Genomic DNA, 115,343 nt, shown 5'->3' with positions numbered 1-115,343 from the left:
AAATCTCCATCAACCTTGCACTTTCATACCCATTGGAAAGTTTGCCGATGTGGGGCTGAATTAGTTCAATCAGCTGCCTATATTTATCTGGAAATTCTTGGTTTCTGAATGGGATGTTAAATATCTTTTCGGCGCGTTCCAAAGTTTCGCGCAATTCCTCAGAACTAACCTCTCCCAATAGTTCTACCGTTTCCACCCCAAGCTGACGGGCAATATATGTAAGACTTTCCATAGAAGGGTTGGCTTTATTATTTTCTATTAGACTGAGCATTCCTTTTGTCAGCTCTGTCCCAGCCAGTCCTTCCAAAGTCATTTTCTTTTGTTTTCTTAATTTTCGTATCCGATCTCCGAGCATATAGGTGTGCACTCCTAGAAAAAATATTTTGTTTAATTATATTAAACTTTTCCTTGAATTGGAATACCTTGATATGGTACGATTTGTTTAATTAAATTAAACTTTTTAAAACGGGGTGCTTTTTATGGAAGAAAGCTTAAAATTGAAAAGAGCGACATATCATTTGTACACCTTTATGATTAGTAAGTTAATCTCCACTTTTGGATCGCAGGTATATGCATTTGCCATCAGCTTCTATATATTGCAGCTAACTGGATCTGCAACTAGCTTTGCGACAAATCTTCTTTGTAATTTTCTCCCACGAACGCTTGCAGGACCATTTGCCGGAGCCATCACGGATCGGTATTCTAGAAAAAAGATTGTTATTTTCTCACAAATAGCCACAACTCTTGCTATCATAGGCCTACTCATCTACACCCTTACATCAGGACTCTCCCTCATAGCGATTTACACAACAACTAGTATCCTTTCTTTGACTTCTATGTTCTCTGGTATAGCATTTACTTCATCCATTACAGGTTTAATTGATCAGGCTCGAATTCAAAAAGCAATGGCGATGAATCAGATGGCCATTTCCTTTGCGGCTATTGGAAGCCCGGCTGTTGGTGGACTATTATATGGAACAGTACCGATTCCGGTTTTTCTTGTTATTTTTATTGTTGCTTCCGTAATTGCCGTGATTTTAGAAGCTACGATGAACTTCCGCCTGTTCTCTGCTGAAAAGATTAATGTAGAAGAGGGGGAGAAGAAGGAGTCCATGTGGCAAAGCATGAAAGCAGGTTTAAGCTATTTGCGATTCCAAAAAACCATCATGGTCATGCTTTGGATTAGTTTGCTCATTAATTTCCTTTTTGGAGCTTATGAGGTGGGGTATTCGTACATCTTGATTGAAAATTTAAAAATTAAATCGCAACATTTCGGTTTTACGCAAGGAGCATTTTCGCTTGGCATGCTATTAATGTCGATATATTTTTCAGCTAGAAAAGAAGTGAAATTTCCGGTACTAGTCTCCAAGAGAGGGATTATTGGTCTTGGTGCAGTAATGGGGTCTATCTCCCTACCACTCTTATGGCCGATGAGTTATTGGATGATGTTCACTTATTATATGCTTCTTATGTTTAGCTTCGGGTCGCTCATTATTATTGTCAATACGCCATTGCAAGTAATGCTTCAAAAAACCATTGACGATGAGTTCAAAGGTCGAGTGTTCTCTATAATCGAAACGATGGCGATGGCGCTTATTCCACTCGGCATGGTGATTTATGGCGTGTTGTATGATATCTTTCCTGGAGAGTTGATCTTGCTCTTGTCAGCGGGGATGCTTATCGTTATCACACTTATCATGGCAAGACCGTCTGTTATACGAAAAGTGCATCCGGAAATAGGCGAGAAGAAGGGGCGCCGTGTTGTAGAGGCTGGGAGTGTGGCTCGGTAAAGTAAGAGATTATGAAGACTTCAGTTAGCGAGAATCGAAGTTAGAGAGGTCCTCATAGAAGGTATGAGGACCTCTGTTGGTGAGAATCGAGGTTAGAGAGGTCCTTATAGGCGCTATGTAGACTTCAGTTAGCGAGAATCGAAGTTAGAGAGGTCTTCATAGATGGTATGAGGACCTCTGTTGGCAAGAAATGAGGTCAGAGAGGTCTTGATAGGCGCGATGAAGACCTCAGTTGGCAAGAAATGAAGTCAGAGAGGTCTTGATAGAAGGTATGAGGACCTCTGTTGGCAAGAAATGAGGTCAGAGAGGTCCTGATAGGCGCGATGAAGACCTCTGTTGGCAAGAATCGAAGTTAGAGAGGTCCTGATAGGCGCGATGAAGACCTCAGTTAGCAAGAAATGAGGTCAGAGAGGTCCTGATAGGCGCGATGAAGACCTCAGTTAGCAAGAATCGAAGTTAGAGAGGTCCTGATAGGCGCGATGAAGACCTCAGTTAGCAAGAATCGAAGTTAGAGAGGTCCTCATAGAAGGTATGAGGACCTCTGTTGGCAAGAAATGAGGTCAGAGAGGTCCTGATAAGCAGTATGAAGACCTCAGTTAGCAAGAATCGAAGTTAGAGAGGTCTTCATAGATGGGATGAGGACCTCTGTTGGCAAGAAATGAGGTCAGAGAGGTCTTGATAGGCGCGATGAAGACCTCTGTTGGTAAGAAATGAAGTCAGAGAGGTCTTGATAAGCAGTATGAAGACCTCAGTTAGCAAGAATCGAAGTCAGAGAGGTCCTCATAGATGGTATGAGGACCTCAGTTGGCAAGAAATGAGGTCAGAGAGGTCCTGATAGGCGCGATGAAGACCTCAGTTAGCAAGAATCGAAGTTAGAGAGGTCTTCATAGATGGTATGAGCACCTCTGTTGGCAAGAAATGAGGTCAGAGAGGTCCTGATAAGCAGTATGAAGACCTCAGTTAGCAAGAATTAAGGTCAGTGAGGTCCTGACAAACGGAATGAACTGCCCAGTGAACGTCTTAACTAAGCTCATATTCACCTTTCCCACCTACCAACAAACAAAAAGAGGCCTTCATCATCAATCTACACGAAGACCTCACTCTATTCTCACTTCTTCAAACTACTATACACAACCAACCGGTCGGAATAATTTCTGCTTTCTCGATTAAACGTCCCTGTGCAGGTAATCAGGTTTAAATTGCTCTGAAACGAGTAATCAAAAATTGCTTCAACAGGAGACTTGTCCTCAGGATAAGTCTCTATTCTGTCTACAACATAAGTCAGCGATTCACCTGCTTCATTTGAAACAACAATCTCATCACCTGCTTCAAGATTCTTTAGGTCAAAAAACACAGCAGGACCGTTACGGCTGTCGACATGTCCGGAGATGACGGAGTTTCCGCGCTCTCCTGGCATGGGACCTTCATTGTACCAGCCAACCGTTTCAAAAGATTCGGGTACTCCCATTTGACCGTTTTCAATGACGCCTACTTGTTCCACAAGTGCATCGACTCCGATGGAGGGGATTTCGATTCGGTGGGGTTCGATGCTGATGGATTCGTCTTTAATAACTTTCCCGTTTTCATTCGTGTTTTGGGTACGGGTGGGGATGGGAGTTTTTTTGTTGGTAGGGGCTGCTGTTTCACTGGACGCGATTGCTTCGGTTGGAGTTTTTTCCATTTCAGTAGTCTGATTTTCAGTTGTCCCCGAACTACATCCGACCAGTAAAAGAAGCATGAATGATAAAGCGGTTAGTAGTCTCATAGTTATACTCCTTTTAGAAAATGATAGTAGGAAAGAGAGGGAAAAGCCCCTCTCTTCTTAGTTAAAACTATTATTCTTGTGTAGCTTTTCTTCTATATGCAATGATTTGCGTTAAAACAATCGCGGAGATCAGACCGGCAACAGTCCATGCAATAGCAGCGTTCATTCCATTGTCCGCTGCACCACCCATACCTGCTGCAGGCATGTCAGTTGGCATGTCTTTTTCAAAGTTCTCTGGGAATTGATCAACAATAGCACCAGACATCATTTCGCCTACACCGAACATGTGGGCATAAGACTCACGGATTGTGTTATAAGTAGTTTCATAGTCAGCTTCATTGTAGCTGTTGAAAGCAAGAAGTAGCTCATCAACGTGCATTTGCAAGCCTTTTTCAAGGTCTGCGGCTTTTAGGCGCCCTTCTGTAGCTGTATCAAGAAATGCTGCTTGCTCTACTTTGTACTCTTCCAGTTCAGCAATTGCTGCTTCACGACCTTCTTCATTTTCTTCACCAGTCGCAACGACATAATCTACGAAATAACCGATATGGCTACTCCAAATCTCTTCAAAAGCTGCTCCGCCTTCCTCACCGTAAACGGATGCTACGGCAGCAGAAAGGTCCGCTGTGTTAGCGTTTAATGCACCTGCTGCATTTTCAAAGTCACCAGCTCCATCAATTCCTTTTTGCATAGCAAGTACTGCTAATGCTGCGTGCTCAGCGAAAAGGTGGTTTAAGTCAGCACGTAAGTCTGCTGCTGGTGTGTCGACACTAGTATTCTCAAACTTGTCCGGGAATTGGTCTGTGATCGCCCAAGATAACCCTTTTCCAGGTGCATACATGTGCTCAATGGCATGACGCATGTTTTCGTATGCTTTTTCAAAGTCACCAGCGACATAGTTATCAAATGCCCATACTAGTTGCTCCACATGCATTTTCAAACCAGCTTCAAGTTCACTTGCCTTTAAGCGACTTTCTGTTGCAGTGTCAAGGAACGCTGCTTGTTCTACTGTATATTCATCTAATTCGGCTAACGCCTGTTGTCTGCCTTCTTCATTGTCTTCCGCTGTTGCGGTTACATAATCGACGAAGTAACCAATGTGGCTGCTCCAAATTTCTTTGAATGCTGCTCCGCCTTCTTCTCCGTAAACGGAAGCGACAGCTGCGGATAAGTCATCTGTGTTTGCATTTAATGCGCTAGCTGCTTGATCGAAGTCTTCTGCTCCGTCAATGCCCTTTTGCATGGCTACGACTGCCAAGAAAGCATGCTCTGATAATAATGCATCCAAGGAAGCTCTTAAATCCGATGCCGGGGTGGATACGGATGTTTCCATTCCGTGGTTATGACCTTCATGTGCACTTGCTACTTGAAAAGTCGGTACTAATAATCCTACGCTAAGTGGTACGGCTACGATTGCTTTTTTCCAGTTCATGTTCTAAGCACTCCTTTTTAGTTGGTTTCACTTACCTAACGGAGCGGATCAGAAACTGGATCACTTTTTTTAAAAAAATATTTGAAGGATTTATATTCAAGCGTTTCTTTATTGGCTTCAAAGTTGTTATCTATAATCATATATGGAAACGTTCATAGAAGCATCAAGTTCACTTAAGAGAGTCAAATGATTAGGATCTAAGAAAATTACTGGTGAATCGCTTGAATCTTGATTTACAATAAGATCAAAATAAAGAGTGGCATTATATTGATTTTTTAGTTCCAAAATACCTTCTTTCTTGGAATAAAGATAATGAAAGAATGATGAAATTATTTCTTTTCCATCATGGTCTTTTGATGTCTCAGATTTAATTACTGCTGTACTGTCAAGGCGAGCTGAATCTTGATAATTCGGGTGTTGCAGATCTCCAATTGACCATGAAGTTTTTCTGTACAGTTGAATTTTGCTTTCAAAAATGCTCAAATCGAACTTTTCTTTATTACTATGAAAAGTTAGTGTGCAGTATATATTGTTCATTTTCCTTACACTCCTTGAATAATTTACTTCATAAGTTGGAATTTTTCGTTTAGCACCTTGATTTTCAAAAAGCCAAAGTCTCCCTGTATCCTTATCTTTATAAACATTAAAATGCGAAACGGGTGTTCCTTTTGGTACATAATCAGCTTTAAATTCATGAACATCTCCAACTATCTTCTATAATTCTTTATCACTCATTTTTACTGTGTTTTTCGGAATTTTCTTTAACGCATCATCTACATTTAGTTTCTTTAACTTTGCTGCGTGTTTCCCAATTTTTGCAACTAAAATTAGAACAGGTATCCACCAGGCAGAAGCACTTATTTCTGTTTCACTAATATTGAAAGTTTCATTGGTAGCTTTATTTGTTAATAACCAATTATCACCTTCCATTTCGATTGTATAACTTTCTTCTTGAATTTGACCATTTTCATCTACCCACATTCCATTCAAAATGCCATGATTTCGGGAGTAATCTAATTCTATTTTCGCTTTTGCGCTCGTATCTGTATCCACTTCTATCAAAATCTCTTGGAAGTTGGCTTCAGTGTCATAGATATTATAGGATATGTCTGTGTTATCATATTGTTTTTCTAACAGGTCATCACTATTTAAATAGTTGTTTTCCATTTCAGTAGCTTTTACAGTCTTGGATGGAACTGTGGCAACAATAATAGCGAAAATAATCAATGCAACTAAACTTTTAAAATATTTTCTTTTCATGGTTATCAGTCTTCTATTCGTTTTTTATTAAACCTACTCCAAACTTGGCGTCTTTTCCCTTTTTACCTAAATCAATTGTTAGTTTTTCTAAACTTTTTAATAGATTTTCATTTGAATTCGGAATAAGGTCTGCCTGTATTAGAGCTATAATTTTTTCGTTACATTAGCAGTAGCAAACAGATCTTAATTTATAAAAGTAAACACATCCTTAACCCAACCTTAAATAAACCTTAAAAGTAAATTTTGTGGAGCGTTTTCATGATAAAATATGGGGATATTGACTAGATCAAGGAGTACACATATGCGAAAGATGATATATATTGCAGAAGATGATAAAGAAATAAACCAATTGCTTAGTCTTCATTTATGGAAAGAAGGTTATCAGGTAGATCAATCATATAGTGGAGAGGAGGTATTGGAGAAGTTGGAGGAAAGGGTCCCGGCCCTACTTTTATTAGATCTTATGATGCCTGGTGTGGACGGCTTGCAGGTTATACAAAGGGTGAGGGAGCATTCAAGAATTCCTATCATGTTGCTAACAGCTAGAGGAACAGATGACGATAAAGTTAAGGGATTCGGCTTGGGAGCGGATGATTATATGGTAAAGCCATTCAGCATGCTTGAACTGATATCAAGGGTGAAAGCTTTACTTCGTAGATGTACAGATTATGAAAAAGTTAAGGAAGAAACGATTATTCGAAATGGTGATTTGGAGTTTCATACAGAAAATCAGATTATTACTAAAAACGGATTAGTCCTTCCATTAAAGCCGAAAGAAACTCAGCTGCTTTCCATCTTTATGAGAAACCAGAATCGTCTTTACACAAAAGCCCAGTTATATGAGTTGGTGTGGAACTCAGATTACCTTGGAGACAGTAATACTATCATGGTCCATATTAGTAGAATCAGAGAACAGATTGAACAAAATCCTAAATCACCGACTTATATTAAAACAATCAAGGGGTTAGGATATCGTATGGTACGACATGAAAATTAGGAAACTACTTACCCTCATGAAGAAAAAAGAAATGCCCATAAAGAAGCAATTTTTAGTCAACTATACTCTTTTGTTTCTTATTCTATTAGTGATTGGTGCCGTGACTTTGATTGCCAATACTATTTATGTGGAGTCAGTGTACGAGGAAGTGGATCAAGAATTTTTTCAAGAACTGTATGAAGACATAGAGCGGGAAGGACTTGAAACCTCTTTTCAAAAGCATGAATTACCTGAGAATGCCTATCTTGAAATCGTCAGTCGGGACTATAGGGTTGTTAAACAATATAACAGCCCAAATGAAGCTGGCTATCAATACGAACCTAATGCCTTCTTAAGTGAAATAGATCATTATGAGACAGATCTCATTATTCCTAGTAACGGAGAGGAGTATCTCTTATTATATTTACCTGTAGAAAGATTTTTTCTCGATGTATTCTTGTTTACTGTTCTCTTTTTCACGATTTGTTTACTTTTTATTTTGCGTTGGTATGTAAAACGTACTTCCACTCAGATTATCGAGCCGGTTGAAAAGCTTCTGACCGGTGTGGATAGTATTATAAAAGGTAATTATGAAACAGAAATTCAATTTCAGGCAAATAAGGAGTTGAATCAACTAAAGGAGAATATTAACAGGATGGCTGCAAAAATTGGAGAGGAAATTAGCTTGAAGGAGCGTTCAGAGTTACTGAGAAAACAATTGATTTTAGACATTTCCCATGACCTAAAAATACCACTTATGAATATTCAAGGGTATGCAGAAACCTTATCCCAATTTCCTTCTCTCAGCCACGAAGAGCGACAACAATATTCTTCCATCATCATGTCCAATAGCACAAAAGCCAACCGGTTGATTCAAGATCTCTTCGATCTATCCCAGCTCGATATGGGTGCGAGCTGGGTTGCCTTGGAGGATCAAAACCTTACAGAAGTAATCAGAGATATATTCACTTCGTTTGTGAATGAACTCGAGGCAAAAGGCATTCACTACGATGTGGAAATCCCCGATGATTTGATGACAGTGAAACTGGAGGTTCATCTTTTCGAAAGGGCACTAACCAATATTCTTCAAAATTGCATAGCTTATGGAGGTAAACTCCTTGCTGTATCGTTAAGGGAAGATGACAAACATGCTATTCTTATTATAGAAGATAAGGGGAAAGGAATTCCTAAAGATTATCATGAGAAAGTGTTTGAGCCTTTTATCCGCGTGGATGAATCCCGCAGTACATACACTGGAGGAACAGGACTTGGACTGGCCATCGCCAAAAAGATTATTACACAACATCATGGAATCATTCAAATAGATCCCGACTACACAGAAGGTTGCCGCTTTGTGATTATGATTCCGTTAAGTGCAGAAAGCTGACTTGAAAGCTTTTTCTGAAAAACAATAATTAATAGACCGATTTATAAAGGAATCCAAGGTTCGATGTATAATGTATTAAAGAGAGCGTTTGACATGAGCCACCATGGAGGAGAAGCATGAAGATTTTTATTTCACAATTGGATTCCAGTAAACTGACAGACCAGCAGATGACAGACCTGCTTTTTAGAAATATAAAAGACGACAACAAAAACGGAGAATGCATTTTTGTGGCAGGCAGCAGCAGGGCGGTGGAGTACCGCTTACCACCAGCGGTTCAGCTTTATAAGGAAGGAAGAGCTGGCAAGATTTTGTTTTCTGGTGGAGTCGTTTGGGATGATACCGGTTTGACAGAAGCCCAGAGGCTTGCCGAAAAAGCCATGGAGCTTGGAGTTTCGGCCAACGATATCCTGATTGAAAACCAGTCTCTCCACACAAAGGAAAACGTACTCGCGTCCCTGTTGGTATTGGACAGAGCTTTTTATCTACATAAAATAAACCGCCTGCTTGTAGTGACAAGCCATTACCATATGAGGCGGATAAACCTCACGCTTCAGACCTATATGCCGGATTGGATCGACTATTCCCTGTGTCCAATCAACGATAAGTCCACAAGGGAAGAAAATTGGTCCCTCAATCCACATGGCAGGCAACGGGTGGAGGCAGAGTCTGCTAAGCTGATCAGTTATGTAAAACAGGGAATCATCATCGATCAGGAGTTAGAATTTACAAATTACCCATAAGGTGACATTTCATTGAACATCAGGAGGTACACATTGAAAAAAAACATCTCATTTCAATTTCCAATCGAAAAGAAAGATTACACCGAGTTATTTCAATACATGCCGTATTTTAAATCAATTTTTAAGATGGCCACTGTGGGGAACTTAGTTGCACTCTTTTTATTTTGTGGCTACAACATTATCGCCAACCTTCAGATCGCACAAGACGGCACTCAATTTCTTATTTTGAATATTGTTACCGTCATTATTGGATTTGTCATGTACTATGTCATTCTTTTTTTAATCCGTTTATTCTTCAGGAAGATTATTGAGAATAGAAGCAACAAACTCCATTCGTTATATTTTGGCTCCAATTCTAACTATCTTGTTGGGTTTGACCCTCGTTTTGATTCCTTTATACTCGGTAAGGAAAAGATGAAAATTCCTGCTGACCAATCCTTAACCGTCATTGAAACAGAACGTAATTTATTGTTTTATGTAGGCAAAGGAAAAGGTAAGGATGATAAATTCTTAATATCAAAAGCAGGTTCTTCTCCTGACCATCTGCTAAAGCTCGAACGGGTCACAAATCTGTTAGAAGAGAAGGAACTCACCATTCAAACTGCAAAACCAATCTAATATTACCGGTTTTTGAAAATATCAGAAACCAATCTAGGCGTTTTTTCATACTATGGTGTTGAGGTGAAATTATGGCTAGAGTTAAGTTTACAGAATCAGATGTAGCGTTGGTGGCAAGGATGATGAGAGCGGAAGCAGAAGGTGAAGGCAAGCAAGGTATGCTCTATGTTGGAAATGTTATAACCAATCGTGCAGTAGCCGATTGTTTGGATTTCAAAGAAGTTAGAACCATTCCACAAGTCATTTATCAAGTGCAGGGCGGAAATTATTCATTTGAAGCGGTTCAAAAGGGTAATTTATTTTATAACAGGGCAAGATCAGTGGAAAAAAACTTAGCTAGAAAGACGTTGACTTCTTGGAGAGAACATCCAGCAAAATACGCATTATGGTATTTCAATCCTTATGCTCCATGTCCTCCAACCTGGTATAACCAACCTTTTTCCGGTCAATTCAAGCAGCATTGTTATTACGAACCGATTGCCGGGACATGTGCTAGTGTTTATTCGTAAAGTAAAATTTCATTACTTATCAGGAACTCAACGAAGGCTTTATTGAGTTCCTTTTTTATTTCCTGTTATTGGGTTCATCATACAGTTAATGGTAGAATAATAGGGAGAGATTTACAGGAGGATGGGAGTGTGAATATTGGATTTTTATTTGGAGTATGAGGGGAATATTATCGATTTGATTTGTGTCATTTTTGCATAGGGAATTATTACTTTGATTAGTGTTCGTATTTACCGTCTGCAGAATGAGGAAAAACGACCGAGAATATGGAAAATAATCATTGCTGTTTTGTTAGGACTATTTTCATTTTCATTCACTTTTCCGCTGTTTAATGAACCTTATTCCATTGCCATTCTTCCGCTCGGAGTTTGGATATTGTATGGACTATTGAATAGAAAAGACCGTTGGGAAGCTTACCGAAAATATGCTTGGACAGGATTTGTGGGAAATTACATCTTTTTAGTGACGGCTCTTCTTGCCATTGGATTAGCTGCTGTGTTTTATCCGGAAGATGAAGTGCGGACGTATCTCACAGATGTTTCAGAAGTGGAATTGTTGGTGACTCATCCTTCTGGAGAAGATGTGACAATAAATGAAGAAAAGTTTGATGACTCCCTATCTACTTTTAAATACGAGAGCTCAAACGTCATTCAATGGTATGAAGAAATCAGAGAGCAAAAGTGGCCAGAAGCAGAGAGTGAAGTGCCAGTCGAAATTCAAGAGAAATTTCCTTACCTGTTAACAGGCGTAAAAACGAAAACTGGTGAGAAGATTCAAGTTTATGTGGAACATGACGGTAAGGGATTGCTTGTTACCACGAAGAAAAAGCAGCATTACTATAAATCAAAGACGGCTTCCTTTTTAGAAGAAAGGGGGAATGCTCAATGAGTAGAAAAGCAATCTTCCTGTTATTCAGTGTAGGTGCTTTAATTGCAGGCATTATAATAACGTACATAACGATGACACCGAAAGCATTCTATTCGAAAGGTGAAATCATTAAAAATATGGATTACCTAACTCAGGAAATGAAAGTTCAAGATGTAATTCAATTGGATGAGAAAACTTACTTTGTTCCGCTTTTTTCAGATGAAGGGGCTTATGGTTCTAGCATCTGGGTTTGGAATGGTTGGAAATGGGAATGTGTGGGTGCAACGACTGCTTCTGATCCTCAAATAGTAGTAAATGAGGGGAACTCTTATATTTATTGGAATGTTCATCCCAAGGACGAGGTACGTGAATGGGTGTTTTATTTAACATCGGAGCGGAATTATTCTGTGACGTCGGTAGGGGATACGAATCAAGTAGAAGTTTATTATCCTAAGATCCAGATGAAACAATCCAAAGAGTTAGGAAAAGAAAGTTATGGATATATAAAAGTTCCAATTGAATGGGAAGAAGTTATAGGATCATTTAATTCATATCCAGCTGACACAGGTTTTATTCCTTCGAGCCATTCTTATATGATGCAATGGCAGGCAGTGAATCGCAGCGGTGATTATATCCTTCTTGAACATACCTATCGAAATGGTGGTGAAGGATACAGTACCGGAAATTATGTTAAACATATGCATCAGCTATATCCTGAGAATTTGGAGTAGGGATGAACGTTATTAGATAAGATTTGAGGTAATAAAAATGTTTCAACAATCAAGCAAGCAGTATTATATTTTGGTGTTTCTATTAGTTATTGCTGTATTCTATGGATTTCAGAAGCATGTGGAAGTGAATAAACAACAAGATTTTTTGGAACCGCACCTTAAGGAAATGGTAGGGAACCTCCAATTGGAGACTAATACTACTTCGGTTATCATGCAAACAGTTATGAATGAAAATGAAATTCCTTACGCACAATGGGTTCAATTGAAGAATGGCTTCAAAACTATAGAGGATGCTAGCTATGAAATAGAAAAGCTGGCCAAAGCGATTTATCCAAGGCATTCTGATGGGTTACAGTTTGCGACTAAGACTAGTGCTAATTTAATTGCAGGAGAGCTAAGATATTTGGAGGACACCTTGCTAGAAGAAGACATGGACAGATTGGATACAGTCACTTTTCCTAAGGAAATGGAAGCGACCTTAGTCCGCATACATGATACAGTAAAAGGGTGGAATGATGCAACGTCCCCTTTTATTGGTTTGCCAAGTAATTTAATCGACCAAACAGATTGGGTAGAGTTGTTAAAAGAGATGGAAGATGATTCAATTGCGTATCAGGAGAGTTATGGGAACTAAGATTATATGTTTTCACTTGTTAAGATATTGATGTGGGGGAGGTTCTGTTGATGGGCCTCTCTTTTTTATAGGTTCTATACGCCCGAAGCGCTTTGAAATGAAGCTGAAATGTCTAATAGAACGATTCTATACGCCCGAAGCGCTTTGGAATTAAGCTGAAATGTCTAATAGAACGATTCTATACGCCCGAAGCGCTTTGGAATGAAGCTGAAATGTCTAATAGAACGATTCTATACGCCCGAAGCGCTTTGGAATTAAGCTGAAATGTCTAATAGAACGATTCTATACGCCCGAAGCGCTTTGGAATTAAGCTGAAATGTCTAATAGAATGGTTCTATACGCCCGAAGCGTTGTGAAATGAAGCTGAAATGTCTAATAGATCGGTTCTATACGCCCGAAGCGCTAAGAAACCAGGTTAAAATGTCTAATAGAACGATACTAAACGCCCGAAGCGCTAAGAAACCAGGTTAAAATGTCTAATAGAACGGCCCTATACGCCTGAAGTATCACGTATACTGGTTCAACTGTCTAATAGAAGTGATTTCAACGAATAAACTATAAAATGACAGAATATTAAAAAAACGAAACTTTTTATAAATAAAATCGTATTAGTATATATAAGATCCAAAGGAGGAGTCTCACATGATCTGGTTATTTATCATCGTACCAATAGTGCTACTAATTGGAATTACTATTTATATGGATAAAAAGAATAAAGGAATGGGCTCGGTTCCGGATGTGAACAGAGGCAATCAAAATATTGAATCAGAAACAAATAGATATCAGTTTAACCAATTTAACAATCATGGTGGTGGAGGCGATGGCGGAGGATCAAACTAATATGGAAGCCATCCAAGCAAACCATAATAACTTGAAAATCCTGCAAGCTTCCAAAGACCGTTTTGGAAGCCATCTTCAGCTTGAAGTCATGTTTCCTGAGTGTACTATAGTAATTAGGTGGGGGCTTGATGAAACGGATTATTTAAGAATTATAGAAATTGTTAACAGTAATTATTTTGATAGCCTAGAACAAGGGTATCATTATGAGTTACTCCCTTATGTTGGTGTAAGCATTGACCAACCAAACGGTAAGCAAAAGTTTCTTGCAAACCTCCGTTGCGTTCAAGGGAAAAAGGCTGCAAGAATTGAATTTGAATGCTCCGATAGGTTTGCGGGAAATTTAGAATGGTTTAAAAAGGAAGTAAGATGTTCACAAGATTTGGAGCATCTTAGATGGGAGAAGTTTAGAGTATGAAAAACGAAAGGTTTTACTGTTTGGTTAAAAGCTACATAGGATTCCTAAGAAGCTAAAAAATGCATGCATATGTGTGCATTTTTTTTATTAGCTTTTCTGCACATTCCCTCATAATCCATCCCCACCTTATTTACAAACACTTTCCTGAATAAAAAGAGGAATAAGTAAAATAATACTCCGTAGTACAGTCGAAAGTATTTAATCAGTCAGAGACTTAACAAGAATGAGGTAATCGTGTGTTTACTAAGAGACCTTCTCGGGGCAGCAAACAGATCCAATCAGTAATGAAGCCAAACTATGAAGAATATTTGAAGAAGAAAATCCAAGTAGATGATTCAACCATTCCAAAAGACCAAAAATCTTTTCAGGATATTATTAAACATGTTTTTGAAGATGTAGGTGATTTTCAAGCCAGGTATATCTCTATAGGCGATGAATCAGGAATGTTCATCTATTACATCTCTGAAATAACGGATGTAACTAAGTTAGAAGAGCAACTTCTACTCTCGGATGAACTCCAAGTAGGGGCATTAAAGGAACATATTCAAAGCATCGGATACTTTCATGCAGATTCTTGGAAGTCATGTATTCAAGGATGCTTAGATGGGCATGTAATCATTCATTTACCAGGGGAAGTACCATTCTTAGTGAATTATGTGAAAAAAGAACAAAGAAACGTAACAGAGCCGACAACGCAGTACCAGGTATATGGACCGAAAATTGGTTTTATTGAAGATAGCAGAACAAATATCTCTCTTATTCGTAAGTTGATTAAGGACCCAAGACTGAAATTAAAAGAATTTACATTGGGAACTTTAAGTCACACCCACGTAGGACTATTGTATTTAGATGAATATGTCGACCCGGATCTGCTGAAGCTTGTTATTAGTAGATTAGAAAATCTGACTATGGAGCAGTTAAACGATGGGGGAGAGCTTGCAAAAAAAATAGTAGATCATCCCCTTTCCATTTTCCCCCAAGTTTATGAAACAGAGAGACCAGATTATACCTCCATTGCGTTAGCGCAGGGAAAGATTGTGTTGGTCGTAGATAATTCCACTTTCAGTGTTGTACTGCCAGCGACCTTGTTTAATCTCATTGAAATAAGTCCGGATAATTTTCGGATGGCATTGGATAACTCTTTTATACGTATGTTAAGAATTGTGTCCATATTAGTAGCGACCATTCTTCCAGCACTATACGTGTCTTTAGTAGGGTATCATCCAGAACTGCTTCCTACCACATTGGCCTTAACGATAGCGGATTCTAGAAATAACATTCCTTTTCCTATTTACTTGGAAGCAATAATGATGATTTTTGCTTTGGATGTTTTAGTAGAAGCAAGTTTAAGGTTACCCAGTTTTGTAGGACAGACCATTGGGATTGTTGGAGATTATTACATTGGTTCAATCCATAACTCCTGGTACTGGCTTATTAGAAAGAATGGACCTGTTATTTTTAGGATTTTGGGTCATTTCTTTTGTTAAAGTAGCCTGTATTCTGTATTGGTTCTCCATCTATTTGTTAGAACAATTATTTCCCAAGGTGAAAAGGGGACAATTTATTTTATGCATTACTCCACTGTTTTTTATCTATGCCAACTGGGTACCTTTTCAATTTATAGAAGGATGGCAAGTTTATAATGTTAATGTCATAGTAGCTTCATTCCTAGTTCCTTGTCTCCTGTTGCTCTTTGTGTTACTTAAACACCGTAACTCTCGGGAGATGGTTTCATGATTGTCAAAAAAGTAATATGGTTGATGGCTTTTTTGTTGATGTTAAGCGGTTGCAATGATATGCGAGAAATTGACCAAAGAGGGATGGTATTAGGAATATCTATTGATCAAGGTGAAGAAAAGAAATATAAAATAAGCATACAGTTACCGATTTTAGGAAAGGGTCAAAACGGTGGTAGTCCTGCCAAGTCAGAGGAGTTTGAGGTGCTGTGGAGTGAAGGAGATACAGTATGGGAAGCTCTGAGCAATCTAGAATCTAAAACACCGAATGTGTTATTTTTTGGTCATCTTAAGGTCATTGTAATTTCAGAAAAAATTGCTGCTTCAAGCATCAACGGTTCGTTAGACTTGGTGGACAGAATTCCCGACATAGGAAATAAAGTATTTCTATTAATAAGTAAAGATGAAGAAGCAAGCAAATTTTTAGAAACAGAATCCTCTTTGGTAAAGTTACCAGCATTGTATGTTAATCAGTTCTTCCGTGCTGACAAAAAACTTGCACGATCACAGCCAGTGAGGGTTTTTCAATATAGGCGGGATCGAAACACGGTGTCCTCATCAGCGATAATTCCTATTGCCCAAACCATTGATAGTGAGATAATTATTGAAAATATGGCAGTGCTAAAAGAAGACACATTAGTGGAAGTATTGCTAGGAAATGAAGTGGCAGCAAGTCAGTTGATAAAAGGTGAAAAAGTGGAAGAAATGAATTATGTCACAGAAATTGAATCAAAAGAAAAACTAGTATCTGTCTCACTTTCTAGAATAATGCTAGAAAGTAAAGTGGAATTTCAAAAGGTCTCTCCTATAACCTTCGATATTCAAGTCTCGGGGGAAGGGAACATTGTCGAGCTTTCCGCTGGCGAAACATCCAAAGACTTTATCAAAAAGCTGGAGGCTAAACTTAATCAAGATTTGAAAACGGATATTATCCAAACCATAGAAAAAATGAAAAATGCAAATGCGGAACCATGGCTACTGGGACAGAAAATATGGATAAAGGATCAAACACTCTTTGATTCGTTAAGATGGAAGGAAGAAGGATTCAAAGAGGCTATTTTTAATGTAACCGTCGATTTTACAATAGATACGACAGGACAGAAAGGATTATTTAACAAATCACCAATATATCAAAAATCACCTAGAGATGCTGGTGAGTAATATTAGATACTTATTTAAAGGCTCTGTTAAATATCGCTGTTGATTTACGCACTAGGCTTCGCTTTCCTAGGGGCGTTTGGGGAGCCTCCTCGGCTTGCTTGCGCCTGCGGGGTCTCCCCTGAAGACGCTATCTCCCTCAGGAGTCTTCTCCTATTGCTCCAATCAACAGCTAGGTAACTGCAAAAATCAAGAGTATGGTTTAACAGAGCCTGTTTAAAAGAAACTTATCCTATTGATGGTAAGTTTTTATTTACTTTTTAGGGATTCATAAAATTTCTAGTACCATTTGATAGTTCCATAAGCCTCTCTAGTTGTTAGCCAATTCGCTATAAGATAAATTAGCATATATATTGGTACCGAGAAAAAATATTGCCAATTATATGGGTTGTAAACTTTTAGGAAATAAACAAGGGGCTCCCCTACATAGGCAGTCAATACACCAAAAACGATAGATTTTATTAATGGAGAAAAGTGCGGTTTGAATTGGATTAAGCTCATTACTACCACCGGCATGAGTGCTAAGTTATAAGGAAGATAAGCCAAAATGAATGGTATCACTTCAAAACGATAAGACCATAAGCCCAGTTGTACACCAAGTGAATCCAAAATGAGTGAAGCCGTCATCACAAAGAAGCCCGCATTTAATAATCGATATCTGCTTTCTTTTTTGTGATAGACAATCCAAAAAAGCCAGGAAAAGAAGGTAAGGGCGACACCAACCCACCAGCGCCAGGTAAATAACACTTCTTGAAACCACAAATCAATTATCTGATTATATAACTCGGATTGCTGTACATTAATTTGATCTATCTTTTGGAGGGTGTTCATGCTTTTCATTCCCTTCTTGAATTAGGACTAACTTAGTATCTGTATACTACAGAAATTTATGAAGTGACCAATAATGATTAATCATTTTAAAGTCATGCATAATAATGAGATGGTTCCAGAGAATAAACATATAAAAGCTCGTAAAACAATGTCTCATCCAAAAGGATATATCATGATTGGACTTATACTAGCTATCCTCCTATTTAATGGAATTGCATGGAAAGTAAATAAAAAATTATCTATAAATCAAATGGTGCACATTTGGTTGTTTACGATTGCCTTCCAGCAAACTCACGATTTGATTGTGGAATTTAAGTATGGGGGATATTGGTATTTTAATAAGGGAGTTGATTGGGCGGGTCTGTTAGCCCATACGGTCTTAATTCCTCCTGTAAATGTCTTGTTTCTAAATTACTTCCCTTTTAATAGGAAGTTTTCTAAACAATTTCTCTACTTCTGTACTTGGGTTGTCCTAATAATTATTTATGAGATTATTGCTGCTCTACCTGAGCCATTAGGTTATTTTAAATATGGATGGTGGAAGTTGCAATATTCCATGATTGAAGATGTAATTTTGCTCTTAATTCTATTAGGATTTTACAAATTCATTGTAAGGCTTGAAAAATCCACTGGAGGAATTCAATGAACATACTTGTTACAGGGTTTAATGGAAAAGTGGGGAAAGAGGTAGCTAGAAATTTAAAAGCAAAAGGGTTATCTTTTAAATGTGCAGTTCGAAATTTGGACAGGGTAAAGAACGCCCAAGATACATATGATTTTGTCTTACTTGATTTTACCAATCCAGACACTTTTAATAATGCCTTAAGCGGAATAGAAAAAATATTTTTGATCTATCCACCAGGGGATGATATTAAGTTTGAAGAGTTTTTGGATCGAGCAAAACAAAAGAAAATAAAGCATATTGTATATTTATCCGTTAAAGATGTACAATTCTTGCCGTTCATCCATCATTATAAAAATGAAAAACTAATTAAAAAATCAGGAATTCCATTTACTTTTATACGTGCTGGGTATTTTATGCAAAATCTAAATGATTTCTTAGGTGGAGAATTGAGAGAGAACCGGCGAATATTTGTACCTGCCGGGAAAGGTAAGACGAGCTTCGTAGACACGAGGGATCTTGCCGAAATAGCTTCTATAGCATTTCAGAATACGGAAGAGCATCAAAATAAGAAATACGTCATTACTGGTGATGTAGCGTTGGACTTTTATGAAGTGGCTGAAATAATGACGGATGTGATGCATGTAAACATTCAATATACTAACCCTTCCGTTAAGGAATTTAAAGAATTTATGCTGAAAAAAGGTGCTAATGAACAATTTGTGAATGTGGTCATAGGTATCCATTTCCCAACTAAACTTGGACTGGCAAAGGGCATCACTAATGAGTATGAAGATATAACGAACATGAAGCCTAGGAAAATGAGGGACTATATAAAGGACTACAAAGAGGAGTGGGTTTAAAATAAGAGTAAGACAGGTTGTCTTACTCTTTGAACTATCTAAACCACCTAATATACTTTTCCATCACTTTCGGTAGAAACCCACCAAACAGCTTTTTTCTCCAAAAGGCATCTGCAGTCCGTTGAACCGCTGCACTATGATTTGGATATGGATGAATGACATTGGAGATGCTGCCGATTTTCTTTTTAAACTGTTTAGAAAACACAACCTCTTGCATCCAATCCCCAGCATGGTTTCCAACGGCATGGGCGCCAATTATTTTGCCTTTTTTATCCGTGATGATTTTTACAAATCCAGTGGTCTGGTGATCGGTAACGAATCGATCAACTTCGGATAAATCCACCTTATATGCATCATAATCCAGCTTTTTTTCTTTTGCTTCTTCTTCGGTCAATCCTAGATGAAATACTTCAGGGGAAGTATAGGTGACCCATGGAACATTAGAATAATCTATCTTTCTTCTTAATCCAATAAGTGCGTTTTGGACGACTTGTTTGCCTTCCATTCCTGCTACATGAGTAAAGGGTAAAGTTCCGTTTACATCTCCTATGGCATAGATGTGGGGGATATTTGTTTGAAGGCGTTCATTCACGTTAATATTCCCTCTGTCATCCGTTTGTACATTGGCTTTATTTAATTGAAGTTTGTCAGAATTAGGTGTTCTTCCTGTTGCAACCAGTATTTCATCGACTTCTAAAGAAAATTCCTGTTTGTCTGGTTCCATGGAAAGGTGAACAACTTTCCCATTTTGACCAGCTTCAATAGATTTAACAGTAGTATTATAGATTAGCTTCATCTCTTTAGAGAGAACATCTTTCATGAGATGCTGTACTTCCTTGTCCTCTTTTACTAAAATACCATCAGACCTCTCGACAACTGTTACGTCACTTCCTAATCTTGCCATCGCCTGAGCCATTTCCATTCCTATCGGACCGCCACCTAACACTAATAGCCTTCTTGGTAATTTGGATAAAGAGAAGATGGTTTCATTGGTGATAAATCCATTCTCTTTCAAACCAGGAATTGGTGGAACAAAGGGCCTTGACCCTGTTGAAATGACAATCCTCTTCCCATAAATAATGTTACTATTGTTCACAATGACTTCGTTCTTAGAGTGAAAAGCCCCCACTCCAATATAGACATCAACCCCTAGTTTACGAAACCGATCGGCATCATCATGTACTTGAATATGGTCAATTGCTTCCTTTACTTTCTTCATGACAGCTTCCATTTGAATATTCCCTGAAACGTGAACTCCGAACTCTTCAAGGGTACGGGCGCTTTTAATACGGTTTGCAATTTCAATTAGAGCCTTGGATGGAACGCATCCAAAATGTAAACAGTCTCCGCCAGGCTGCTCTTCTTTTTCAATTAACGCAACTTTTCCTCCTAAAGAAGCGGCACCGGCGGCTACCGTTAATCCTCCAGCTCCTCCTCCAATGACTATAAGATCATACTTTTTCATGATTCAACTTCACCTCTCACCCTCCATTTTTGGTAAATCCTAATTTTCCACGAACCTTTTTACTGAAAATTAATGGAAGTACACTAATTAAAATAAAAACGATAACTGCTAGGATAATGACAAGTTTATTATCGCCGACAAAACTAGATCCTAGAAAATTGTAAGCAAAAGTACCTGGAATAATCCCAATCACTGTAGCCAATATAAAATGGGACAGCTTGACCTTGGAAAGCCCTGCTAAGTAACTTATCAGGTCAAAGTTGAAAAGAGGAATTAAACGAAGTAAGAGAACATAGAAAAATCCATTTTCCTCCATTTGCGACTGAATCTTTTGGACTCTAACATTGGAAGTTTGATTTTTAATGATTCGTTTGCCAAATTTTTTTGCAACCAGAAAAGATACGATAGCTCCTAGTGTTGCACCAATAATGGTATAGATTGTTCCCCCTATTGCCCCAAATGCAAGTCCTGCTGCTAAAGAGAGAATAGAGGCAGGGAAAAGGATAAGCGGGCGAATCGTATACAAGACGATGTATATAACGGGTGCAAATATACCAAAGGATAGAATCCATTCTCGAATTCCTTCTGGGCTGATATTTAGGTAGTTGTGATTGATGAACAACAAGGTACCTACTAATATCGCAAGAAGTAATCCTTTTAACCAATTTTTTTTCGTCATGGAACCCTTCCTCTCGGTATAATCTTATTTTCTATTATTAACTCAACAGCCCATTGATGAGCAACAAATAAGGTTCAGGAATTAATACTTTCTATTTCCAACGACAATCCCGCCTAAGATAAGACCAACCCCAGCCCATTGATACATACAGATATGTTCTGATAATACTAAGGCTGACATGACTACTGCGACAGGGAGTTCAGAGGCTGTAAGAATCGTCCCAAGGCCTGGCCCCACATGCGGCATTCCGATGGAAAAGAGAAGTGGGGGAAGCACTACACCAAATATACCTAGAATAAATCCATAAGGAGCTATGCCTACTACTGTTGGTAGGTCGACTAAAAAGAAAGGTGGAAACAATATGAACGTAACAACTAAGCCACCGGTGGAAAGAAGAGCACTTTTTTGAATGGCAGGAATGTCCTTACCGATAATACCGCTCAAAAATATAAAAACGGAAAATGTGAAAGCGGAAAGTATTCCCCATACCATACCGTGTAAAGAAATCGATTCTATCTTGTCCCCAAAAAGACCTGCAGCTAAAACAGATCCGGAAAGTAATATCACAATGGAGAGAATCTTACCTGATGTAGGACGTTTCTTATAAAAGATCCATTCCATCAATGTGCCAATCCAAATAAATTGAAACAAACAAATGATAGCAAGGGAAGCTTCTAGTGTTTGTAAGGATTGGTAATACAACAACCCTGTTAGCCCCATCGGTATCCCTGCTAACACAAGCTTTAGTGTTTGCATGACATGTAATTTTTTCTTTTTAATAAACAATGTGACAATCCAAATTATGATGGTACCAATAAACACTTGGCTACCTGTTACTTCACTCATAGAATATCCGGCAGTATAAGCAAGCTTCACGAATGTAGACAGAATACCAAGACAGCAGCCACCCAAAAAAACGATTAACGCGTAATGCCAAGTTTTCATATTATTTACCCTCTTTCATAGATGTGAAATACAAAAAAGCCACACAACTGCCCAAAGACAATTGTGTGGCGAAAATAGAGATATCTCTAGAAAAATCCACAAGAAACCATTTTATTATTCAATTCCTCACCAAATTATACTGGAATGATTGCTTCAAAGCAATGTGAATATTTGGGGTCTCAAAACAACACATTAATAGTTGTTTTTCTAGCAAATTAGGAGCAAAGTTAGAACTAACAGAAGAGGGGGACGGAAAGAATGAATTATAAAAATTCCATATCAGATACAAAGTTAAAAATGGTTCAATTGGAAAGAGAATTTAAGAGGCTGGAAAATTTGAAACAAGAGCAAGATGTCACCACATTACATGATCGATTGATAAGAATTAATAAAGATATCGATGCGTTAATTCTTGAAGCAAATAAGAGAACGGGAAGAGTTAATGAAGGAATGTTGATATAAAGTAGGGTTTGCCTTCTAAATTGTGTAAACGTACATAAGTTTTAGTATGACGTGAACAAAGCGGAGGGACATATGAATCCGGTAGATAAAATAAATGAGAAACTTAAAGATATGATAAGCAACCTTCTCAGTAAGCAAAAGGATAATGGTGTTTGGAACTTTTGCTTTGAAGGAAGCATAATGACTGATGCTTATATGATTATCTTGATTAGAATCCTCGAATTGACTGACGAGGAAGTACTGGTAAAGAGCCTAGTGGAACGGATCAAGTCACAGCAAGAGTCCAACGGAGCTTGGAAAGTGTACCCGGATGAGGACGGAGGAAACCTTAGTGTCACCATAGAGGGGTACTTTTCTTTATTGTACTCAGGATACGTTGCCAAAAATGCCGGCTATATGCGGAAAGCGGAGCGCTTTATTCAAGAAAATGGAGGGTTATCCAAAAGTGATTGGTTGACGAAAATGATGCTGGCGATAACAGGGCAAATCAAATGGCCTAGTATTATAAAAATAATACCGATTGAGATCATGTTACTGCCAAGCCGGTCTCCCATCTCCATCTATCAGTTTGTTGGGTATGCAAGAGCACATTGGATACCCATACTAATCTGTAGTAATCTGAACTATTCCTATGTCCATTCACGAACACCGAACCTCACTCACTTACAGGGAGGAGGAAGTGATGATGAGGATCAACGGCTTTTAGAAGATATGCAGAACCTTCAACTTTATTTTAAAAATGCCCTTAAAAAGCTCGCAGGCTCAACGGAAAATCTCAAGCGAAAAGCTTTTATCAAAGCAGAAGACTATATTCTAGAAAGAATCGAAGAAAATGGAACGTTGTATAGTTATTTCAGTGCAAGTTTTTTTATGGTTTTTGCGCTACTTGCCCTAGGTTACGATAAAAAGAACCCTCTCATTGGAAACGCATTTCAAGGGATGAAAGCCTATCTTTGCAGAAGTGCTGACCAAGTTTTTATTCAAAATTCTCCCTCCACTGTCTGGGATACTGCCCTACTTTCAGCAGCTTTGCAACAGGCTGGAGTACCACATCAACATGCTTCCATCATGAAAGCAAGCAACTATCTATTATCTAGACAACAACAGAAATACGGGGACTGGGCTATTAAAAATCCAGATGTTACACCGGGTGGATGGGGCTTTTCGGATACCAACACCTTTGTCCCTGACATTGATGACACAACCGCTGCTTTGAGGGCTATCACCCCTTTGGCAGGTACAGAAAATCATTTTAAACATGCTTGGAACAAGGGCGTGGAGTGGGTGTTGACGATGCAAAATGATGATGGTGGCTGGTCTGCTTTTGAAAAGAATACGGATAACTATCTATTATCTTTCATCCCTTCCAAATATGAAGACAGGGTACTTTTCGATCCGTCTACTGCTGATTTAACAGGAAGAACTTTATATTTTCTAGGAGAGTATACTACCATGCCTCAGGAGTCCGATGTTTTCCAAAAAGCAAGAGAGTGGTTTGAGCACAATCAGGAGGAGAATGGTTCCTGGTACGGAAGATGGGGAAATTGTTATATTTATGGTACTTGGGCGGCCATTACAGGCTTGAAGGCTATCGGTGTATCAAGTGATAACCCCCTAATCAGCCGTGGTGTGAAATGGCTATTGTCGATACAAAATGAGGATGGTGGCTGGGGAGAATCGTGTGAAAGTGATAGCAAAAAACGTTATGTTCCTTTGCATCACAGCACACCATCTCAAACCGCCTGGGCATTAGATGCTCTCATCTCTGCATCAGAAATTCCAACCCCTAAAATAGAAAAAGGAATGCACTCTCTGTTAAGTTTACTAGAAGCAAGTGATTGGAGATCCATCTATCCAACAGGCGCAGGAATTCCAGGTGGATACTATATCCATTATCATAGTTATAAGTATATTTGGCCATTGCATGCGCTTAGCCACTATAAGAATAAATATTATGAAATTGAATGATGTAAGTGGAAAAGGTGATTCTAATAAACGGAATCATCTTTTTCTTTATACTCACACTTTATTCACATTTTTGAAGTAAAATAAGGGTTAATATTTCTGTTTAGGAGTGTTACGGTTGAGAAATCCTTTTATTATAATTGCCTTTATCATGATGGTAATATTATCAGGGTGTACAAGCTCTGATATTGCATTGCCGAAAATAAAGAACGAAGATTCAGTCCTATATATCAGCCATTTGAAAGAAAATGCTATTACTGCCCTGGATCTATCTACAGGTAGTGAAGAGAAAGTAAGTTTGCCCATCCGGTTTTCAGCTATTGTGGAAATTAAATCAGGGATATATGTGGCTTCTGTCAAGGAAGAAGAAAGCCTCTATGAAATCAATATTAAAGAAAATAAAGTTTCTCCATACATGGATATAGACGCGGGAATTCTTGAATTAACATATGATCACGAAAGTGGATATCTTTACACGGCAAATGGAAAAACAAATCACATACAAGTGATCGATGTGGAGAAGAAAGAAATTATGGAAGAAATAAGTGTTGGTGAGTATCCATCAAAAATGGTACACCATGGACAGCGTTTATTTGTGCTTGCTGCCGGAAGTGGGCAAGTGTATGTGTTGGACACTTCTACGCATAAAATGATGAACTCTTTTTTGGTGAATGAGAGGCCGGAAGGATTGCACTTTGACGGCAAAAATATATGGACAGGCGGCCATGGTGCTACAGGTGAAATGAATGAAAATGTATTCGCCTATGACCCGGAAACAGGAAAGGAAGTAAAATCTGTGACAACCGGACTAATGCCCATTCAGATTTCACAGGTGAACAAAAATTCCTCCATATATGTACTTAGTCATGGGGATCACAGCCTGACAAAATTTAACTCAGACACCTATGAGGTAGAAAAGAAAATAAACGTCGGAGATAATCCGAGCTATATGATTTCAGATGGAACCTACTTGTATGTTTCGAGTCTAGATGGAGATGAGATACTTGTACTAGATCAAGATAGCTTGGATGTTCTAAACAAGTATTCCATTTCGAATGGTCCCTATCTTTTATTTAAAGGAGGCGAGGGAGAATGAAGGACGCCTTTCAAGTATTGGTGGTAGACGATGAAGCGGATATGAGGGAAATGCTAGACATGTATCTTCAGAAGGAAAACTATCAAGTACTTCATGCCGAAAATGGAGAAGAGGCGCTTGATTTACTTTACGATCACGAGGTGGATCTCATCATCCTTGATGTAATGATGCCAGTCATGGACGGCTTTACTGCCTGTAAAAAAATCCGTGAAAAATACATGATACCGATCCTCATGCTGACAGCTAAAAGTGATGAATGGGATAAGGTTAGAGGCTTGAAGCTCGGAGCGGATGATTATGTAATGAAACCTTTCAGTCCTAAGGAACTTTTGGCCAGGGTGGAGGCCTTACTTCGCCGCTCCAATCAAGCATTCTTTGATGTGGTCTCCCTTTCTGAAATAACGGTTCAGAAAAGCGCCCGGCAAGTGCTTGTGGGAGGGGAACGGGTGAACCTTGCGAGAAGGGAATATGACCTCTTACTATTTTTAATGGAGCATGAAGGAAAAGTATTTTCAAGAGAACAGCTGCATGATGTCATTTGGGGGCTAGATACCGAAAAGGGCTCATTCCGTACAGTCGATACTCATGTGAAGACATTGAGATTTAAACTTAAAGATGCTGGAGCAAAAATAAAAACAGTATGGGGCATTGGCTATAAGTTTGATGGAGAAGATACATGAAGACCTTATCCATTCGTAATAAAATCTGGTTAACCATCCTATCTGTATCTTTACTGACTATCATCCTTGTAGGGGGAGTCTCCTATTATCTTTATCAAACCTTATATATTGAAAAGCAGACTGATATGTTGATCAGGCAAGGTCAAACCTTGGAACAGGTTTACTATGAAGAGAGTCGGGAGGCATTTTTAGATCGGCTGGACTGGTTGGAGCTCAGTTCAGAAACTTCTATTATTTTTTCAGATGATCCTATGCAGCTTGCTAGTGGGGCTCCTTTTGATTCATTTGCTGAAGAAAACCTAATTACGTTTGGTGAAAGGCAAGAATTGATGAAAGGAGAGACCTTAACCTTTACCAAATACCATACAGCGTTGGACCAGGAAATCCGTGCAGTAGTTCTTCCGTTAAGAACAAATGATAGACTGGAAGCCGTTATTTTCCTATATATGCCACTTACAGCAATTGCAGAAGCTTTTCAGCCAATTAGAAATTTGCTGTTGATTGGAATGGTCTTACTGATTCTGCTTCTTACATATGTTGGAACGAAAATGACTAATAGGATTGTTCGTCCCATTAAGCAGATGGAGAAAGTAGCAAAAGACATTGCCCAAGGGAATTTCTCTAAAAGATTATCTATAACAGGCGATGATGAGATTGCAAGCCTTGGCAGGTCCATTAATAAGATGTCATCAAATCTTGATGAAGTCGACAGGAACAGACGTGAATTTTTGGGCAATGTATCCCACGAGTTAAGGACGCCAATCAGCTATCTTAAAGGATACAGTGAAGCATTGGAAGAGGGCATCATTCCCACTGAAAAATTTGCAGAAACGATAAAGAAAGAAACGAATAGAATGGACCGACTTGTTCATGATCTGTTGGATCTTGCTCAACTCGAGGGAGACTCGTATCCGATGAACAAGGAACCGGTCATTCTTGCCGAACTAGTAAAAGAGGTGCTAGGCCGCTTGCGTTTAAAGCTTGATGACAAAAATCTTGCAACAGAAGTCCAACTGGATGAAGGAGTCGTCGTAAATGGCGATTATCGGAGACTTGATCAAGTAATAGAAAACCTTTTGAGCAATGCAATAAAATTCACCGCTAATCACAGGACGATTCGAATTTCAGTCGAAGAAGGAAAAACAATGGGAGTCCTGAAAATGGTGGATGAAGGAATCGGGATACCAGAAGAGGACCTACCCTTTATTTTTGAAAGGTTTTACCGAGTCGAAAAAGCCCGGACAAGGAAAAGTGGTGGAACAGGATTGGGACTTTCCATCGTGCAACAAATTGTCAGCAAGCATGATGGAAACATCAAAGTGGATTCACAGCTTGGTAAAGGCACGGCTGTCACAGTAGAAATTCCATCGTTCATTTTTTAATCATCCTTCATTCTTTCTTCACAATTGCCCGTCAGAATGTAAGCATACGAAGAAAATTTGAAGGAGTATGCTTATGGAGAATACGACAAATCAAGATAAAAGCAAAAATCAAACCAGAAATGGCCTCTATCAAACCATGTGGAGATGGCATTTTTATGCTGGAATCATTTTTGCTCCTTTTTTAATCATTCTGGCATTTAGTGGTGCCGTTTACTTATTTAAACCTCAGATTGAATCCTTTATGTATCAGGATCTATATTACGTGGAAGAGACAAAGGCGACAACCTTGTCCGTTAATTCTCAGGCTGAAAAAGTCCGCGAAGAATATCCTGGTGCTTCTATTAGCGGAGTGTCCATTTTGGGTGAAGAAGACCGTACGACTAAGTTTTCTACCATGCAAGATGGTCAACCTGTCAGTGTTTTTGTAGATCCCTATTCCGGAAAGGTAATGGGAGATCTTCCTGTTGAGAAAGAATTGATGACGATCTTTGTGAAATTGCACAGTGAACTGCTAGTAGGAGGGACTGTAGCGAACCGTCTTGTGGAGCTTGCTGCTTGCTGGGCTATTATTCTTATTTTAACAGGACTTTATATTTGGTGGCCGCGTAACCGTGCCTCCATTTGGGGAACGGTTCTCCCAAGATTAAGAAGCAAAGGTCGTGTGTTCTGGCGTGACATGCATGCCGTACCAGCATTCTGGCTGTCTATTGGACTATTGGTCTTAATTTTGACAGGGCTACCATGGTCAGGTGTCATGGGGGAGCAAATTAATCGTTTGGCAACAGCGACGAATACCGGATATCCGGCATTCTCTTTTAGCTTCGGACCGAAGCCAGAATCCGTTACCGTGACAAAGGATGTTGCAGAAGATGTACCATGGGCTGCTGAGAATGTTCCCGTTCCTGCATCGGAAAATAATCAATATGTACCATTAACTCTTAATGACGCCGCAGGAATTGCGGAAATGAATAATGTTCAAAAGCCATATTCCATCTCCATGCCTCAAGGGGAAACTGGAGTGTATACAATTTCCACATCCCACTCCAAGCCGTATGATAATGCTACGTTGCATGTAGATCAATATAGTGGAGCGGTACTGACAGATGTCAGGTATGCGGATTATGGAATGATGGGGAAAGCAATCACACTCGGAATTGCCCTTCACGAAGGGAAATTATTTGGCTTGGCTAATCAGCTTATAGGACTTTTACTCTGTATCGGGCTGATTGGCATGATGGTAAGTTCCCTGATTATGTGGCGAAAAAGAAAGCCGGAAAACGGGTTAGGTGCTCCAGGTAAACATGTAGATATTAAGATAAAAAGAGCCGTTACCATTATTATGCTACTTTTAGGACTTGTCATGCCGTTGGTTGGAATCTCTATTATCGTGGTGCTTTTATTAGATAAACTTGTATTTGTTAGAATAAAACGTCTAAAAGCCTGGTTAGGGTAAGAAAGGTGTCTTGTTTAAAATGAAGAAATTATTGTTAGTTGTTGTTCCGTTTTTATTACTGTTAGTCGGGTGTACAAGTGCACCTGAAGAGGAAACATCGATGGAAATCGTAGAGGTTGAAATGGAACTTCCAGAAAACGTGAAAGAACAAGAGGAAGTTGCGGTTAAGACCTTAGTGACGCAAGGCGATGAAAATGTGGCAGATGCCAAAGAAGTGCAATTTGAGATTTGGAATGTGGAAAAAGGAAAAGAAAGCAGTGTCCTTCTTGATGCAGAACATGTTGGTTATGGAGTATACGAAGTGAAGCATTCTTTTGAAGAAAAAGGAGTTTATCGTGTGCAATCCCATGTGACAGCTCGTGACATGCATGTGATGCCTACCAAGCAAATGGTGGTTGGGGATCTCAGTCAAGAAGAAATTGATGCTATCTTGGCAAGTGAAGAAGAAGAGGAAGAACATGAAGATGATGGAGATCATGGCCATCATCATTAACATTTATTAACCATTCGGGTGTAAAACTCGAATGGTTTTTTTAATGGAATGCTCGATTTGTTGGGATGAAGACCTCGGTGACGTGAAAAAAGGAGGAGAGGTGTCCTCATCGCCGTTATGAAGACCTCAGTGACGAGAAAAAAGGAGGAGAGGTGTCTTCATAACCGTTATGAAGACCTCGGTGACGTGAAAAAAGGAGGAGAGGTGTCCTCATCACCGTTATGAAGACCTCAGTGACGAGAAAAAAGGAGGAGAGGTGTCTTCATCGCCGTTATGAAGACCTCGGTGACGTGAAAAAGGAGGAGAGGTGTCTTCATCGCCGTTATGAAGACCTCAGTGACGTGAAAAAAGGAAGAGAGGTGTCCTCATCGCCGTTATGAAGACCTCGGTGACGAGAAAAAAGGAGGAGAGGTGTCCTCATCGCCGTTATGAAGACCTCAGTGACGAGAAAAAAGGAGGAGAGGTGTCTTCATCACCGTTATGAAGACCTCGGTGACAATAAAACTTTATTAAAATGTCATAGATGAAGCGTAAAGGTAAGAACCGGCCAAGGCCACTATTTCAATGCTATGCGAAAAGCGAGAAACGTCCTAAGAGAGATTAAAATCTTCCTTTGGACGTGATTTTAGGTCGCGTTAGCGATTTTGTTCTTGAAAAAGTTCCATTCTTATAGGAATAAATGAATTTTTTTCACTTGATATACTTTACTATGTTAATAGAGCACCGCGTAAAGATGTGAGTGTCTAAGAAACTAGTAGAGGAGGATTACTTACATACTTATAATACTCTCTAATTCTAGCAATCAATCGTTGTCGTAACTGCAGTTTGAGTTGAACAGGACATTCAAAAAACTATTGTGGTTGGGAGAGATGGAAAGATGTTTAAAGTGTATCAGAAGATGTTGGCTTTCAGTTTTACTCTAATGCTTGGTATGGTATTGTCCTTGGTTACGGCAGAAGAGGCCTCGGCATATAACTGGACAAGAACATTAAGTGAAGGTTCCAGTGGTTCGGATGTAAGGGAGTTGCAGATTCGTGTAGCCGGATGGGCTGCGGATTCCCCCCAACAAACAGTTGTAAGTGTAGATGGACAGTTTGGAGCAGGAACAAAAGCTGCGGTCATCCGTTTTCAACGTGCATATGGGTTGACGGCGGATGGGGTAGTCGGACCTCAGACGCAAGCCAAGTTAAATGAGTTGGAATCACCAAATGGAACGAAACACTTCAGTTACAGTGAATTTTATTCTAAAGACGGAAGCGGGTTTAACGGAGGGAATGTATCGGCTGCGACCGTACAAGAGAATGTGCGCCGAATGATGTACAAGCTTGAGGCAATCCGAGTAAAAATTGGAAACCGTCCAATGAATGTTAACTCCGGCTTTAGAAGCATCTCTCACAACCGCAATGTCGGTGGAGTTTCCAATAGCCAGCATACGTATGGGATTGCGGCAGACATCAGCGTATCAGGTGTGAGTACGACTACTGTTCGAAATGCTGCGAAAAGCTCTGGGTTTAGCGGAATCTACAGTGAAGGAAGCTTTACACATATGGATAGCCGAGTAGAGTACCCATATGGTACGCAGTCTTGGTGGTGGGAATAAGTAAGAAAAAGGGGGCTTATCGTTTCGGTAAGCCTCCTTTTCTCACCCATTTAAAGTAGGTTTGTAGAATTCTGATACAACCAATTGATCCTCCACTAGTATATAGGGGTGTGTTTCTAATAAAATATTTCTGAGATAATCTGGCATTTTAGCTCCTTCATAAGCACACACCAAAGGGAAATCAAGCTGATGTACGCTATTATCCACGATACGCTCAAGGTCTTCCACAATATGCAAAGGACCGTCCATTGTTGCCCACTCTACATGTGCCCACGAGCGGAACGGAAGCTTTTTATCTACAAAATGCTGAACAGTGTTTACAAAGTAATCATAAATGGCCGGTGGATGGTAACTTCCACTAGAAAAATAGAAATCAAAATTGTTCACCCATCGAACTAACTTCATTTGCTCTTCTGATATACGATTGCTCAGCTTCTGTTCTAGAATTCGATAAATCCGTTGGTTTTCAATAACAATAACATAATCTCCCGCTGATACCCCTGATTGAACAAAATCTACTAACTTCTCCAAGTATTCTTCCCGTCCTTCATAGGAATAAAGAACATGGATATTCCTTTGCTCTTTAAACAGATCGTTCATTCTGCTTTTCAAGTGATCACCCCTTTAAAGCTTTTTCTAATCTACTTACAATATTACTAGAAATAATGGGCAAAAGCGATGGGAGGGGGAAAGATAAATCTAATGACAAATAGCAGGAAAAATAAACCACTATATGGAATTTATATAGGTTGGATTTTTCAAGAAATAGAGTAGCTGTGAACATAAATATAGAAGGAGTTGTTGTAGAGATGCCATTTATAGTGATTGTATTGGTATTGTCCATTGGGGTGGGGGTATTCCTTAGCCGTAAGTATCACAATAAGTCGTTGATTATCTGGGGAGTTATTACTATGCTTTCCATTGCACCATTTTTCAGCTGGATTGTGGCGATGATAGTTGCAGTAAATGTAGGAGATGGATTCGCGGGAGTGGCAGTTATGTGGTTGATGTTTCCGGTCTTGTTTTTGATAGGAGTTGGGATGGTAGGTGCTGGTGTGTATAAGAAAGTGACAGGGGAGAATCTGTAGGTTGGATTCTTGTTGTACGGATTGTTCGATTTTTGCTGTATAATCAGCCATTTTATGTGGAAATCCTCCTTGGAAAATTCGTTCGGACATTTCTCTATCAGCTTCGGCCATTTAATTGTTATTTTTAGAGGTGTTTCGGACATTTGAGTCGGGCCTTCGGTCAGCAAATTAAGATGTTTGGTCATTTGAAATTTTGGTTCGGCCAACTTTCCCGATTCTTCGGTCAACTTCAAGAAATCTTCGGTCAACTTTCAAAAAACTTCGGTCAAAATCACGATAACTTTGGACATTTACAAAGTTGGTGGCCAGAGGGAGGCTTAAAAAATGAAGAATATCGATAAAAGAAACAAGCTAGATGAATCACCTTTCAGCTATCGCATCTCAAAGGATAATACTATCTTCCTAGATTATGAAAATAGACAAGTAAAAGTTCTAAAAGGAAAAGAAGCGAATAAATTTCTAGTTCGGATGGAAGCTGCCGAGGATGATAAAGCTAAGCAATTGATAATGGCAAAAATAACAGGGAATTTTAAAAGAGGCAATGAGCAAAGTGCAAACTCTGATAAACAAAATAAGTAGGGAATAGGGGAGGGATTACAAAATTGAATCTTAAAATCCGTTGGTTAGTATCTATTTCACTGGCCATTTTCACGATTTTATGTATTTCGAAAGGCCTCCAACTTTGGTCATTCGGATCAAATGTTGATGGTGGTGGTATTGGAGTGTATTTTCTTGGATTGGAGATTAACGACAGAGTATTAGAAGCGAACATGCCAACTTATGCGATTGGGTTCTTTATTGCAGGACTATGCACATTGCTAATAAGCATAATTAATTTGACAAGATTACTACTAAGGTCAACTTCACGAACAGCAGTTTGATATCCGGTGGGGGCATCTCATTTATGAATAAGAATCTTATCATACTAATCTCTCTTATTGCTGTTGTTCTATTGCTCCATTCCACTCCCCACACTGCATTAAGAACCTATGTCTTCTTCAGTGGCTATCCAATAATCGCTCTCACAACGGATATCGAAGATGATGAATATCATAACCGAGTGGATCAAGAAAAGTTTAAAGAATTAAACGGTAGAGCATATACCTTGACCAAACCGCCTATTGAAAAAGCGACACAGGGAGAATTGAGAAATTACCTTGTTAGGAAATTCGGTATTTTTCATTATGTGGAGTTTTACGGAGAAGCGTAAGGAACTGAGGATGATTGTCATCGCAATTGTTGTCATGGGGGTTGCAGGGGGATAACTCGTAAACGAATAAATCCCGGAACTTTTTTCTGAATAGTATGATATAGTAATATTTGTAAGTGATAAGCGGCATCGGGAGGAGTTCCGATGCTTTTCTTTTATGTATTGAAAAGAGAAAAGGGTGGTCACATGTCTTCTTGGAAGTACCCTCTCTTATTGATTGCCGGAATTGGCATATCTTATTTGGGGAGTTGGATTTACCTAATCGCACTAAATATATCCATTCTTAATATGACTGGTTCAGCAGCGGCTGTTGCGGGGCTATACATAATCAGGCCAATAGCCATTTTATTAACCAATACGTGGTCTGGAAGTGTCATTGATAGGGTGAACAAAAGGAAGCTGATGATCTGGGTGGATGTTGCTCGTGGGGGATTGGTGTTCCTCATTCCATTTATAGATTCCCTTTGGACTATCTACTTTATTTTGTTGGTTATCAATATGGTGGGTGCATTTTTTGGACCTAGTTCTTCTGTCTACATAACGAAACTTATTCCGGTCAGCGAGCGTAAAAGATTTAACTCGTTATTAAGCATGACAAGCTCTGGTGCGTTCCTTTTGGGGCCGGCCATTGCCGGGTTCCTCATCATGTATGTGAGTACCGACATATGTATAGTGATCAATGCTGTAACGTTTTTAGTATGTGCATTCTTCATCTTTTTGCTACCGGATGTGGACGAGAAGGTTGAAAACAACCGGGAACCAATCCGCTTGCAAACTTTGTTGGGAGATTGGAACGTTGTCAAAGACTTCTCTATGAAAGCAAGATTTTTCATCACTGTTTATTTTCTGTTCCAATCAGCGATGTTACTTGGGTTTGCTTTGGATTCGCAAGAGGTGACTTTTATCAAAAAGGTACTGGAGTTGTCTGACCGTGATTATGGGCTGATTGTTAGTTTAACGGGACTCGGTGCATTGGGCGGTGCGTTTGTCTCGGCTTTGGTGGCAAAAAGAGTGTCATTAAAAGTTTATTTAGGAGTTGGGATGCTTCTAACCTCCGCCGGATATGTAGCCTTTTATGCTTCTTACGACTTTCTTACAGCAACGGTTGCATTTGTATTTCTCGGCTTTTTCATGGCATTTGCCAATGCAGGGTACGCGACATTTTTTCAGAACAATGTTCCTGTTGATATTATGGGGAGATTCGCAAGTTTAACAGAAATGTTCCAAGGTATGTTGCAAATAGCACTTACCTTGCTCCTGGGATTTGCGGCTGAGGTGTTCCCTTTACAACTTGTTTGTCTGATATTTTCAGGTGTTTCTACTTTGTTTGCTCTGGTTTTACTAATTACCATCATCAGGCCATCGAAAGCAAGTTATTTTAGCGAAGAGGTTTCCATTTGAGGGGGATTATTTTGACTAATTTGTATTTCATAAGACATGCTCATTCGACTTACACACCCGATGAATTGGAGCGGCCCTTATCAGAAAAAGGATACAAAGATGCTGAGAGAATACTAGATTTGGTCCAACCTGACGATATTGATGTGGTGGTTTCTAGTCCATATAAAAGAGCAGTACAAACGGTGGAGGGTGTGGCGCAGCATTACGAGCTGGAGATTGAGATTTTTGAGGCCTTGAAAGAACGTACGCTGACAACTAAGCCTGCTGAAGACTTCACAGCCGCCATCACGAAAGTTTGGGAGAAGCCAAACTTCGCATGGGAAGGCGGCGAATCCAACATGGGGGCACAGGCTAGGGGTGTGAAGGTCACCCATCACCTATTGGAAAAGTACGCAGGGAAAAACGTTGCTATTGGGACGCACGGAAACATAATGGTTTTAATCATGAATTATTTTGACAAGCAGTATGATTTCTCGTTTTGGAATAGCTTAGATATGCCGGATATCTACAAGTTAACGTTTGATGGGAATCTGCTAGTAGAGGTGAGTAGATTGTGGGAGAGGTGAATGGTGGACCAAAAACTTGTAAGGAAGATTAGAAGTGGAAGGTTGTTTTACCAAAAGTCAGCATTGTTTTTCTCATGAATTGGTTGAAACAAAAAAGATTGAGGAAGGGGTGGGGGATATATGTTATTACATACAGATGTTTTTGGAGATGGAGAACCAATTGTTTTTTTACATACAGGCTTGCAAACGGGGATGACTGATTTTGAAGAACAACGGGATTATTTTAAGTCGGGATTTAAGGTGATTTTTCCAGACTTGAGGGGGCACGGGAAGTCCTCATCAAGAGATCTCTCTAATTATTATGAGGATAGTGCTTCAGATATAAAAGATACGTTGGATCACTTAGGTGTGGAATCTGCTCATGTTGTTGGCTGTTCCATCGGTGCATTGGTGGGACTATTTTTAGCGAAAAGGTTTCCTAAGAAAGTGAAGACTTTAACCCTTTCGGGGATGATGACGGAGAAGCCTTCTAATTGGTCGGAAATACATAAGAATATGGTAGAACAGCAATCTAGGCTTTTGGAAAAAGAACAAATAGGAGCCTACTTTGACCAGCTTCATGGTGAAGGTTGGAGGGACTTTATCCATTTGGCTAAGCAAGAAGATTCCTATCCATTTGAAGAAACCTGCGATTTGGGTGAGCTAGAGATGCCGACATTGTTTATAGTAGGAGAGGAAAACGAGAATGAAACGAATGGGGCCGTCTTTTTCTCCGGGTTAAATAAGCAAATACACGTATCGGTCATACCTTTTGCCGGACATCTGGTATATTCCGAGCAGCCAGAGGTCTATAACCGAATTTTGAACGGGTTTTTGGAGAAATATAGCGGGGGTGGTGTAGATTATTAGTAAAAATGATCTTTTAAGCGCAAGGAGACTACCTCATCCTGATGAGGCAGCGGGCTGCCACGTGAATATATCAAGAAATCTGGCAATATATCAATAAATTCTGAGATATATCAAGAATTCTAGGAATATATCAAGAAATCAATCGAGAGGGTGTGATAGACAGTGAAATCTACCGGAACCGGGGACCGGCCTATCCAACTAAGAGCACTTCAGATGGAAGATTTCCCTGTGGTGGAAAAGTGGAGCAAAGATAATGCGTTCTGCCTCGCGAATGGCTGGGAAATTGGTAGAAACGAGGATGAACTTTATTCATGGTGGAACAATTGTGCGCATAACCAATCCCATGACTTTGTAAGATTAGGAATTCAATATGAATCAAGGTTAATTGGTTATGTAGACTTGGCAAACATTAATGGTAAAAGCGCCGAGCTTGGCATCGCCATTGGGGAAAGCAAGGTATGGGGGCATGGAGTCGGTACGGAAGCTTTGAAGCAATTAATGATCTATGCAACCGCAAAGTTTGGCACTCAACTTTTTGATGCAGAAACGAATGAAGTCAACATGCGCTCGAGAAAAATGTTAGAGAAACTAGGATTCACCGAGATTAGTAGAATTGGATCTGAAGAATACATGGGGAAAGAAAGTCAGTTGATTCAATTCCGGTATAACAAGGGGGAATAAACAATGGTACTAAAAGTTAGAGTGACACCAAAACACATCATTTCGGCAGCAACAGTCGTTTTGAATGACAAGAATGAAGTCCTTTTAATTAAAGGTCCGCGCCGTGGATGGGAGATGCCCGGGGGACAAGTGGAAGAGGGAGAATCACTGAAGGGTGCTGCTATCAGGGAAACGAAGGAAGAGTCAGGAATAGACGTGGAAATTGTGAAATTTTGTGGAGTTTTCCAAAACGTCAGTGGCTCTATATGTAACACGCTTTTCTTAGCTAGAGCGGTTGGCGGAACACCTACTACCTCACCAGAGAGTTTGGAAGTTGGTTTCTATCCTGTAGAGCAAGCGTTGGAAATGGTGACTTATATGAATTTTAGAGAGCGGATTGGATATTGTTTAAAGGAAGAAATGATTCCTTTTTACATAGAGTTTAATTAACTGGAGTGATCACGATGAAACCAATTCAACTTGAAGAAGTTCCAATTGTAATAAAAGATTATGTGAAGAACATTCATTCCATCACCTTCCCCCTCCAAGGGTGTACATCTGATGTTGGCATCATTCAAAGTGACATTGGTCGATATGCTCTAAAACGGACCAAAAAACCGCAATTCAATGCGTGGTTAAAAAAAGAGATAATGGTATTAATAGGCTTGAATCAGGAAACCTCACTGCCTGTTCCGAAAGTTGAAAAATTTGTTGAGGTAGATGGACAGTCTTGGGCTTTATTAGAGTATCTAGAAGGGGAAACGGTAAGGGTTGCTTTAAGCAAAACACATCATAAAGGGAAGCGGGAAGAATTGTTAATAAACTTAGGTAAAGTCGTGTCTGATATCCATACTACCCCGTGTCCGAAATCCTTAATGAATGAAAAAATTTGGTTAAATGATATGCTCGATCAAGCAGCATATAATCTTGAAAACTATGAAGTGGATGGTTCGGAAGACTTATTGAAACAAATCAACAAGAACCGACCAAGTAATAGAAAACAAACTCTTATTCACGGTGATTTAACAATTGATAATGTACTAGTACAAAACGGCGTGGTTACAGGAATTATTGATTGGAGCGGTGGAGCTTATGGTGATCCAAGGTATGATGTTTCTTTGGCTATTAGGCCGAAACCAGACATCTTTGAGTGGGAAGGGGATAAGTTATATTTTTTTGAAGGGTATGGAGGAAGCATCCTGACTGAAGGGGATTACGATTATTTTCTCAATCTTTATGAGTTCTTTTAAAAGTGAGGAGTTTACAATGAATTTAGGGGAGCCTATTGCATCTGGCAGCACTGCCAATATTTATCTTTATAAAAATAAAATCATCAAAATTTTTAAGGATCATCTTCCAGACACTGAACCTGAATATGAAGCTCATAAACAAAGAGTTGCCTTTGAAAGTGGTTTAAAGGTTCCTAAAATACTAGAAGTCAAAAAAGTGAACGGAAAACCGGCAATCTACATGGAATATGTGGAAGGAAAAACACTAGGTAAACTCGTGACAGAGAACATGGATCAAGTAGAGTCTTTTCTGGAAATGTCGGTTGATATTCAGATGGAGATTCATACGGTGCTAGCTGTTTCATTGGAATCCATGCGTACTAAACTCCAACGGCAAATAAAAGCAGTTGAAGGATTGGATGAGCAAGTGAAAATGTCAATGCTAAAGAAACTGGAGTCAATGACCGTCGAAAACAAGCTCTGCCACGGGGACTTTCACCTTTACAACTTGATAAAATCAGGTGATGAGGTCTTCATTATCGATTGGGTCGATGCAAGTGCCGGTGATCCACGAGCTGACGTATGTCGTACATATATACTTTATTCCCAGGTTTCAGTAGATATCGCTGAATTGTATTTGAACCTATATTGCGAGAAAAGTGGGTCGAGTCGAAAAGAAGTATTGGAATGGGCACCAATCATCGCGGCAGCAAGGCTTTCTGAAAATGTCACCACAGAAGATTCGAAAAGGTTAATGAAATATATAGTAATGGAGGAGCATAATGATGAATCAAGCATCTTTAGAGTACTGGAATAATTATTGGGAAGATCAAGAAAAGCCAGAAAGAGTGACAGCTTGGCAGTTCGGAGGCAGTCCGGATTATCTGGCACAATTAGTAATAGAAGGAGTGAAAACAGCGACCTGTTCTGGTTATGTCTTTTATGAAGTGGAAAATGAACCTTTACCAACTACTGAAGATTATAGTGTTGTTCTGAACAGTGAAGACGAACCGGTTGCTATAATAAAAACAGTAGATGTGCAGGTCATGCCGATGAACGAAGTGCCGGAAGAGTTCGCGGTTTCAGAGGGAGAAGGAGATCGTACATATAAGTATTGGTGGGACGCACATGAGTCCTTTTTTACAAAAGAGCTGCGTGAAATCGGTAGGGAATTTTCTGAGGACATGATGTTGGTTTGTGAGCGGTTCGAATTGGTGGATGTTAAAAGATAAAAATATGGGGTGGTTCCATGGACGTCAAATATTATTGCGACGGTGAGTTAATCTATGAAACTCACACATCGGATTTAAGCGGACTTATGATGGCGATTGAAAAATCAAACAGCATTCATTTTGAGAATGATGCCTATTCCTTTGATGCTTTTTTCTTGAATCACTATGAACAAGATGGGATTTGGTTTGAGGAGTTGGTAGTGTATTTGATTAATGGTTAGCGCTAAATCGCAAAAGTAACATGTTCTTGATGCAGAGATGTTGTGGTAGTTTCATAGGAGTCGGAAAATGAAAAAATGCTGGAGAAACCTCCACATATATAAAATACACTTCAATCTGAGGGAGGAAAGAGATATTTATGAAAAAGGTATGCGAAACAGAGCGGTTACTATTAAGGATACTAGAATCAGGAGACACTGAACAACTAAAACGTATTTGGGGAGATGAAGAAGTGATGGGCCTCTGTGCAGGTGCCACCCCTCATGACATGCTCCCTAGAGTAGTAGAATACTATGCAAAGTGCCAAGAAGAAAAAGGATTATCTGTTTACGCAGTTGTAGAAAAAGTTTCAGGAAATGTTATTGGAACAGCAGGGTTCAATGTAAAGGATTCCCTAGAAAAAGTGGAATTAATTTATCATTTTGCAAAATCTTACTGGGGAAGTGGTTATGCGTCTGAAGCGGCTGCGGCATGTGTGGATGTGGCGAAGTCTAATAATTCTGCTTGTTGCTTATTTGCTTCTGCCGATCCAACAAACAAAAGCTCACTGAAGATATTGGAGAATATTGGATTTGAATTCAAAGGGCTTAAATGGTTTGACGATACCAATCAAGAAGAACCTTACTACGAAATGATGATAAAAGATAAAAATTCCCATCTAATAAACGAAAATTAGGATAGCATATATACATGTGACAGTGTAAAATAATCTCAAATCAATTCGATTTAATTTATGTTAACAGGGAGAAATGCACACAAATAGAATACAGTTGACTATCGTTGCACAGGTTCAGGTTATTTTTTCAGAATATTAATAACACGATAAAAGAGGTTGATGTTAGTTGGCGATGGATACAAAGGATTTAACTGTTAAGGAACAGACTATTTTCCCTCATGTTGGCAATAAAATAAAAACAGAAGATAGAGAGATTGCGATAATTGCAAGAATGGAAGAGCCACTTGTCGTTGTGCTTGCAAATGTACTTAGCGACGATGAATGTGATGCGCTGATTCAATTATCCAAGGATAAGATGAAGCGTTCGAAAGTTGCTAATGGCATCGAAATAGATGCAATTAGGACGAGCAGCAGTACTTTTTTCAAAGAAGGCGAAAACGAGCTTGTGGCTAAAATTGAAAAAAGAGTTTCGCAAATTATGAATGTGCCTGTGGAACATGGAGAAGGCTTGCAAATCCTGAACTATCAGGTAGGGCAGGAATACAAGGCACATTTTGATTTCTTCAAGTCTTCAAACAAGCCAGTAAGCAATCCACGAATTAGCACGCTTGTCATGTACCTGAATGATGTGGAGGAAGGCGGAGAAACGTATTTTCCTAAGCTGAAATTATCTGTATCTCCACAAAAGGGGATGGCTGTGTATTTTGAGTATTTTTATGATGAACAAGAATTGAATGAATTGACCTTACATGGCGGCTCTCCTGTTGTGGTTGGGGATAAATGGGCGGCAACGCAGTGGATGAGAAGGAAGAAATACTAGAATTGGGAACGCTAATCTCTTGGGAGGTTAGCGTTATTTGCATTTATGGATGGAATGGAGGGGAAAAGTGGTCTCGTTGAAATTTTATTTTCCGTTACATGAGTTTTATTTTCCGAAACACACATTTTATTTTCCGTTACGGAAATATACGAGCCAAATCTAGTAATTTATTTTCCGTTTCAAAGATTTACGAGCCGTTCGGCAAACTCCCCGAAAATCCGACACGCCCCTAGGAAACTTATCCCCATCCTATACGTCATATACATAAATAAGAAAAGGACTGATACTAAAGTGGATTACATAACACACCTAAGATCAATGGTAGGAATGAAAAAGTAATTATGGTGGTTGCGGGAGCATTTTGTTTTTGGTGAACAAGGAATGCTGCTGCTCTTACAGCAACGTTCAGATAATGCACAATGGGGGCTGCCAGGGGGCTTCAGCATCGAGTTATCATTGATGACCTTCTGACAATGGAGAGTCGCCCAATTGTAAAATAATGGAGTGAGGTGGAGGCAAAATGCCTATATCAGATTATTACCGTAAGTTACGTGAAAAAGTGGGGACCGACCTTCTGCTTCTCTCGAGTGTTGCCGCAGTCATCAGAAACGATAAGTCGGAAATATTGTTTCAATATCCTAAAAACAGTGATTACTGGAGTCTGCCAGCTGGTGCCATTGAGCCTGGAGAGTCACCAGCGGAAGCGGTGGTCAGAGAAGTCTGGGAAGAGACAGCCCTCGAGGTAGAGCCAATCAGTATAATTGGTGTTTTTGGAGGAAAGGAATTTCGACACACCTATGCAAATGGAGATCGAGTAGAATATCAAGTAACAGTATATGAATGCAAAATCATCAGTGGTACGTTGGAAGCGATGGATGGAGAATCGGAGATATTAAAGTTTTTTAAAGCAGACGATATTCCAAAGCTTATGATGCCTTATCCGAAATGGGTATTTCATCATAACAAGAAGGTAAGGTGAATGCGTTGAAGAAAATTAGTTTTATCATTATTTTCGCTTTGCTCCTGATGGCTTGCTCTGTAGATAAAACTGCAGAAGTCAAACAAACTATAGACCAAATTACCATCCATCAAATGGAGAACTTCTCACAAGTGAAAGACGACTCGGAAAAGATCCTCACAATTCAAGAACACATTAAAAGGATACAAAATGCTTTTTCTAGTGCAAAGAAAGAACCTGGTGTGGTGGAAATGACAGACCCTCATTATAAGGTTAAATTAAATGGTGAGACTTTTTTTCTTTGGATTCATGAATCTTCAGGAACCATTATGAATACAAAGGATACTCATGTGATTTACTCATTGTCTGAAGAGGCGGCAACAGAAGTATTTAAGTTATTGGAGAATGTATATGGAGGAGATAAGGTTGGGGAGTAATTTTCACATAGAATCAAGCTTCACTAATAAAGACAAACCAACATACCCTCCATACTATAAATTTCCATAAATACGACACATCTTCCAACCAAACCACCATCTCACATTTAGTAAAATAAGGATATAAAGATAAATCCTAACATATGAAAAGAGGAGATGTGGTTGGAGGCTAAGCTGAATTCCAGTAAATTTCTATTCTATTTTTTCGGTGGATATCTTTTTTTAATTGTGGCGCTCATCTTTTTTTCGTCATCTGCAGATATTTCCGGTGGAGGAAGCTTAGAAGATATCATTCCATCCTTTGAAGAAGGAATGGCACATACGGAGAAAAAGAACGAAGAGAAAGCGAAAAAAGAGCCCTTATGGGATGTGCCAAATCACATTGCTGCACCAATTCTAATCATGGCATCCATCCTCGATATTGTCATAATCCTCCTTTGGGCTCGTAATGAGAATAGAAAACGAGAAGCCCAAGAAGCTGGGATTATTCCAGTGAAGAAAAGATGGACTGACAGCAAGTGGTTTTGGAATTTCATAGCATTGGGTGTTGTCCAACCAAATAATGGTAGAATTGTTGTGAACTGGCGCAATTTAATTGCAGCAGTAATTCTGTTGACCGTATTGAAATTTGCTATCCTAGATCAATTGTAAAGGCTTGAAAGTAGAGTGAAGAAATTGTTTCTACTTTCAAGTCTTTCTTTATTGGTGACTTACCATTTCTAGACAAGAAGCAATACAACGTCCCCACAAAGTCTGTAAATTTATCCATATTATTGTCACAAAACATAAAAATGGATTGATTTTACAAATAGTATTTGGAATAATCAGAAATATAAGCTTAGTAAGGAGTGACTTTTATTGAAAGTGAAAAAGATGAAAGAACCACTTATAAAAAATCTGGACAATCTAAAATTAACAGGGTTCCGGGTAGTATGCAGAGGGGAAGAGTATCCTGTTGAAATACCGAAAGCATCAGAGCTACTAGAATCACGCTTGCCTGAAATTAAAAACGTGAAGAATGGCAATGTTCAATACGGCTCTTTCATTGTAGATATCCATTCAGAAGAGGAAGACGGATATTGGGTGGGAGTTGAAGTAGAAGAGTTTGAAGATACACCTGAGGGGATGGTCACCATGACAGTTCCTGCACAAAGGTATGCATCAGCAAATTATGAGGGCCCAACCACTGGAATTTTTAATGCGTATGAAGAATTACATAGCTGGGCTGCAGAGCAAGGTTATAAAAGACTTAAAGATAAATGGCATGTGGAAATCTTTGAATCTTGGGAAGACCCTAATAACATAGTAGTTGAGTTATTAGATACCATTGAATAAAGGGGGACGCTGAAATGAAAGAGAGATTATGGAGAGTAGGAACAACGTATATTCCAGTTACGGATGTTGATGCTTCTGCTGAATGGTATATAAATAAGTTGGGTGCGGAATTGAGTTATCAGGATCAGGACAAAGCGATTATCAACCTTGCAGACCAAAGTATGTTTCTTGTAAAAGCAGAGGAAGGCCAAACATCAAATTTTACAGATGCAAACGGGCAGGTTCGTTTCTCTTTAACATTTGAAGTAGATGGTTTAAGCGCATTAGAAACTATGCACCAAGAATTTATAGAGAGAGGTATCAAGGTAAGCGAGATTGAAAATAGAGGACATGCCGGAAGAAATTTTGTGTTTGAAGATCTTGATGGGAATAAGTTTGATGTGTGGAGCGAGTTGAGTGTGAAGTTTAAAGAAAAATACTTTAACCGACTATAACGATTCAAGACATTTTCTCTAACGGGTTAAACAGTATGGAGTAGATTATTTTCGCAAGTAATAAGGAAAGTCTGCTTTCCTTAAATGTATTTAGTAAAGAAGGGTCATTCCATAATGATTTAAGGGTATCTTCAAGAATGCGTTCTGCTTCCTCGGTTGTAGAGACTTGGCACCGAACAGTTTGGTAGAGAAATACCTCATATTGGTCATAAAATAATTCAAAAGCAGATTGGTCCTTGGCAGTGATAATGTCATATAGCTGTTGTTTATTAATTTTCATCGTTAACTCCTATAGTGTAACATAGTTCTTTTATACCACTTTCACTACATGTGCAAACCAAGTAATGTGTTTGGATATGCAAGGAAAATTTATGCCTACAGCAATAGGTTATTATAAGGGGGTTCGGGAAAGCCGTATATCACTTTCCCTTTACCAGATCCCGATGCTCTAGCAGAACACGAAGCCATTGAGCCGGTTTGTTTTTGGAGTCTTCTTTATCCTTTCTGAATGGAGTAATGTAAAGGTGCCACCCAAGAGCCCTATAAACACAAGCTAACTGATCTGATAGCTCAAGAGCCTTTTCCAACTCAGCAAGGGGTGCAAATTCTCTCCATGGCTCTAAGTAGTAAGGTTTAAATTCGTTGACGATATCGAGCCACTCTGATTCAGATTCAATCAACTCATCTAAAGCATGCCAGAAAATTCGAGTACTGAAGAATGGATGACTCACCGCTGCATCTCCCCAATCAAAAAACACAGGTTCATTGCCATTGCCAGCCACTTGGATGTTACCCGAATGTAGGTCACCATGATCTAAAGAATACGGAACCACGTTTTCCATACGGTCGCACATCTTTAGCAATTCTTCTTTTATATCCATTATTTGTTTTGTTTCCGATCTGTTAAGGCCTGTTTGACATAAATCTAGCAGGTGTAGCTCAATTTCATCCTTCAAAATAGCAAACCTTCTATCCGGTACTCCGATATCAACCAAACGAGAGAGGTTTTTTGATTCTTTTACCTGTAAATGTGCATATTCTTGAAGACAGTTTTTCCAACAATCCTTATCTTTTGTTTTTCTAAGAGATTCTCCTTTCAATTCCTTCATAAGCATCCAGGGATGGTCTGAATGAGAAGCAATAACTTCTACGGTCTGCTTTGGGTTTCGTAAAAATAACTCTTCCGTCAATGAAGGTTCGAATTCGGATGATTTACCAGTAGCTTTGAAGTAAAGGGTAGCATTTTGGAACGTGAACTTCTCGACCAAAGAAATATCAGTAGCTTTAATTGTTTCTTGGTCGCTTATACCAGATAGGTTTAATTCCTTTGCCTTACGCTTAATCCACTCTAAAGCTTCGTTATCAAATTGTAATTGTTCACTCATTGATTAATGCTCCATTCAATTATTAATAGATTAATAATTCTAGAGGGTGAGGTAGACTCCTTTTTGAATCAGAATTTTAATTTTTTGGAATGAAAATATGGTAAAGTAAGTCTATCTATATGATGGACAGGCTAGAATGAATAAAAAATAGATTAGCTAGGAGGAGAACGATGACAAATCATACGACAAGCGACAAAAATCTATCACCGGAACAAATTGAAGAATTACTATCTGTTGTAAAGAAGCGGTTTGAGAAAAACATGCATCGTCACGAAGGTCTTATTTGGGACAATGTTCAAGAAAAGTTGCAAAGTAATGCGGAAAAACTTTGGTCGCTAAACGAAATGGAAAGAACCGAGGGAGAGCCAGATGTCATTGCTTATGACACAGAAAAATATGAGTACCTATTTTGCGATTGCTCTAAAGAAAGTCCAAAAGGCCGCAGAAGTGTTTGTTACGATCGTGCAGCACTAGAGGCAAGAAAGAAGTTTAAGCCAGAAAATAGCGCGGTGGACATGGCAAATGAAATGGGAATTGAAATGTTAACAGAAGAACAATATAGAGAATTACAAAAGCTTGGGGAATTCGATTTAAAGACATCCAGCTGGGTGCAAACACCGGAGGAAATCAGAAAGCTTGGCGGTGCAATATTCTGCGACCGTCGCTTTAATCACGTATTCGTGTACCACAATGGAGCTGATTCTTATTATGGGGCACGGGGATTCCGTGGGATGCTAAGGGTATAAATAACGATATGTTAAAAGACGTAGAAGGTACATTCTTCTGCGTCTTTTATTTATTTGGAAACTTTTTCATCTGTAAATCGTATATAACAAAAGTGGATAAACCTTTAATAGTAAGGAGGCATCATATATTAATTGAGAACAGTAATCAGCAAGATATTAATAGTAGTAAGTGTCCCAATTCTTTTTGTTCTCTGGTTTTATAATCATAAAGTAATTGATGGGGACTATACTAAACTAACAATTAAAATGCCAAATGAGGACGTAACCGTCATTGATGAGAAGGAAAAAATTAGGAATATCATTAATTCTATCAATAATAGTCCACGGAACTTGGGTACTGAAAAACCATGGTACAACTATGAACTAGCTAGTCTTATTTTCGAAAATGATAGTGGAGATAGCAAAGCAGTTCATTATATGATGGAAAATCAAAATATTAAAATAAGATTTGGTGAGATTAATACAGATTTAGTGTTTGAGGCAGGGGAGTTCCAGGAGAGTGAATATGCTTCAGCAGCCGTGATGGAAAATGAAGATCAGGAAAAAGTAATACTAGAATATGGAACCGTGGAAACATACAGTATTAATGGTCAAACCTTTGAAATTATACCTTATTATCAACCTTATTTAGATTTTATGGATGAGCTTGAAGCGACAAAAGGTAATCGGGAGGACCTGTTTTCAACCTATGTTGTTAAGCCTTTTAGTAAAGAGCTTTATGGACATGAATATTACGGTGAGGAAGATCCCTTTTACGTTGCCCCAGTCAATACGGATAAGATGATAGAAATGATTATACAGCTGGATGATCAGTACAAAGAGATCAGTAGATTCATAAAGGAGGGACTAGAGGACTCCACAGCTTTACTGACCGGCAGCGAAAAGGTCAGAATCTATCTTCAGCCACACAGCCCGGATTTCAATTATTTAGAAATGGGTGGGGTTGTGGCTTTTGCAGCAGATAAGGATATCATGGTCCTGCAAATCGATCCGCGGAAATATACGGAAAAAAGCATCAAACAAACTATCGCACACGAATTGCATCATGTTGTGACCATGGAAGTTTCCGACTGGTCCTATCGGAAGCAGCATCTCTTGGACAGGGTGATCATGGAGGGGAAGGCAGACACTTTTGGAAAGCTGGTCTATCCTGATTATGATGTTGCGTGGATTGAACCTTTAAGTCCTGAAGCGAACAACAAAGTTTGGAGCTTTATTGACGAAAATAAGGGTTCGTATAAAATGGAAGATCTCACGATGCTACATCTTGGTCGCCCTTCATCTGGCATTCCTAAATGGTCTAATTACAGAATCGGTTATCGGATTATGGAAGACTTCTTGGAGCGGAACCCAGAAGTCACGCTGGAGCAATGGACGGAGATGAGAGCGGATGAGATTCTGGAGTTAAGTGGATTTGGTGTGGGTGAGTAGGCAGAGCTAAGGGGTATGGATGTTCTCTATGCCCGAAGTGTAGCAAAAAAGCCAGAACGGTAACAGAGAGGCTGTCTCAAGACCCGAAGCATCGATATAAAAGCCAGAACGGTAACAGAGGGGCTGTCTCAAGACCCGAAGCATCGTTTATAAAGCCAGAACGGTAACAGAGAGGTGTATGACGACCGGTGAGGGTGAAAAAGCAGAGGAGTCGTCGTCATAGGAGGTGTATGACGACCGGTGAGGGTGAAAAAGCAGAGGAGTCGTCGTCATAGGAGGTGTATGACGACCGGTGAGGGTGTAAAAGCAGAGGAGCCGTCGTCATAGGAGGTGTATGACGACCGGTAAAGGTGAAAAAGCAGAGGATCGGTCGTCATAGGTAGTGTATGATGCCCGGTGAGGGTGTAAAAGTAGAGGAGCCGTCGTCATAGGGGATTACTCCTTAGATCTCGTTGTAACTTTTTTTACACATTAATATGGACTTGACTACAGAGAGGCCGTCTCAAGACCCGAAGTCATCAACTGAATGTAAGTACGTTAACAGAAGGAGTGGATTATAATGGGAGATGCGATCTTTCAATTAGTAGTTTTTGGACTTTTAATACTTGGTAGCCTTTCTTTTACACTATTCATAAGAAGACTGCTTGTTAATGCATCAATTAAGAATCAAAGATTAAATAACATAGAACAAAAGCTAGACACTATCATAGAGAAATTGGAGAAAGAGCATTCATCTAACTGAATTTCTATCAAATGTTGTATAAAGGAGAGTCTCTCAATGAACATAAGACAACTGACCCCAGCTGATGCTGAAAACTATAGAACCATAAGGCTAGAGGCATTGAAAAATAAACCGGAGGCATTCAGCTCCAGTTATGAAGATGAAATAGAGTTTTCAGTTGAAAAGTATAGAGGTAGATTTAACAATGACCACACCTACACCTTTGGAGCTTATGAGGGAGATAATTTGGTTGGTACGGTGACCTTGTTATCTGAAACGAAAAAGAAAATTAAGCATAGAGCACTATAGTAGCAATGTATGTCAACCCTGATCATCGAAAATTAGGTGTTGGTAAAGCACTTATGAATGTAGCAATAAATAAGGCGAAAGAGTTAGAGAAGATTGAACAAATCTATCTCGCAGTGACAGCGGGTAATGAACCTGCGAAACGACTATATACATCCCTGGGGTTTGTGACATATGGAATAGATAGAAATGGGTTGAAGATAGAAGACACCTATTTTGATGAAGAACTGATGGTGTTAGTGTTTTAAAAAGACTATTTAATTGAACTTGTCTACCAAGAGATGAGTTTTTTTATTTTAAATCAAAATAAATTTATTGTTAATCAATAATTAATTTGGTATCATGCTGTTAATTAATGTAAAAGTAGTAAGGGGATGAGGAGTTGAAAAAGACATTATTGATTTTAACAATAATACTGCTATTAATATCAGGATGTAACCGATATGCGAGGTCTGAAATCCCAGCTGAAGGGACTTTTCATGTGGCTCTTATCAATAACACCGATATTGATATTTACGGGTATGAAATCAGCTATTTTCAAGATGGAACACACAGAGGTGGGAGCGGTGGCGGTCAGTATGCCGATAATACAAAGGTAAAGAAGGGAGATGCATTTACGTTTGACTTTAATCATGTCAATTTTCTCCCGGACAAAGAGGTTAGCTTTGTGATCACTGTTTTTACAGGCAAGCACCAAACGGAAAAAGTAACGTTAAGTTCTCCAGTTACGACCATGGTTTCAAATTTAGAAAGTACCTACTATGTGGAGATAACTGGGGAAAACAAGGAAGAGTTAACAGTAAACTAAAAGATGATTGAATGTAGAAGTTGGAAAAACGTGGAACTAAAATAGTGTTCTTATCGTATAGGTATTGAATGTAATTCTTACAAAAGAAGGTAGAGGGAAAAATGAACACTAATAAGAGGTTTAGTTTCCGCAAAGCAATAAAATATATATCCGTATCATTGGTAAGCTTGGTAGTTCTGTGGATTGCCTTTCATCAAATAATGGTTCTTTTCGAAAAGAACAAGTATGAAGCTACTGGGCAACTGGTGGAAGTGGATGGTAATAAGATGCATGTTCATGTGGAAGGGGAAGGACCAAATACTATCATTCTACTTCCTGGATTGGGCACGTCAGCTCCAGTACTGGATTTTGAGCCGCTTATGAATGAGTTGAGTAAGAGTAATAGAGTGGTAGTCGTGGAGCCGTTCGGGTATGGATGGAGCGAGAAGACAGATAAGGATAGAACGGTGGAAAATGTGGTGGAGGAAGTAAGAACAGCTCTTATGGAAGCCGATATTGAAGGCCCATATATTTTGATGCCGCATTCTATTGGTGGAATTTACAGCATGTACTATGCAAATACATATCCCGAAGAAGTTGAGGCCATTGTTGGGATTGATCCAACACTTCCTGCTGCGGTTGATTATTTTGATGTACCTGTTCCGACTATGCCAGGTTTCTTTAGGGCTGTAGCTCCGAGTGGCATTGCCAGGATAGTGGTAGCGGCAAATAAAGAGGATTTTTTACCTTTAGCAGATGAGGGGACATACTCAGATGATAATTTGGAGCTAACGAAAACTCTGGCTGTCTGGAATGGCTACAACAAGAATATCATGATGGAAGCAAATGAGATTAGTAATAATATCGCCAAAACGATTAACCTGTCTTTTCCGGCCGATATCCCGGTAATGATTTTCACACCTAAGGATGAAAAGGTAAATCCTGCTGGAAGATCTACGATGACCTTTTATGAAGAGCAATTAGAAAATGTAGTGAAAAATAAAATTGTGCCACTCGAAGGCCATCATTATTTACATTGGACAAATGTGAAAGAGATGAGTGAGCATGTTGGAGAGTTTATTAGTGGAAGTTAAGGAATACATGTTGTTGTAATATAAATGTCTATTGTTAAAAACGCTTGGGAATCAATCAATGAAGATACAACAAAAGGAAGTGACCAAAAGACACATTCAAAAAAGCCGGTCATTGTAGAGAAACGAACAGAAGCTGGCTACATAACGATAAATGTGTTGGAAACACATGAGGATATTGAAAAATTGGAAGCATTTTTTAAAGATAAGCAATGGGGCTGAGGATGTAAAGGTGCAAATGGAAACTCCGCCTGAATACCGCTTTACGTTGAACGGTTCCATTTTTGCAGTTTGGATTACGCCTCTAGGCGACGAGCTTGAACTTATTCGTGAAGGGGAAGCTGTGTATATAAAACTGGGAAACCAACACTCATCAATCTTAGACACTACCTTTCCAGAACACAAGACAAGGTGAGGAAAGCGACGAATAAGCAAAGGAAAAGCTCGGGGCACTTTTGGAAATGTGCTCCGAGCTTTCTTATTTAATATCAAGACCTCTGCGTCAAGAATTCAACGGGATGGAGGTCCTTATCGAGGTTATGAGGACCTCAGTGCCAGGAATTTCACGTGTTGAAGGTCCTCATCGAGGTTATGAAGACCTCTGCGCCAAGAATTTCGCGTGTTGGAGGTCCTCATCGAGGTTATGAAGACTTATGCGCCAAGAATTTCGCGTGTTGGAGGTCCTCATAGAGGTTGTGAGGACCTCAGTGCCAGGAATTTCACGTGTTGGAGGTCTTCATCAAAGATATAAAGACCACTGAGCCAATGGTTTCACGTACGAGAGCTCTTTATCAATATTATTAAGTCCTCTCAACCAACAATTTCACCCGCTTGAGGTCATCACTTCTCACAACCCCGCCGAAAGGTGAATCTCCCCTTCAGGTAATTCGTTCCCACTTTGAGGTTCCAACGTAATTGCGATGGTATCCCAATCTTCCGTTGTCGTCTCAGCAATGTTATGGAACACATATCCTTTACCTTGATCATCAATAGTAAAGTCGCCAGCCGGTATTGGAGAACCGTCCTTCAATAGCCACACCTGATACACTTCGTCGCCACTTAATTCAGGTAAGTCCTGCGTTTGAATCATAACAGATAGTGCCTGTTCCTGTTGAAATAGTGCTGCAAATCCAGTGCCTGTAACATCTGATGGCTGCAAGGTAACTACATTATCAGGTTGTCTCAGTTCTTCTGCAACCGACTCAGCTTCATCATCATTTTGCATCATCAAGTAGCCGTTTCCAACCAATGAAAGCAAGAGCGATGCTGCAAGCAATGTGGTCAGCCAAGGTTTCCCTGAAGCTGTATTACTCACTGATGTTTCAACTTCCTTTTTAGAAGCTATCGGTGTAACAGTAGCTTTTTCAGGTTTCACGTCTTCAGCAAAAACATTTTCCAAAATTCGCTTCTTCATTTCCGGTGGGGGTGAGGCCTGCTCTGACACAAGGGCAACATCTCCTAACAGATCTTGAAGTTCCATTAATTCTTCCTGACATTCGGGACAGGTGGCTAAGTGCTGTTCGAATTCTTCTCTCTCTGGTTGTGTTAGGTGACCATTGAAATAGTCCAACACTAACTCACATTTCTGACTCATATACTCCCCCTCCTATCTGCAAGCAACGGTTTCAGTTTCTTAAGCGCCAGACGTATCCTTCCTTTAACAGTTCCAAGCGGTATGCCGGTCAACTCGGCTATTTTCTGTTGAGTATAGCCTTTGAAATACATATAATGGACCATCTTTCTTTGATCATCAGATAAGGTGGAGACCGCCTCTCTGATGACTTTCTGCTCTTCTTTCCACTCTGTCTCTTGTTCAGTGGAGTCGTTGGATTGCAGGAATGGTTCCACGTCTTCTATCGGGGCACTTTGGGCTCGCTGTTGCTTGCGAATAATATCCAAGGCTTTATTACGGGCGATGGTGAACAGCCATGATCGGAACTTACCTTTTGACTCATCGTAGATTCCAGATCCTTGCCAAATTTTAATAAAAACATCCTGCATTGCTTCTTCAGCTATGTCATGGTTATTCGTTATTTTCAATAAAAAAGAATACAAGATCTTTTCATACCTGTCGTACAGTTCTTCCAAAGCGGTTTTATCTTTGCTCCTGATCCGCTCATACAGAAGAGAGTCCTTATTCTGCATAGGTTTTCTCCTTTTTAATGTGATTATCTATATTATATCTTTATTTGTCTGATTAAAAGAAGAAATAAGGCTTTCCTATTTTCCTAACGTTGGAAAATGGAGTTTGGATCAGTGTTTTTCAGGAAGGAACCATTTGGTAAACTTGCTCGCTTGACTCTGTCTCCCACGTAGCGTACTTTAGTATATATTGCAGTTTTAGATACACCGGAGGAATGGCCATGCGTGTAAAGAAAGTCTTGAACAATAATGTGTTGATTGCTGCCCACCCCGAGTACAACGAAGTCATCCTCACAGGGAAGGGAATCGGCTTTGGGAAACGTACCGGAGAAGATATTTCCGTTGAAAGTGCGGAAAAGTTCTTTGTGCTACGCGATCAAGAAGAGCAACAACAATACAAGCAGTTACTTAATTATGTAGATGAGTCATTCATCGGTTTGATGAATGAGTGTATAGAGCGAATTGAAAAACGTTTTGAGGTTCGCTTGAATGAACATATCCATGTCGGATTGACGGACCATCTTTATTTTGCCGTGAAAAGAATTCAGCAGGGGTTGGATATAAAAAATCCATTTCTGACGGAGACGGAACTCGCCTACCCTAAAGAATATACAGTGGCACTTGAAATTGTCGAGTGGTTGAACGAAAAGCTTGGGATCTCGGTACCAGTTGGAGAAGTGGGGTTCATTACATTACACATCCATAGCGCCTTGACCAACAGAGAGCTGTCTGAGGTCAACAAACATACCCAGCTGATCAGCAGAATGGTGAATGTCATTGAGGAATCCCTGAAAATCTCCGTTGACCGGACCGATGTGAACTATTTGAGGCTAATCCGTCATTTTCATGCATCCATTGAAAGGGTGCAAAAAGACGAGAACCGTCCAGAAAATCAGGAAGCGCTCGCAAAAGTGTTGCAAGCTGAATACCCTGTGTGCTACAATCTAGCATGGAAATTGATTAAGATTATGCAGCAGAACTTACACAAGCCAGTTCCAGATGCAGAGGCAGTTTACCTGACCCTACATTTGCAAAGGCTTGCAAAACAATAAATATAATATCCCAAACACTTTTTTCACGTGTTACTGGTCATGCAGGCATGAGCGGAAGAAAGCGTAAACGAAGAAACACGGTAGAAGTCTATCTACCTTTACTTCGTATACCTTTTCTTTTGACTCATGCCTTTTTGTTTTGCTTCTGTTCAACAACTGCATATAAAAATACCTAGGAGGAACACATATGTTTAAGAAATCATTCGGTTTACTGCAGCGTATCGGGAAAGCCCTCATGCTTCCTGTCGCATTGCTTCCGGCAGCAGGAATCCTGCTCGCATTCGGTAATGCCATGCAAAACCCGAACTTAACTAGCCGCCTCGGCTTTTTAGAGGCAGATGCACTCGTGCTACTTGCACAAATCATGGAACAGGCAGGCAGCATCGTATTCTCCAACCTGCCACTACTCTTTGCAATCGGGGTAGCCATTGGACTTGCTGGAGGAGACGGGGTTGCCGGTCTTGCAGCAATGATCGGTTACTTAATTATGAACGTTACGATGAGTGTAATCAGTGGAGTTACTGCTGATCAGGTCGGGTCAGACCCTGCACTTGCGAATGTTTTAGGAATTCCAACCCTTCAAACCGGGGTATTCGGCGGTATCATAGCCGGGGTGCTCGGTGCGTATATGTACAATAAGTTCTACAATATCGAATTGCCATCTTACTTAGGGTTCTTTGCCGGTAAGCGTTTCGTTCCGATTGTAACGGCAGCTTCCGCACTTGTACTTGGGGTGGTCATGAACTTTGTATGGCCATTCGCGCAAGAAGGACTAAATACGTTCTCTTATTTTATGACAGAATCAAACCGTACACTGGCAGCATTTATTTTCGGGGTAATTGAACGTGGACTAATTCCATTTGGCTTGCATCATATTTTCTATTCTCCATTCTGGTTTGAATTCGGTTCTTACACAAACGCGGCAGGGGAATTGGTTCGTGGGGACCAACGTATTTTCATGGAGCAGGTGAAAGACGGTGCCGAGCTTACAGCTGGAACGTTCATGACAGGTAAATTCCCATTCATGATGTTTGGTCTTCCGGCAGCAGCTCTAGCAATCTATCATTGTGCACGTCCTGAAAACAAGAAATTTGTAGCAGGTATCATGGGTTCTGCTGCATTGACATCTTTCTTGACAGGTATTACAGAACCGCTTGAGTTCAGTTTCTTATTCGTAGCACCAGTATTGTTCGCAATTCACGCAGTGTTTGCAGGACTTTCCTTCATGGTCATGCATATTTTAGATGTAAAAATTGGGATGACATTCTCCGGTGGTGTCATTGACTACATTCTATTTGGTATCCTTCCAAATGCGACAGCATGGTGGTTGGTGATTCCTGTAGGTCTAGTATTCTCAGTTATCTACTACTTCGGATTCCGTTTTGCAATTAAGAAATTTAACTTAATGACTCCAGGTCGTGAGGAAAAAACAGAGGAAGCGGAAGCAGGTTCTGGTTCCGTTGATGAACTGCCATTTGGTGTACTAGAAGCACTTGGCGGAAGAGAAAACCTTACAAACCTGGACGCTTGTATCACTCGTCTTCGTGTTAGTGTGAAAGATGTGGAGCAAGTAGATAAAGAGCGCTTGAAAAAGTTAGGTGCAGCAGGCGTTATGCAAATTGACCGCAATATTCAAGCAATTTTCGGACCACGTTCTGAAACGATCAAAGGACAGATTCAAGATATCTTGAGTGGGAAAACGCCAGTGAAGCAAGAAGTAGCGGCAACGGCAGAAAATGAAACCGCGGATGCTGGAGCAGTGGCTACTTCAGCAGAGTTTGATGTAGTTATGCCGATGACTGGTAAACTACTACCTATTTCTGAAGTTCCTGATAAAATTTTCTCACAAAAAATGATGGGTGACGGCTTTGCCATCGAACCCACTGACGGAAAAGTGGTATCACCTGTTGCTGGGAAAATTGTGAACCTGTTCCCGACAAAACATGCAATCGGCATCGAAACGGCTGACGGACGCGAAGTCCTTGTGCATGTCGGAATTGACACAGTTAACCTAAAAGGAAAGGGTTTTGAAAGTTTAGTAGAACAAGGAGACACAGTCGAGCAAGGACAAGCGTTACTGAACGTAGACCTTCGCATTGTGTCAGAAGAAGCGACATCCATTTTCACACCGATCATTTTTACAAACTTGGCTGCTGGAGAAGCGGTTGAGATTAAGGATGGTAGTGTAAGAGTTGGAGAGAAGGGTCGCGTAACCATTTCTTAAAGAATCATAAAAGGAACCGTTGCATGTTTAGGTGCAACGGTTCTTTTTTGTGTGTAAATCTATCCCTGTTTCATCAAAAGAGAGTGAGCCTTTACGACCTTTTTCTCTAGATAATCTATGGAGTAATTCCCATTAGGGTCTGTGACATCAACCACAGCTCTCGATAAATTATCAATGACTAAATGCAGTAATTCAAGGTCTTTCTCTTCTAGCTTATGCTTGTTTACTTCATCCATAATTTCTTGTGCTAGTCCCTGGATTTTCCTAAGGCGAAAATCATTCATATTCCTCAAATATACCTCTCCTCCTTTAAACGACATTTACAAAAAGAGTATATGTACTAACTTGAGTTTTTTTCATAAAAATTCAAGAAAGTTATTGACACTGATAATCATTATCAACTATGATGGCAGTATATTAATTGAAAACGATTATCAACTAGAGGTGTCTTGGGAATGCGAATATTTATAGGATATGTAAGTATGTCTGGCAACACAGAAGATATTGCTAATATTTTGCAAGATGAGTTACATGCTAAAGGCTGCGAGGTTGTTTCGGAATGTCTGGACACGGTGGATATGGAGGAAATAATTACTTTTAACGGAATTCTTATCGGATCTTATACTTGGGGAGATGGTGATCTTCCATATGAGGCCGAGGATTTTTATGAAGAACTGGATGACTTGAAGCTAGATAGCATTCCTGTAGCCTGTTTTGGTTCAGGAGATCATGCATATCCTAAATTTTGTGCAGCAGTTGATACTTTTGCTCACAAATTTAAAAGTTGTGGAGCAGAAGTTTATAACCAAACATTAAAGATGGAGTTTGGTCCTGAAACCAATGAACAGGAACTGGAGTGCAGGGAATTTGCTCAGACATTTTATGCTTGGGTGAAGAAAACAGAAGGAAACATTCATCATGTTTAACAGAGGTTCCACTGCCGTATTATCTACTCCTGACATACCATTTCTTGTTGCGGTCAAAAAATCAGGCATCTATTCTTTTGAAAACGGAGAATGGTTGCTGCAGTATGGATTATCTCAAAATATTTATAAACTTGTCCGCTTGGGCAGATATATTTTTGGGATTGGAGATTGTGGTACCATCCTGCGGTACGATCCGTTCCAAAAGAAGTGGACCCATACTACTTTTTCTGTTCCACAGCGGTTATGGGATATAACCGGAAATGAAGAAGGATTAATTGTGACACATGGTGGTAGTAAATTATACGTGTCTAAAAATCATGGATCTAGTTGGGCACTTGTTAAGCCATTTGTATTTTTCAGTGCTCCCCCATTAATTAGATCGCTCTTTTTTTCCGAGGATTACATTTACATTGGAACACAAGTAAATAAGGAGCACGGGGGTGTATGGAGGTACTCGCTCATCACAGGGGAATTGAAACTAGTGAAAAGAGAAGAGAATTCGATGGTCTCGTCGATTTATATTTCAGACAGGGACTCTATGTTTATTACAAAAGGAAACGTAAAGACTGGAGAAGGCTCTGTGGAAATGAGAAGAGCTGATAATTCATGGATTTGTTTTAAACAGCCCCTTTCAGAGAAAGCGTTTTTGGATATATTCATGGCAAAAAATCGTTTGCATGCGACTACCAGCCGAGATGAATTTGGGTATTCGAGAATTTATGAGATAGATAGAGAGAGTATGACCTTGATTCCAATCGAGACTGTGGAAGGGCATGGATTTAGAGGAGCTGGCTTTGAAGACCAACTGTTTATTTCATCCCCAGTGGAAAGTAAATGGATTAACAACAGATATGGAGTTCCAAGCCTATTACATTGATAGGAGTGACAATATGAGAATAGGAATTTTTTATGCAAGCATGTCCGGTAACACCGAGGCAATTGCAGACAGCATTGCAGAAAAACTAAAGAGTCATCAGCATGAGGTGGTATTGGAAGACTTACATAGTGTTGATAGTGCTGAGGAACTTTTACACTATGATATAACTATTTTAGGAATGTATACTTGGGGTGATGGTGATTACCCAGATGAATGTTTGGATTTAGTGGATGAATTGGAGGAAATGGATCTTGAAGGTCATCCTTTTGCAATTTTTGGTTCGGGAGATACATCGTACCCGGAGTTCTGTGGTGCTCTTCATCATCTAAAAGAATTACTTGAAAGCCGTGGGGGAAGTGTATTTCCTGATCCACTGAAAATAGAGTTCAACCCTGAACCGGAGGATGAAGTAGAAATTACTAAATTTGTATCCGAAGTGGTTGGGAAACTAAAGAGGTCCGCGTAACAACTACTTATTTTTAGAAAGGAAAAGAATAATGAGAAAGAAACTGATGCAACAACTGATAGAGCAAAACAAACAAGATATTCTAAAAGATAAAGTGAAAATGGAAAAGATATTGGATAAAATAGATCAGGCAAGAATGATAAAAGCTAGTGATAAATAAATGGTATGGCTACCATTTGTAAGGATGTTCAATTCCTATGTAGTCCAGAGCCTATGGGCAGTGAAAGGTGGGGATTTAAAAATTAAAAATTATTCTAATACCCCACCCTATTACTCCTTTTTTTTATTCCTTTAACCCAAGTAATAATCAGGATAAGTAAAGGAAGCATAAATTGAAATGGCACATGAAGGTAAAGAGGTACCATTTCAAGGCCGATAAAGAGATGTTCTGGGAGATCTCTGGCTATGAAATAGTTGCCGGTAAACATTAGAGCGCCAAGTATAATGATAATGAATTTTTCCTGAAAGATGGGAAATATGTATGATACGCCTTTTGAACCTGCGATAAAAAATATAGATACTTTTACGAATCCTACGATGATGAAGGCGAAAGCAGTCAATAACTCAAGGTGTTGGATGATTCCCAGAAACTCTATCATTTCAATTGCTTTGACCAACGGATATGTATAAAGGGAAGCTACCTTTGCGCCAAGGATGGCAATGATGATTTCTGTGATGGAAATTAGAATGACTCCGCTGAAAAGGACACCCATCCAACCTTGTTTCATTAGTTTATTATGGTCGTTTAGAAATGGAAATAGGACAAGAAATACAACCATTTCCCCATAAGGGAAAGTGATGTATTGAATCCAGTTACTTAAATCAAGGATGTCCAAGTCAATGATGGGCCTTATATTTTCCCCCATCATTACCCCGGACAAAAAGGAAAAAAAGACAATCAGAGCGATTAGAAGAATGGTAAAGATAAACAAAAGCTCGGACGTCCTTGCCACTGCCTCCAGACCTAAAGTGGCAGCGTAGCAGATTAGACAGACGGAGACAAAAGCAATAATCCAATGATTGATATTGTAATAAAAAGTTTGAGTGATAAAGTACACGAAGTCCTTCAGTACCCTTGTTCCAATATAAAGAAAATAAACGCTATAGAGCATTAAAAGGGCTTTTCCTAAAAACTTACCGAATGCCTGCTCCAAGAGTTTATGAAACTCTGGCCATCCATTTCTTTTTAATAGGTAGGCATAAAAGAAGAAAAGAAGAACCCCAGTGATAGCCGCTCCTGAGTTGATGAGCCAGGCGTTCTCCTCATCTTCTAAATTGAGTCCAAGCACAATAGAAGAACCAAGAAGGAATAGGGTTAACAATGTAATTAGCTGATAGATGGAAATTTTGGTAACGTTCATACGATACTTCATCCTAACTTAGTCTAATCTAATGAAATGGCATCTCCTGAGCGTTGAATAGATACATCTGCCTTTAAATCAAATGGAATAGTAGGAAAAACGCTTGCCCATTCTCCTTCAATATCGCGCCATTTACTAGGTTTTGAAATATAGAGTTCCTTGGCGAATCCAATATAATCCAGGTTCTCTGCTTGACTTTTATGAATAAGGTTAGTAATGGAATCTTCTAGTTGGTTTCTTATCTGTTTTCTGAAAAGATCCATATTTGGATGCTCGAAACTTGTTTTGCAGGTAGATTCAATTATTCTCCCATTTGTTTTAACCTTTATGCCAATTTGAGGTGAATCTCCAGTCCAATCCACCTTGAAGCTAGTTTTGGACTTTTTATATTGGTACGAAAAGTATCCAGGACCTTCTGGACAGCTGACTTCCAATGATCCTTCTCTCACATTATCCATCAGAAATAAGAGATTCTTGCTTTCCTCTAAACTAAGGAAATCAATCAATTTATCTTTTTTGAAATAAGACATCCCGTTTATCTCCATTTTAGATTTGGGTTGATATGCTTCGATATTCTCCTTTTTTAAACCTACCTCCACATCACCTGCAATACTGATATAGGGGATCACATTATTCACAACAGGATAGTTTAGAAGAAAGTTTTTTACTCTATTAGGAAAGACCGGGAAGGCAAAGGAAGAGTATTCCTTGATGTTCTCTATCGTGTCCACAATCCTCTTTGATGATACTTTATGGAATGGGGTGAACATAGCGAGAATGTCATGAGCACTCGTCTCCTTACTGACAAAAAGCATGGTATTAGAAGAAATGGTCTGCTCTAGAAATAAGTAATTCACAACATCTGCAATTCCGCGTTTTTTAGCAATCTCTTCACTTATAAGAATAACTTCTAGATCATCCATGAAAAGATATCGTGAGAAGGATTTCTGGATTTTTTGCAGCGCCTCAGTAATAGTCCTTCCACTTTCTTGGTACAGAACAAATCCTAATTTCTCTGATGCGCTGTCTTTTACGGAGGGAGCGTTAATGGCTTGTACTGTAACAAGAAAATCCTCATCCTCATCTTTCATGTCTACCGCAATAGCTGAGATAATGATTAAATCTCTGATAAGAGAATCTTCTGCATTTTTTCCAATAATTAGACTTGATACAAATAGAAATACAGAAGTAATGATTGGTAGTAAGTTTTTTCTCCACATGGTATCCATCAGCCTTTACTTTTTTCTCATGGGGTCTTCTTTGAATACGGATTTATCATTACTGATGATATGCTGAATCGGTAATCGGAATACGGCATCCTTCTGATCCTGTGGTTGGAATGGAGCCAAAGGTGATAAGTATGGTACTCCAAACGAGCGTAAGGAACAAAGGTGCAATAAAAGTACAATGAGGCCAATCAAAATTCCATACAAGCCGAGCAGTGCTGCTAGAAATACGAAGCGAAAAGTCAATCGTTTATATGCAACTGATAGGCTGTAAATAGGTACTACACTGGACATTACATAAGATGCAGCCAGTACTACAAGTGTTGCTGGTTGAACCAGTTGTGCCTCTACTGCTTGCTGACCAAGTATGATGGAAGAGAAAATGGCAACAGTCAATACTACTCCAGAGGGAAGGCGTTGTGAACCTTCTGTAATGATAACGATGAGCCACAGGAAAACAAACACTTCAACAATAGTAGGGAAAGGAACGATTTCTCTTTGAGCGACGAGTCCAATCAACAAACTGGTTGGAATAAGACCTGGATGATACAACGTGAAAGAAATATATAAACTAGGCAAAAGAATGGCAAGCAAAAAGAAGAAAAGCCTGCCAACCCTCTTTGTTTGAATACTTCTATTTAGAGTGTAATAATCATCCGGTGATTGAAAAAATTGAATGAATACAGATGGCAAGGTCAATACAAACTGTGTTCCATCAATGACAATGGCAATTTTCCCGCTCAGCACCTCAGCGCACACCACATCCGGCCGATCAGATGAAATAGTTAAGGGAAAAAGAGATGTAGTATTATCAATTAAAGACTCTTCCAAATAGTTAACATCAAGTAAGACAGGTATATTTATTGCATCAATCTTTTTTCTTACTTCAGATAAAATTTCTTTATCCACTTCTCCTTCTATAAAAACTAAGGAAATGGAGGTCTGGATGTTCGGATTTTGTACCTTTTCTACTCGAAGCAATGGGTTCTTGATTGTTTTCCTGATAAGAGATAAATTGTACGTTCCGCTTTCATTGAAGGCGATGTTTGGTCCCGTAGAAGTACGTTGCGCTTTGGGTTCCGGAGCACTTCTTTCCGGCCATTTTGCAGTATCAGCCAATAGACAAGTCGTTTCTCCTTCTACAAAAATGGCAGTTTTTCCGTCCAAAAGCATTTGTATAACTGTATCTATACCCTTCGCAGTCTTGATTATAATGCTTTGAATGACTTGAAGGCGTAAGAACTCTAAAATTGAATCAATAGGTTGTAGCTGACTGACTGATAGATCTGCTAATGGAGATAGGATAAAATCTTCTATTTTTGTAGAGTCGTTAATTCCTTCTATGTAAATCAAATGAACCTTCGTATTTAGGGATGGCAAAACGAGCTCCCTTTCTTGTAAGTCAGAACTGTTTCCTAATTGATTTTTTACAGCATTTATATTCTCTGATATAGATTCCATTATGAATGCTTTCTTGGAAGTCTTCATCTAAACAACCTCTTTACCTCATGAATTTCCTCTCTATACCTTTCCAAAAATCAGAATGAAATATGCGGATATTATCTAAAACAAAAAGCCTGCCTCCACAAAAGGAGTCAGGCCTTAATTGTTTCACGTCCTAGAACAACTATTTCATCATGATCAATGCTCTTCACATCATCTTGAAAAATAAGTCGCGTGTGGAAACGATAGCTTATATGTTCTGTCGTAGGTTCTAATGGAGTTGGAAGCTGATAGCAAAATGGATACTCTGCCTTATCGTTTGCATCCATACTTATGGACATAAGAATGGTCGTAACAGCATCCACTGTTTCAATCGTATCCCCTTGAAATTCTTTTACAAGGTCACATTCTAATCTTTTTATGTGCTGCCTAGCCCAACCGCCTTCCACGTGAAAGGAACCTGTCACTTTTTCACCTGGATTTAACTCCATATTATTCAAAACTAAATCTACATGAGGAGAACCTATATTTAAATAGCTCATTACCTTTTTTATCATATAGCCTAAACCTCCGGAATGAATAATTACTTATTTTTCGTATATTTAAAGATACGAACAGGTAGAACAAAAGTTTCACCTATTTTTTATTATGTAAAATATACATACCCAATTTTAACAGTCAAAAGCCTTCATCCATAAAAGAATGAAGGCTTCACATTCATTAGTATAACCAGAGACCTACTAACGTTGCTACAATCAAACCAATTATAACGGGTACAAAACTCCTACGTACAAGCTCCATTACAGGAACCTTCGCAAAACCTGCAACAGCTACAAGGGAAGACCAGGCAATCAACGTTCCGCCGCCAACCCAGACAGAACCCATCTGTCCTATTGCTGCAAGTGTGGCAGCTTCCACACCAACACTTTCACCAAGGGCTCCAGATAGCGCTCCAACAAGAGGGAGTCCCGAGAAGCCAGAACCATCTAACCCTGTTATCATCCCGATTAGAAGTATTCCAAATCCTGCGATAAATGAACTTTCAGGGATATATGACTGACCGGCAAGTATCAGGTCAAACAGGAAGGAGGGTGTCTCCTCAGCAGGAGTTCCCAAGATTCTAGAAGCAAGTTCCCCACTGCCAATAAAGAAGAATCCAGCAATCGGAATAACCGGCCCCATCGCCCTAAAGGCAAACAAGAAGCCTTTGACAATATTGTCACTGACAGTTTGAAGGGAGGTACGTGCATTAAGGAAGTATGACGCTCCAATTAATAGAATGAGTGAAGCTCCACCTATAAGGGCCGCGCCAGCTCCACCCTCGAGAGAAGGAATGACATCGGAAAATTTGGCCAGAACCATATAGATGATGATAGCTAAAAATGTTCCTGGAACTAAGATAGCAAACAGTGTACTGTATTTGCTTTTTGTCACACGTCCGCTTTCTGTCACACCATCCGTGTCACCGCTCTGGTTATCTACATTGTTCCATTTTATTAAATGCTCATTTGACGGTCGCACAATAAGCTTGCGTATCGAAATATAAGCAAGTGTGATAGCAACTGCTCCTGTCACAAGGGATAAGATGAAACCGCGATCGGCTACCGTACCAATGTCAACTGCAGCAGCGGTGGCTGTTAAAGATGGGGCAATTTGGATAATGTAATCCGATGATAGCGCCATCCCTTGACCGGCAAGGGAAATAGCGATGGCTGCCCCAATCGGTGGAAGTCCTGCTCTAACGGCAACTGGAATTAAGAGTGCACCGACAAGCGGTACCGCTGGAGTAGGCCAGAAAAATAGAGAAATCGCATAAGTAACAAACACAATCACCCAAAACGAGACATGCCCGTTTTTCATCACCCGCTGAAAAGGAGTGATCATTTGTTCATCCGTACCTAATGATTTAAGGGAATGTAAAAGTGCCGTCATGATGGCAATAATCAGGAAGATATTAAAAAGCTCTCCTGCTGCAACCAAGCTGGCGTTAAATATGGTTTGAAGTCCGAAAATGAAGGACCCACTGAAAATCCACCCCACTAAAAAAGTCACCAGTATGGCAGGAACCACTACATTTTTCCTGAACAACATTGTAAGGATGATAACTAGTGTACCAACTAAATACATCCAATGCGCTGCAGTCAATTCCATCTGTATCAAAACCCCTCTCAAAGGCGAATAAGCCCAAGATGTAAATATTTCTGTATGGTAGCCTATGTTAAAAGGTGGGCTTTGGTGCTGATAGTGGAAACTACATATTAAAATGTAATATTTATTGATTACTAGACAGAGGTTTATTCACCTGCATGAAGGAATAGAGTATAGAGAGGTGATAACGTTGAAGAGGGATGAATATAAAAAGTATGACGGACTCGGACTGGCGGAATTGGTAAAAAAGAAGGAAGTCAAGCCTGCTGAACTGTTAGAAATGGCGGTCAGTGAAATTGAGACGCAAAATCCCCAACTGAATGCGGTTATCCATTCGATGTACGAACAGGCAAGGACTACCGCGGGAATGGCTATCACAGGGCAGTTTGCAGGGGTTCCAATTCTATTAAAAGATATAGGTCAGGAGATAAAAGGTGAACCAAAAACGCTAGGATCTAAAGCTCTATACAAATATAGGGCCAAGAGAGACTCTGAATATGTAAGTCGTCTGAGGAAAAGCGGCTTTCTGTTTTTAGGACAAACAAATGTCCCAGAGTTTGGCTTGATGGCAATAACAGAGCCTGTTGTATATGGTCCTGCAAAAAATCCATGGAAACTTACTCATACCCCTGGAGGTTCAAGTGGTGGTTCGGCAGCAGCGGTGGCATCAGGGATGGTTCCAATTGCAGGAGCAAATGATGGAGGAGGCTCCATTCGTATTCCTGCTGCATACTGTGGTCTGTTTGGGATAAAACCTACGAGGGGAAGAACGCCGGTAGGTCCGCAGCTTGGTCGGTTTTGGCAAGGAGCGGCAGTTGAACATGTGTTGACAAGGACTGTAAGAGATAGCGCAGCAGTCTTAGATGAATTAAAGGGAGCTGAAAAAGGAGCGGCATTTTCCATTCCAGATTATGATGGAAGTTTCTTGGATATTATTCAACAACCGATAGAGAAAAAGCTCCGAATTGCTTACTCTACTAAATCGCCAATTGGTACAGAAGTTCATCCTGACTGTGTAAAGGCAGTAACAAAAACTTTAAAATATCTAGAGACAGAAGGTCACAGTCTTGAAGAGAAAGATGCACCGATAGATGGGAAGAAAGTTGCCACAAGTTATCTTTCCCTCTACTTTGGAGAAGTTAGCGCTATGGTTTCTTCCCTAGAGGAGATACTTGGAAGGAAAGCTACTTTAAATGATGTGGAGCCTGCAACTTGGCTACTTTCCCTCATTGGTAAATCCATGTCTGCGCAAGAATTCGTCCTCAATATGAGGGAATGGGATGTTGCAGCATATGCAATGGAAGAATTTCATGAAACCTATGATTTATATATAACGCCTGCCACTGCCTTTCCCCCTGCAAAAATTGGAGATCACAAACTTACGCCGCTTGAGAGTATTGCTCTGCAAGTGACGGGGAAGTTAGGATCTGCTGCAATCCTCAAGAAAATGGGTATTGTGGAACAACTTGTACAAGAAAGCTTAAAAAGAGTTCCTTTCACGCAGCTTGCAAACTTGACGGGGCAGCCGGCTATGTCGTTACCAGTCCATGTGACAAAGGAGGGTCTCCCAGTAGGTGTCCAGTTAATGGCAGGGCGAGGGAAAGAAGACCTGCTTTTGCAGATGGCAGGGCAGATAGAAAAAACAGAACTCTGGGTAGGTATGGAAGAGTTGCTATCCACTACTGCAAAATAAAAGAAATGAAGAGGGGAACCCGTGTAGATGAAGAAGGTTCCCTTTTGACTTTTTCCAGCATTATATCAATCTTCTATTACTTGTATCCTTTTCTCAGAAACGATGTCACATACATTTTCATACATCATCTCGACGCCTTTGTTGGTAGCTTCAAAGTTAAATGCTCGATCCCCCTGTATGCCTAAGTTTTCCGCTTCCTTTGCAACGTCGATATTCGCTCCCATGAAAATGAATTGCCAACTATATTTTTCTTCTTGGTGACGGATTAATTCTTTTACTCTCGGATACGTGACCTCTACACTTGAATTTTCCATGCCGTCGGTGGTGATGACAAAGATTACATGACCAGGCCTTGAAGCTTTTTTCGTACGTGACAAGCGGTTTCCGACATCTATTATAGTTTTTCCAATTGCATCCAACAGAGAGGTAGTGCCCCTAACGTAATAGTCTTCTCTTGTTAACGTAACATTCTTGGCATCTACACCGTTCCACAGAATTTCCACTTCATCGTCGAAAAGGACGGTGGTAACAAGGGTTTCTCCTTCATGTCTACATTGTCTTTCCAAGAATGCGTTAAACCCTCCAATTGTATCCTTTTCCAGGCCTCCCATGGACCCGCTTCTGTCCAGTAGAAAAATAATCTCAGTTAAGTTTTTATTCATTTTCATCATCCTCCTTCATGCTATAATAATAACTAACAATATCCATAAAATGGTCGCCTTCAAAGCGACATTTGGAGGTAGGGGAATGGTAGATAAAAAGTTTTTGGAGGAACTCGAACAATTTATTTGGCAGCATCAAATTCATGATGTGTTGGAAAAAGAAGATTACAACTGCTACAACGAATCACCTATTTTACATGAAAAAAGTGATGTGTTTGAGATTGAAGAGTTCATTAAAAACAATAAGAAGCCGACTTTGCAACAGGTCCTGTTTCAGTATATGGATCGCCATGGCGGAACAGATGCGGAGATATATAAACAGGCCGGTTTGGACCGAAAACACTTTTCTAAAATAAGAACCAACCCAGAGTATCGCCCCAAAAAAGCAACGATTGTGGCATTGGCTTTTGCCTTGGGACTTGATGAAGAAGAAACAGAAGACCTGCTTGGTGCTGCAGGGTATTCCTTATCCGGAAATGATATTCCAGATCTTGTAGTCAAATTCTTTCTGATGAAGGGGATCTATGACCTTGCAAGAATGAACGAAGCGGTTGATGATATGAAATCAAAGAGTTTAAGAAGCATATAGAAATGCGGGGACACAGCTTGCAGACTAGGGGGCTGTGCTTCTTATTGTGTGTTACAATCTACTTTAGAAAGTCGAAATCCACCCTGAAAGGAGAACACCACATGAACATAAAAGTAGATAAAAAACTCATCCAGGAACGATGTGGTTCTGTTTCCTTAAAAAGCGGGGAGGCATTTCGCAGATCGGATAAAGTGAAAATAGAAGAATGGACTAACGAAAAGTGTGTTGCTGTTGTTACGACCTCTGAGGAATTTCGTGTTGTCGTAACGGCGGACGGAACGGAGGACTTTCACACAAGCTGTACTTGTCCAAAGCTTGCTTCCGTAAAAATAGAATGTCAACACGTTGCGGCTGTGCTCTTGACGATTTATGAAAGTCATTTGTCACAGCATGACCTGTCAGAAGAAGTGTTTCGGCTTTTCCAAGCAGATAAGAAACCTACAAGTGGCAGTCAGCTCCATTTCGAAAAAAGAGAAGTGGTAGACGTAGCTTTTGGCTTGAAACCGGTAGTAAATGATAAGGGGAATTCTCTTGGAATAGAGCTTTCGTTGCACCAGAACGTTGTACAAGATCCACGTAAACTATTACATGATATAAAGAATGGAAAGAAAAGTGACTTGTTTGACCCAGCTGTTCATTGCTTTAAAAACAAAGCGGATGCTGTTATTCAATATTTGATAGACATTCTAGATGATGAAAAAACATTTATGGAGGAAATGGAAATAGTGCCGCAAGAACTAATTATTCCACCTTCCTCCTTTAGAAAAGTTGCACCGCTTTTACAGCAAGTAGATGTGAACATACATCTTAATAAGCAAGAATATAAAAGCTTTAAGTTAATAAAAGAGCCCCTTTCCCTTCATTTTTCTTTTACAGAAGATAATGCAAATGGGGTTCTACTAAAGGTTGATGGGCTAAAGAGTTTATTAGTTTTCAGAGCATATAATACAGTTTTTAAGGATGGATACTTTATTTCCTTAGATACAGATGACTGCCGTCGACTCTCTGAGTTGAAAAGAATGTTGGATGCCTCAAGGACAAATTCCATCCCTATTGCTATAAATCAAGTGGAGATGTTCGTTGAAAAGGTAGTGCCGGGCCTACGGAAACTTGGAAAAGTGGAACTTGATGATACGGTCGCCAAACGTTTTGCAAAAACCCCGTTAGTAGCGAAACTCTATCTTGACAGAGTGAAAAACCGGCTTTTAGCAAGTTTAGAGTTTCAATATGAACAGGTGATGATCAATCCTCTAGATCCAAGAGAGCACCGGATGAACACCATGATTATCCGCGATTATGATAAGGAGCAAATGATTCTTGATTTAATGGAGGACAGTGAATTCGGAAGTACGGAAGAAGGGTACTTCTTGCACAACGAAGAATTGGAGTACCAATTCCTCTATCATGTGCTGCCTAAGTTGCAACGTTTTGTACAAGTGTATGCGACTACTGCTATTAGAAATCGAATTTTTAGGGAGCCAGCTAAACCGCAAATACGAATTAGAGTAAAAAAAGAACGGACCAACTGGCTTGAATTTAAATTTGAAATGGACGGTATTCCAGAATCTCAAATCAGGGAGCTTTTAAGTGCACTAGAGGAAAAGAGAAAATACTACCGTTTGAAGAATGGCTCATTGCTTTCTTTGGAAACGAGGGAATTTGAAGAGATTCAACGTTTCTTGCAAGCCAATCCAGTGCAGAATGAGGATTTAGAACAGGGTTTGAATATACCCATTATTAAAGGCTTCAAGATGATGGATTCCGTAACAGATCAAGGTGTGTTTTCTTTAGAAGATAGTTTCCGACAGTTTCTGGAGGAAATCCAAAACCCAAGTGGTGACAATATTCCGGTTCCAAATCAAGTGGATAATATCTTAAGAGATTACCAAGTACATGGCTATAGATGGATGAAAACATTGGCTCACTACGGGTTTGGTGGAATCTTGGCAGATGATATGGGGCTTGGGAAAACCTTGCAGAGTATCACGTTTATCCTCTCAGAGATACCTGCTATCCGTTATAAAAAATGTCCGGTATTAATTGTTACACCTTCTTCATTAACCTATAACTGGCTTAGTGAAATCGGAAAATTTGCTCCAGAGATAAAGGCTGTCATTATAGATGGCACACGAAAGGAACGCGAGCAGGTTTTTTCACAGATAAAGGAAGTGGATGTCGTCATTACTTCATATCCTTTGTTGAGACGTGATATTCATCTTTATGCGACTAACCTGTTCCATACGGTATTTTTTGATGAAGCACAGGCCTTTAAGAACCCAGTTACTCAAACGTTTCGAGCAGTGAAAAGAGTGGAAGCCGATTATAAATTTGCTTTAACAGGGACTCCTTTCGAAAATTCTCTGGAAGAGCTGTGGTCCATTTATCATGTTGTCTTTCCTGAGTTGTTTATGGGATTGAAGGAATATAGCAATTTAACAAGGAAAACCATTGCGCGTAGGATCCGGCCATTTATGCTGCGACGCGTGAAGGAGGAAGTACTGGCGGAGTTACCAGAAAAACTGGAAAGTCTCGAGTCAGTGGAGCTTTTACCAGAGCAAAAGAAGCTTTATGCTGCTTACCTTGCAAAGCTCCGACACGATACATTGAAGCATTTGAACAAAGACACATTGAGGAAAAATAAAATCAGGATACTAGCTGGGTTAACAAGGCTACGTCAGATTTGTTGTCATCCCACGCTTTTTGTTAACGGATATAAGGGTAGATCGGCTAAGTTCGAAATGCTCTTACAGTTAATTGAAGAGTCCCAGCGCTCAGGAAGAAGGGTGCTTATTTTCTCTCAGTTTACTAAAATGCTGGAACTGATAGGAAGAGAGCTTGCCTATCAAGGACTGTCCTACTTTTACCTTGACGGCCAAACTCCATCAGAAGAAAGGGTAGAGCGTTGTGAAAGGTTCAACTCTGGGGAAAGAGACTTTTTCTTAATTTCGCTAAAGGCAGGAGGGACTGGTCTTAACCTGACAGGTGCCGATACGGTTATCTTATATGATCTTTGGTGGAATCCTGCAGTGGAAGAACAGGCGGCTGACCGTGCCCACCGAATGGGCCAAACGCAAACGGTTCAGGTGATAAAGCTTGTTGCAAGGGGAACAATCGAAGAAAAAATGAACGAACTGCAGGATAAAAAGAGACATTTAATTGAAGAAATTATAGACCCTGACGAAAGAGTGTCAAAAGCATTAACGGAGGAGGACATCCGAGAGATTCTTTCCATTTAGGGGAGGTTGGTGTGTAAGCATGACAGAAAAGAAAAAAATGTATGAAGTAGATTTGTATAAGCCTATTCAAAAGCATTTTGTGAAAGAAGGCTATGAAGTGTACGGGGAAGTGAACGACTGCGATATTGCGATGGTGAAAGGTGAAGCGATTGTTGTTGTAGAGCTAAAGCTGACTTTAAATGTTCAGCTGCTCATTCAGGCGACGAAGCGGCAGAAGCTTACAGACCTTGTTTATATAGCAATACCAAAGCCATCTTTTAGTAGGCGATCAAAGCGTTGGACAGATCTGTGTCATTTAATTAAGCGGCTTGAACTGGGCTTGATTGTGGTGTCATTCAGTGGGCGCGGGAAGCGCGTGGAGGTAATATTTGATCCAGTTCCGTTTGACCGGGCGAAAAGCATGGGTCAAAATAAACGCAAGCGTGATGCATTGGTCAAAGAGATGGACGGGCGTTCATCTGATGTCAATCTCGGTGGCAGCAGCCGAGTAAAAATTAGAACTGCTTATAAAGAGAACTGCGTCCAAATTGCCTGTTATCTAGAGAAGTATGGTCCTCTATCGCCAAAGGCTTTGCGGGATTTAGGAACTGGCGAGAAAACCTCTTCCATTTTAACAAAGAACTATTACCGCTGGTTCGAACGGGTAAAACGCGGGACCTATGTGATCAGTGAAAAAGGGAAGACGGAACTTCGGGAACATATAGAGCTTGTGGAGCACTTTATGAAGAAAATGGAGTGAGTTAGAGACCCTTCTGCACTTTTAAGTGGGAGGGTCTTTTTATATTAGAGTTTAGTATGACGGGAGGGGATTCGTGTATACCTAGAGGGGGTATGTAGTCAGAGAATCGGGCGAATATTAAAGGTAATCGGGCGGAAATTTCAATTTACGTGCGATTTACAGGTACAATCGGGCGATTCGCAATTTCCACTCCGAAAAAAGTTACAAACAAACCTATATTTTCCGAACATACCCCCACCCCAACCACGAACATTCAGGACTTTTGCACCTGAACAGAACAAATGTTTTCTTGTACAATAGCTAAAATGTGATGTTACATAACCTACGATTTAGGAGAAATCCCAACACATCACCAATTCAGAACGTCAGACAGAGGTGAAACAAAACATGAATGGAACTGCACATGCAGCCATAGGGGCAGCTACAGGTTTCGCAGTAGCAAACACGTTGTACACATCCCCGACTACCACGCTTATTTTAGTCAGCTTGGGGACCATATCAGGTCTTGTGCCAGACCTTGATATTGACGGGAAACTTCGCGGAAGAATAACGTTATCCCACAAAGTGACGAGATTAATTGCTCAAATCATAGGAACAATGATGATCCTATACAGTTTATATGAAGGAAGCCTAGAGGAAAAGTTAAGGGGAATAGGAATTGGAGCGCTTATGATTCTTATCTCTTCCTTAATAAAACAGAAACATATGCTGACCATCACTGGTGCAGGGGTAATACTCGGAGGGGTTTCCCTGCAACAAATGTGGGTAATACTTTTTGGTGTCTATATCATAGTAGCTTCCTTGGTGTCCCACCGAAGTTATACCCATTCCCTGCTTGGTGTAGCATTTTTCGCTTACATAGCTTTGAAGCTAGAACACTCCCTATCTATCAATGGAGTATTCTATACATGCACCATCTCCTATATCAGCCACCTGATCGCTGATATGAAACTTCTTCCCTTAAATAAAAGAGGAATTCAACTGTTCCTTCCATTATCATCTAAGGAGATATGACAAAATGCCGGGTTTTTCTAAAATGAAAAGAGCCCGGCATTTCGTTCTTTTCTCTCTTCTAAATAAAAACTTACTTCTCCGAGCATCCAAACTCGACCACCGTTTCCTTCTACTGGTATAATCAATATAGATAATTGTGCACGTTTTCAGCATCATAAACCAATGAAAGTGGGAGTTGCGGTGAGCTTTAAGAAAAAACAATTTGTTGGTCTGGGAATTACGGTGATTTCGCTTGTTTTGCTATTGTCTGTAATTTTATTAATGACCAATTCTATGAAGACAAATATGCTGGAAATAGTAGAAGACAGGTATTATAAAGTCAACAAAGCAACTGATATTAGACAGTTGTTCTATGAAACAGACAGGCAGCTGTTGTTTGTTATTAATCGGGATCCTTCAGAGGATATAAATGATAATCTAGAAAATATTGCAGAAAATAGGGAAGCTGCTAGGACCAACATTATAGAGTTGGAAGCTGTTTTGGACCGGAGCGAAACAAAAGCTTTAATAAGTAGTATTCAAGAACGTTACGATTCGTACTGGGTTATGGAACAACAAATCGTTTCCGAAATTAATAATGGTGCTTCCAACGAAGATCTGCAAGAAATCTATGTTTCTCAACTTGATACGAGAACAGAACTCCTGCAAGACATATCGGATTTTAAAGATATGCAGGAATCGTTTATGCAAGATACCTTGGCAAACGCGAATGAAACCTATCAAACTCTAATCATTATTATGGTTACTGCCGTCATCTTATCATTAATGGTAATTGTCTTGACCACACTTTGGGTAATTCGAAGCACCAACAGACGTCTAGATGAAGTAAAGAATGGTATTAAAGATATTAACTACACAGACCTATCTGCTTTGCCTAGATTAAGCACAGACATAAAGGATGAAATCGGAGAAATATCGGTAGCTTTTAATACAATGGCTTCATCTATAGAAACCTATCATAAGAAAGAAAAACAGTTTACAGAAGAAATTGGTAGACAAAACTGGGTGCAAAAAAATTCTGCAGATATTATTAATCTGTATCATCGTAATGTTTCTACAGACTCGCTTGCAGAAAAGTTTATTGCAACCTTAACACCTCTTATGGATGCAAAACTTGGTGCTTTTTATCTGTTGGATGGGGAAGGGAAAGAATCCTCATATAGAAAAATTGCGACCTATGCCGACGGTGCAGAAGATGTTGGGGGAGAAGCATATAAGCTTCGTGAAGGCTTGGTAGGGCAGTGTGCCTGGGACAAGAAGGTAATCCTTCTTGAGGATGTCCCTGAAGGCTATTCGGTCATTACGACGGGAATTGGCCATATTAAACCGAAGAGCATCATCATTGCTCCTGTCATCATAAAAGATGAAGTGATCGCCGTCATCGAAATGGCGACACTGACGGAATTTACAAAAACACACCGCCAGCTTTTAAATAAAGTGCTTGAAACACTTGGTATTGCTATTACAAACATTTTAGGAAGAATGGAAGTCGAGCGCCTATTGCTTGAATCACAAGCGCAGACAGAAGAGCTGCAATCTCAGTCGGAAGAATTGCAGGCTCAGTCAGAAGAGCTTCAGACTCAATCAGAAGAACTGCGCATGATAAATGAGCAGCTTGAAGAACGGTCCCGTGATGCAGAACAGAAATCTGCGGATCTTCAACATGCGAAAACAGAGCTGGAAGAAAAAGCAAAACAACTTCAACTAAGCTCTAAATATAAATCGGAGTTTTTAGCAAATATGTCCCACGAGCTGAGAACACCGCTTAATAGTATTTTACTTTTATCAGAAATGCTTGCGGAAGATCCGGAAGACCAATTGACAGATGAACAAAGAGAGTTCTCCCGTGTCATCAATTCTTCCGGTCAGGATTTGTTGAATCTAATAAATGACATTCTTGATCTTTCCAAGGTCGAAGTGAAAAAGTTAGAAGTGATGTTTGGAGAAGTGAACGTAGAAGAGTTCATCAACCGACTGGAGCTACAGTTCACCCATATTGCCAAGCACAAAAAGCTGGATTACGAGATTGTTAGAGGCAATCAGCTGCCAGATGTATTTTTTACCGATGAACAGCGTCTGCAACAGATTGTAAAAAATCTATTATCAAATGCTTTTAAGTTTACAGAACAAGGGAAAGTCTCCGTAAAAATTGAAAAAGCCCTAAAGAGGGATCTTCTAAGAGCGAATGTAAAAGTAAAGGCGGATACTTGGTTGAAGATTTCTGTAGAAGATACCGGAATTGGCATTTCCAAGGACAAGCAGTCCCTTATTTTTGAAGCCTTCCATCAAGGGGATGGAGCAACTATGAGAAAGTATGGTGGAACTGGACTTGGCCTTTCCATCTCCAAGGAATTCTCTACCCTCTTGGGGGGCAGTGTGTTTGTAGAAAGCGAAGAGGGCGAAGGAAGTGTATTCACTCTGTTAATTCCTAGTCTGCCAAAAGGAATGCCTCAATTAAAAGAAGTAGAGGCAGCGTGGCAGGAGGTGGCATCCACATCTGAAACCGATTTGTTGGAAGAGGAAAACTTGGTTCTAGATATGGCGAGGAAAGAAGAAGTACGTAGTGGTAGCGAATCGCAAACACTAGTGGAAGAGAATGATATTTCTAATATCCTAAAAGGAAAGACGGTTGTCGTGGTAGATGATGACCATCGAAACGTCTATGCCTTAAATAATGCATTGAACAAAGAGGATATGAACATCTTAACTGCAGAAAACGGATTGCAGTGTCTCGATATCCTCCATGAAACGGAACATGTTGATATCATCTTGATGGATATTATGATGCCGGTTATGGATGGATATAAAGCTATTAAAACGATACGTAATCTAGAAAAACATAAAGACGTTCCAATCATTGCCCTTACAGCAAAAGCGATGAAAGGTGATCGAGAAAAATGTCTGGAAGTGGGAGCTTCAGATTATATCAGCAAACCACTGAAACTTGATCAACTATTATCTGCGATGCGAGTTTGGGTAGCAAAAAATTAGGTTATAGACAAAAGGAACGGTTACGGTTCGTTGGATGCGAGTAACCGTTCCTTTTTATAAGATTTGAGTTTTTGGAGGCAAGATTACAAGTGGACAAGCAAGACTTGGAATTAGAATTATTTTTAACCGCAGTTTACCGGCTTTCGGGGTTCGATTTTCGAAAATATATGAAGTCTTCCATTTTGAGAAGAGTGGAAAATAGATTAAGGTTAGAAGGGTTAAAAAATATAACAGAGCTGACAGAACGAGTAATTCATCACGAAGTATTTTTGAAAAAAATATTAGATGATTTTTCTATTAATGTTACGGAGATGTTCCGTGATCCTTCTTTTTTCTTGTCTTTCCGGGAAAAGGTGATTCCTCTTTTAAGAGAATTACCGGAAATTCGTGTATGGCACGCAGGCTGTTCTTCTGGAGAGGAAGCCTACTCAATGGCCATTCTTCTAGAGGAAGAGGGAGTCGGCCATAAGTCGAAAATATATGCTACGGATATGAATGAGAAGATCTTGGAGAAGGCACAAAAAGGGATCATTCCCCTTTCGAAAATGAAAACATATACGAAGAATTATATGCAAGCCGGTGGCAAAACAGCCTTTTCGGAATATTATCAATCTGATCATCAGTTTGCCTATATAAAAGAAAACCTGTTGAACAGAATAGTGTTTGCTCAGCATAACCTTGTGACAGATCGTTCGTTCAATGAGTTTCATATCATTGTTTGCCGTAATGTATTAATTTATTTTAATTTGGAACTGCAATTTAATGTGATTCAATTGTTTCAGGAGAGTCTTGGGACTGAGGGATTCCTTGGGCTTGGGAGCAAAGAGGCGTTACGTCTTGATGCCCATCCTGGTCTTGAAGAGTTTGATGTGTATGATAAGATTTATCGCAAAAAAAAGGAGAGCCAGGGTTAATCCAGCTCTCTCTTTTTATGCCTTTATCTTGCTTGTATCATTACGACGCACATATCGTCTGAGGCTTGTTGTTGCATGTCAGCAGGTAAGACTAGGTTAATAGGTTCGGGGATGTTAGGTAGATCCCAGAGTTTTGAAGCGGATTTTATAAACTGAGGGTATTGATTCAAGCCCACTTTCTCCATTGTTTCCACAACACCATCTGTATAAAGCATAATTTGAACGGACTTCTTATAAGTGATCTTCGTTTTCTTAACATCCACGTTCTCAAAGAACCCTAAGGCACATGTACGATTAGATAGTTCCACTACTTCATCTTCATCAACGAACGCAAAACCAGCTGGATGGCCAGCATTCACATATTCCATTGATTTTTCATTTGTATCAATGACAAGGTAAATAGCTGTAAAATAATATGGAATTTGCTGGTTCCGTAAATTGAGGGCATGCATCCAGCGATTCAATTCACTGATAACGAATTCAGGGTCTGCACATCCTCTGATAGAGTCTCGCAGTACCGAGGAGATGAACATGCATACTAAGGAAGCGGAAATGCCGTGTCCCATCATGTCTAATAGTATGACGGCATATCTCGTATCGTCGACCTTATACCAATAGTACATGTCGCCTGCAAGTTTATAGGCAGGAATGTAGGATGCTTTTACAGTGAATTTGTCTTCTGTGATTGGTTCGCTTAACAGACTATTCTGTACTTGCTGAGAAAGGTCCAATTGATTTTTTATCTTTTCCGCCTGCTTTTTATTCTTATCCTTCTCCTGTTTAAGTCGAAGAACCACCCGTATACGTGCCAATAATTCCGTCTTATTGATTGGCTTCATGACATAGTCTAATCCACCTGCATCCAGGGCTTCTGCTACCTTATTAGAATCTTCTAGTGCTGTGACAAAAATAACAGGGATATCTTTTAGGTGTGGAATGGTCTGAAGAGTTCTACACGCTTCAATTCCATCAACTTCAGGCATCATGATATCCATTAAGATGATATCGACGGACATTTGAGGTGAAGCGGAATTATTATTATTATGTAAATAGGTAAACATTTCGTTAGCGGATGTGAAGGATAAATAGTCTTTGTATCCCGCTCTTTTCAAGATATTTTCTATAACGAATAAATTTACTTGGTTATCATCGACAATTAGTATGCCCATATTCTTTTTTCTCCTCTATCTTTCTAGAATAGTAAACACCCCACATCTTAATACCCTCTTCCAAAATAGATGAAACCTTTTCCCAGAATATATTTTGCTTGTATGCTTGGCCATGTTTTACCTGGCAGGTTTAAGGGTAGTTGGCTTGTTAGGAAGGTTGTTTAACTACTAACTTTAGAGGTGATGTAATGGAAACCACAGTTCGATCCACAAAAGGTAAGTTGCTGACAAAGGAAGAAATGACAAATGAGAAAATTGTACCCAAATGGGTTTTGCAAGAATATAAGAATTTCAGAGAAGTAGTAACAAATAAAACATTTCCTTGTTATTTTGGAATGAGTGCAGAAAAGAAAGGAGAACTTCGTTATTCCTATATTAGTCATGATAATTGGAGCCATTTGCCGGATACTTTAAAGGAATTTAATGCCCTGTTTGATCCGGAGAAACCACTTGTACGACATGGTCTCTTTCTTTTTGTCGAGCCAGAGAAAGAAGAAAAAACTATTCCTTACTATCGGGAATATTTTTGGGATATTTTGCAGTTTTTACATATGAAAGATGATCAACCATGGCCTAAAGACTATCCTACAGATCCAGATCATCACCTGTGGGCCTTTTCTTTTGCAGAAGAGCCGTATTTCGTCTTTGGGAATGCTCCTGCCTACAAACAGAGAAAGACAAGAGATTTAGGGAACAGTCTAATTCTAGGGTTCCAGCCGAGAAGGATATTTGAAGGACTAGAAGGGACGTCAAAGGGTGGTATTATGTCTCGTGAGAAGGTAAGGGAGCGTGTGGAGAAATGGGATCAGCTCCCAACACATCCTAATATTAGTCACTACGGAGATCCAGACCATCGAGAATGGAAACAATATTTTATTGGAGACGATGTAAAACCTATTGAAGGCAAATGTCCTTTCTCCATGATGAAAAAATAAGAGGTATCCAACTAACATCATTGTTGTTCAGAATATTTTATCTTCTGCTGAAATTTTCTGTTATGATAGATATAGATTATCCGAAAATAACGTAGAAGGTGGCTGGCAAGTATGGACGCTGCTCAGAAACTCATTTTGTTCTTAGAAGAAAATCACGATCAATTTATCCGAAATTGGAGAAGTAGGAGCGTAATTTCGGAAGAAGATATATATAAAGAAGAAGTAGTGCGCAATGGCTGGCAAATGTATCAGCTAATTAAAAAGGCCATTAAAGATCCCTTGACTGAAGACGAAATCATTAAGCTCGCCAACAAGACAGCGCATGAACGAGTCCAAGCTAATGTTAACATCAGCGAGTTTGTATACAATGTGAATACAGGAAGAAGTGAAGTTGTTAAGTGGGTTTGGAATTCCGGAATTCCATCTGAGGAACTGCAACCGTTCATCGACCAGATAAATGCCCTTTTTGACAAGTTTTCTTACCTGGCTGTTAGGAAATACACAGAGATCAAAGAAAAACAGTTGGAAGAAAAAGAGCTATATATCAACCAAACACATAAAGAGCGCCTTACCATTCTTGGGCAGATGAGCTCAAGCTTTGTCCATGAGTTCAGAAACCCTTTGACCTCGGTAATTGGGTTCACAAGGCTCTTGCAGCATGAACTTCCTGACCATCCGTATTTGGAGATAATGCGTCATGAATTGGATCAGCTTAATTATCGCATTTCTCAATTTTTACATGTCTCTAGAAAAGAATTGATAGAGAGTAAGCGTGAAGAAGTGAACTTATCTTTCCTTTTACAAGAATTGGTAGAATTCTTGTATCCTAGTTTACTAGACGGAGATGTAGTTATTCAATTGGACATTGATCCTTCCATCAACATGATGGCCAATAAAGATGAATTAAGGCAGGTTTTTTTGAATCTGATTATTAATTCCATAGATGCCTTACAGCAGGAAAAGGGTGGCTCTCGTACCATTCAAGTGGTTTGTATGGAGAAGGGGGCATTTACCGAGCTATCCATCTCCAATAACGGACCGAAAATTGATGAAGACGCCATCCACGCTATTTTTGAACCGTTCTTTACTACTAAGGATTTAGGTACAGGAATAGGACTGTATATCTGCAAAAAATTGATTGAAAAACACGATGGTAAAATATTTTGTCAATCTAATGATGAAAAAACCAGCTTTGTTATTCGATTGCCTAACTCATTAATACATGAACAATCCTCCTAAGAAAAACGCAGGAGGATTTTTTTGTTGTTGACAAGCGTTAAAATATATATTATCTTAATAACAACACTTTAACACCTAAAAGCGTTTAAGCGTTTAAGTGTGTTAGCGAAACTTAGCCGAGTTGAGTTTAGTAAATAAATAGGTTGGTAGCTATGTATAAGAGTAGTTTTCCTTACTGCAGCAAATAGAGACTGGATGGTTGGTGAAAATCCAGGCGTGATGAAGATGAAGTACAATACATATTTTTAACGGCTATCATAGCAGATGAGTGGGCAATTTATATGTTGCCAATTAGGGTGGTACCGCGGAGCTTCTTCGTCCCTTATGTTAGGGATGAGGAAGCTTTTTTGGTGCAAATTAACAGGTAGGCAAACTTACTTTTTTGGAGGGAACATCATGGAGCAGCAAATACAAAAAGAAAAAATAAACATTAGCGGCCTTGCAGCTCTTTGTTTGATTAGCAGCATCATCGCAATCATTTCTATATCACTATTTTTTTTTAAAGCAGAGCCTCATATACCGATTTTTGCGAGTATCATGGTATTGATTTTCTTTTCCTTCGTTAAAGGACATTCTTGGGACTTTATTGAAACCGGATTAAAAAATGGTTTAAAGGAAGGTCTGACGCCGATTTTATTATTTATTCTCATTGGAATTTTGATTGGGGTGTGGATGCTTTCTGGTACAATTCCGACGTTCATCTACTATGGAGGTCAGCTCATTTCCGCACAATTTTTCCTTCCTAGTGTGTTTATCATTACCGCAATCATCGGTATTAGCATTGGTAGCTCTTTTACTACTGCTGCAACGGTAGGGGTTGCCTTTATCGCGCTTGGGACAGGGATGGGACTCAATCCGGCTATAGTGGCAGGAGCCATAATTTCAGGGGCTCTTTTAGGAGATAAAATGTCGCCTCTATCAGATACCACGAATATTGCCTCTGCGGTATGCAAGGTCGATTTGTTTGAGCACATCCGCCATATGTTATGGACAACTATCCCTGCAGCAATTATTTGCTTGGTGGTATTCGGACTTTTCTCAACTGGTAACGGTGGTGGGCAGATAGGGGATTTTGCAGAGCTGCCTAAGGTGCTAAAAGAAGAAGGCATGGTGAGCATTTGGGCATTAATACCGGCTGTTGTCATGTTTGGAGTAGCCCTTAAACGTGTACCTGCAATTTTTGTCATGATGGTCGGCATTATCGTTGGTGCAGTGATGGCATTTGTCCTTGAACCAGGCGTTCAAGTTGGGCAACTTATGGATGTCATGCAAAATGGTTATACAGGGGCAACTGGAGACGAAGCGATAGACAGCATATTGACAAAGGGCGGAATCCAAAGCATGATGTGGTCGGTATCCCTTGTATTACTTACCTTAAGCATGGGTGGATTGATTCAACAGCTTCGAGTGATGGAACGAATACTCGTCATGATTCAATCTTTTGTATCATCCACAGGAAAATTAATTTTCGCCACAGTTGTAACAGCAATTGGAGTAAATGTAACTGTGGGAGAACAGTATATGTCTATCATATTGACTGGTCAAGCCTATGAAAAGGAATACGAAAAACAAGGAATTGCTCCTAAAAACTTGGCAAGAGTGTTAGAGGACGCTGGAACAGTTATCAATCCATTAATTCCATATGGAGTGAGTGGTGTATTCATGGCAGGGGTGCTTGAAGTACCTGTGTTGGATTACTTGCCGTTTGCCCTGTTTTGCTTAGTTAGTCCGTTATTAAGTTTGTTTTATGGGTTTACTGGGATTAGTATTAGGAAAAGAGAACAAGCGAAAGTGTAAACAAAAGAGCTAGCAGTCATCAATGGCTGCTAGCTCTTTCATTTATAGTTAATATTGCAACCGGTCGATTTCTGCAAATAACGGTTTATTTTTATTATATAGCTCCCGGTAGAGGTGGTAATATTCTTCATACATGGCCACATTTCGAACAGTAGGCAATACCTCATGCTTGATGGGAATATATGATTTAATAGCTTCAAGGGACTCAACTTCTCCTAGTGCAAACATGCCAAACCAAGCAGCACCCCATGCAGTAGCATGGGTACTTTCCGGTAAGATGACCGTTTTGCGAAAAATATCTGCTGTCATCTGTACCCATAGAGGCGATCGAGCATAGCTACCACTGACCACCAGTTTTTTTGTAGGATGTATGTTTTCATGCAGCTTATCATGAATCTCATACATGTTGAAGATAACACTTTCCATCACGCTGCGAATCATGTCTGCACTTGTGTGCGCAAGAGTGAGGCCCATCCACCCACCCTTTGCTTTTGCGTTCCATTTTGGCGCACGTTCTCCATTCAGATATGGCAGGAAAAATAGACCGTTAGCTCCTGCGCTTGAAGTTGCAGCAAGTGCTTCAAGATCAGACACTTCTACCGTTTCCTTTTTTGTTAAAGAAGAAAATTGTCTTGCTAGCCAATGCATGAGAATCGTCCCATTGTTGGTTGCACCGCCGACGATACGACTTTCTTTCGTAAATGCATATTGAAAGGTACGTTGTTCAGCGTCAATCGTTTTTTGTTTGGTGAATCTTCGAATAGCTCCACTGCTACCAATTGTTAAGGCAGTTTCTCCTTCTTCCGTAGCTCCAACCCCAATATTGGCAAGCACACCGCCACTTGCCCCGATGATAATGGGGGTAGATGTATGTAGTAACAATTCTTTTGCGATATCAGCGGAAAGTGGTCCAACTTGTGTGGTACAGGGAACCACCTTGGATAGCTGGGATTCATTGATACCTGCTATGGCAAGTGCTTCTTCATCCCAACGGAGTGTATGGATGTTGAAAAGCCCTGTTGCAGAGGCAATAGAAAAATCTACTTGCCACGTATTGCACCATTTATATAAAATATATTCTTTTATAGAAACAAAGCGAGTTGCATCATAATACGGTGTATATTGATTCTCTTTCATCCAAACAAGCTTCACAAAAGGTGACATGGGATGAATAGGTGTTCCAGTTTGCTCATATAGGTCTTGGCCGTAAGATTCCTTCATAATGGCAGCCTGTGGATAGCTTCTGCCGTCAGCCCAAGTTATCAAGGGGGAAATTGGTTCGTTATTATCATTGATACAGATCAAACTATGCATAGGAGCAGAAATACTTAGTCCAATAATATCTTGAGGTGCGATTTTTAATTTGCTAATAGAAGTGGAGATGGCCAGACGTGCAGCACTCTCTATCTCCATAGGATTTTGTTCGGAATAACTAGGTTTTGGACGGTAGGTAGAATAGGCATGTTCTGACTCAGAGATCACCTCTCCATTTCTATTGAAAATGACAGATCTGGTTGTGGAGGTGCCAATATCCAATCCAATCATATAGTTACTCATTATCTGCCACACCTCGCTTTATTATAGTATCTTTATTTTAATCGTTGGAGTAGTTGATATCAATCTAATGTGATTAGGTTGGAAAAGATTAGAATTATTGTAATATAGGTATTGGGTAATGTATTTCTTGATGTTTTATGGTTCTAAAGTCATGTTTATTTTCAGTTGTGCACAGTCGATTTCCTTGATAGACGGGATATACACACAGTTATCCACATTATCAACAACATTCTGAAAATTTATCCACATAAAATTATTCGCAATTTAGCGATTAATTTATATTAATATAAATTAAAAAAACCGGGCATGACCTTTTGGATCAAACCCGGCAAAATTGTGGAACTATCTAAAGGTGTCTTTTTTACTGTTCCGTTTAATTCCAGCTGCTGATGCGCGAGCTTGTGCTTCTAGGATCTCATTGTCCGCATGTTGCTCGTTCGCGAATTCTGCATCTTGTGTAGCTTTTTTCATGTTCTTAGGTACTTGTGGAAGTGATGATTTGTTCTTGCCACCTGATTGATGTCCGCGTGAACGTCCCATTCGAAACCCTCCTAAGAATATGCGATAGACATAAGGAACATATGCATGTTGGTCCTTTATGTCTTCTTAAATAGGTTAACCTGAGAAGAGGGCGGTGATGTGAGGGAGATGTTGGAGAAGAAGAGGTCATGGTTCGGGAGGAAGGTTGAAGTTTTTTAGGATGTGGGATTTTTACAATTTTACGAATCGCCCGTAAATTTGAAAAGTCGCCCGAAAAGCATCTAAAATCGCCCGATTAGGTAAAACAATAAAAAACGAGCCTTCATCCAGATGCATGTTGAATGAAGGCACGTTCACAGTCTATCATATTTTCTAAATAGGCCTATCTGCGTCTCTCCGTAAATCCGCCAACTCGATCGGCCATCTTAAACTCACGAGAGTATGTAACTGCCTGTGTTTTGCTTAATGTTGTCTTTACTTTTTCACGACGTTTCTTGTCACTCATCAAGAATCCCTCCTTAATATCTGCATATCACCAGTGTTAGCTAATAAGTGGGAAAATATACTAAAAAACGCCTCCCCCAAAACAATGGGCAGGCGTAAAATTTATTATGCTTCCTTCAACTGATGCTCTTCGTGCAGCACTTCGTGTCCGGTGCGAAGTTTGTATAGAGTATATTGGTCGCGGGAGATCTCATAAAGATTGTAAATATCTTCACCGCCGTTGATTTCATCCAGCAGACTTTTGCGTGTTTCATTTGCCAGAACGACATAAGGTAATTTCTCCGCTGCTTTTGTAGAACGGACATTTACTTTGCGGATGCGCATGAAAATGGATTTAATGTCGAGTTCGTAAAACAGTTCCTCGAAGAACTGGTCCTTGGCAGGCTGGTTGTAGCCTTTGCCATGGTATGGTTTGCCGAGCCAAGTGCCTAGAAATCCAGCTCCGTCTTGCACATCGAAGAGATTGATTGTTCCAATTGGAGTGCCCCACTCATCAAGAATGGTACGTGAAATCAATTCTCCGCGTTCTTCCGCTTCGATGGTCTGTTTTGTAAGGAAAAGAAACTCATCGTAGGAATACGCTTTATGACGCACAAAAGGGAAGACTTCAGGGTGCACCATTAACTCATAAAGAGTTTGAGATTCTTGGAAATCACGTTTTTTGAGCATGTCTAACCCTCCAATTGAGGGCAGAACTGTCACGTTCACGTGAAGACTGGCCCACCCTCGAAATTTTTTAAATTACAAAAAATTTCGGGGTGGGAATCGAACCCACTAGAACCAGTATAACTGGTGGCGCACCATTTGCCTTCCCTAACATTTAAACACATTTGTTAGTTGATTTAATTTTGTTTACCTACGTATCATACTCGATTTTATTTAAAAAAGAAACAACTTTTTTGTTAATTTTTTTGGTAAATTATTTCACCTTCAACCATTGTTATGACTGGCTTTGCAAGGAATTGAAACGGGTGATGAGACCATAGTACCAAGTCGGCATCTTTCCCAGTTTCTATACTCCCAACTCGGTCAGAAACACTAAGGTTTTTAGCCGCTGTTATAGTTATTCCTTCTAGTGCTTTTTGTTCATCTAAGCCTTCCCTCACTGCCAAAGCCGCACACATATTTAAGTATTGGACAGGGGTATAAGGATGGTCTGTTGTGATGGATACTTCCACGCCTGCTTCTGCTAATGCCTGATAGGTTTTCCAGTTTTTGTTTTTCAATTCAATCTTTGATCTCCTCGTCATCGTTGGACCAACACAGACTTTCATGTTTCGGCCACGCAATTCATTTGCAATCAGATGTCCTTCTGTACAATGCTCGATGGTAAATCGCAAATTAAATTCTTCTGCAAAACGGACACCTGACATGATATCATCTGCCCTGTGAGCGTGGATGCGAACTGGAATCTTTTGCTCAAGAGCCATGATAATGGGCTTTACACGCAGATTTTCGGGGTTGTCGTAATATTTTGCCTGATAAAAGGCTTCGCGAAGCATCCCCATAATGCCCATTCGGGTAATGGAATCCTTATTTCCCTGGCTGTGAATTCGTTTAGGGTTTTCACCAAAAGCGACCTTCAACCCAGCAGTTTCTTGTACTATCATTTTGGAGATGTTCACACCATGTGTTTTGATTACTGACGTGGTTCCACCAATAACATTGGCACTTCCAGGCATAACGTGAACAGTCGTGATTCCATACTGAATGGCATCCTGGAATCCAGGGTCAAAAGGGTGAACCCCGTCTAGTGCACGGATATGGGGAGTTAGTGGTTCAACTGTCTCATTGGCATCATTGCCTGCCCAACCAGTCCCTTCATCATATAAGCCAAGGTGGGTGTGCACATCGATAAATCCAGGGAATAAATATTTTTCGTTACATTCTATCACTTTCCCGTTTTCGGGTACGGCTAATCCTTTACCAATCGTCTTAATTTTTCCATTTTCGGTTATCACATCCGCATTATATATCGGAGCTGATGTAACGGGATATACCGTTGCGTTTCGAAACATTACTATACCCATAGAAGACTCCTAATTTTCTGTCATTACTTTGATTGTAATATGTCGGACAGAGCGTCATCAAGATGGGAAAATAAAAAATTATAGCCTTTATCTTCTAATACTATCGGCAGCACCTTTTGACCCTCCAGTACGAGCACACTCATTTCTCCAAGCGCCACCTTGAGAGCAAAACCTGGTGTAGGAAACCAGTGTGGGCGGCCCATAACTTTTCCAAGTGTTTTACCGAAATCTTTCATTTGTTTTGGATGTGGTGCGACTACATTCACTGGCCCTTCTACCACTTTATTTTCCAAGCTAAAAGCAATAGCGCCAACAACATCTTTAATATGCACCCATGACATCCACTGATCACCTGAGCCAATTTTTCCACCAACGAACATTTTGTAAGGAAGCATCATCCTAGGTAGTGCACCTTCTTCTTTATCTAAAATAATCCCGAAACGTGTAAGTACCGTACGGATCCCTTCTGTCTTTACTTGCTCTGCTTCCTTTTCCCAAGCATAGACGGTCGAAGCTAGGAAATCAGATCCAGGCGTCGTGTCGCCTTCGGTAAATGTATGCGTTTCTGAAGTTCCGTAAAAGCCGATGGCACTTGCGTTCACCAATACTTCCGGTTTATTTTCCAATGAGCCGATAATTCTATTTATTTCTTTCGTGGAAGAAATTCGACTCTTCACTATTTTCTTTTTCTGTTCTTCTGTCCAGCGACCGCTGTTAATGGACTCGCCGGCTAGATTTACAAAAGCATCCATGCCAACTAAACTTGTTTCCGGAGTGGAAGATTCTTTTAGCCACTCTACATAGGTGACATTTGCTTTTTCCTTTTTATTCGAAGTGTTTCGCGTTAAAATAAAGATGGAATGTCCTTTATCAATTAAATGGTCTGTCAGTGCTTGACCAACAAGCCCCGTACCGCCTGCAATGGCAATCTTCATCTATATCACCCTCCATAGAGAATATCTTACATACTATATTAGTTCTTTTCCCTAATTATCCTTTATTTAATACGGTGCAATGTGCTATGAAACGGAGTGAGAGCAAAAATGGGTAAAATAACAAAAATATCGGTACAGCAAAAAAACAAGGAAAGATTCAACATTTTCTTGGATGAAGAGTACGCGTTTGCTGTATACGAAGCGACGCTATTGAGGTTCCAGCTAGTAAAAGGTAAGGAACTAGATGAGCTGGATATAGAAGAAATCCTATACAGCGATCAAATTAATAAAGCATATAATGCTGCGGTCCACTATCTTTCTTTTCGAATGAGAACGGAAAAAGAAATAGAGGATTACCTAAAAGAAAAAGAATATGAACCGTTTATTAGTAAAGAGATTATCGTGAAGCTTAGGGAGCAGGGCTATTTAAATGACAGGGAATTTGCAAATGCATTTGTAAGGACTCAGGTGAACACTACCTTGAAAGGCCGAGGAATTATTGAACAGGAATTGCTTGAAAAGGGTGTAAGCAAGGATATTATTGTGGAGGTTCTTGAAGCGGAGTATAGCCAGGAGACAGAGCTTGAGCATGCGGTAAAGCTTGTGTTGAAGTATGCACCCAAATATAAAAAAGACTCTTTTAAAATCATGATTCAAAAAGTGGAGCAAGCTTTAGTGAGGAAGGGATATGCTTATTCCGTCATCCAAATAGCTTTGGAAGAGGCGGAACTTGAGGAAGATACATCAGAAGAGTGGGAAGCAATCACAAAACAGGCAGAAAAATACCACCGAAAGTACGCAGGGCTTGAGGGATACGATTATAAGATGAAAATGAAGGGCGCCTTGTATAGAAAAGGATTCGGGATGGATCTTATTGACCGGTGGCTGGAGGAGCATGAGGGGAATTAACTTTAATCAAAGGGTAAAAACAGCAAAATGGTAGAACACTCTTACTTAAGTGTACAAGTTTACTCGGAAAATGTAGAAGAAAACCCGGGAAATGTAGAAGTTCTATTCAAAGTGGTAGAACAATTAACTTTAGAGGTAGAAGTTACTACTCAATAATAAAGCAGCCGCTTGGGACAGACTTCGTTCCTAGCGGCTGCTTTTTAGTCATATCTGTATCTCCAACTGATTATCCTGAGCAACAATCATCTCAGCTACTTCTCTAGGAGATTTCAACCTAGCCTTGTCCTTAATATGATCAGTTTCATCCCAAAAAGGAGTGTCTATGCCGCCCATATAGGTTGCAATCACATGCACTTTTCCTTCTAGTTCTTTTTGCAGGCTTTCGGTAAAACCGCGGACAGCAAATTTACTTGCAACATAGACGCTTTCATTCACTTTCCCTTTTTGACCGGCAGTGGAGATGATGTTCATGATCTTGCTATTTTCGTGCTTTAACAAATGAGGAAGTAATTCTTTCGTCAAAAAAATGGTCCCAAGTACATTGGTCTGGATGGTTGTTTCAATCTCTCCATAATCTAAATTTGTTAACGGACCAAAGCAGCCTGCACCAGCATTGTTCAATAAGTAGTCGACAGTATGTTCCAAGGTAATCTTGCTAACCGTCTGTTTAACATTTTCTAAACTGCTAATATCCATCTGATAAGCGAAGGCCAGTGCTCCTAAAGATACAATTTCTTCTTTTACAGCTTCCAAGGGACCTAACCTTCTGCCAGTCAATATAATCGTGTAACCTTTTTTCGCATAGCATAGTGCCAATTCCTTGCCTAGGCCAGTACCTGCACCTGTGATCAGTATTGTTTGCATGCAAATCACCTTTTCATAATAGCTTTTTGTAATGTCAGAATCGTGCTATTCTTATTTTATATAGATTTTTTAGGGGGAAAGCAAGTGGAACAGGAAAAACGCTACAGTCAGATGACACCTCATGAATTGCATCAGGAAGTTGCCATGTTAAAAGAAAAGGCGCGAAAGGCGGAACAACTCGGTATTGTAAATGAGTTTGCAGTATTGGAACGCAAGATTACGATGGCAAAAGCTTATATGTTAGATCCGGAGGACTTCAAACCAGGAGATGTCTATGAAATAGAAGGCGATCCCGGTGTTCATTTTAAAGTTACCTATATGAATGGAGTGTTTGCATGGGGACATAGAATGCACGGCGATACTACTAGCAAAGAAGAAGAAGGATTGCCAATATCCATGCTCATGAACGAAAAAAGCAAAGAAGCATAAGGCCTCTTTGCTTTTTTGCAAGCTTTAAGATCTTTTTCTTGTTTGCACTTCTAAGATCTGGATATTCTGAGCTTGTTGCGTCTCACCGTTTACTTGACGGAACGAGTGCTTAGAATGTGCATTCGGCTGCGGAAACGGGTGGTCATTTAACGTAAAAGGATTACTGCGTGATGGCTTGTGATTTTGTTTTGCCATGATAACAACCTCCTATTAGTTAGGGTAGCTTCGAAGTTCCTAGCCAGAGCTAAAAACATGAAAAAGCCGTATCCACAAAGTTTAGAATGTATCTTCTTCTCTGGCACCGGAAGCACGCATGCGCTCCTGTGGATGCGTATTAATCGTTCCATTAGCACGCTTTGAAGCATATTCAGACTTTGCACGACCTTCCCCTTCGAACTTGTTGTCGTTAGGGTTTGGAAAGTTTCTCGCTTTGTTCCTCATGCGACTCGCCTCCTCGGTAAGTGGATGCTTGGCTGAGTTGCCTAACATCTATCTTTAATATTGGATTTTAGAAGTGATTATATGTAATGATAAGCATAGTGAAATTAAACCAAAACTAAAACGGAGTGTTTTTTATGGAACAATATTTTGAACGTCTGGCTGAACGTCTGATGGAAAAGAATGCTGCCTTACCTTATGATAAGGCGAGAACTTGGGTAGAGCTTTTATGGGAGGATTTTGAGAGTTCCTATGCTAAGGCAGGGTATGAATATAAGGGTAAGGATATGACAGAGAGAATGGTCATGCAAATCATTGACAGGCATGGAGATCGCCTTCATGAGTTTTTTTCGAATAATCCCAAGTACAAGCATTTATTGAATTCTGATGATCATCTGACACACTAACAGACCGCTCGCCCATCGTTTGGGCGAGCGGTTTAGTCTATATTTGGAATGATCTCTAGTTTTGTTCGTAACTTTTCTTCGCTGAAAATCCATCCTGTATACGAGCTGATAATATTCAGATTATGATCAAGCTGTACAATGGCTACAAAAGGATAATAATCTTTGCTTCGGTATCTAAGGTCGATGAAACGGACCTCATAATGGTCATCGTATTCTTCCATCTCCCACCGGTATACAGGAGAGAAAGAAAGAAATGCGGAAACATTGTCGTCGAATTTTGCCGCTTCAATAATGGCGTTTTCTGGAAGTGGTACTTTTTCAAACGTATCGTGAATGAAGATTTGATACTTGACTGCCCTTGCGACGTAAAAATTATCTTTAGTAGTAATGGCTAGATGCCATTGGTTCCAATATAGTGTCGGTGAAATGAGGGTCTGTTTAACACTTGGAATGATTTCACGCACTTGTTGCAACACTTTTTGCTGCATTCGATATCTCAACACATAATAGGCAATTAAAATGCCGTATATCGCCAGGAATGTGTAGCCTGGGTGAAATCCAACTCCCCAGAGGACCAGGCCGGCAATATGAAAGCCGAATATTACGGGGTCAAAGGTATTAATAATCCCGAGTGCCACCCATCTTTTTGTAAAAGGACGGAGCGCCTGTGTCCCATAAGCGTTGAAAATGTCGACAAAAACATGAAGGATTACCGCTATAAATGTCCAAATCCATAAGTAAAGAAAATTAGCTTCTGGTATAAACAAATAGATAGCCGGTGCTATAAGTAGCGGCCAGAGGCACACTGCTGGAATGGAATGAGTAATTCCACGGTGATTTCTTATATATGTCGCATTATTTTTGAATTTCAAGATGGTATCCGTGTCCGGAGCCTGTGAACCAATTACTGCTCCCATCATGATGGCTGTTGCTGTTTCAGGGCTACTTGCTACAAATGGATCAATGGTAGCCATGGATCCAATCGCTATACCCATAACAACATGTGTTCCAGTATCCAATGGTAGGCCTCCTTTCCGGCTGGTTAAAAAAACTTGCTCAATCTAATTTTTATTTAGTCTGATGCAAAAGGGGTGTTTTCAAACATGATAACAAAACAGTTGCATATTTTCATTCAATATCCTATAAAGGAAACAGTGACACTTCAATATGAAGCAACGATGCAGCGCGTTCTGCAAGCAATGAACCAAATGGGAGCAAATGAGTATCATTGGACAAAAGCTGGTTCTGAAAAAGGAGCGGCTTATTATCGGGAATCTTTTTTACTTCCAACTGAATCGCATTATTTTGCCATGAAAGCATTGCGAGGTTCTAATCAGAGCAACGTTTTTCATGAACTTTCCCAATATATTGATACAGAAGCAGGAACGGTTGAATATATAGGCTTGAAAATTTCTAGCTAAAAAATGGAGGTTTATTTTGAAAAAAGAAAGTACCCATCACGAACGACTAGATGACTTTGATATATATGGTTTTCAAAATGATTTAATTACTTGGTTTGAACGGGAGCAACGAGATTTGCCATGGCGTAAGGATCAAGATCCCTACAAAGTCTGGGTGTCAGAGATCATGCTCCAGCAGACGAAAGTGGACACAGTTATCCCTTATTTTAATTCCTTTATTGAACAATTCCCAAACATCCAAAGCTTGGCTGAAGCACAAGAGGACAAGGTGTTAAAGGCTTGGGAAGGTCTTGGTTACTACTCTCGTGCAAGAAATCTGCAAAGCGCGGTTAGGGAGGTCCATGAAAGCTACGGGGGCATTGTTCCTGATACGCCTAAGGAAATCTCCACATTAAAAGGAGTGGGCCCGTACACAACGGGAGCGATTCTTAGTATTGCTTATGGTGTTCCTGAACCTGCCGTGGACGGTAATGTCATGAGAGTACTATCTAGGATACTGTTGATTAAAGATGATATTGCCAAGCCTAAAACCCGGAAAATTTTTGAGGAAGTCATTCGGGATCTCATTTCAAAAGAGAACCCGTCCTTTTTTAATCAAGGGTTGATGGAACTTGGTGCAATGGTCTGCACACCAACTTCACCATCTTGTTTGTTATGCCCGGTTCGCGAACATTGCCGTGCTTTTGCAGAGGGAGTTCAACGGGAGCTTCCTGTAAAAACAAAAAAGAAATCAACGAAGCAGGTCGCACTTGTTGCAGGAATTCTCAAAGATAATGACGGACGATTTTTAATTCATAAGAGGCCAAGCGAAGGATTGTTGGCAAACCTGTGGGAGTTCCCTAATTTCGTGAAAGTTGATGAGCTTGGAACGGCGAAGCAGCAGTTACAGCAAATGATGAAAACGGAATATGATATGAATGTAACTTCTGGCGAGTATGTATGCGATATTAAACACGTCTTCTCTCATTTAGTATGGGATGTAAATGTTTACGTTGGAAGCTGGGAAGGAGAGCTTCCTGTGGGTAGTGATATTGTTGCTGTTACTGCAGAAGAAATGAAGGAGTATGCTTTTCCTGTTTCACATCAGAACATGTGGAAAGAATATCTTAAAACTGTAGAATGAAAAATGGAGGATCAACCTTTTTCGGTTGATCCTTTTGCATGTTCAGTCATAACTTATTCGGGTTCCATGTGTCCAATCTGCTTCGTGACGTTTAAATCCGCCACGTGCTTCGATTTCCTTCACAATCTCCATGTGAATGCTCTGACCTTCTGCATTTAAATATGGGACCATTTGTTGCAAGGAATGGTGAAAGTAAGCCAGTTCGCTGTCTTTCCATTCTTTTTTTGAATGCATCGATAGTTCGGTCATATCCCGTCCAACGTACATAGCTTCTGCCTCCTTTATGGCAATGTTTATGCTGTTATTGTTTGATGAATCAATAAGGCTTATACTGAAAGATATTATATATAGTTACCATACATAAAGGAGTAGAGAAAATGACTAACAAAGTGGCATTAGTAACGGGAAGCAGCCGTGGTATTGGAAAGAAAATTGCATTAGAATTGGCTAAAGACGGCTATAACATTGTCATCAACTATAATCGCAGTAAATCAGCTGCACAAGAAACAGCCGCCGAAATCGAGGCGCTAGGTGTAAAGGCACTGACTGTGAAAGCCAATGTCGGACAGCCGGAAAAGATTAAAGAGATGTTTGTGAAAATTGACGAAGAGTTTGGACGCCTTGATTTATTGGTGAGTAACGCCGCATCAGGTGTACTCCGCCATGTCATGGAACTAGAGGAGTCTCATTGGGATTGGACAATGAATATCAACTCAAAAGCATTGCTGTTTTTAGCACAGGAAGCTGCAAAAAGAATGGAGAAAGTGGGCGGAGGTAAGATTGTCAGCATCAGCTCTTTAGGCTCCATCCGCTATTTGAAAAATTACACGACCGTTGGAGTTTCAAAGGCTGCCATTGAAGCGTTGACTCGTTATCTGGCAGTTGAACTTGCAGATATGAATATTGTGGTGAATGCAGTATCAGGTGGGGCAGTGGATACGGATGCGTTGAAGCACTTCCCAAATAGAGAAGAGCTGCTTGAGGATGCAAAGAATAATACACCTGCTGGACGTATGGTGGAACCAGATGATCTTGTAAATACAGTGTTATTCTTATTATCTGAAAAGGCGAGCATGATTCGAGGACAAACAATTATCGTAGATGGTGGCAGGTCTTTACTCGTCTAAAATATAAAGAAAATATTTTTCAACTTTTTTGTCATAGTTTCCTTTCGAAATGGTTATCTTAAATTTCGTGGAGGTGATAAACAATGGCAAACAACAACCAACCAAACCAAGCTAAAACAGCTTCTGGTACAAGCATTCAACACGTTAAACAACAAAATGCTCAACAAAACCAACAACAATATGGTGCTGAGTATGCGAGCGAAACTAGCGCGCAACACGTGAAACAACAAAACGCTCAAGCAGCAGCGAAAAAGAACCAACAAAACCAACAACAACAATAATTAAGCAATAACACGAAGCACTCCTTATCAAACCGATAGGGAGTGCTTCTTCGTTGTTTAAAAAATTCCTCGACAAAACTTCCCTTTGCTCAACATATGTAGTCAAAGGGATTGGGAGGTGGGGGAAGAATGTTATGAGTAGAGGATATGGTATTTGGTAAGGAGGAGGATTTTGTGGTGGATAGGTTTGATGTAGCGGTGGCGGAGCAGTTGAAGACGATGGATAGATTATTGTTACTTCAGGGTGAGATTGAGCAGAATGAAAAGGTGATAGAACAGCTCGAGAAATTACAGGAAGAAGCTGCAAAGCTAAGAAAATTAAAAGAAGACATAGCGAAGATGAAAGAGGAATTAGCAGAAATTCAATCCATTTTTGAAACGCAAACAGAAGAGGCAATTAAATCTTTTCACTTGCAGGAGTCTTTCTAATCGAATAAATTCAGTTTAAATCAGAGTATATTTAGAGTGGTGGAGCTATCTTCTTTTCATAAAGATGGCTCTTTTGTTTTAAAATCTCACGGGAACCGTTATAATAGTAGAAAATGGTTTGCTTTTAGCTGAGAAGTGCGGGCATAAAATAGAAAGAAGGGGAAGAGGAATGGGTTGTCCCAAAGAAGGTGAAACAATACAAATACATAGCTATAAGCACAACGGTCACATTCACAGAGTGTGGGATGAAACGACTGTGCTTAAGGGGACGCAAAACCTTGTTATTGGTGGAAACGACAAAACCATTGTGACAGAGTCGGACGGTAGAACCTGGGTCACAAGAGAACCAGCAATTTGTTATTTTCATGGTAAGCATTGGTTCAATATCATCGGCATGATCAGAGAAGATGGAGTGTACTATTATTGCAATATCAGTTCACCATTTATAGCAGATGATGAAGCGTTGAAATACATAGATTATGACCTAGATATAAAAGTGTTCCCTGATATGACGTTTATCTTGCTTGATGAAGATGAGTACGAAAAACACCGTAAAGAGATGAACTACCCAGAAGTAATCGATAAAATCTTAAAGAGTAATGTTCAAACGTTAATTTCGTGGATCAGGCAGCGGAAAGGTCCGTTTGCTCCGGACTTTATTGATTTGTGGTACGAACGCTACCTCACATACCGAGGATAGTGTCATGCAAAAGGCAACTGGTAACTTGATATGCCAGGCCTTTTTTGTTTTATGGCTTGTTAATGAGTGTTTCCAAGCTGCTGATTGGAGCACAGTGCGAAGACTCCTGAGGGAGGTAGTGGTAGCTTGAGACCCTGAAGCGTTGGAAGCCACTGAATAACTGATAACGTAATTTTTTTTATGTTTCCAAGCTGGTGATTGTAGCAAATGGCGAAGACTCCTGAGGGAGATAGCACTAGGTGGAGACCCCGCAGGCGTAGCCGAGGAGGCTCCAGCAGTGCCCCTAGGAAAGCGAAGCCATTTGCGGAGATCAACAGCGGTGATTAGTGAAATCCTAAAATAACAGTCTTTTTCAGTGGCCTCTAAGCGTTGTGAGGAGGCTTAAGCACCAACCCTAGGAAAGCGAAGCCATTTGCGGAGATCAACAGCGGGGTTTATAAGAAACATACATGTTTCAAATTTAAAAGCGGAAGCTAAAAAGAGAAGATAGCAGGCATCATTTGGGAGGAAGTCAATTGGATAGTATAAAACGGTACATGCAATTTGTGAAACCGTATCGGTGGCAAATTGTCGGTACCATACTTATAGGAATGCTGAAATTTGGGTTGCCATTATTAATTCCTTTATTATTGAAATACGTAGTCGATGACATATTGCTTGTAGACGGCCGCTCAGCAGAGGAAAAAACGAACGAGCTGCTCATGATCATGGGCGCAATCTTTATTACCTTCTTGGTGTTAAGGCCGCCAATCGAATACTACAGACAATATTTTGCACAATGGACAGGCAGCAAGGTCCTATATGATTTAAGGGACAAGTTGTTCGATCATATTCAAAGGCTAAGCTTGCGTTTTTATGCCAACAACCGGGCAGGGGAAGTTATTTCAAGAGTCATTCATGACGTGGAACAGACCAAGAATTTTGTTATCACTGGTTTGATGAACTTTTGGCTTGACCTTGCGACCATTTTAATTGTAATCATCATTATGTTCCAAGTCGATATCACGTTGACTCTTGTGTCTATCATGTTGTTCCCATTTTATGGATTTTCGATTAAATACTTTTACAGTCGTCTGCGTCACCTGACAAGGGTGCGTTCACAGGCGCTTGCGGAGGTACAAGGGCACTTACATGAACGGGTACAAGGAATGCCAGTTATCCAGAGTATGGCGATTGAGGACTACGAGCAGGAGCAATTTAAAAAGCAGAACACAAATTTTTTGCAAAAAGCATTGGATCATACAAGCTGGAACGCGAAGACTTTTGCAGTGGTAAATACGATTACGGATATCGCGCCGCTTTTAGTAATTGGGTACGCGGGTTATCAGGTTATTAATCAGGGACTGACGGTAGGGGAAATGGTTATGTTTGTAGCATATATTGACCGCCTTTACAATCCGTTGCGCCGATTGATTAACTCTTCTACAACGTTGACACAATCTATTGCATCCATGGACCGGGTGTTTGAATTTGTAGATGAGAAATATGACATTACGGATAAGCCCAATGCCGTGGAATGTAAGACCGCACGCGGTGAAGTAAGCTTTGAAGATGTATCTTTTAAATATGAAGAAAACGAAGAGTATGTTTTGAAAAAATTGTCGTTGGAGGTACGGGAGGGAGAAACCATTGCCCTAGTTGGGATGAGCGGTGGCGGCAAATCGACCTTAGTAAGCTTGTTGCCACGATTCTATGATGTAACAGAAGGTAAAATTAAGCTCGATGGAGTGGACATCCGAGATGTTACCGTTCAGTCGTTACGGAAACAAATTGGAATTGTACTGCAGGACAGCATTTTGTTCAGTGATACCGTACGCGAAAATATTGCCCTTGGAAAACCGGATGCAACAATGGATGAAATTATCGAAGCGGCCAAAGCGGCCAATGCTCATGATTTTATCTCAAGCTTGCCTGATGGCTACGAGACGAAAGTGGGAGAGCGCGGTGTGAAGCTATCTGGTGGCCAGAAACAGCGTGTGGCCATCGCCCGTGTATTCTTGAAGAACCCGCCAATCCTTGTAATGGATGAAGCAACATCTGCACTTGATCTTGAGAGCGAACATTTGATTCAGGAGTCGCTTGAACGATTGGCGGCCAATCGGACAACCTTTGTCGTCGCTCACCGTCTATCAACGATTACGCATGCTAGCCGCATTGTGTTGCTTGAGCACGGTGAGATAGTGGAAGTAGGTCCTCATGAGGAATTAATGAGGAAAAAAGGTCACTATTATAATTTGTTTACGATACAGGAAATAAGTTGATTTTTCGTGAGCCAACCTTTAGCGGAGGAAAGTTTCTTTGCTGGAGGTTGTTTTTTTTATGAAAATGCATGTGGATGTTAGTGGTAGTTAGATGTTCTACCATTTAGTGGAGAACTTCTACCATTTTAGAGTAGTGTTCTACTGTTTAGAGCCGAACTTCTACATTTCCCGGATTAACTTCTACATTTAAGCAATTTTCCCCACAAAAAAACACCTCCCTGCCTTTTAAAAAAGCAGGAAAGTGTCCTATTCTTCTTCATTTGCTCCAATTTCAAACTCATTATCATCCACATGGTACTTTTGGAAGCTATCGATCAACTTATCTAAATGCTCCAATTGGTCGCTATAATCAATGATCTTAGAAACGAGCGGGAACAGGTGGTACCAGACCTCGACGTCACCTTCGTATTCACACCAGTTGTCTTTATGGACCATGAATTCGTCAATGAATTGTTGCTTATTAAAGCGTTCTTCTTCATACATTTCTGAAGTGTTGTGCTGTTTTATTTTGCCTACGAATTTTAACAAAATCTGCTCGTGCAAATTAACCAAGTGATCTAATTCTGCTTTAATGTAATGCTGGTATTCTACCGGCATGTGGTGCAGTTCGTTTTCTAACCGGTGAAGCATTTTTAAAGTATACAAAGCCCGGTTACTTGTAACAATCAGCTGTCTGAAAATTACAAGCTTACGTGCTTTTGAGCTTGAATTTTTCAATGTAGGGAAGTATGTCCGCTCTTCCTTATACAGCATGAAAAGTTGCTCAAGCTTCAGAACTCGTTGATGAAGCATTTCAATATCTGTTTTCAAGAGATGATGTTCCGTACCGTGACGCATATTGATTCGAATCCATTTTATAATGTCTTCTGTTGTTAATTTAACCTTGTAATAAAGCCTTGTTTCATATTTTGGTGGTAGGAAGATCAGGTTGACTAGAAATGCACAAAGGATACCGATCATGACGGTCGAGAAACGTACGAGCGCAAACTCAAAAAAGTTCTCCCCTGGACTTTCCATGATCGCGATAACGGTCACTAGTGCAAGTGGGATAGTGTTTTCAATTTTCAACTTTAAGTTAATGCCAATGACAAAGATGGCGGTCAAACCAATGATGAACGGGTCATGTCCGAATAATAAAGAGAAGATGATGGCTAAGATTGCCCCAATCAGGTTTGCCTGAACGTGCTCAATAATGGATTGATACGATTTATAGATGGATGGTTGGATAGCAAAGATCGCGGCGATTCCTGCAAAGAATGGCGTGGGGACGTTAAGCCACTGTGCCACAAACAAAGCAAGGGTAATTGCGATACCGGTCTTGACTATACGGGCACCAAGTTTCATTTTAAAATAAGTCCTTTCTTGTCTTTCCGATTTTAATAGCCTATAATTTCGAAAGTTAAACACTTAATAGTATATGTCGGAAGTGTGGTATTCATGTTATTCGATATTGTACTATACACCGTTTCCTTAAGTAGCGCAAGCGGAAATATGACAGAAAAAAGCCCGCAAATTGAAGTTTGCGAGCCGATTGAAGCAATAAATCATTCTGTAGATACAGCTGGGTCTGCCTGTTCTTTAACAGGGATGACTTGCAGGAAGAAGTCTGCCGGATTGTCGAGCATTTGCTTGATTTCTGCCGCCTCTTCTAGTTGGTGTTGATCTAACAGTGATTGATGATAGATGGATAGTAACTCCACAACATCCTTCAAACCAGCTGCATTCAGTGGTTCGATGTTCACTTTTGCGCCTTTTGCGATACGGCGTTGAAGTGCTTCTTTTGTTAAGCCCATTTCCGGCTGGTGACGAAGGTAGACGGCACCACCTGTCATCCCTGCGCAGATCCATGGTCCAGGGTCACCAAAGACAAGGCCGCGTCCGTTTGTCATGTACTCAAATGCAAAGCCTTTAATATTGGCGTTGACTCCAAGATTTCCATGTTCAACAGCAGGGATAGGAGTGGTAACTTTCCCGCCGATGATCATGTCTGCTCCGGAAAGACGGATACCTGCACGGGCGTCGGCGTTTCCTTGCACAACAAGCGCGCCTTTTTGTGCGCCGTAGCCAAAGCCTTTTCCAACAGAACCGTTGTAGAACTTGCCGTCTTTTCCTTTATATTTGAAGACAAAGATGCTTCCGCCGAATGCGGTTTTTCCGATGCCGTCCTGTGCGCCACCCTCAACCTTGATGTTGATACCGGTGGAGTTATAAGCACCAAGTCCATTACCAGGGATGGAGCCTTTGTTGTAGCGCAGTTCTACTTCAGGAAGCTCTAGATAAGAGCCATCCAAGCGACCGCGTACACGGTGGCAGGATACACGGCTTCCAAGGACACGTTGTTCTGCTGTAACCGCATCAAATTGACGGGATTCATGCAGGTCGCTTTCTTGGTAATCCAAATATTCCGCACCAGCTGCAACAAGTAGCTTTTCTTTTTCCATGCTTGCTGCTACTTCTTTTTGTGCAAGCTGAGGCACGTCTAATGTATGAAGCAAGTTGGAAAGATCTAATGATTCCAAGCCGCGCGTCTGCTCGAGAAGATCTGAGCGGCCAACAATTTCTTGTAAGTTTTCAAAGCCTAAGGAAGCAGTCAGTGCTTTCAGCTCGTCACCAAAAGCAGTGAACAAATTCATTAATCCTTGTACGGCAAGATCTGATTGTCTAGGAACAAAACGACGAAGACCGTGATCTTTTGCTTGTGCTTCGGATTCAATCTGCGTTGCAATTCCAACGTGACAAGTATCTAAGTGACAGCCGCGGCATGTTGTACAACCGATGGCAATCATGGAGAGAGTTCCGAAACCAATTCGGTTCGCGCCTAAAAGCATAACCTTCATGCAGTCTAATGCACTCTTGATTCCGCCGTCCGCCCAGATTTCCACTTTGTTGCGAAGACCGGATTCAATTAACGCGTTGTGCGCAGCTTTCACACCAATCTCAACCGGTAAGCCTACATATTGAAGGGCATGAATTCTAGCTGCCCCTGTACCGCCGTCAAAACCACTGATGGTAATGATGTCTGCACCAGCTTTGGCGATTCCGACTGCAATTGTTCCGATATTAGGAACAACAGGTACTTTTACTGCCACTTTCGCTTGATCGTTGGCTGTTTTCAGCTCGGCAATCATCTGCGCCAAGTCTTCAATAGAGTAAATGTCATGGTTATTGGATGGGGAGATTAAATCCGATCCAATCGTTGCGTTACGTGCTTCGGCAATTTTGGCTGTAACCTTAGATCCAGGTAGGTGTCCACCTTCACCAGGCTTTGCTCCTTGCCCAATCTTGATTTCTAATAGGTTGGAGGAGTTAAGCAGCTCGGCATTTACACCAAAACGTCCGGAAGCAACTTGCTGCCCGCGTGTTTTTGGATATTTTCCAAGCATATCTTTGATTTCGCCGCCCTCACCATTCAAGCTGACCATGTTCAGCTTATCTGCTGCTTCGGCATAGGCTCTAAATGCAATCTCGTTTTGAGAACCAAAGGACATGGAAGCAATGACGAATGGCAAGTCGTGTGCGCCTACCCCGATATTCACTTTTTCTTTGGCAGGTTGTTTGCCGGCGACTCTCAAGTCAGTTAAATGACGAATGGTAATAGGGTTTTTCGTTTCTTGTTCATCCAGTTTTTCACGATAGTCATCGTATGTTCCGTTCTTTGCCACGTCCCCGATTGCTTTCCAAATACGAGGGAAGAGGTGGAACGACTTGCCTGGACGAGCTTTGTCATCTTCAAAGTCCACTGCACGTTCTGCAGCATCCTCTTTTAATTTTGTAAAATTAAAGCCGAGTTTGTCAGAGCCAAGGAAATTGACGATTCCAAGTGCATCTTCGACTTCTTTATGAAGGCCGATTGCCGAGAACAAGCGACCGTATCCTCTTATTTCATGGATTCCAATGGTGGAAATGACTTTTTCCATTCCTTTTGTCAGTGCTCCGAAAAGGTTCAAAACTGGCTTTGTTGTCTCATCACTAACTGTTCCAAATAGTAGGTAAGGGCTGATGGAGTTTGCACCAAGACCGATTGCTACCATTACATCATGAAGGGAGCGGATGGCACCGGAACGAAGCAATAGTGCGCATTTACGGCGATATTGGTGTTGAACCAACTCTTCATTAATCGCTGCTGTCACAAGATGCGGATCCAACCAAAGCTGTCCGTCCTTGTGTGCTTGGGCATCATCAATGATCAATAAAGTTTTGCCGTCTTTTACGGCTTCCACCGCTTCTGCTTTCAAACGGTCTAATGCAGAGGTGATGTCTTCATCCGAACCACAGGTAGCATTTACGTAATAGGTCAGGCCTTGTGTTTGGAACTGGTTTACCACTTGGTCGAAAGAAGGCTGCCCCAACTCGGCGGCGCAATCCATCCCAACCTGGCCTTCAATTAATAGTGGAGATAAAAGTTCCATCGTGTAGCCGTTTGGTACTTCGTCTTCTTTTTGCAATGCAGGACGGGCACCAAGAACCGTTCTTGTAGAAAAGTGTTCTGTCTCACGGTCACGGTCGATTGCCGGATTCGTTACGACTGCAACGCTTTCTTTAATAAAATCAGCGATATTGTTGCGGCCAGGATTCATGGCAGCAAGCGGCACGTCATGACCAAGGGAACGGATCGGTTCTGCACCTTTTTCCGCCATTTGTTCGATTAACTGGATATGCTCACGGTCCCAACCGAATGCTGCATAATGTCCGTTATGCACTTTTGCAAGTGGAGCGGTGGATACATAGTTATCAAGCTTTGGTGCATTCAGGCGTTCAGCGAAACCTTCTATAGCAAATTTCGCGTTCATGCGCTGATAGACTTCTTCTTGATAGGCATGATAGTCATACACTTTAATTGTATCGCCATCCCATTTCATCCCAACTTTTTCGCCAGGGGAGAAAGGCTTTGGCTCTGCTGTGTATTCTGTTGTCGGAATGATACCTGGTTCTGATGAAAAATAATACGAAGTTTCTGTTTGAAGCATCCAAACGGGACGCAAGCCAAGGGCATCTAGGCTGAATACTGCTTCGTCTTTATTGCGAGAAATGATACCTGCAGGACCTTGTGCAAAGTGGCCCCATGTTTCACGTACATAAGTGTATAGGTCCTGTAAATGAGCAGGGTAGCTTTTGATTTCATTGACAATTGGCGGGAAAACAATATCAAGTGCTTCAAATAATGTGAAGCCATCTCGAGAAATAAGGGTATCAATCGTTCTGTTTAAATCCTGGGAATCACTACCACCATTTGTCAGCGGCACGCCAATCATTGTTGCCTCGTCACGGAGCTTAGCAATCGTATTGATCTCACCGTTATGGCCAAGGACGCTAAATGGTTGCACGCGAAAAAAGTTTGAAAGCGTATTAGTAGAATATCGGTTATGACCAAGTGTCATCGTGGACGCTACAAGCGGATTTGCCAGGTCATGGTAGAATTTTGGCAAAATATCGCCCGCACCCATTACTTTATATACTGCGTGGTAGTTCGATAGGGACGCTACATGTACGTCATCATTTTTTTCGATTTCAATGCCAGCTTGGAACAACTGCGCTTGCGTGCAATCTTCTTTTTCTGAAACAAGGGCAATCTGCCAGAACACTGGATCTTGGATGATTGCAATCGGTCCTAATGCTTCAGATGAAGTAACGGTATCAGAAGCAAAAACTAGTTTAAGAGATTCTTTTTCTAAAATGCTCGTAATCTCCTGTTTTACTTGGTCTACATCTACATGGTGATTGATGAAAAGATGACCGACAACGAAGTCTTCGCGATCTACTAGCGAAGCGTCTTGATTGATTTTCTCAAGTTTTTCTTTCCATAGAGCACGGGGGATATCGATATGAATGCCGACACCGTCTCCTTCACCGTTAATAAAACCTGCACGGTGGTTCATTTTGACAAGAGCATCTATACAGTCATCAATATTTTTCTTTGTTGGGATTTTTTTCTTTTCTATAGCGGATACAATACCACATGCATCATGTTCTGCGTTGTGAAAATCTTTAAATGTACTTGGACTCCAATTTTTCATATGGATTGGCTGTTAACTAGGGATTAAAGTGGGGACCCTAACTAGCCATTCACCTCCTGTGGTTTGATAGTTTGATAAGAAAAACCTAGGCAGTTAGTTAGTAGTGTCTATCTGTTCTGCGTGAGGTAAGCTCTGCGGTTTTCTTATAAATAGGTAAAAAGTGAGGAAAAATAAATAAGGGAATTTTCAGACTTTAAATTATATACTAACATTTCAAACAATAAAAATCAATTTTTTATGCAAAAAGTTGAAGAGGTCATACATGTGGAAGGGGAGAAAAAGTGTGTATTTGTAAGCGTTTTCAAGGTTCGGTGTAGAAAAAGACAGCGTGTTGGTGTACACGCTGTCTTGTATATTTATGCATTGGCTAATTCTTTGAATGCATGCTCGACTGCATCTAGTGTCATTCTTACATCTTCTTCGGTATGCTCGGTTGTTACAAACCATGCTTCGTATTTGGAAGGCGCAAGATTGATTCCTTGATTCAGCATCAGTTTAAAGAATTTTGCAAACTGTTCGCCGTCTGTATTTTCTGCCTGTTCATAGTTAACTACCGTTTCATCTGTAAAGTAGATGGTAAGTGCTCCCTTGAGGCGGTTAATGGTGATAGTAATTCCGTACTTTTCTGCTCTTTTAAGGATACCTTCTTCTAGCAGGCGGCCGATATGGTCAAGGTGTTCGTATACTCCTTCTTTTTGGAGTACTTCCAAGCAAGCGATTCCTGATAGGATGGATGCGGGATTACCGGCCATGGTTCCTGCCTGATATGCAGGTCCAAGTGGCGCCACTTTCTCCATTATCTCCGCACGGCCCCCATACGCTCCGATTGGTAGACCGCCGCCGATGATTTTCCCAAGCGCTGTCAGGTCTGGTGTGATACCGAGCATATCTTGTGCTCCACCGTACATAAAGCGAAATGCTGTGATAACTTCATCATAAATAACTAGTGCGCCAGCTTCATGACTGATTTCGTTAACGGCTTGAAGGAAGCCGGGTTTAGGTTCCACGATTCCAAAGTTACCAACGATTGGCTCCACAAGGACACCGGCGATCTGGTCACCCCATTTTTCCATCGCTTCACGGAACGGTTCGATATCGTTAAAAGGAACGGTGATAACTTCATTGGCAATGCTCTTAGGTACTCCAGCGGAATCTGGTGTGCCAAGTGTTGCCGGACCAGATCCTGCTGCAACAAGCACAAGGTCGGAGTGACCGTGATAGCAGCCGGCAAACTTGATGATTTTGTCGCGACCGGTGTAGGCCCGTGCCACACGGATTGTCGTCATTACCGCTTCTGTGCCGGAGTTGACGAAACGTACCTTGTCCATTCCAGGCATCGCTTCTTTCAGCATTTTCGCGAATTTCACTTCATGGGGAGTAGGTGTTCCGTAAAGAACTCCGGTTTGTGCTGCTTTTGTAATGGCTTCTGTAATGTGGGGATGGGCATGACCAGTGATGATTGGTCCGTATGCTGCCAGGTAGTCGATGTATTTGTTGCCGTCAACATCCCAGAAATAAGCACCTTCCGCGCGTTCCATTACGACCGGTGCGCCGCCGCCAACGGCTTTATAAGAACGTGACGGGCTGTTTACACCGCCGACGATATGTTGCAGTGCTTCTTCGTGTATTTGTTGTGATTTAGAAAAGCTCATGATTAATCCAGTCCTCCTCTTGATAAAGGTAAATCAAATGATATGTTATTTTATCATGAATGCGGAAGGGATGTAATGGAGAAATGGAGGGTGGACTCAGGGAAGAGCGGAAAAAATGTCAGAAAAGGAAGGGAGCGGTTGGTTTTGTCATCGCAGAGCGGTAACGGCGCCAAAAGAGGAGGGTAGCGGTTGGTTTTGTCATCGCAGAGAGTCAAGTCCATATTAAGGTGTAAAGATAGTTAAAACTAGATCAAAGGATTAATCCCTATGACGACTGCCCCTATTCTTTTTCACCCTCACCGGGCGTCATACACTACCTATGGCGACCGCTCCTATTCTTTTTCACCTTCACCGGGCTTCATACACTCCCTAGGACGACGGCTCCTCTGCTTTTTCTCTCTTTCCGGGCATCATTAAAACGCCTCTTTGTTACCGTAGAGCGGGAACGATGCCAAAAGAGGAAGGAAGCAGTTTATTCTGTCATCACAAAATTACTATCTTCCTGGTTACAACTCAGCAAAATTATTAATACACCCCAATCAAGCAATTCCCAAAGCTTCCCGTTTGAGTGTTACCCCTCACATGTAATACACTAGTCTTTATGAGCTTTTTTCAAATAAGCACATAAATAGAAAGGAAGTAACTTAGATGCATAACGTCATAGAAGTAGATTCACTCCGAAAAGAGTTTAAAGCATATTCTAGTCGTTCTGGTTTGAAGGGAGCGTTTCGCGACCTTTTTACGAGAAATTATAAAATAGTGCCAGCCGTCAACGATGTTTCTTTTACCATTAAGCAAGGGGAGATGGTAGGATATATTGGGGAAAATGGTGCAGGAAAGTCAACCACCATAAAAATGCTGACCGGAATTCTCACCCCGACCTCTGGGACAGTGCGCGTCAATGGCATGAACCCGCATAAAGAAAGGGAAGAGTTTGTCCGCTCTATTGGTGTGGTATTCGGCCAGCGCTCCCAGCTTTGGTGGGACATCGCGGTTCAAGAGTCTTTCCGTCTTTTGAAAAAAGTATATAAAGTATCAGACGAGGATTATAACGAGCATATGGACCATGTCATTAAAACGCTTGATATCGGTCATCTCCTCGATAAGCCAGTAAGAAAGTTGTCACTAGGTCAGCGCATGCGATGTGAACTGGCAGCAGCGCTTATTCACAATCCGCCATTGCTTTTCTTGGACGAACCGACAATTGGCTTGGATGTTCTAGTGAAGCTTAAAATCCGTCAGTTCTTAAAAGAAATAAACGAAAAATATAAAACAACCATTTTATTAACGACACATGACATGGCAGACATTGAAGCACTCTGCGAACGAGTGGTCATGTTAGACGAAGGGAAAATCATATATGATGGTTCTCTTCAAAAGCTTCGTAACAACTGGGGGGAAGGAAAACAAATTCGATTCCAGTTTGCTCAAAATGTGACAGAAGAACAACTGTTGCCGTTGACTCCAGATCTCGACGTTCATTGGAAAAACGAAGGGAAAGAAACAATTTGGAGCGCGGTGGTTTCTAAAGAAGAAGAGGAAATTTCTGAACTGATTGGAAGGGTAGTTGGCAAATTTGCTATTACCGACCTCACCATCCAAGAGATCTCTACAGAGGAAATTATCCGTAATATCTATGATAAGGGAATGGTGGCTACCGGGGATGCCTTATCCCAAAAGCAGCCGGTGTTGACACATGGATAAATATATCGAAATGATACGCATCCGCTTTTTGATGATGCTCGCGTATCGAACAAACTATTATTCTGGAATTCTAATTTATAGCATCAATATAGGAGCCTACTACTTCCTCTGGCAAGCAATCTATAGCGGAAAAGAAGATATTCAAGGCATTTCCACCATCCAAATGACCACATATGTCGCTGTCGCTTGGATGGCCCGTGCGTTTTATTTTAATAATATTGACCGAGAAATTGCCCAAGAGATAAAAGAAGGAAAGGTGGCCGTGGAATTAATCAGGCCGTATAACTATCTTGGTATGAAAACGATGCAAGGGCTAGGAGAAGGGATTTTCCGACTGGTGTTTTTCTCTGTGCCAGGGATGGTCATCGTGGCATTGGTCTTTCCGCTGGAATTCTCGGCAAACTTTGCCACGTGGGGTCTTTTTGGCATCTCCATCATCTTCAGTTTTATTGTGAATACACAGATCAACCTGCTTACAGGTATCATGACGTTTTTTCTATTTAATAATGACGGGTTGATTCGTGCTAAGCGTGTCGTCATTGATTTATTTTCAGGATTGCTTTTACCCATCAGCTTTTACCCGTTATGGGCACAAGACGTCATGAGTTTCCTGCCGTTTCAGGCAATCAGTTATATCCCAAGTATGATTTTTACAGAGGGTATAACAGGAAATGCGGTATTTCAAGCACTGCTCATGCAGGCGGTCTGGGTATTCATCTTGATTATTCCGATACAGTTACTTTGGAATTTGGCAAAAAAACAACTAGTAGTGCAAGGAGGATGAGGAATGTTTTATGTTTCGATGTTTTTTCAATACATTGGCCAGTATATAAAAACACGGTTTCAATACCGTGCTGATCTGGTTGTGGAAATCCTCTCCGACTTGTTGTTTCAGGCAGTAAACCTGGTGTTTATCCTGGTTGTCTTTGGCCATACTCAGCTTTTGAGCGGTTGGAGCAGGGAAGAAATCATTTTCATTTATGGGTTCTTTTTGGTGCCGTTTGCCCTGTTTTCCGCGTTTTTTAACATTTGGGATTTTAATGAACGGTATATTGTAAAAGGAGAGATGGATCGCATCCTGACAAGGCCGATTCACAGTCTGTTTCAAGTGGTGCTCGAGCGGATGGAACTGGAATCTCTATTTGGTGTGGTAACAGGTGCAGCCATCATGGTCTATGCAGGAAGTCTGCTAGATCTCACTTTTGCCTGGTACGATTATCTACTATTAATTATTTTTGTGCTTGGCGGAGCGCTTGTGTATGCAGGTATATTCGTCTTACTTGCAAGTATCGGTTTCTGGTCAGATGCAAGAACATCTATTATGCCAATGATGTATAATATCGGGAATTATGGTAGATACCCAGTGGATATCTACAACAATGTCATTCGATTTGTTTTGACTTGGATTCTTCCTTTTGCCTTTGTTGGTGTCTATCCGTCTGCATATTTCCTTGGCAAGTCAGAGTGGTATGGATATGCGTTTATGACTCCATTTATAGGATTGGTATTCTTTATTCTGGCCGTATTCGTTTGGAATGTCGGAGTAACCAAATATAGAGGTGCAGGGAATTAAAGCTGTACAAAAAAAGCATACCTGTTCTTCCGCTGCGTATATTGTACTAATGGCATGTCCGCGCATTGGAGGAGTAGGATGCTTTATTTATTTATCGTCATCTTCATATTCATCGCTATTTTCATAAGTTTTTCACATGTGTTTTCTTCAGAAAGCAGAAGCATACCTTATGTTTCAAAAGAAACACTCCTTCTGTTACTGTTGATATACTCCACACTTCTGCTTTCATTTGGTCTGTTATATACCGTTCTCCATATTGAAGGGCACCCTGTACTGTTGGAAAGAGGCGAGTTGATTAATGGCAGCTATTTTTCCATTTTCTTTCGTTCTGTCTACTTTAGTGCAATTACCATTTTGACGGTTGGGTATGGAGATATTACGCCGATTGGTATTGGCAGGGTCATTGCCATGACAGAAGCATTGATAGGTTTTGTCATGCCTGCAGCCTTTGTAGTACGGGTGGTCCTTCATATGGATGGGCGTGAGAGGTAAATTTTACTAATTCCCCTCGTATAGAAAGCGGTTTGATAACTCAGATATCGGTTCCGGACAGTTGGCGTCAGCGTTCAAGGGAGTCTCTATGGACTTCTGGTTGACGCTGATTTTTTTCTGGTGTTCTGTTACTGCACCTTCATGAAGTTCTTCTTCTTTCTTCATTTCACTTCCTCCATTCTTTTACTATTTTTTATTAGTGTAGGACAATTTAGAAAGTATATGTATGCTACCTCATTTCTTGAAAATTCTTCATTCTTTCGATAGGCTTAAAGAAATAGTATTAGTTCAAGGAGGAGTTAAAAGATGACAATAGAAGTTGGCAAAAAGGCACCTGGTTTTTCGTTGCTATCTAATACAGGGGAAACAGTGACCCTTTCAAGTTTTCAAGGGAAAAATGTCGTACTATATTTCTATCCGAAAGATATGACCCCTGGATGCACCACGCAGGCATGTGATTTCCGGGATATGCATGAAGACTTCTCAAATCTGGACACGGTGATTCTTGGAGTAAGTCCAGACCCTCAATCAAGGCACGAAAAGTTTATTGAAAAGCACGGGTTGCCGTTTATGCTTTTAGTTGACGAGGATCATGAAGTAGCAGAACTCTACGATGTGTGGAAGTTGAAGAAAAATTTCGGCAAAGAATATATGGGTATTGAACGTTCCACATTTATCATCAATAAAGAAGGCGAATTAGTAAAAGAGTGGAGAAAAGTAAAAGTGAAGGGTCACGTGGAGGAAGCTCTAAGCTTTATAAAAGAAAATCTTCAAGAGGAAAAGCCTTTTTTAAAATAAATGAGGCAAACGTCTAACTACAAAAGGTCCCTGCCAGAGTATTTTATAGTGTAGGGCATACCTCCTCAAAAGTTGACGTGATTAGAGTGTGAGCATAGAGCTTGCACTCCTTTTTTATGATATGAGTTTATATATTATGGGTAAAGTAAAGAAAGACACATAATAGGGAAGCACGTTAGTTTGATAAAGGATACATAGAATTGATATTATTTCAAAAATTGGTTATTTTGCGTATATTACCAGAACACTTCCATCCTAAAGTGTTTTTTATTATACTGGTAAAGGATTTTTTCTTATTGTTTTTTGAAAATTTAATAGATTGAGAAAGGGGATTTTAATATGGAAGCAACGCAAAAGAAACGGGGCTTTGTTATGCGTGCTCTTGATAGCATTGAGCGCGTTGGTAATAAGTTGCCACATCCAGTAACGTTATTCGCGATTTTCGCGTTATTGGTAATTATCGCTTCTGGAATCTTTTCCAGCATGGGTGTACAAGTAGACGATCCTTTAAATGAAGGAGAAGTTCTTACTGTCAAGAACTTAATGAGCTCCGAAGGAATCGCTTACATATTTGAAAGTGCCGTTACAAACTTTACAGGCTTTGCTCCGCTTGGAACAGTGCTTGTAACAATGATTGGTATTGGTATTGCGGAGAGATCCGGCCTTATCAGTGCAGGTCTTCGCGGTTTGGTAACATCCGTTCCTAAACAACTGATGACAGCTGCTCTAGTTTTCGGAGGGATTATGTCATCTATGGCAGCGGATGCTGGTTACGTAGTATTGACACCACTTGGTGCAGTACTTTTCGCAGGACTGGGAAGGCATCCGCTGGCAGGACTTGCAGCAGCGTTCGCTGGTGTATCAGCCGGGTTCAGTGCAAACTTGCTATTAACATCTCTTGATCCGTTATTAGGGTCTTTAACACAAGAAGCGGCAGCAACGGTTGACCCGGAATATGCTGCAGGAATGAACTATATGATGAACTTCTACTTCATGTTTGCGTCAGTTTTTGTTCTAACTATTGTCGGTACGTTTGTAACCGATAAAATTGTTGAACCTCGCCTTGGTGAGTACAAAGGTGCTTACAAAGGGGACGTTGATTACTTAAAACCTGAAGAGAAAAAAGGTTTATGGGCTGCATTGTTTGCGTTTATTGCAACCATAGCAGTAATGGCATTGCTAGTTGTACCTTCTTGGGGACCACTACGTGGAGATGGCTCATTCCTAGAAGCGCCATTCTTCCATACACTTGTACCAGTAATTCTAATTATGTTCTTCATTCCCGGACTTGTTTATGGAATGATCACAAAATCAATAAAAAATGATAAAGACGTAGCAAACCAAATGTCCGACACAATGGCAACGATGGGGGCATATATCGTCCTTGCATTTGTTGCTGGTCAGTTTGTCGCTTACTTTAATGAAACAAACCTTGGACTTGTTCTTGCGGTTAATGGAGCAGAACTCATTCAAGGAATCGGTTTTGATAGCGAAAATCGTTTTATGAGCATTCTTTTAATACTTGTCTTTATGATTGTAGCTGGTTTCATTAATCTATTTATCGGAAGTGCTTCTGCTAAATGGGCAATCATGGCTCCGGTATTTGTTCCAATGATGATGGGTCTAGGGTATTCCCCTGAGCTTACGCAATTGGCATACCGTCTAGCTGATTCCACTACTAATGTCATCTCACCATTAATGCCATACTTCGCCATCGTTATCGCGTTTGCGCAAAAGTATGATAAAAAAGTGGGAATTGGTACGTTGATTTCAACGATGATTCCATACTCTGTGTTCTTCTCCATCGTATGGGTTCTTATGCTTATCGTTTGGATCCTTACAGGCTTGCCAATCGGACCGAACGCACCAATTGATTATGTAGGTTAATGAAAAATGAAAACACCTGCTTGTCCATAATGGACTTGCAGGTGTTTTTTTGCTATAAGGAAAGTAGAAACTAAATTTAAAAGCAGGGGATGGGAGTATACATGAAAATCTATACCAAAACAGGCGATAAAGGACAAACTTCTTTAGTCTATGGACAAAGAGTGGATAAAAATCATGTGCGTGTAGAAGCATATGGAACATGTGATGAAGCAAATTCCATGATCGGCCTTGCGATTGCGTATCTAGACGAAGAGGAATTCAACCGTAAAGAAACATTAATCAAATCATTTTCCAACATCCAGACAATCCTTTTTCACGTAGGAGCGGAACTTGCCACACCTGCAGGAAAAGAAGTGAAATGGAAGCTGACAGAAAAGCATGTGAAAAGTCTCGAGGACGAAATGGACGAACTTGATGCAACACTTCCTCCGTTGACGAATTTCGTATTACCTGGCGGGTCGAAAGCTGGAGCGGCTTTGCATAGTGCACGAACAATCGTAAGAAGAGCGGAAAGATCTGCTGTAGGATTGAGTGATGAACTTTCTCCGAATGTACTTGCCTATTTAAACCGTCTTTCTGACTATTTGTTTGTCGTTGCACGCTATGTGAACAGTCAATTAAAGAAGGAAGAACCAATTTTAAAGCCAGAGGTTTAAAATTTAGATAACTTCATATAGATATAAGTAATAACATTGACAAAAATATCAATATCACGGTACACTAATTATAAATATTATAAAGTAATAATCTTTATGAAAAGCGAGGTGCATGACTGTGGCAAACGAACAATTAAAAGAAGCGCTTGAAACGCTAAAACAAACTGGAGTTCGCATAACTCCACAGCGTCATGCGATTTTAGAGTATCTTATTCAATCTATGTCTCATCCGACAGCTGACGATATATACAAAGCACTTGAAGGAAAGTTTCCAAACATGAGTGTCGCGACCGTTTACAACAACCTGAGAGTTTTCCGTGAAGTTGGTCTTGTGAAAGAATTGACCTACGGAGACAACTCCAGTCGTTTTGACTACGTGACTACCGACCATTACCATTTGATCTGTGACGAATGCGGCAAAATTGTCGACTTCCATTATCCAGGTCTTGATGAAGTAGAGGCGTTGGCTGCCCATGTTACTGGATTCAAAATTGCTCGCCATCGCATGGAAATTTACGGTGTCTGCCCAGAATGTGACAAAGGCGCTCATTGACCTTTTGCACGCACGTGGAAAACAACCAATAAAAAAGCTGATAGGACTTAGCTCCTATCAGCTTTCTTTTTTGAGTTATAATCTTCATTAAATTCTTTTCCTTCAAGGGAAGGATCCATCGTTAACGGTTCGTTACAATACATACACATATCAACACGGCCAAGAACTTTAGTATGCTTCCCGCAGTTCGGGCAAACTACCTGTACAGCCTTTGTCGATAACATGCCGATCCAAAAATAAACAACTGTGGAACCAACGATACATAAAAGCCCCAATAACATAAACAAAGTCATGACCAACATGTTTCCTTGAAAGAATATTCCTATATACATAACGAAGAAACCGATAAAGACAAGACTGAGTGCAAAGGTTCTTATTTTATTAATTTTACTAGAATATTTACGAGCCATGAACACTACCTCCTAAAACAATATAATAGCACATTTTGTCCGTAAATGGAGTTACAGTCACACACATGTTGAATTTAGAAGTTGACCGAATGTTCTGGATTAAAAATGATAAAAAGGTTTTTAAAAGAAAGTGTCGAATAATAGGAAGAACCCTTTAATGATGGAGGTCTTAAGATGGAAGATTTACTTCGTCCTATCTATCAAGAACGCGCAAGTCAATCAAACACGCAAGGAATATTAATGATAGAAAAGAAAAACCCAGTTAGCCCAAATACAGATAAATTTGATGTTATTCTCTTTATGGTAGTAAAAGAGCTGGATGAATCCTTATACGTCAAACACTATGAATTGCTTCAAAAGAAAGCCGCGCTATACATCGCAAGCGAACAGCAATTAGAAGAATGGATAACGCTTGGAACGAACCGAAGAGTCATTGATTGGATTATCAATGGGAAAGTACTCTTTGACCGAAATGAGTTTATCTACGCCCTAAGAGGGAAGCTACTCGATTTCCCACTCGAAGACCGTAAACTAAAAATTGGTTTAGAATTTGCTAAACTAATAAGAAGATACCTAGAAGGTAAAGATTTCTTCGATTCCAAACATTATATCGATGCATATAACCATATCGTCCACTCCCTTCACCACTTGGCAAGGTTGGCAGTTATCGATCATGGCTTTCATCCAGAAATCACCGTTTGGAATCAGGTGAAGAAAATTGAACCAGAAATCTACAAATTATATGAAGAACTCATTCAAGGGGATGAACCAATCGATAAAAGACTGGAACTACTCTTCCTTGCAAATGAGTTCATGATCTACTCCAGAACAAGAACTGGAGCCAAACATTTAATAGAAGTCTTAATGGAGAAAGAAGAAGCTTGGTCCTATAATGATATGTTGCATCACCCTAAACTCCAGAAGTATTCTGTAGATCTAAGCGTACTTGTTGAATACTTAGTTGAAAAAGGCTTCCTGCAAGTGGAGAAAAAACAGACTAAAGGTAACGGTGTTTACCACCGACTTTATCAGGTCGTACCAGAAAAATAATACAAATGATGTTACGTATAAGGCTCCTAATGGAGGAAGATTTCCTTAGGAGCTTTACCTTTTCTTTCCCTTTTGAAAATTATTTTAAAAAAGTTTAAAACTTGTATTGACGATGTTTGTCGTTACATGGTATATTATTATTCGTCGCCGCAAGAGAAAAGCTTCAGCGGGACAACGAGAAAAAAGAAATTAAAAAAACATGTTGACTTCCAACAACGAAACATGTTATATTAATAAAGTCGCTTCAGAGCGACGGACTGATGAAAATGATCTTTGAAAACTAAACAAAACAACAGCGTCATAACGTCGGTTCTACGGAACGCGACAAAATGATTTTAAGTAACACAAGCTAGCAAATTTTGAGCAAAAGCTCAGACTCTTTATTGGAGAGTTTGATCCTGGCTCAGGACGAACGCTGGCGGCGTGCCTAATACATGCAAGTCGAGCGGACCTTTTAAAAGCTTGCTTTTGAAAGGTCAGCGGCGGACGGGTGAGTAACACGTGGGCAACCTGCCTGTAAGACTGGGATAACTTCGGGAAACCGGAGCTAATACCGGATAATATAAAGAACCTCCTGGTTCTTTATTGAAAGATGGTTTCGGCTATCACTTACAGATGGGCCCGCGGCGCATTAGCTAGTTGGTGAGGTAACGGCTCACCAAGGCGACGATGCGTAGCCGACCTGAGAGGGTGATCGGCCACACTGGGACTGAGACACGGCCCAGACTCCTACGGGAGGCAGCAGTAGGGAATCTTCCACAATGGACGAAAGTCTGATGGAGCAACGCCGCGTGAGCGATGAAGGCCTTCGGGTCGTAAAGCTCTGTTGTTAGGGAAGAACAAGTG

126 protein-coding genes and 1 rRNA gene (1 of these 127 running past the window's edge) are annotated in these 115,343 nt (G+C 40.3%); 89 read left to right on the top strand and 38 right to left on the bottom strand.

The genetic code is table 11. The features are described from left to right. Positions 1–355 carry the start of a helix-turn-helix domain-containing protein gene (locus FZC76_RS12925; RefSeq protein WP_148988598.1) on the bottom strand. The gene continues 866 nt to the left of window position 1, outside the view, so the window shows 355 of its 1,221 coding nt (coding positions 1–355); its start codon is at positions 353–355; the stop codon falls past the left edge of the window. A 124-nt stretch (positions 356–479) separates the two neighbouring features. Between FZC76_RS12925 and FZC76_RS12920 the strand changes: the two genes are divergently transcribed. Next, entirely contained in the window at positions 480–1,790 is a 1,311-nt protein-coding gene (locus tag FZC76_RS12920) for an MFS transporter (RefSeq protein ID WP_148988597.1), read from the top strand. Between the two features lie 1,108 nt (positions 1,791–2,898). Here the strand turns inward: FZC76_RS12920 and FZC76_RS12915 are convergent. From FZC76_RS12915 to FZC76_RS12900, 4 genes are all read right to left on the bottom strand, one after another. Then, on the bottom strand, positions 2,899–3,555 hold the full coding sequence (locus FZC76_RS12915; protein WP_148988596.1) for a class F sortase: 657 nt from the start codon (positions 3,553–3,555) through the stop codon (positions 2,899–2,901). A gap of 70 nt (positions 3,556–3,625) precedes the next feature. Next, on the bottom strand, positions 3,626–4,984 hold the full coding sequence (locus FZC76_RS12910; protein ID WP_148988595.1) for a copper amine oxidase: 1,359 nt from the start codon (positions 4,982–4,984) through the stop codon (positions 3,626–3,628). 126 nt (positions 4,985–5,110) lie between these two features. Further along, positions 5,111–5,521, bottom strand: a complete 411-nt coding sequence (locus tag FZC76_RS12905) for a DUF4279 domain-containing protein (protein WP_148988594.1) — start codon at positions 5,519–5,521, stop codon at positions 5,111–5,113. A 177-nt stretch (positions 5,522–5,698) separates the two neighbouring features. Next, entirely contained in the window at positions 5,699–6,244 is a 546-nt protein-coding gene (locus tag FZC76_RS12900) for a hypothetical protein (protein ID WP_148988593.1), read from the bottom strand. A gap of 301 nt (positions 6,245–6,545) precedes the next feature. Here FZC76_RS12900 and FZC76_RS12895 point away from each other — a divergent pair, with 301 nt between their 5' ends. From FZC76_RS12895 to FZC76_RS12840, 12 genes are all read left to right on the top strand, one after another. Continuing rightward, on the top strand, positions 6,546–7,241 hold the full coding sequence (locus FZC76_RS12895; RefSeq protein ID WP_222928510.1) for a response regulator transcription factor: 696 nt from the start codon (positions 6,546–6,548) through the stop codon (positions 7,239–7,241). A gap of 16 nt (positions 7,242–7,257) precedes the next feature. Beyond that, positions 7,258–8,607 (top strand): sensor histidine kinase, encoded by a 1,350-nt coding sequence (locus tag FZC76_RS12890; RefSeq protein ID WP_187442064.1) that lies wholly within the window; start codon positions 7,258–7,260, stop codon positions 8,605–8,607. Positions 8,608–8,723: 116 nt separating this feature from the next. Next, complete coding sequence (locus tag FZC76_RS12885; protein WP_148988591.1) at positions 8,724–9,347, top strand: YdcF family protein; 624 nt, start codon at positions 8,724–8,726, stop codon at positions 9,345–9,347. A 33-nt stretch (positions 9,348–9,380) separates the two neighbouring features. Then, positions 9,381–9,965 carry a hypothetical protein gene (locus tag FZC76_RS12880; RefSeq protein WP_148988590.1) on the top strand — a complete coding sequence of 195 codons (585 nt, stop codon included), beginning with the start codon at positions 9,381–9,383 and terminating at the stop codon, positions 9,963–9,965. 71 nt (positions 9,966–10,036) lie between these two features. After that, on the top strand, positions 10,037–10,474 hold the full coding sequence (locus FZC76_RS12875) for a cell wall hydrolase (RefSeq protein ID WP_148988589.1): 438 nt from the start codon (positions 10,037–10,039) through the stop codon (positions 10,472–10,474). A 211-nt stretch (positions 10,475–10,685) separates the two neighbouring features. Next, positions 10,686–11,360, top strand: coding sequence for a hypothetical protein (locus FZC76_RS12870; RefSeq protein ID WP_148988588.1), 675 nt, complete (start codon positions 10,686–10,688; stop codon positions 11,358–11,360). Further along, complete coding sequence (locus FZC76_RS12865) at positions 11,357–12,070, top strand: hypothetical protein (protein ID WP_148988587.1); 714 nt, start codon at positions 11,357–11,359, stop codon at positions 12,068–12,070. The genes FZC76_RS12870 and FZC76_RS12865 overlap by 4 nt, the downstream gene beginning before the upstream one ends. Before the next feature lie 37 nt (positions 12,071–12,107). Continuing rightward, the gene (locus tag FZC76_RS12860) at positions 12,108–12,704 is read left to right on the top strand and encodes a hypothetical protein (protein WP_148988586.1); all 597 of its coding nucleotides are present in this window, start codon (positions 12,108–12,110) and stop codon (positions 12,702–12,704) included. Positions 12,705–13,346: 642 nt separating this feature from the next. Next, positions 13,347–13,544, top strand: coding sequence for a hypothetical protein (locus tag FZC76_RS12855; protein WP_148988585.1), 198 nt, complete (start codon positions 13,347–13,349; stop codon positions 13,542–13,544). Then, entirely contained in the window at positions 13,525–13,959 is a 435-nt protein-coding gene (locus FZC76_RS12850; RefSeq protein WP_262372582.1) for a hypothetical protein, read from the top strand. Before FZC76_RS12855 ends, FZC76_RS12850 begins: the two co-directional genes overlap by 20 nt. A 236-nt stretch (positions 13,960–14,195) precedes the next feature. After that, complete coding sequence (locus tag FZC76_RS12845) at positions 14,196–15,446, top strand: spore germination protein (protein WP_148988584.1); 1,251 nt, start codon at positions 14,196–14,198, stop codon at positions 15,444–15,446. A 246-nt stretch (positions 15,447–15,692) separates the two neighbouring features. Beyond that, a complete protein-coding gene (locus FZC76_RS12840) occupies positions 15,693–16,856 on the top strand; it encodes a Ger(x)C family spore germination protein (RefSeq protein ID WP_148988583.1) in 1,164 nt (387 codons plus the stop codon). Between the two features lie 276 nt (positions 16,857–17,132). Here the strand turns inward: FZC76_RS12840 and FZC76_RS12835 are convergent, their stop codons facing one another. After that, positions 17,133–17,684, bottom strand: coding sequence for a CBO0543 family protein (locus FZC76_RS12835; RefSeq protein ID WP_148988582.1), 552 nt, complete (start codon positions 17,682–17,684; stop codon positions 17,133–17,135). A 73-nt stretch (positions 17,685–17,757) separates the two neighbouring features. Between FZC76_RS12835 and FZC76_RS12830 the strand changes: the two genes are divergently transcribed. Beyond that, positions 17,758–18,330, top strand: a complete 573-nt coding sequence (locus FZC76_RS12830; RefSeq protein ID WP_316246612.1) for a hypothetical protein — start codon at positions 17,758–17,760, stop codon at positions 18,328–18,330. Continuing rightward, complete coding sequence (locus FZC76_RS12825; RefSeq protein ID WP_148988581.1) at positions 18,327–19,169, top strand: SDR family oxidoreductase; 843 nt, start codon at positions 18,327–18,329, stop codon at positions 19,167–19,169. The genes FZC76_RS12830 and FZC76_RS12825 overlap by 4 nt, the downstream gene beginning before the upstream one ends. A 34-nt stretch (positions 19,170–19,203) precedes the next feature. Here the strand turns inward: FZC76_RS12825 and FZC76_RS12820 are convergent, their stop codons facing one another. The 3 genes from FZC76_RS12820 to FZC76_RS12810 all read right to left on the bottom strand — a co-directional run bounded on the left by FZC76_RS12820 (position 19,204) and on the right by FZC76_RS12810 (position 22,258). Beyond that, positions 19,204–20,634, bottom strand: coding sequence for a dihydrolipoyl dehydrogenase family protein (locus FZC76_RS12820; RefSeq protein WP_148988580.1), 1,431 nt, complete (start codon positions 20,632–20,634; stop codon positions 19,204–19,206). 16 nt (positions 20,635–20,650) lie between these two features. Continuing rightward, positions 20,651–21,313: a TVP38/TMEM64 family protein gene (locus tag FZC76_RS12815; protein WP_148988579.1), complete on the bottom strand. Its 663-nt coding sequence runs from the start codon at positions 21,311–21,313 to the stop codon at positions 20,651–20,653. Between the two features lie 81 nt (positions 21,314–21,394). Beyond that, positions 21,395–22,258, bottom strand: a complete 864-nt coding sequence (locus tag FZC76_RS12810) for an EamA family transporter (RefSeq protein WP_148988578.1) — start codon at positions 22,256–22,258, stop codon at positions 21,395–21,397. A gap of 258 nt (positions 22,259–22,516) precedes the next feature. On the opposite strand from FZC76_RS12810, the gene FZC76_RS12805 reads away from it, so the two are divergent. From FZC76_RS12805 to FZC76_RS12770, 8 genes are all read left to right on the top strand, one after another. Continuing rightward, positions 22,517–22,720 carry a hypothetical protein gene (locus tag FZC76_RS12805; RefSeq protein ID WP_148988577.1) on the top strand — a complete coding sequence of 68 codons (204 nt, stop codon included), beginning with the start codon at positions 22,517–22,519 and terminating at the stop codon, positions 22,718–22,720. Between the two features lie 72 nt (positions 22,721–22,792). Continuing rightward, a complete protein-coding gene (shc, locus tag FZC76_RS12800) occupies positions 22,793–24,688 on the top strand; it encodes a squalene--hopene cyclase (protein WP_148988576.1) in 1,896 nt (631 codons plus the stop codon). Positions 24,689–24,803: 115 nt separating this feature from the next. Continuing rightward, on the top strand, positions 24,804–25,781 hold the full coding sequence (locus tag FZC76_RS12795) for a YncE family protein (RefSeq protein ID WP_148988575.1): 978 nt from the start codon (positions 24,804–24,806) through the stop codon (positions 25,779–25,781). Continuing rightward, positions 25,778–26,461: a response regulator transcription factor gene (locus tag FZC76_RS12790; RefSeq protein ID WP_148988574.1), complete on the top strand. Its 684-nt coding sequence runs from the start codon at positions 25,778–25,780 to the stop codon at positions 26,459–26,461. The genes FZC76_RS12795 and FZC76_RS12790 overlap by 4 nt, the downstream gene beginning before the upstream one ends. Next, the gene (locus FZC76_RS12785) at positions 26,458–27,843 is read left to right on the top strand and encodes a sensor histidine kinase (RefSeq protein WP_148988573.1); all 1,386 of its coding nucleotides are present in this window, start codon (positions 26,458–26,460) and stop codon (positions 27,841–27,843) included. The genes FZC76_RS12790 and FZC76_RS12785 overlap by 4 nt, the downstream gene beginning before the upstream one ends. A gap of 73 nt (positions 27,844–27,916) precedes the next feature. Beyond that, complete coding sequence (locus tag FZC76_RS12780) at positions 27,917–29,296, top strand: PepSY-associated TM helix domain-containing protein (RefSeq protein ID WP_148988572.1); 1,380 nt, start codon at positions 27,917–27,919, stop codon at positions 29,294–29,296. A gap of 19 nt (positions 29,297–29,315) precedes the next feature. After that, complete coding sequence (locus tag FZC76_RS12775) at positions 29,316–29,789, top strand: FixH family protein (RefSeq protein WP_148988571.1); 474 nt, start codon at positions 29,316–29,318, stop codon at positions 29,787–29,789. An 877-nt stretch (positions 29,790–30,666) separates the two neighbouring features. Further along, entirely contained in the window at positions 30,667–31,389 is a 723-nt protein-coding gene (locus FZC76_RS12770; protein ID WP_148988570.1) for a D-Ala-D-Ala carboxypeptidase family metallohydrolase, read from the top strand. A 42-nt stretch (positions 31,390–31,431) separates the two neighbouring features. Here FZC76_RS12770 and FZC76_RS12765 read toward each other — a convergent pair whose 3' ends face one another. Continuing rightward, the gene (locus FZC76_RS12765) at positions 31,432–32,001 is read right to left on the bottom strand and encodes an MEDS domain-containing protein (RefSeq protein ID WP_148988569.1); all 570 of its coding nucleotides are present in this window, start codon (positions 31,999–32,001) and stop codon (positions 31,432–31,434) included. A 197-nt stretch (positions 32,002–32,198) separates the two neighbouring features. On the opposite strand from FZC76_RS12765, the gene FZC76_RS12760 reads away from it, so the two are divergent. The 20 genes from FZC76_RS12760 to FZC76_RS12660 all read left to right on the top strand — a co-directional run bounded on the left by FZC76_RS12760 (position 32,199) and on the right by FZC76_RS12660 (position 44,503). After that, a complete protein-coding gene (locus tag FZC76_RS12760; RefSeq protein ID WP_148988568.1) occupies positions 32,199–32,477 on the top strand; it encodes a hypothetical protein in 279 nt (92 codons plus the stop codon). Positions 32,478–32,801: 324 nt separating this feature from the next. Then, positions 32,802–33,056 (top strand): hypothetical protein, encoded by a 255-nt coding sequence (locus FZC76_RS12750; RefSeq protein WP_148988566.1) that lies wholly within the window; start codon positions 32,802–32,804, stop codon positions 33,054–33,056. 23 nt (positions 33,057–33,079) lie between these two features. Next, entirely contained in the window at positions 33,080–33,358 is a 279-nt protein-coding gene (locus FZC76_RS12745) for a hypothetical protein (RefSeq protein WP_148988565.1), read from the top strand. A gap of 23 nt (positions 33,359–33,381) precedes the next feature. Next, positions 33,382–33,687: a hypothetical protein gene (locus FZC76_RS12740; protein ID WP_148988564.1), complete on the top strand. Its 306-nt coding sequence runs from the start codon at positions 33,382–33,384 to the stop codon at positions 33,685–33,687. Positions 33,688–33,873: 186 nt separating this feature from the next. Continuing rightward, entirely contained in the window at positions 33,874–35,088 is a 1,215-nt protein-coding gene (locus tag FZC76_RS12735) for an MFS transporter (RefSeq protein WP_148989025.1), read from the top strand. Between the two features lie 11 nt (positions 35,089–35,099). Then, positions 35,100–35,654 carry a histidine phosphatase family protein gene (locus FZC76_RS12730; RefSeq protein ID WP_148988563.1) on the top strand — a complete coding sequence of 185 codons (555 nt, stop codon included), beginning with the start codon at positions 35,100–35,102 and terminating at the stop codon, positions 35,652–35,654. 120 nt (positions 35,655–35,774) lie between these two features. Next, positions 35,775–36,503 (top strand): alpha/beta fold hydrolase, encoded by a 729-nt coding sequence (locus tag FZC76_RS12725; protein WP_148988562.1) that lies wholly within the window; start codon positions 35,775–35,777, stop codon positions 36,501–36,503. 162 nt (positions 36,504–36,665) lie between these two features. Beyond that, on the top strand, positions 36,666–37,184 hold the full coding sequence (locus FZC76_RS12720) for a GNAT family N-acetyltransferase (protein WP_262372580.1): 519 nt from the start codon (positions 36,666–36,668) through the stop codon (positions 37,182–37,184). 3 nt (positions 37,185–37,187) lie between these two features. Beyond that, entirely contained in the window at positions 37,188–37,613 is a 426-nt protein-coding gene (locus tag FZC76_RS12715; RefSeq protein WP_148988561.1) for an NUDIX hydrolase, read from the top strand. 14 nt (positions 37,614–37,627) lie between these two features. Then, a complete protein-coding gene (locus tag FZC76_RS12710) occupies positions 37,628–38,413 on the top strand; it encodes a phosphotransferase family protein (RefSeq protein WP_148988560.1) in 786 nt (261 codons plus the stop codon). A gap of 16 nt (positions 38,414–38,429) precedes the next feature. After that, positions 38,430–39,209, top strand: a complete 780-nt coding sequence (locus tag FZC76_RS12705; protein WP_148988559.1) for a phosphotransferase family protein — start codon at positions 38,430–38,432, stop codon at positions 39,207–39,209. Then, positions 39,178–39,624, top strand: a complete 447-nt coding sequence (locus tag FZC76_RS12700; RefSeq protein ID WP_148989023.1) for an ASCH domain-containing protein — start codon at positions 39,178–39,180, stop codon at positions 39,622–39,624. Before FZC76_RS12705 ends, FZC76_RS12700 begins: the two co-directional genes overlap by 32 nt. Positions 39,625–39,641: 17 nt before the next feature. Continuing rightward, complete coding sequence (locus FZC76_RS12695; protein ID WP_148988558.1) at positions 39,642–39,845, top strand: hypothetical protein; 204 nt, start codon at positions 39,642–39,644, stop codon at positions 39,843–39,845. A 137-nt stretch (positions 39,846–39,982) separates the two neighbouring features. Then, positions 39,983–40,519, top strand: a complete 537-nt coding sequence (locus tag FZC76_RS12690; protein ID WP_148988557.1) for a GNAT family N-acetyltransferase — start codon at positions 39,983–39,985, stop codon at positions 40,517–40,519. Positions 40,520–40,691: 172 nt separating this feature from the next. Beyond that, on the top strand, positions 40,692–41,339 hold the full coding sequence (locus FZC76_RS12685; protein WP_148989022.1) for a 2OG-Fe(II) oxygenase: 648 nt from the start codon (positions 40,692–40,694) through the stop codon (positions 41,337–41,339). A gap of 520 nt (positions 41,340–41,859) precedes the next feature. Continuing rightward, a complete protein-coding gene (locus FZC76_RS12680) occupies positions 41,860–42,318 on the top strand; it encodes an NUDIX domain-containing protein (RefSeq protein WP_148988556.1) in 459 nt (152 codons plus the stop codon). 5 nt (positions 42,319–42,323) lie between these two features. Further along, positions 42,324–42,734 (top strand): hypothetical protein, encoded by a 411-nt coding sequence (locus tag FZC76_RS12675; RefSeq protein WP_148988555.1) that lies wholly within the window; start codon positions 42,324–42,326, stop codon positions 42,732–42,734. A 162-nt stretch (positions 42,735–42,896) separates the two neighbouring features. Further along, on the top strand, positions 42,897–43,385 hold the full coding sequence (locus tag FZC76_RS12670) for a hypothetical protein (protein WP_148988554.1): 489 nt from the start codon (positions 42,897–42,899) through the stop codon (positions 43,383–43,385). A 213-nt stretch (positions 43,386–43,598) separates the two neighbouring features. Continuing rightward, on the top strand, positions 43,599–44,069 hold the full coding sequence (locus FZC76_RS12665) for a GyrI-like domain-containing protein (RefSeq protein WP_316246615.1): 471 nt from the start codon (positions 43,599–43,601) through the stop codon (positions 44,067–44,069). A 14-nt stretch (positions 44,070–44,083) separates the two neighbouring features. Beyond that, the gene (locus FZC76_RS12660; RefSeq protein WP_148988553.1) at positions 44,084–44,503 is read left to right on the top strand and encodes a VOC family protein; all 420 of its coding nucleotides are present in this window, start codon (positions 44,084–44,086) and stop codon (positions 44,501–44,503) included. 4 nt (positions 44,504–44,507) lie between these two features. Here FZC76_RS12660 and FZC76_RS12655 read toward each other — a convergent pair whose 3' ends face one another. Then, the gene (locus FZC76_RS12655) at positions 44,508–44,783 is read right to left on the bottom strand and encodes an RNA polymerase sigma factor (protein ID WP_148988552.1); all 276 of its coding nucleotides are present in this window, start codon (positions 44,781–44,783) and stop codon (positions 44,508–44,510) included. 139 nt (positions 44,784–44,922) lie between these two features. Next, a complete protein-coding gene (locus tag FZC76_RS12650; protein WP_148988551.1) occupies positions 44,923–45,888 on the bottom strand; it encodes a phosphotransferase in 966 nt (321 codons plus the stop codon). A gap of 170 nt (positions 45,889–46,058) precedes the next feature. Here FZC76_RS12650 and FZC76_RS12645 point away from each other — a divergent pair, with 170 nt between their 5' ends. The 9 genes from FZC76_RS12645 to FZC76_RS12610 all read left to right on the top strand — a co-directional run bounded on the left by FZC76_RS12645 (position 46,059) and on the right by FZC76_RS12610 (position 51,385). Continuing rightward, positions 46,059–46,634 carry a DUF4256 domain-containing protein gene (locus FZC76_RS12645; RefSeq protein WP_148988550.1) on the top strand — a complete coding sequence of 192 codons (576 nt, stop codon included), beginning with the start codon at positions 46,059–46,061 and terminating at the stop codon, positions 46,632–46,634. Positions 46,635–46,766: 132 nt separating this feature from the next. Next, positions 46,767–48,065: a DUF2268 domain-containing protein gene (locus FZC76_RS12640; RefSeq protein WP_148988549.1), complete on the top strand. Its 1,299-nt coding sequence runs from the start codon at positions 46,767–46,769 to the stop codon at positions 48,063–48,065. A gap of 559 nt (positions 48,066–48,624) precedes the next feature. Continuing rightward, on the top strand, positions 48,625–48,807 hold the full coding sequence (locus FZC76_RS12635; RefSeq protein WP_148988548.1) for a DUF4083 domain-containing protein: 183 nt from the start codon (positions 48,625–48,627) through the stop codon (positions 48,805–48,807). A 36-nt stretch (positions 48,808–48,843) separates the two neighbouring features. Next, entirely contained in the window at positions 48,844–49,095 is a 252-nt protein-coding gene (locus tag FZC76_RS23635; protein WP_316246611.1) for a hypothetical protein, read from the top strand. Between the two features lie 53 nt (positions 49,096–49,148). Next, a complete protein-coding gene (locus FZC76_RS23630) occupies positions 49,149–49,340 on the top strand; it encodes a GNAT family N-acetyltransferase (RefSeq protein ID WP_316246610.1) in 192 nt (63 codons plus the stop codon). Between the two features lie 134 nt (positions 49,341–49,474). Continuing rightward, a complete protein-coding gene (locus FZC76_RS12625; protein WP_148988547.1) occupies positions 49,475–49,900 on the top strand; it encodes a hypothetical protein in 426 nt (141 codons plus the stop codon). 101 nt (positions 49,901–50,001) lie between these two features. Next, the gene (locus FZC76_RS12620) at positions 50,002–50,973 is read left to right on the top strand and encodes an alpha/beta fold hydrolase (protein WP_148988546.1); all 972 of its coding nucleotides are present in this window, start codon (positions 50,002–50,004) and stop codon (positions 50,971–50,973) included. Between the two features lie 24 nt (positions 50,974–50,997). Beyond that, on the top strand, positions 50,998–51,192 hold the full coding sequence (locus FZC76_RS12615; RefSeq protein WP_148988545.1) for a hypothetical protein: 195 nt from the start codon (positions 50,998–51,000) through the stop codon (positions 51,190–51,192). 10 nt (positions 51,193–51,202) lie between these two features. After that, positions 51,203–51,385: a hypothetical protein gene (locus FZC76_RS12610; protein WP_148988544.1), complete on the top strand. Its 183-nt coding sequence runs from the start codon at positions 51,203–51,205 to the stop codon at positions 51,383–51,385. Between the two features lie 432 nt (positions 51,386–51,817). Here the strand turns inward: FZC76_RS12610 and FZC76_RS12605 are convergent, their stop codons facing one another. Then, positions 51,818–52,564, bottom strand: coding sequence for an anti-sigma factor (locus FZC76_RS12605; RefSeq protein WP_148988543.1), 747 nt, complete (start codon positions 52,562–52,564; stop codon positions 51,818–51,820). Continuing rightward, entirely contained in the window at positions 52,561–53,115 is a 555-nt protein-coding gene (locus tag FZC76_RS12600) for an RNA polymerase sigma factor (protein ID WP_148988542.1), read from the bottom strand. The genes FZC76_RS12605 and FZC76_RS12600 overlap by 4 nt, the downstream gene beginning before the upstream one ends. Positions 53,116–53,333: 218 nt before the next feature. Here FZC76_RS12600 and glcT point away from each other — a divergent pair, with 218 nt between their 5' ends. Together glcT and ptsG are read left to right on the top strand one after the other, a co-directional pair. Next, positions 53,334–54,164 (top strand): glucose PTS transporter transcription antiterminator GlcT, encoded by an 831-nt coding sequence (gene glcT / locus FZC76_RS12595; RefSeq protein ID WP_316246609.1) that lies wholly within the window; start codon positions 53,334–53,336, stop codon positions 54,162–54,164. 187 nt (positions 54,165–54,351) lie between these two features. Then, on the top strand, positions 54,352–56,388 hold the full coding sequence (gene ptsG, locus FZC76_RS12590) for a glucose-specific PTS transporter subunit IIBC (RefSeq protein WP_148988540.1): 2,037 nt from the start codon (positions 54,352–54,354) through the stop codon (positions 56,386–56,388). Positions 56,389–56,447: 59 nt separating this feature from the next. Here the strand turns inward: ptsG and FZC76_RS12585 are convergent, their stop codons facing one another. Further along, positions 56,448–56,672 carry a group-specific protein gene (locus FZC76_RS12585; RefSeq protein ID WP_148989020.1) on the bottom strand — a complete coding sequence of 75 codons (225 nt, stop codon included), beginning with the start codon at positions 56,670–56,672 and terminating at the stop codon, positions 56,448–56,450. A gap of 171 nt (positions 56,673–56,843) precedes the next feature. On the opposite strand from FZC76_RS12585, the gene FZC76_RS12580 reads away from it, so the two are divergent. From FZC76_RS12580 to FZC76_RS12565, 4 genes are read left to right on the top strand one after another with little or no spacing between them, the layout of a single operon-like run. Next, positions 56,844–57,314, top strand: a complete 471-nt coding sequence (locus FZC76_RS12580; RefSeq protein WP_148988539.1) for a flavodoxin — start codon at positions 56,844–56,846, stop codon at positions 57,312–57,314. Then, complete coding sequence (locus tag FZC76_RS23070) at positions 57,307–58,191, top strand: beta propeller repeat protein (protein WP_187442062.1); 885 nt, start codon at positions 57,307–57,309, stop codon at positions 58,189–58,191. Before FZC76_RS12580 ends, FZC76_RS23070 begins: the two co-directional genes overlap by 8 nt. Before the next feature lie 13 nt (positions 58,192–58,204). Then, complete coding sequence (locus FZC76_RS12570; protein WP_148988538.1) at positions 58,205–58,657, top strand: flavodoxin; 453 nt, start codon at positions 58,205–58,207, stop codon at positions 58,655–58,657. 31 nt (positions 58,658–58,688) lie between these two features. Then, positions 58,689–58,817, top strand: a complete 129-nt coding sequence (locus FZC76_RS12565) for an FbpB family small basic protein (protein ID WP_148988537.1) — start codon at positions 58,689–58,691, stop codon at positions 58,815–58,817. Between the two features lie 94 nt (positions 58,818–58,911). On the opposite strand, the gene FZC76_RS12560 is transcribed toward FZC76_RS12565, so the two are convergent. The 5 genes from FZC76_RS12560 to FZC76_RS12540 all read right to left on the bottom strand — a co-directional run bounded on the left by FZC76_RS12560 (position 58,912) and on the right by FZC76_RS12540 (position 64,838). Next, the gene (locus tag FZC76_RS12560) at positions 58,912–60,018 is read right to left on the bottom strand and encodes a GerAB/ArcD/ProY family transporter (protein ID WP_187442061.1); all 1,107 of its coding nucleotides are present in this window, start codon (positions 60,016–60,018) and stop codon (positions 58,912–58,914) included. 23 nt (positions 60,019–60,041) lie between these two features. Then, positions 60,042–61,247 (bottom strand): Ger(x)C family spore germination protein, encoded by a 1,206-nt coding sequence (locus tag FZC76_RS12555; protein ID WP_148988535.1) that lies wholly within the window; start codon positions 61,245–61,247, stop codon positions 60,042–60,044. Positions 61,248–61,253: 6 nt separating this feature from the next. After that, on the bottom strand, positions 61,254–62,732 hold the full coding sequence (locus FZC76_RS12550; RefSeq protein WP_148988534.1) for a spore germination protein: 1,479 nt from the start codon (positions 62,730–62,732) through the stop codon (positions 61,254–61,256). Positions 62,733–62,839: 107 nt separating this feature from the next. Then, positions 62,840–63,244 carry a sporulation protein gene (locus tag FZC76_RS12545; RefSeq protein ID WP_148988533.1) on the bottom strand — a complete coding sequence of 135 codons (405 nt, stop codon included), beginning with the start codon at positions 63,242–63,244 and terminating at the stop codon, positions 62,840–62,842. Positions 63,245–63,407: 163 nt separating this feature from the next. Further along, a complete protein-coding gene (locus FZC76_RS12540; RefSeq protein ID WP_148988532.1) occupies positions 63,408–64,838 on the bottom strand; it encodes a hypothetical protein in 1,431 nt (476 codons plus the stop codon). Between the two features lie 187 nt (positions 64,839–65,025). Here FZC76_RS12540 and FZC76_RS12535 point away from each other — a divergent pair, with 187 nt between their 5' ends. Beyond that, positions 65,026–66,528, top strand: a complete 1,503-nt coding sequence (locus FZC76_RS12535; RefSeq protein ID WP_148988531.1) for an amidase family protein — start codon at positions 65,026–65,028, stop codon at positions 66,526–66,528. Positions 66,529–66,593: 65 nt separating this feature from the next. Here the strand turns inward: FZC76_RS12535 and FZC76_RS12530 are convergent, their stop codons facing one another. Then, the gene (locus FZC76_RS12530; RefSeq protein ID WP_148988530.1) at positions 66,594–67,190 is read right to left on the bottom strand and encodes a vWA domain-containing protein; all 597 of its coding nucleotides are present in this window, start codon (positions 67,188–67,190) and stop codon (positions 66,594–66,596) included. An 85-nt stretch (positions 67,191–67,275) separates the two neighbouring features. Between FZC76_RS12530 and FZC76_RS12525 the strand changes: the two genes are divergently transcribed. From FZC76_RS12525 to FZC76_RS12500, 6 genes are all read left to right on the top strand, one after another. Beyond that, positions 67,276–67,779, top strand: a complete 504-nt coding sequence (locus tag FZC76_RS12525; protein WP_148988529.1) for a helix-turn-helix domain-containing protein — start codon at positions 67,276–67,278, stop codon at positions 67,777–67,779. Between the two features lie 101 nt (positions 67,780–67,880). Next, positions 67,881–71,015 carry a DEAD/DEAH box helicase gene (locus FZC76_RS12520; RefSeq protein WP_148988528.1) on the top strand — a complete coding sequence of 1,045 codons (3,135 nt, stop codon included), beginning with the start codon at positions 67,881–67,883 and terminating at the stop codon, positions 71,013–71,015. 19 nt (positions 71,016–71,034) lie between these two features. Next, positions 71,035–71,754: a DUF2161 domain-containing phosphodiesterase gene (locus FZC76_RS12515; protein ID WP_148988527.1), complete on the top strand. Its 720-nt coding sequence runs from the start codon at positions 71,035–71,037 to the stop codon at positions 71,752–71,754. Positions 71,755–72,141: 387 nt separating this feature from the next. Further along, positions 72,142–72,768 (top strand): metal-dependent hydrolase, encoded by a 627-nt coding sequence (locus FZC76_RS12510; protein ID WP_148988526.1) that lies wholly within the window; start codon positions 72,142–72,144, stop codon positions 72,766–72,768. 180 nt (positions 72,769–72,948) lie between these two features. Beyond that, positions 72,949–75,759 (top strand): hybrid sensor histidine kinase/response regulator, encoded by a 2,811-nt coding sequence (locus FZC76_RS12505; RefSeq protein WP_148988525.1) that lies wholly within the window; start codon positions 72,949–72,951, stop codon positions 75,757–75,759. 89 nt (positions 75,760–75,848) lie between these two features. Then, positions 75,849–76,673, top strand: coding sequence for a CheR family methyltransferase (locus FZC76_RS12500; RefSeq protein ID WP_148988524.1), 825 nt, complete (start codon positions 75,849–75,851; stop codon positions 76,671–76,673). A 23-nt stretch (positions 76,674–76,696) separates the two neighbouring features. Here the strand turns inward: FZC76_RS12500 and FZC76_RS12495 are convergent, their stop codons facing one another. Then, positions 76,697–77,842 (bottom strand): SpoIIE family protein phosphatase, encoded by a 1,146-nt coding sequence (locus FZC76_RS12495; RefSeq protein ID WP_148988523.1) that lies wholly within the window; start codon positions 77,840–77,842, stop codon positions 76,697–76,699. A 188-nt stretch (positions 77,843–78,030) separates the two neighbouring features. Here FZC76_RS12495 and FZC76_RS12490 point away from each other — a divergent pair, with 188 nt between their 5' ends. From FZC76_RS12490 to nhaC, 3 genes are all read left to right on the top strand, one after another. Then, a complete protein-coding gene (locus FZC76_RS12490; protein WP_148988522.1) occupies positions 78,031–78,777 on the top strand; it encodes a YqcI/YcgG family protein in 747 nt (248 codons plus the stop codon). 111 nt (positions 78,778–78,888) lie between these two features. Then, a complete protein-coding gene (locus FZC76_RS12485; RefSeq protein ID WP_148988521.1) occupies positions 78,889–80,016 on the top strand; it encodes a histidine kinase N-terminal domain-containing protein in 1,128 nt (375 codons plus the stop codon). Between the two features lie 396 nt (positions 80,017–80,412). Continuing rightward, positions 80,413–81,813, top strand: a complete 1,401-nt coding sequence (gene nhaC / locus FZC76_RS12480; RefSeq protein ID WP_148988520.1) for a Na+/H+ antiporter NhaC — start codon at positions 80,413–80,415, stop codon at positions 81,811–81,813. A gap of 48 nt (positions 81,814–81,861) precedes the next feature. Here the strand turns inward: nhaC and FZC76_RS12475 are convergent, their stop codons facing one another. The 6 genes from FZC76_RS12475 to FZC76_RS12450 form a co-directional block, all read right to left on the bottom strand. Next, positions 81,862–83,370 (bottom strand): gluconokinase, encoded by a 1,509-nt coding sequence (locus FZC76_RS12475; RefSeq protein ID WP_148988519.1) that lies wholly within the window; start codon positions 83,368–83,370, stop codon positions 81,862–81,864. 342 nt (positions 83,371–83,712) lie between these two features. Next, complete coding sequence (locus FZC76_RS12470; protein ID WP_148988518.1) at positions 83,713–83,910, bottom strand: YfhD family protein; 198 nt, start codon at positions 83,908–83,910, stop codon at positions 83,713–83,715. A gap of 322 nt (positions 83,911–84,232) precedes the next feature. After that, the gene (locus FZC76_RS12465) at positions 84,233–84,355 is read right to left on the bottom strand and encodes a YfhE family protein (protein ID WP_148988517.1); all 123 of its coding nucleotides are present in this window, start codon (positions 84,353–84,355) and stop codon (positions 84,233–84,235) included. Positions 84,356–84,459: 104 nt separating this feature from the next. After that, positions 84,460–85,023 carry a GNAT family N-acetyltransferase gene (locus FZC76_RS12460; RefSeq protein WP_060666546.1) on the bottom strand — a complete coding sequence of 188 codons (564 nt, stop codon included), beginning with the start codon at positions 85,021–85,023 and terminating at the stop codon, positions 84,460–84,462. A 233-nt stretch (positions 85,024–85,256) separates the two neighbouring features. Beyond that, positions 85,257–86,384 carry an amidohydrolase gene (locus FZC76_RS12455; protein WP_148988516.1) on the bottom strand — a complete coding sequence of 376 codons (1,128 nt, stop codon included), beginning with the start codon at positions 86,382–86,384 and terminating at the stop codon, positions 85,257–85,259. Between the two features lie 23 nt (positions 86,385–86,407). Further along, a complete protein-coding gene (locus FZC76_RS12450) occupies positions 86,408–87,319 on the bottom strand; it encodes a TIGR01777 family oxidoreductase (protein WP_148988515.1) in 912 nt (303 codons plus the stop codon). Between the two features lie 108 nt (positions 87,320–87,427). On the opposite strand from FZC76_RS12450, the gene recX reads away from it, so the two are divergent. Next, positions 87,428–88,228 (top strand): recombination regulator RecX, encoded by an 801-nt coding sequence (recX, locus tag FZC76_RS12445; protein ID WP_148988514.1) that lies wholly within the window; start codon positions 87,428–87,430, stop codon positions 88,226–88,228. A 27-nt stretch (positions 88,229–88,255) separates the two neighbouring features. Beyond that, positions 88,256–88,384 carry a hypothetical protein gene (locus FZC76_RS23470; RefSeq protein ID WP_262372577.1) on the top strand — a complete coding sequence of 43 codons (129 nt, stop codon included), beginning with the start codon at positions 88,256–88,258 and terminating at the stop codon, positions 88,382–88,384. Between the two features lie 48 nt (positions 88,385–88,432). Here the strand turns inward: FZC76_RS23470 and FZC76_RS12440 are convergent, their stop codons facing one another. Next, positions 88,433–89,092, bottom strand: a complete 660-nt coding sequence (locus FZC76_RS12440; RefSeq protein WP_148988513.1) for an SDR family NAD(P)-dependent oxidoreductase — start codon at positions 89,090–89,092, stop codon at positions 88,433–88,435. 84 nt (positions 89,093–89,176) lie between these two features. Here FZC76_RS12440 and FZC76_RS12435 point away from each other — a divergent pair, with 84 nt between their 5' ends. Continuing rightward, a complete protein-coding gene (locus FZC76_RS12435) occupies positions 89,177–89,521 on the top strand; it encodes a YfhH family protein (RefSeq protein ID WP_262372576.1) in 345 nt (114 codons plus the stop codon). Positions 89,522–89,545: 24 nt separating this feature from the next. On the opposite strand, the gene FZC76_RS12430 is transcribed toward FZC76_RS12435, so the two are convergent. Continuing rightward, on the bottom strand, positions 89,546–89,716 hold the full coding sequence (locus FZC76_RS12430) for a YpzG family protein (protein ID WP_010198993.1): 171 nt from the start codon (positions 89,714–89,716) through the stop codon (positions 89,546–89,548). Between the two features lie 81 nt (positions 89,717–89,797). Then, on the bottom strand, positions 89,798–89,962 hold the full coding sequence (locus FZC76_RS12425) for a small, acid-soluble spore protein K (RefSeq protein WP_010198995.1): 165 nt from the start codon (positions 89,960–89,962) through the stop codon (positions 89,798–89,800). A gap of 134 nt (positions 89,963–90,096) precedes the next feature. Between FZC76_RS12425 and FZC76_RS12420 the strand changes: the two genes are divergently transcribed. Further along, a complete protein-coding gene (locus tag FZC76_RS12420; RefSeq protein ID WP_148988512.1) occupies positions 90,097–90,366 on the top strand; it encodes a YfhJ family protein in 270 nt (89 codons plus the stop codon). A gap of 32 nt (positions 90,367–90,398) precedes the next feature. On the opposite strand, the gene FZC76_RS12415 is transcribed toward FZC76_RS12420, so the two are convergent. Next, entirely contained in the window at positions 90,399–91,385 is a 987-nt protein-coding gene (locus FZC76_RS12415) for a metal-dependent hydrolase (protein ID WP_148988511.1), read from the bottom strand. Between the two features lie 84 nt (positions 91,386–91,469). Between FZC76_RS12415 and FZC76_RS12410 the strand changes: the two genes are divergently transcribed. Together FZC76_RS12410 and mutY are read left to right on the top strand one after the other, a co-directional pair. Then, entirely contained in the window at positions 91,470–91,787 is a 318-nt protein-coding gene (locus FZC76_RS12410) for a hypothetical protein (RefSeq protein ID WP_148988510.1), read from the top strand. A gap of 16 nt (positions 91,788–91,803) precedes the next feature. After that, complete coding sequence (gene mutY / locus FZC76_RS12405) at positions 91,804–92,910, top strand: A/G-specific adenine glycosylase (RefSeq protein ID WP_148988509.1); 1,107 nt, start codon at positions 91,804–91,806, stop codon at positions 92,908–92,910. 42 nt (positions 92,911–92,952) lie between these two features. Here the strand turns inward: mutY and FZC76_RS12400 are convergent, their stop codons facing one another. Beyond that, positions 92,953–93,177: a hypothetical protein gene (locus FZC76_RS12400; RefSeq protein WP_148988508.1), complete on the bottom strand. Its 225-nt coding sequence runs from the start codon at positions 93,175–93,177 to the stop codon at positions 92,953–92,955. A gap of 110 nt (positions 93,178–93,287) precedes the next feature. Here FZC76_RS12400 and fabL point away from each other — a divergent pair, with 110 nt between their 5' ends. From fabL to FZC76_RS12375, 5 genes are all read left to right on the top strand, one after another. Then, positions 93,288–94,037 (top strand): enoyl-[acyl-carrier-protein] reductase FabL, encoded by a 750-nt coding sequence (fabL, locus tag FZC76_RS12395; RefSeq protein WP_148988507.1) that lies wholly within the window; start codon positions 93,288–93,290, stop codon positions 94,035–94,037. Positions 94,038–94,120: 83 nt separating this feature from the next. Further along, positions 94,121–94,318 carry a gamma-type small acid-soluble spore protein gene (locus tag FZC76_RS12390; protein ID WP_148988506.1) on the top strand — a complete coding sequence of 66 codons (198 nt, stop codon included), beginning with the start codon at positions 94,121–94,123 and terminating at the stop codon, positions 94,316–94,318. A gap of 177 nt (positions 94,319–94,495) precedes the next feature. Then, positions 94,496–94,747 carry a YgaB family protein gene (locus tag FZC76_RS12385; RefSeq protein ID WP_148988505.1) on the top strand — a complete coding sequence of 84 codons (252 nt, stop codon included), beginning with the start codon at positions 94,496–94,498 and terminating at the stop codon, positions 94,745–94,747. A gap of 169 nt (positions 94,748–94,916) precedes the next feature. After that, complete coding sequence (ntdP, locus tag FZC76_RS12380) at positions 94,917–95,447, top strand: nucleoside tri-diphosphate phosphatase (protein ID WP_010199009.1); 531 nt, start codon at positions 94,917–94,919, stop codon at positions 95,445–95,447. Between the two features lie 515 nt (positions 95,448–95,962). Next, the gene (locus FZC76_RS12375; RefSeq protein WP_148988504.1) at positions 95,963–97,708 is read left to right on the top strand and encodes an ABC transporter ATP-binding protein; all 1,746 of its coding nucleotides are present in this window, start codon (positions 95,963–95,965) and stop codon (positions 97,706–97,708) included. Between the two features lie 246 nt (positions 97,709–97,954). Here FZC76_RS12375 and FZC76_RS12370 read toward each other — a convergent pair whose 3' ends face one another. The 3 genes from FZC76_RS12370 to FZC76_RS12360 form a co-directional block, all read right to left on the bottom strand. Next, a complete protein-coding gene (locus FZC76_RS12370; RefSeq protein ID WP_148988503.1) occupies positions 97,955–99,052 on the bottom strand; it encodes an FUSC family protein in 1,098 nt (365 codons plus the stop codon). Positions 99,053–99,252: 200 nt separating this feature from the next. Beyond that, positions 99,253–103,722, bottom strand: coding sequence for a glutamate synthase-related protein (locus tag FZC76_RS12365; protein WP_148988502.1), 4,470 nt, complete (start codon positions 103,720–103,722; stop codon positions 99,253–99,255). Between the two features lie 356 nt (positions 103,723–104,078). Next, positions 104,079–105,374, bottom strand: coding sequence for a glutamate-1-semialdehyde 2,1-aminomutase (locus FZC76_RS12360; RefSeq protein ID WP_148988501.1), 1,296 nt, complete (start codon positions 105,372–105,374; stop codon positions 104,079–104,081). A gap of 648 nt (positions 105,375–106,022) precedes the next feature. Between FZC76_RS12360 and FZC76_RS12355 the strand changes: the two genes are divergently transcribed. From FZC76_RS12355 to FZC76_RS12340, 4 genes are all read left to right on the top strand, one after another. Then, positions 106,023–107,078 carry an ABC transporter ATP-binding protein gene (locus FZC76_RS12355; protein ID WP_148988500.1) on the top strand — a complete coding sequence of 352 codons (1,056 nt, stop codon included), beginning with the start codon at positions 106,023–106,025 and terminating at the stop codon, positions 107,076–107,078. Next, positions 107,071–107,862: an ABC transporter permease gene (locus FZC76_RS12350; RefSeq protein ID WP_148988499.1), complete on the top strand. Its 792-nt coding sequence runs from the start codon at positions 107,071–107,073 to the stop codon at positions 107,860–107,862. Before FZC76_RS12355 ends, FZC76_RS12350 begins: the two co-directional genes overlap by 8 nt. Before the next feature lie 3 nt (positions 107,863–107,865). Next, a complete protein-coding gene (locus FZC76_RS12345) occupies positions 107,866–108,651 on the top strand; it encodes an ABC transporter permease (RefSeq protein ID WP_148988498.1) in 786 nt (261 codons plus the stop codon). A 78-nt stretch (positions 108,652–108,729) separates the two neighbouring features. Beyond that, positions 108,730–109,143 carry a potassium channel family protein gene (locus FZC76_RS12340; protein WP_148988497.1) on the top strand — a complete coding sequence of 138 codons (414 nt, stop codon included), beginning with the start codon at positions 108,730–108,732 and terminating at the stop codon, positions 109,141–109,143. Between the two features lie 6 nt (positions 109,144–109,149). Here FZC76_RS12340 and FZC76_RS23065 read toward each other — a convergent pair whose 3' ends face one another. Beyond that, positions 109,150–109,308, bottom strand: coding sequence for a hypothetical protein (locus tag FZC76_RS23065; protein WP_187442060.1), 159 nt, complete (start codon positions 109,306–109,308; stop codon positions 109,150–109,152). 141 nt (positions 109,309–109,449) lie between these two features. Here FZC76_RS23065 and bcp point away from each other — a divergent pair, with 141 nt between their 5' ends. The 4 genes from bcp (at position 109,450) to perR (ending at position 113,037) form a co-directional block, all read left to right on the top strand. Next, complete coding sequence (gene bcp / locus FZC76_RS12335; RefSeq protein ID WP_148988496.1) at positions 109,450–109,941, top strand: thioredoxin-dependent thiol peroxidase; 492 nt, start codon at positions 109,450–109,452, stop codon at positions 109,939–109,941. Positions 109,942–110,280: 339 nt separating this feature from the next. Continuing rightward, a complete protein-coding gene (locus FZC76_RS12330) occupies positions 110,281–111,828 on the top strand; it encodes an AbgT family transporter (RefSeq protein ID WP_148988495.1) in 1,548 nt (515 codons plus the stop codon). Positions 111,829–111,929: 101 nt separating this feature from the next. After that, positions 111,930–112,484 carry a cob(I)yrinic acid a,c-diamide adenosyltransferase gene (locus FZC76_RS12325; RefSeq protein WP_148988494.1) on the top strand — a complete coding sequence of 185 codons (555 nt, stop codon included), beginning with the start codon at positions 111,930–111,932 and terminating at the stop codon, positions 112,482–112,484. Positions 112,485–112,602: 118 nt separating this feature from the next. Further along, positions 112,603–113,037 carry a peroxide-responsive transcriptional repressor PerR gene (gene perR / locus FZC76_RS12320; protein ID WP_010198161.1) on the top strand — a complete coding sequence of 145 codons (435 nt, stop codon included), beginning with the start codon at positions 112,603–112,605 and terminating at the stop codon, positions 113,035–113,037. A gap of 47 nt (positions 113,038–113,084) precedes the next feature. On the opposite strand, the gene FZC76_RS12315 is transcribed toward perR, so the two are convergent. Beyond that, a complete protein-coding gene (locus FZC76_RS12315) occupies positions 113,085–113,447 on the bottom strand; it encodes a YgzB family protein (RefSeq protein WP_148988493.1) in 363 nt (120 codons plus the stop codon). A gap of 174 nt (positions 113,448–113,621) precedes the next feature. On the opposite strand from FZC76_RS12315, the gene FZC76_RS12310 reads away from it, so the two are divergent. Together FZC76_RS12310 and FZC76_RS12305 are read left to right on the top strand one after the other, a co-directional pair. Then, entirely contained in the window at positions 113,622–114,497 is an 876-nt protein-coding gene (locus tag FZC76_RS12310; RefSeq protein WP_148988492.1) for a nucleotidyltransferase-like protein, read from the top strand. Positions 114,498–114,877: 380 nt separating this feature from the next. Beyond that, positions 114,878–115,343 (top strand): 16S ribosomal RNA (locus FZC76_RS12305); the annotation flags it as partial.

The sequence above is a fragment of the Sutcliffiella horikoshii genome (assembly GCF_008180725.1).
Lineage (GTDB): Bacteria > Bacillota > Bacilli > Bacillales > Bacillaceae_I > Sutcliffiella_A > Sutcliffiella_A horikoshii_B.
The sequence above is the reverse complement of the archived record's forward strand: the minus strand, read 5'-3'. Positions and strand labels throughout refer to the sequence as shown.

Bases quoted from the DNA above. Each gene is read 5' to 3' on its own strand.
- FZC76_RS12920 (WP_148988597.1), top strand. From the start codon at position 480: ATGGAAGAAAGCTTAAAATTGAAAAGAGCGACATATCATTTGTACACC.
- FZC76_RS12915 (WP_148988596.1), bottom strand. From the start codon at position 3,555: ATGAGACTACTAACCGCTTTATCATTCATGCTTCTTTTACTGGTCGGA.
- FZC76_RS12910 (WP_148988595.1), bottom strand. From the start codon at position 4,984: ATGAACTGGAAAAAAGCAATCGTAGCCGTACCACTTAGCGTAGGATTA.
- FZC76_RS12905 (WP_148988594.1), bottom strand. From the start codon at position 5,521: ATGAACAATATATACTGCACACTAACTTTTCATAGTAATAAAGAAAAG.
- FZC76_RS12900 (WP_148988593.1), bottom strand. From the start codon at position 6,244: ATGAAAAGAAAATATTTTAAAAGTTTAGTTGCATTGATTATTTTCGCT.
- FZC76_RS12895 (WP_222928510.1), top strand. From the start codon at position 6,546: ATGCGAAAGATGATATATATTGCAGAAGATGATAAAGAAATAAACCAA.
- FZC76_RS12890 (WP_187442064.1), top strand. From the start codon at position 7,258: ATGAAGAAAAAAGAAATGCCCATAAAGAAGCAATTTTTAGTCAACTAT.
- FZC76_RS12885 (WP_148988591.1), top strand. From the start codon at position 8,724: ATGAAGATTTTTATTTCACAATTGGATTCCAGTAAACTGACAGACCAG.
- FZC76_RS12875 (WP_148988589.1), top strand. From the start codon at position 10,037: ATGGCTAGAGTTAAGTTTACAGAATCAGATGTAGCGTTGGTGGCAAGG.
- FZC76_RS12865 (WP_148988587.1), top strand. From the start codon at position 11,357: ATGAGTAGAAAAGCAATCTTCCTGTTATTCAGTGTAGGTGCTTTAATT.
- FZC76_RS12860 (WP_148988586.1), top strand. From the start codon at position 12,108: ATGTTTCAACAATCAAGCAAGCAGTATTATATTTTGGTGTTTCTATTA.
- FZC76_RS12855 (WP_148988585.1), top strand. From the start codon at position 13,347: ATGATCTGGTTATTTATCATCGTACCAATAGTGCTACTAATTGGAATT.
- FZC76_RS12850 (WP_262372582.1), top strand. From the start codon at position 13,525: ATGGCGGAGGATCAAACTAATATGGAAGCCATCCAAGCAAACCATAAT.
- FZC76_RS12840 (WP_148988583.1), top strand. From the start codon at position 15,693: ATGATTGTCAAAAAAGTAATATGGTTGATGGCTTTTTTGTTGATGTTA.
- FZC76_RS12835 (WP_148988582.1), bottom strand. From the start codon at position 17,684: ATGAACACCCTCCAAAAGATAGATCAAATTAATGTACAGCAATCCGAG.
- FZC76_RS12830 (WP_316246612.1), top strand. From the start codon at position 17,758: ATGATTAATCATTTTAAAGTCATGCATAATAATGAGATGGTTCCAGAG.
- FZC76_RS12825 (WP_148988581.1), top strand. From the start codon at position 18,327: ATGAACATACTTGTTACAGGGTTTAATGGAAAAGTGGGGAAAGAGGTA.
- FZC76_RS12820 (WP_148988580.1), bottom strand. From the start codon at position 20,634: ATGAAAAAGTATGATCTTATAGTCATTGGAGGAGGAGCTGGAGGATTA.
- FZC76_RS12815 (WP_148988579.1), bottom strand. From the start codon at position 21,313: ATGACGAAAAAAAATTGGTTAAAAGGATTACTTCTTGCGATATTAGTA.
- FZC76_RS12810 (WP_148988578.1), bottom strand. From the start codon at position 22,258: ATGAAAACTTGGCATTACGCGTTAATCGTTTTTTTGGGTGGCTGCTGT.
- FZC76_RS12805 (WP_148988577.1), top strand. From the start codon at position 22,517: ATGAATTATAAAAATTCCATATCAGATACAAAGTTAAAAATGGTTCAA.
- shc (WP_148988576.1), top strand. From the start codon at position 22,793: ATGAATCCGGTAGATAAAATAAATGAGAAACTTAAAGATATGATAAGC.
- FZC76_RS12790 (WP_148988574.1), top strand. From the start codon at position 25,778: ATGAAGGACGCCTTTCAAGTATTGGTGGTAGACGATGAAGCGGATATG.
- FZC76_RS12785 (WP_148988573.1), top strand. From the start codon at position 26,458: ATGAAGACCTTATCCATTCGTAATAAAATCTGGTTAACCATCCTATCT.
- FZC76_RS12780 (WP_148988572.1), top strand. From the start codon at position 27,917: ATGGAGAATACGACAAATCAAGATAAAAGCAAAAATCAAACCAGAAAT.
- FZC76_RS12775 (WP_148988571.1), top strand. From the start codon at position 29,316: ATGAAGAAATTATTGTTAGTTGTTGTTCCGTTTTTATTACTGTTAGTC.
- FZC76_RS12770 (WP_148988570.1), top strand. From the start codon at position 30,667: ATGTTTAAAGTGTATCAGAAGATGTTGGCTTTCAGTTTTACTCTAATG.
- FZC76_RS12760 (WP_148988568.1), top strand. From the start codon at position 32,199: ATGCCATTTATAGTGATTGTATTGGTATTGTCCATTGGGGTGGGGGTA.
- FZC76_RS12750 (WP_148988566.1), top strand. From the start codon at position 32,802: ATGAAGAATATCGATAAAAGAAACAAGCTAGATGAATCACCTTTCAGC.
- FZC76_RS12740 (WP_148988564.1), top strand. From the start codon at position 33,382: ATGAATAAGAATCTTATCATACTAATCTCTCTTATTGCTGTTGTTCTA.
- FZC76_RS12735 (WP_148989025.1), top strand. From the start codon at position 33,874: ATGTCTTCTTGGAAGTACCCTCTCTTATTGATTGCCGGAATTGGCATA.
- FZC76_RS12725 (WP_148988562.1), top strand. From the start codon at position 35,775: ATGTTATTACATACAGATGTTTTTGGAGATGGAGAACCAATTGTTTTT.
- FZC76_RS12715 (WP_148988561.1), top strand. From the start codon at position 37,188: ATGGTACTAAAAGTTAGAGTGACACCAAAACACATCATTTCGGCAGCA.
- FZC76_RS12710 (WP_148988560.1), top strand. From the start codon at position 37,628: ATGAAACCAATTCAACTTGAAGAAGTTCCAATTGTAATAAAAGATTAT.
- FZC76_RS12705 (WP_148988559.1), top strand. From the start codon at position 38,430: ATGAATTTAGGGGAGCCTATTGCATCTGGCAGCACTGCCAATATTTAT.
- FZC76_RS12700 (WP_148989023.1), top strand. From the start codon at position 39,178: ATGAATCAAGCATCTTTAGAGTACTGGAATAATTATTGGGAAGATCAA.
- FZC76_RS12695 (WP_148988558.1), top strand. From the start codon at position 39,642: ATGGACGTCAAATATTATTGCGACGGTGAGTTAATCTATGAAACTCAC.
- FZC76_RS12690 (WP_148988557.1), top strand. From the start codon at position 39,983: ATGAAAAAGGTATGCGAAACAGAGCGGTTACTATTAAGGATACTAGAA.
- FZC76_RS12685 (WP_148989022.1), top strand. From the start codon at position 40,692: ATGGATACAAAGGATTTAACTGTTAAGGAACAGACTATTTTCCCTCAT.
- FZC76_RS12680 (WP_148988556.1), top strand. From the start codon at position 41,860: ATGCCTATATCAGATTATTACCGTAAGTTACGTGAAAAAGTGGGGACC.
- FZC76_RS12660 (WP_148988553.1), top strand. From the start codon at position 44,084: ATGAAAGAGAGATTATGGAGAGTAGGAACAACGTATATTCCAGTTACG.
- FZC76_RS12655 (WP_148988552.1), bottom strand. From the start codon at position 44,783: ATGAAAATTAATAAACAACAGCTATATGACATTATCACTGCCAAGGAC.
- FZC76_RS12650 (WP_148988551.1), bottom strand. From the start codon at position 45,888: ATGAGTGAACAATTACAATTTGATAACGAAGCTTTAGAGTGGATTAAG.
- FZC76_RS12645 (WP_148988550.1), top strand. From the start codon at position 46,059: ATGACAAATCATACGACAAGCGACAAAAATCTATCACCGGAACAAATT.
- FZC76_RS12635 (WP_148988548.1), top strand. From the start codon at position 48,625: ATGGGAGATGCGATCTTTCAATTAGTAGTTTTTGGACTTTTAATACTT.
- FZC76_RS23635 (WP_316246611.1), top strand. From the start codon at position 48,844: ATGAACATAAGACAACTGACCCCAGCTGATGCTGAAAACTATAGAACC.
- FZC76_RS23630 (WP_316246610.1), top strand. From the start codon at position 49,149: ATGAATGTAGCAATAAATAAGGCGAAAGAGTTAGAGAAGATTGAACAA.
- FZC76_RS12620 (WP_148988546.1), top strand. From the start codon at position 50,002: ATGAACACTAATAAGAGGTTTAGTTTCCGCAAAGCAATAAAATATATA.
- FZC76_RS12615 (WP_148988545.1), top strand. From the start codon at position 50,998: ATGTCTATTGTTAAAAACGCTTGGGAATCAATCAATGAAGATACAACA.
- FZC76_RS12605 (WP_148988543.1), bottom strand. From the start codon at position 52,564: ATGAGTCAGAAATGTGAGTTAGTGTTGGACTATTTCAATGGTCACCTA.
- FZC76_RS12600 (WP_148988542.1), bottom strand. From the start codon at position 53,115: ATGCAGAATAAGGACTCTCTTCTGTATGAGCGGATCAGGAGCAAAGAT.
- glcT (WP_316246609.1), top strand. From the start codon at position 53,334: ATGCGTGTAAAGAAAGTCTTGAACAATAATGTGTTGATTGCTGCCCAC.
- ptsG (WP_148988540.1), top strand. From the start codon at position 54,352: ATGTTTAAGAAATCATTCGGTTTACTGCAGCGTATCGGGAAAGCCCTC.
- FZC76_RS12585 (WP_148989020.1), bottom strand. From the start codon at position 56,672: ATGAATGATTTTCGCCTTAGGAAAATCCAGGGACTAGCACAAGAAATT.
- FZC76_RS12580 (WP_148988539.1), top strand. From the start codon at position 56,844: ATGCGAATATTTATAGGATATGTAAGTATGTCTGGCAACACAGAAGAT.
- FZC76_RS23070 (WP_187442062.1), top strand. From the start codon at position 57,307: ATGTTTAACAGAGGTTCCACTGCCGTATTATCTACTCCTGACATACCA.
- FZC76_RS12570 (WP_148988538.1), top strand. From the start codon at position 58,205: ATGAGAATAGGAATTTTTTATGCAAGCATGTCCGGTAACACCGAGGCA.
- FZC76_RS12565 (WP_148988537.1), top strand. From the start codon at position 58,689: ATGAGAAAGAAACTGATGCAACAACTGATAGAGCAAAACAAACAAGAT.
- FZC76_RS12560 (WP_187442061.1), bottom strand. From the start codon at position 60,018: ATGAACGTTACCAAAATTTCCATCTATCAGCTAATTACATTGTTAACC.
- FZC76_RS12555 (WP_148988535.1), bottom strand. From the start codon at position 61,247: ATGGATACCATGTGGAGAAAAAACTTACTACCAATCATTACTTCTGTA.
- FZC76_RS12550 (WP_148988534.1), bottom strand. From the start codon at position 62,732: ATGAAGACTTCCAAGAAAGCATTCATAATGGAATCTATATCAGAGAAT.
- FZC76_RS12545 (WP_148988533.1), bottom strand. From the start codon at position 63,244: ATGATAAAAAAGGTAATGAGCTATTTAAATATAGGTTCTCCTCATGTA.
- FZC76_RS12540 (WP_148988532.1), bottom strand. From the start codon at position 64,838: ATGGAATTGACTGCAGCGCATTGGATGTATTTAGTTGGTACACTAGTT.
- FZC76_RS12530 (WP_148988530.1), bottom strand. From the start codon at position 67,190: ATGAATAAAAACTTAACTGAGATTATTTTTCTACTGGACAGAAGCGGG.
- FZC76_RS12525 (WP_148988529.1), top strand. From the start codon at position 67,276: ATGGTAGATAAAAAGTTTTTGGAGGAACTCGAACAATTTATTTGGCAG.
- FZC76_RS12520 (WP_148988528.1), top strand. From the start codon at position 67,881: ATGAACATAAAAGTAGATAAAAAACTCATCCAGGAACGATGTGGTTCT.
- FZC76_RS12515 (WP_148988527.1), top strand. From the start codon at position 71,035: ATGACAGAAAAGAAAAAAATGTATGAAGTAGATTTGTATAAGCCTATT.
- FZC76_RS12510 (WP_148988526.1), top strand. From the start codon at position 72,142: ATGAATGGAACTGCACATGCAGCCATAGGGGCAGCTACAGGTTTCGCA.
- FZC76_RS12495 (WP_148988523.1), bottom strand. From the start codon at position 77,842: ATGGGCATACTAATTGTCGATGATAACCAAGTAAATTTATTCGTTATA.
- FZC76_RS12490 (WP_148988522.1), top strand. From the start codon at position 78,031: ATGGAAACCACAGTTCGATCCACAAAAGGTAAGTTGCTGACAAAGGAA.
- FZC76_RS12485 (WP_148988521.1), top strand. From the start codon at position 78,889: ATGGACGCTGCTCAGAAACTCATTTTGTTCTTAGAAGAAAATCACGAT.
- nhaC (WP_148988520.1), top strand. From the start codon at position 80,413: ATGGAGCAGCAAATACAAAAAGAAAAAATAAACATTAGCGGCCTTGCA.
- FZC76_RS12475 (WP_148988519.1), bottom strand. From the start codon at position 83,370: ATGAGTAACTATATGATTGGATTGGATATTGGCACCTCCACAACCAGA.
- FZC76_RS12470 (WP_148988518.1), bottom strand. From the start codon at position 83,910: ATGGGACGTTCACGCGGACATCAATCAGGTGGCAAGAACAAATCATCA.
- FZC76_RS12465 (WP_148988517.1), bottom strand. From the start codon at position 84,355: ATGAGTGACAAGAAACGTCGTGAAAAAGTAAAGACAACATTAAGCAAA.
- FZC76_RS12460 (WP_060666546.1), bottom strand. From the start codon at position 85,023: ATGCTCAAAAAACGTGATTTCCAAGAATCTCAAACTCTTTATGAGTTA.
- FZC76_RS12455 (WP_148988516.1), bottom strand. From the start codon at position 86,384: ATGGGTATAGTAATGTTTCGAAACGCAACGGTATATCCCGTTACATCA.
- FZC76_RS12450 (WP_148988515.1), bottom strand. From the start codon at position 87,319: ATGAAGATTGCCATTGCAGGCGGTACGGGGCTTGTTGGTCAAGCACTG.
- recX (WP_148988514.1), top strand. From the start codon at position 87,428: ATGGGTAAAATAACAAAAATATCGGTACAGCAAAAAAACAAGGAAAGA.
- FZC76_RS23470 (WP_262372577.1), top strand. From the start codon at position 88,256: ATGGTAGAACACTCTTACTTAAGTGTACAAGTTTACTCGGAAAATGTA.
- FZC76_RS12440 (WP_148988513.1), bottom strand. From the start codon at position 89,092: ATGCAAACAATACTGATCACAGGTGCAGGTACTGGCCTAGGCAAGGAA.
- FZC76_RS12430 (WP_010198993.1), bottom strand. From the start codon at position 89,716: ATGGCAAAACAAAATCACAAGCCATCACGCAGTAATCCTTTTACGTTA.
- FZC76_RS12425 (WP_010198995.1), bottom strand. From the start codon at position 89,962: ATGAGGAACAAAGCGAGAAACTTTCCAAACCCTAACGACAACAAGTTC.
- FZC76_RS12420 (WP_148988512.1), top strand. From the start codon at position 90,097: ATGGAACAATATTTTGAACGTCTGGCTGAACGTCTGATGGAAAAGAAT.
- FZC76_RS12410 (WP_148988510.1), top strand. From the start codon at position 91,470: ATGATAACAAAACAGTTGCATATTTTCATTCAATATCCTATAAAGGAA.
- FZC76_RS12400 (WP_148988508.1), bottom strand. From the start codon at position 93,177: ATGTACGTTGGACGGGATATGACCGAACTATCGATGCATTCAAAAAAA.
- fabL (WP_148988507.1), top strand. From the start codon at position 93,288: ATGACTAACAAAGTGGCATTAGTAACGGGAAGCAGCCGTGGTATTGGA.
- FZC76_RS12390 (WP_148988506.1), top strand. From the start codon at position 94,121: ATGGCAAACAACAACCAACCAAACCAAGCTAAAACAGCTTCTGGTACA.
- ntdP (WP_010199009.1), top strand. From the start codon at position 94,917: ATGGGTTGTCCCAAAGAAGGTGAAACAATACAAATACATAGCTATAAG.
- FZC76_RS12370 (WP_148988503.1), bottom strand. From the start codon at position 99,052: ATGAAACTTGGTGCCCGTATAGTCAAGACCGGTATCGCAATTACCCTT.
- FZC76_RS12365 (WP_148988502.1), bottom strand. From the start codon at position 103,722: ATGAAAAATTGGAGTCCAAGTACATTTAAAGATTTTCACAACGCAGAA.
- FZC76_RS12360 (WP_148988501.1), bottom strand. From the start codon at position 105,374: ATGAGCTTTTCTAAATCACAACAAATACACGAAGAAGCACTGCAACAT.
- FZC76_RS12355 (WP_148988500.1), top strand. From the start codon at position 106,023: ATGCATAACGTCATAGAAGTAGATTCACTCCGAAAAGAGTTTAAAGCA.
- FZC76_RS12350 (WP_148988499.1), top strand. From the start codon at position 107,071: ATGGATAAATATATCGAAATGATACGCATCCGCTTTTTGATGATGCTC.
- FZC76_RS12345 (WP_148988498.1), top strand. From the start codon at position 107,866: ATGTTTTATGTTTCGATGTTTTTTCAATACATTGGCCAGTATATAAAA.
- FZC76_RS12340 (WP_148988497.1), top strand. From the start codon at position 108,730: ATGCTTTATTTATTTATCGTCATCTTCATATTCATCGCTATTTTCATA.
- FZC76_RS23065 (WP_187442060.1), bottom strand. From the start codon at position 109,308: ATGAAGAAAGAAGAAGAACTTCATGAAGGTGCAGTAACAGAACACCAG.
- bcp (WP_148988496.1), top strand. From the start codon at position 109,450: ATGACAATAGAAGTTGGCAAAAAGGCACCTGGTTTTTCGTTGCTATCT.
- FZC76_RS12330 (WP_148988495.1), top strand. From the start codon at position 110,281: ATGGAAGCAACGCAAAAGAAACGGGGCTTTGTTATGCGTGCTCTTGAT.
- FZC76_RS12325 (WP_148988494.1), top strand. From the start codon at position 111,930: ATGAAAATCTATACCAAAACAGGCGATAAAGGACAAACTTCTTTAGTC.
- FZC76_RS12315 (WP_148988493.1), bottom strand. From the start codon at position 113,447: ATGGCTCGTAAATATTCTAGTAAAATTAATAAAATAAGAACCTTTGCA.
- FZC76_RS12310 (WP_148988492.1), top strand. From the start codon at position 113,622: ATGGAAGATTTACTTCGTCCTATCTATCAAGAACGCGCAAGTCAATCA.